The organism is Bacillus cereus group sp. RP32 (assembly GCF_040459735.1).
Taxonomy (GTDB): Bacteria; Bacillota; Bacilli; order Bacillales; family Bacillaceae_G; genus Bacillus_A; species Bacillus_A wiedmannii.
In genome coordinates, this window is the sequence record NZ_JARVHO010000001.1 from 4,930,343 (window position 1) to 5,020,000 (window position 89,658).

Genomic DNA, 89,658 nt, shown 5'->3' on the forward strand with positions numbered 1-89,658 from the left:
AGGTGAAATTCACTTACAAGGTGAACGAATTGATCCACAGCATTCAAATTTAAACAAAGTCCGTGAAAATGTCGGAATGGTTTTTCAGCACTTTAACCTCTTTCCTCATATGACCTCACTAGAAAACATCATAGAAGCACCTATCCATGTAAAAAAATTAGAAACAACAAATGCAAAGGAAATTGGAAATCAGCTTTTGCAAAAAGTCGGTCTACAAGATAAAGCAGATGTAACTCCCCACCTCCTGTCAGGTGGTCAAAAGCAGCGCATTGCCATTGCACGAGCTCTTGCCATGAATCCTAAAATTATGCTATTTGATGAACCTACCTCAGCCTTAGACCCTGAACTTGTTGGAGAAGTATTGCAAGTTATGAAAGAACTTGCTGAAGAAGGAATGACCATGGTTATCGTTACTCATGAAATGAATTTCGCAAGAGATGTAGCTGATCGCGTCATATTTATGGATGACGGAAAGATTGTAGAGGACGCTCCGCCAGCACAATTCTTTTCAGCTCCATCACATGAACGAGCGAAACAATTTTTACGCAACGTTTTATAATGTAACTTCTGTTTCAAATGAAAAGAAATACATTCATACGGTGCACAACTAATTGTCCAAATAAAATATCTCAGTAACATACTTAAAACCATCCGTATGATGAATATATAGGAGGGGTTTTATGAAAAGAAAACTATTAACCATTGTTGCGAGTATTACATTATGTACATCCTTCATACTAGGAGCCTGTAGTAAGGAAAGTGCTACTACTTCTTCAAATGGTAAAAAAGAATTTCGTTATGCGATGAGTGGCTTATATAAACCTTTTAACTATAAAGAAACTGACGGAAAGCTTGCCGGTTTTGATGTGGAAATTGGTGAGGCACTTGCGAAAAAAATGAATATGAAACCCACTCCTATTACAAATCCATGGGAAACGCTAATTCAAGGTCTACAATCGAAAAAATATGATGCTATATTGGGCAGTATGGCAATTACAGAAGAACGCTTAAAAGCTGTTAGTTTCTCAAATCCTTATTATCGTTCTGGTGCCCAAATTTTTGTGGCTAAAAAGAATACATCTATCTCTTCTCCAGAAGATTTGAAAGGTAAGAAAATTGGTGTTGTAAAGGCTAGTACCTTTAAAGACCTTGTTGCAAAACATACAGATCAAATCACAGAATATGACAGCGATATTACTGCACTTATGGACTTAGAGCCTGGACGGATTGATGCAGTAATCACTGATCAAATGGTTGGTTTACGTATGATCAAAGAAGGTAAATCAAATATAAAAGAAGCTGGAAAACCATTAAATCTTGATGAAATGGGAATTGCTATTCGTAAAGATAATAAAGAAATGGTTGAGAAAGTAAATAAAGCTTTAGATGAAATCATTAAAGATGGTACGTATGAAAAAATCAGTAAAAAATGGTTTGGGCGTAATATTCTCGGCGAAGAGGAAAAAACGAAGTAAATTAGCTAGTCAAATGTTTCATACATTATGCCCCACTTTTTATGTGGGGTATTTCATTCCCTACCAAAATCCATACAATATGAGGTGACACATATGTTTGAAATTTTTATGTCTACTTATCCCACACTCTTAAAGGCTACTATTGTCACATTACAATTAACACTAACATCCCTATTACTTGGTTCACTAATTGGATTACTATTCGCTTTTTTTCGAATCTCTAACAATAAGATTTTAAATAGTATTGCTCATGTATATATCGCCATTATTCGTGGTACACCTTTAATTGTTCAAATTGCCATTCTCTATTTCGGTATTACATCGATTATTGTCTTCACTCCTTTTTGGGCAGGAGCAATTGCTTTAGCAATCCATAACGGTGCATATATTACTGAAATTTTCCGCGGTTCCATTCAATCTGTCGACCGTGGACAATTGGAAGCCGCTCGTTCTTTAGGTATGCCTTATCCTTTAGCAATGCGCCGTATTGTATTACCGCAAGCATTTCGTCAATCTCTTCCTCCTTTAGGAAATCAGTTTATTATTGGATTAAAGGACTCTTCTCTCGTTGCATATGTAGGATTGTCCGAATTATGGGGATCAGGTTTATCAATTGCTGCAAGTAACTTCCAACAATTAGATACATACATAATCGTTGGTTTATATTACCTCGTACTTGTTCTTCTATTTACTTATTTTGTTAATCTTTTAGAGAAACGATTACAAAGAAAAGAAACAAATTCAGTTCAATTTAGCAAAAAGAATAAAAAAGAAGTCTCTTTATAAAAAAAGCAAGCCTGAAATGGCTTGCTTTTTCACTGCAAAATATATCAATTTTTACTGATTTACTTTTTTAATACTCTCTTCTTCCTCTATATGTTGCTCACGATATGAAATATTATGAGGATCTAGTCCATTTCCTAAAGAACCATAGAAATGCTCTCTATGCGGATCCACTAATTCACTTCCTTGATAATACACACGTGGTGTATTCCATAGCGCTGCCAAAGCTTTTGTCATTGGCATCTCATGATAGCGTTCCGGCCACATTTCTTTAATTTTCTCTTTTACTAACGGATAGTATTTAGAGCTCATAGCAGGGAACAAATGGTGTTCTGTATGATATGAGAAATTGAAATGTAAAACGTCTACCCAGCGCGGTACTGTTACTGATAAACAGTTCGCTAACGGATCATTTACTGGAACAATTGGATTTAATCGATGATTTGTTGCGATATATGCCATTACAATAAAGTTAGCAATTAACAATGGAATTACATATGCAAATAACCATTTTCCAGGTCCCATAATAAACAATAAACTAATCCAAACAGTCCAAGGCAAAAGAAGTTGAAGCCATACAGATTTTTGATTGGATGACTTAAATTCCTTTATAAAATGAAAGAACATTCGAGTCGAATGTAACGTAAATTGAATGGTTAGTGACAGAAAACTAAAGAATGAACGAACATGAAGAGGCATGCGATATACCCACCTTAAAAACTTACTCTTTTTCAGTTTCTCAAGTGTAGGCCATGCATCTGGATCATTTTCTTCATGTTGTGTATGAACATGATGCGTTGCATTATGCCACTTTCTCCAAAGCTTCGGGCCAGTTGATAATGGCATAAATGCTATCGCGCCTAAAAAATCACGAAGCCATGCTTTTCTTACAACAGTTCCATGTAAAATTTCATGTCCTAAAAATCCAAGTGAAGCAAAACATAATCCAAGAACAATCGCAATTCCTAGATTCGCCCACACATTCAATTCAAATACACCAATCGATATTAACCCCGCCAATGCCACAAGCAAATAAGCCAGTCCACCAAATAAACGTGTAGGAACTGGTTTAAATGCTTTTTTCGGCAAATGTGGTGATACACGTGCTGCATACCACCCAAACGTATGAAGCTCCTTCATCCTTTTGCCCCTTTCTTATGCTGCGTCTTGCGCAACTTACATATATCAATTCTTGCTTCCAGATTGATTTTACTAGCTGATTAAAAAGCATCTATGTATAAGGAAAATATACTCACTCTATCGTCACTTATCTTTTCGCTTTTATTATCAATGAAAAACATTTCTCTTTTTACTCTCTATCAACCTTTCCACATGATGAATCATATCAATAGAATTTCCATATTGTCAACAACTTTTATGACCTAGTAATAAAAGTTGGTTATATTTTTATAATCATACTTTATTCCACTAAAGAAAAAACATAGATTTTATAAGGTTTTACCCATTATGCATATACATATGCTGACATACTATAGACTCTATCTTATTCAAGAACTCTCTGTGTAAACAACAAATAAACTCACCTAAATCTAGCTTTGCACAACTCCTATCTCTTCATACCGACAACACCAAAATTATATTAAAATAATTTTATCTTTCTTTTAATAAAAATAGGCTCTCTCTAAAACAGCACACATGAATTTCATATCTTATGGAAATATTAAAAGGAAAATTGTTCTAAAATCGGGAGGTTTCTATAATGACAAGCGATACATTTCCACAATTCCCATTATCTTATTGGATTGAATCTACTCAAATCCCTGCTTTTCCCCCTTTATCTGAAAATGTAAAGACAAAAGTTGCCGTTATCGGTGCCGGTATTACAGGTATTACTACTGCCTATTTACTTGCGAAAGAAGGCATCGATGTTGTTTTAATTGATTCTGGTCTTATTTTAAATGGAACGACTGGGCATACAACAGCAAAGGTAACAGCACAACACGATCTTATTTATGATGAATTAATAAATCATTTTGGTTTGGAAAAAGCGAGGCTTTACTATGAATCAAATAATCATGCTCTACAATTCATAAATGAGACGGTGAAAACATATAAAATCGACTGTAATTTCTCAAATGAAGATTCATATTTATATACAACTACTGATAATGGATTAAGAAGTTTATCAAAAGAATATGAAGCCTATCAAAAATTAAATATACCTTGTGACTATGTTCAATCTCTATCGATTCCGATTCCAGTACAATCTGCAATTGTCATGAAAAACCAAGGACAATTCCATCCCCTCCTTTATTTGAAAACACTTTTAGAAAAGTTTGTAGAGATGGGTGGAAAAGTTTATGAACAAACAACAGCTATTGATGTGGAAAAGGGTGATTATCCACAAATCATTACAAAGAGCGGACATCGCATCACTTGTGAATATGTTGTCTCTTGTTCACATTTTCCTTTTTATGATGCGAATAGCTTTTTCTTTACGCGAATGTACGCAGAACGCTCTTATGCTCTTGCCATTAAAGCAAAAACAGATTATCCAGGTGGCATGTATTTAAGTATTGATGATCCAAAACGCTCCTTACGCTATACAACAAATAATGGGGAACAATTAATTTTAATTGGCGGAGAAAGTCATAAAACAGGACAAGGAATAAACACGATGCTTCATTACGAAGCACTGTATTCTTTTGCGGAAGCAACGTTTGGAGTAGATGAAGTTCCCTATAGATGGTCAGCACAAGATTTAATCACGCTAGATAAGCTTCCTTATATCGGACATATTAACGAAAGAAATCCAAATATATTTGTTGCAACTGGATATCGTAAATGGGGAATGACAACTGGAACTGCTGCCGCTCATTTACTGAAGGACTCCATTCTAAAAGTCCACAATCCCTATAAGGAACTGTATGCACCATCACGCTTCCATGCAAATCCAGATATAAAAACATTCCTCTCCCAGAACATTGATGTTGCGAAACATTTAATTGAAGGAAAGATTGAAACCGCATTACGTAAGCCAGAAGATCTCGAAGTTGGTGAAGGATCTGTCGTACATGTTAATGGGAAACGAGCAGGTGCTTATAAGGACAAAGATGGGAAATTACATATTGTCGATACAACTTGTACACATCTCGGCTGCGAAGTTGAATGGAATAATGGTGATTGTACTTGGGACTGCCCTTGCCATGGTTCCCGCTTTTCAATTGAGGGAGATGTTATGGAAGGTCCAGCAGATCAACCGTTAAAACGAGTTGATCATGAGTAAACAAATAAAGAAGTTCAACAGGATTCCTGTTGAACTTCTTTATTTGTTATAAAACCTTTTCAGATAAACTCCGACATAAGAAGGGAAATATTAACATCAAATAAAATAATATATTTATCTATAAATAAAAGGAGGGGATACTATGCAAACTTCAGCTCCACCTCATCTAGAATCTACAAAAGCTATCTTTTCAAGCTCTATTACAAAACTTGTTGTTTTTATTTGTTGGCTAGCCATTCTAGCTGATGGATATGATTTAGGTATTTACGGTGCCGTTCTGCCAAAGCTCCTAGAAGACAAAAGCTGGGCACTTTCACCAGCACACGCTGGTACAATTGCTAGCTATGCTTTATTTGGGATGTTTATTGGTGCTATTCTAGTTGGAACCATTACAGATCTAATTGGACGAAAATGGACGCTTATATGCTGTTTAGCACTTTTCTCCATCACAATGGGCCTTGCTGCACTTGCTCCTTCCCCTGAACTATTTGGTTTATCTCGATTTATCGGAGGAATCGGATTAGGCGGTGTTATTCCAACAGCTTCAGCACTTACTGTTGAATATTCACCAAAAAAGCGACAATCTTTTATTTATGCTCTTATGTTTACTGGCTATCCTTTAGGTATCGTGTTAGGTGCTATTTTGTCTATGTTTATGTTAGAAGATTTCGGATGGAGAATTATGTTTGGCATCGGAATGATTCCACTACTCCTCATTCCTTTCATCATTCGTTATTTACCTGAATCCATTCAATTTTTGTTATCACGTAATCGACAAGAAGAAGTGGAACAAATCCTTAATCGTTTTCAAATTGAATTCAATGCAAAAGAGGAAACTCATCAAGCCCCACCTAATATACGAAAGAAAAATGGATTTCTTACGTTATTCTCAAAAGAGTACATAAAAGCGACGCTGCTTTTTTGGATTACTTATATAATGGGAATGTTTTTAATATACGGTTTAAACACTTGGTTACCGCAGATGATGCGCCAAGCAGGATACCCTCTTGGATCTAGTCTATCATTTTTACTTATGCTAAATATTACTGCCGCTATCGGTGCATTATTTGCTGGAGCAATCGCGGATCGTATAGGGGCTAAAATTGTTATTAGCATCTCCTATCTTATGGCAGCTATATGTATTGGACTATTAACAATTAAACCATCTGTTACAATCATTTATCTTTTAATCGGCCTTGCTGGAATTGGATCAGTCGGTATTACTCAAATATTAAATGCATATGTAACACAATACTTCCCATCCCATATCCGAGCTACCTCCTTAGGCTGGGGACTTGGACTTGGCCGAGTTGGTGCGATTGCTGGTCCTATTCTTGTCGGTATTATTATGACAATGCAATATGACTTAGCATGGAATTTTTACTTGTTCTCATTCGCGGGTCTTCTTGCAGCTATATCTGTTTTCTTTATTCCTACAAAATAAAAAAAGAGCACAAACTCACTTGTGCTCTTTTTCATATACTTCAAACAACATATCTCGAAACAATGTATTTAAACTCTCTATATCAATTCCTGATCCCTTTTCAATTCCTTTTACATATTGCTGATAGTAATGAATTTGTTCTTCTAAAAATTGATTCAACACCTCAATTTTTAATCCAACATCTAATTCAGTACCTGCCTTTTTCTTTATTAACAACTGTTCAATTTCATCTAATACGCTACGTTCTAACGATAATTCTGTAATCAATTGATCGAATTCTACAGGTGGTAAAGTTGTTTTCTCCTCTAGCCACTTACAAGCTAAAATCGGACGCAATACATAAAAGTATTTTTTCAATTTTACGTTCTCACCTTGCAAAAATTCACGATAATTTTTTGAAGCCATATGTAAGTAATGATATATCGTTGCTTTTGGATCAAAGTGCTTATCACTCATTTGCTGAAGCTGTTCTGGAAAATGAGAGTTTTTCGAATAGAAAATCGGTGATCGAATCCATTCGAGTAAAGCTGGGTTTGACTTTGCGAATAACTGTAACGCCTTTTTAATATCCCACCCGCTTATATCTAAATCATCACTAATCGGATACTCAATTACATCTCGTTTATCATGAATTGATAAATACCACTCTACCGGATGCATATAAACAAATCTAACATCATAATCACTATCTTTCGATGGAAATCCCCAAGCACGACTCCCTGATTCCACTGCAAATAAAATTTTCACATCATTCTCTTGTTCAATTCTTGCTAACTCCACTCTAATTTTCTCTCTCATTTCATACCCTCTCCATTTTTTGATTATTTCCTTGGAAATTCGACAAACATACTGCTAATTTTACTACATACTAAAATAGCTGTCAGAAAATTCCCGACAGCCTACCAAAATCCTTTATTTTTTACTTGTTCTTTTCTTTTACACTAACCGCAATTCGTTCAAACTCTTTTTGAATCTCCTCTTTATATGCATCTACTTTTGAAAAATCCATAGCAGCAATATATATTCGTTCTAATTTATCACGAACTGATTTCGCTTTCGCTAAGAAAGACATCGCCTCATTCATTTTTGCTTTATATTGAATCGACACGTCACGAATTTCTGTCGCATACTTCTCATCTGTCCCTGGTGTCACAATCAAGGCATACATATCTATAATTTCATCACCTTCGCGGCTCGGAAAATATTCATGTGGTGCGGTGCTATCAAAAATTGCAAACCCTAATTCTCTTACGATAACCATATCAAGACTATTTGGATCAAATCCACAATGATATACTTCAACTTCAAATCCTTTTTCTTCTGCTGCCTTAGCTAATTTTTTAAGCATTGTTGATTTCCCAGATCCTGGGCGTCCTTTTATAAAATAACGATGTGATAATCCCTCTGTTAAATTAGGAACAAAATCAACTGCTCCTTTCGGTGTAGCTGCCCCTAAAAACCGATGTTTCACAAGCGATTGTTTCCCGCCTTTATCTGTAAATAACTTCTGAATCAGCTGATCGGTTAGTTCATTTGCTTTATTAAAATCAATATTATTAATATATATTTTCTCCCACTCATCATGTATAACTAATGCCTCGTTAAAACAAGCGTAAGCAGTTTGAAAAGCCTTGCTTGCTTCTGAAACAAATCGTTCAATTTCCACCTTCTGCTTTCTTAATTTATCTGAGTCCCAAGCAACCCCTAAATTAATATACTCTTCGACAACTCCTGGCATTTTCGGCTCAATAACATGCGGTGATGTTCCATCAACAATTCCTACTTTTAACTTCGGGATAATTACACCATCAACCGATTTATTATCAGAAGAACAGTGTAAAAATTCAATATCATATCCTTTTTCAACCCACTCACGGCCTATTGCTTTGATTAAAGAAGATTTCCCGGTTCCAGGACCACCCTTTAAAATAAATAACCTGTTTAGCCCTTTTAAATTCTCGTCGTATAAATTCTGAAATCCTCTAGCTGTATTTCCACCAGCGTAATAATTCAATACATTCCCTGTCACTGCACTCACTCCTTCGCAGCATTCTATTTACATAAGCTACAATATGCGAGCAACTTTATTTGGGTGAATACCTATTTTGTATTGCGCGAAAAAAGGAAATGAATTACAATTTAAAAGTAGTGAATATTCAGAAATGAAAACTTAATATGTCTTTATCAAGAGAGGCAGAGGGACCGGCCCTTTGACGCCCAGCAACCTCAGTTTATACAAACTGAATAGGTGCTAATTCCTGCAAAATGCATTGCATTTTGAAAGATAAAACGTAACTATTGTGTACAAAACTCATCTTTCTTGATTATGAAAGGTGAGTTTTTTTATTTCAAAACATATATTGGAGGTATTTAAAATGAAAGTAATTGACCTATCACAAACATTTGAAAACAATATGTCCCAATTCCCTGGAACACCAAAAATCAATTTAGGAGCCATTACAAGCGTTGAAGAGACAGGCTATCAAGTTACAGATTTTCATTCTGTCGTTCATGTTGGCACGCATTGTGATGCTCCTGCTCATTTCATTTCAGGCGCAATGACTATTGATCAATTACCCCTAGATCAATTTGTAGGCGAAGCTGTTCTTATTGATGTAACTCATGTACAAGAACGAAAACTACCTAAAGAAGTATTACACAACGCTGACATAAAAAAAGGTGATATTGTCATTTTCCATTCCAATCTATCTACGAAATGGAATACAGAAGCATATGAGAAAGAAGCTTTTTATCTTTCTGAAGAATTAGCTGAAGAACTAGTTCAATTAAAAGTAAAATCTGTCGGTTTAGATTTCATCTCTCCTGATGAGGTAACGACAGAAACATCGCCAATTCATCACATACTACTTGGGAATAATATTTATTTAATCGAAAACTTAACCAACTTAGATGCAATTAACACGAAACGTTTCTTTTTCTCAGCGGCACCTTTAAAAATTAAAGATAGCGACGGTGCTTTCGCAAGGGCATTCGCTGTAATTTTTTAAACAAACTATACAAAAAAGCAAAGATCATCACTGACCTTTGCTTCTATTTTTTTTATTTAAACTAAGAAAGAATTGCTCGACACGAGGACGTAACCAAGCTAAATAATCTTTCTCTTTCTTCTTTGTACAAGCTATTTCTTCCCCATCTACCATTCCGACAAGCTCTAGCTCTAACAGTTGCCTCGTAAATGCTAACATATTTATTTCTTCGTCTGGATACTCTTCTTTTAATTTCTCCTCAATTTCCCCCAATAAAAAACCGTCACGCATCATTGCCAATGCATCAATCCAAAGTGGCGGCATTTCATATTTTTCTCCTGTAATTGTATCTTTTACAATATAATTCTTTTGCTCTTTTCGAAATTGAATCGTGTGTAAACATACAGTCGAATTTAATGTTAATTCCATCATACCACCTCTTTCATAATATCTGCATAGAAAAAAGGATGCGCGTGCACCCCTTCTTTCTCTAACACTACCGAACCGTTACATGAATAACAAATCTCATGTCGATATTTTCCTCCATTATAAACGAAGTATTTTATAAAAAAAACCCTTCTTGAAACATTTTATAAAATGTTTATATTTACACAACAAGAACACTTTTCTGAAAAATATTTTTCTCTAGCACATTATGCTGTCGGTAAAAAAATTTCCTCTTTCGTTCCTATTCCCATGCTACTTTGAATCGCGATACTTCCTTGATGTTCCTCAATGATTTTATATGTAATCATTAACCCAGTCCGTACCATTCTCCTTTGTTTTGTAAAAAGCTTTACCGATTTTCTCTAACAAACCCGTTAATTCTTTCAAATACTTTTAAAGCTTCTCTTTCCTCATATATCAAGCTTTTAAATTTGTTCATATAAATACTCCTCATACTCAATACAAAAGCTCTACATATTATCTCCTTAAATTATAAGTATGAAATTGCTTTCAGGGTAAGATGTAACCTTATCATACGAAAAGGAAGGAGATTTCCCCTTCCTTTTCGTCACAACTTATATCCATCTTACCCGATCATGTAGCAATCCATCCGTAAAGTCATTTCCGCCCACTACAAAATCCTTCATATATAAATTCAAATATTCGCCGTACTTACTTTCTGTATTTAATAATAATTCCTCGACATAGTAAGCACCTTGTCCAAAGTGGTCTAAAAGTAAACTGCACAAACCTGCATAAATCCCGCACCCTACTTGAAAGTAAGTCGCATTCGTTTTATATTTATGAAAAACTTGACTGCTATTCATCACGTTATACATATATGTCTCACTATTTTCATAAACGAGTAATACACCTACTAGATCCTCGCCGGCAATCTCTTCTTCGGCTGGATTAAATACTTTACGATTCCAACTCCATAAATCTTCTACTTGATCTAAGTTCTGTCTAATTACATTAGTCGTATACTCATTAATTCGGTAAAGAAAACCCACTTCCATATTGAAGTTTTTTCCTAAAATTAAAACTTCCTCATGTGGCATTAAACAGCCATAAAACTCTTTCTCTCCTAACTTTACTTTATACTCTGAAGCATATACATCTTCATAAAAATAAAGAGGACGATGATGACTCATATACATCGGATAACTCCATATCGCTTCATCTAGAAATCGCTCTACTGCCCATGAAGCATAAAGTGTATGAGGCTTTATAAGTGCTGCATCATTTAAAAATGACGTATCATGTTCTACTATATAACATGCTCTTGGCTTTTCCTTTGGACGTTCCTTCATAAGTTCAACAACCATCCATTGAACAACACCTGGATTCATACCTGAGCCTATAATTGCTTTTGTATTTGTAAATTTCTCTTTCTCCTTCTCAAACCTCGTATATCTTTCCGTAAGCTGAAAGCCGATTAAACTATCGTCCTGATCTACTTCCTCATTTTCCAAAGCTGAATTAATATAACAAATTCCAAGTTCATTACAACAACTTAATACTCTAATTGTATCTGCTCCCGAAACATCAATAACAACACCCGTGCTTTTTTCTTTCAAATGTTGTTTGAACTTCACTACATCTTGAAGGTCAATTTCATATAAAAACAATTGATCTTTCAAATTCGGAAACAACTCACCATAATAAGCCCTATCTTTTTGTTTTATGTCAACCAAATGAAATGTAACATTCTTTATCGCTTCATAAATCGGGTCTTTTTCATTTGCTATCGCTTGATTTAAAATTGCTAAAACTGCTTTTGCTGCTCCACCAGCACTACCAAGTAATGTAATCGATAACGAATTTGGAAACTGCTCCACAAACAAAACCCCTTTAATATATTAGTTGAGCAGTTCTCCCACAAAAAAATAAATTGAATATATAAAAAATGGCTCGTACATATTTTTTATAATTTTGCACAAGATTTCCTCTTCAAAGGTCACACTAACACATTTATATTCAATTCATTTTCCCTCTCATATTCAAATCGAGCTAAACAAATAGGCTCGACCTTTTCTTCTGCATATAAAAGAAAAAGCCAGCCCTTTCAACTAGATTACGGACAATGGACAGATTTCACATGTTGAATATTCACATACATTTTTGCATCACGTGCTTTTAATATTTCAATATGCCCTTCATCAATCTTTGCCATCTTTCCGATCTTATTAGATTCCTCACCTAAATCGAACACCATGATTTTGCCGGACATTTTAATAAGCTGTTCTTCAAATGTTCTAGCTAACGTAATATTTAATGGATTCACGGGAAGTTCATTTTTATTGAGGGCGTACGGGACTTGATTTTCTTTATACGGAATTAACCATTTCAAATGCTTTAAAGATATATATACTGTTTTATAAACTGGACTATAAAAAACAATATAATCGTTCATTACACTTGTAACATAACCATGTATTGGAGCATTTCCTGCTACATAAACTTCTGTAAAAATTCCTTTAGAAGTACTTAATACTTTTCTCAAAGAAATGGAAGGCGATTCCCTCTTAATTACAGAATCAACATCTGGTTTTGATATTTCCTCATCATATGGTCTTAAAAATTTATAATATTGTACATGGTATAAAGATATATATACGTAGTCTTGTCCATTGTAAAGAACAACAATATCATTTCCTACGTCTATTAATACACCTTTAAATCTTTTTTCACCGATTAGTTTAACATATATATTTTCTCCAATACTTTTGTTTAACTCATTCATCTATATCCTCCTTCCTATAAATTTTTTGCTTTCCTATTCTCCATTCCAAAAAATAATCAGGGGCAATGTTCCGTCTGAATAGTAAGGACTTCCTTTTCATACTATCCGAAATAAGAAATCGTTCTTCACCTTCAACCATAATGCCCCTCTTATTTATCAAACATTATTCTTCTTCATTCTTTTTACATTTCACTACTTGGCTCACACTCTTAATATGAGACTTAATTACATAAATAACTTCATCGCAGTTTACTAGTGTAATACAGTCATGGTGTACCTCACTTAACAAACCTTCTACACATTCTGGACCGCCACGATTAATTTTTACCCACTTATACTTCAAGTCACGTAATACATCGACAAAAGTATCATCATCAGAGCAGAAACATGAAACATAGCAATCGCCACATTTACTTTCTTTCACTTTTTTAACTAGACTCTTCACATGCTTTAGTTGGTAATATACTAATTCACCAAGAGGAAGTTGTAATGTAAGGTAATCTCTTCCTAACGATACAAGTACCCCCACTCGACTCTCTGGTCCGCGAAGGTTTACTTTTACAGTCTCACCAACTAAACATTTAATTTGGTCACAGCATAATACATTCTCCAATTTCGTATCCCCCTTTCCTCTTATCTTCCTCTACTTGATTGTCTTTGTGCACGAGCGCGACCTGAATTATTGCTACTATTTTCCTTACTGCTACTATCATCGCTCTCATCGCTCTCTCCGCATGCTAATGCATTATAGTTAACGCTTTTAATATGCTTTATTGCAATTAATATAAGTTCCTCTTTTACGATTAATGTTACGAAATCACAAGATACATCTTGCAAAATGCCTTCTACTTTCTCTGGACCACCGCGATTAATTTTTACCCAGCAATATTTGAAAGTTTGAAGTAGTGCCTCAAAGTCTTCTGCACATTCGCAATCTTCCCACTCGGAATCACTTGATCCACAGTCTTTCGCATTTTTTGTAACACTTTTTAGATGACTAAGTTGATAGTAATAAAGCTCACCTTTTTCATTCTGCAATACGAAGTAGTCCGGACATACTGATATTATTGTTCCTTTTTGAGATTCTGGACCACCCCTGTTTACTCTCACATAAGATCCAATTAAGTCTTTCAAAAAATCACAATGAAATAAACTCACGAGAAAACCCCTTCCATTAATTTATAAGCTTTTCATTAATTTATAAGCTTTTGCACTGATAGTATATGTATCTGTACAGGTTACGTTCTCTATGTTTGTCCTAGCTGTAAAAAAATATGCTTTTAACATGGTAGACTACTACCTATCAAAATTCGAAGAAATGCTAAACGCTCCTTAGGCTTTTGATATCTTTAAACAAAAAATCCCGTATGAAGATACATTTCTGCATATCTTCATACGGGATCTCCCATAATTTAATCTTCGTCTTTAACATCCATATCTTCTGGAATTGGTTCGTTCAATATATCTTCCACTAATTGCTTATATTTCTCCATTTGTTCTAAATGTGTATTGAATTGTTCTTTATTTAATAAATATTGCTCTCCATCAAATAGTGCACGAATTTTCTTTTGCTGAATTAGCTCTTCAATATACGACTTTGGTAAATTCAAATACTCCGCAGCTTCTTCTACTGTTATATACAACGCGTTCATTCCTTTATTATTTTTTTCATATATACTGTATCTTACTTTATTTTTGTAAACAAATAAAAAAGATTTTGTAAATGCAATTTAAAAAGAAGGTGGATGCATTCCATATATTGTATAATAATATAGTAAGGATTTTTTAAATATATAATGGTATTACCCATTTACACAAAGGAGAGTTAACATATGGCTACTCGTCACATCATTACAATGTTAGAAAAAACATTACAATTTGAAACAGAAAACACAATTTCTCATTTAACTACATCTTTATCTGATCGTATTCTTTCTCAAAGCGCAGCAATACATGAAAACAATTGTTACCATACAATTGGAGAATGGTACAAAAATCATTTTTTATTCCAACAAGATGATTTCCTTTGGGCTAAATACGTTTTCTATGACGCATATTGTGAAGCTATAAAGGAACAAGGACATCTTACAAAACGCGTCCGTCAAATATTAGAATCATTAGCTCGAATGCATGGAAAACAGTACATTGCTTCTATATTAAATATGCCATTTCCTAACGAACGAGCTAAAGGGACAGCATAATGTAATACTGTTCTGCGGCAGTAAAACATAGATTCATTGTTTTCTAGGAAGATTTACAAATAAAACGTTCATATCACATGAACTGATGAAACCGGTGTCATTACAATGATTGAAAATATAGTAAACAGGAAAACCCCCATTTACCTCTCTCGTCACTCGAAAAGAGAAGTAAATGGGGGGTACTTGTTTCTTTATCCCGCTATATTAGTGCGTAGCCATAATCAGCGGAGAATGGCCCCACTGATTACAGTTTCACTTTATTATTTCATCATCTGCTTGATCAATTCACGATTCCTCTTCTTAAATACTTCATTATGCGAAGAAACCATTCCGTACTCACTTGCATCAGGTTGAATAAATTGTTTCGCTTTATTTACAGCATTTCCAGCATCTTGGAATGCTCCCGCAATTAAGTGTAATTTCCCTTCGTGCTTTAAAATATCTCCCGCAGCATATAATCCATCTACAGAGGACTCACTATTCGCATTACCTGCAATATAATAATTATCTATAATTGCAACGTCTAACTCACTATTTTCTAATAACGTAATGTCACGTTCATATCCATGGTTAATAATCACTTCATCAATAGGTAAATGTAAAATTTCACTTGTTTCATGATTCGTTAATTCTACATATTCGATCGCTTCATGATTATCACCAGCAATGAGTTTTGTAATCGATGTATTAAAGAAACACTCCGCCGAGCTGTTCAGCAGTTGTTTTACTTGTGCTTCATGACCAGATAATTCTTCTTTTCTATATGTTACATACACTTTTTTCGCAATTGGTTCTAATTCATTTGCCCAATCAACAGCAGAATTTCCTCCGCCGGAAATAATGACCGTCTTACCTTTGAAACGCTTTAAAGATTTCACTGTATAATTTAAATTAGATACTTCAAATCGCTCAGCACCTTCAATTAATAACTTTTGAGGTTTCAATATACCACTTCCAGTTGCGACGATAACTGTTTTTGAAAAATGTTCTTCTCCAGTGCTTGCTTTTAACGTAAAAGTGCCATCTTCGTTACGAATAATCGATTCTACTTTTGTATTTAATACCACTTCTGGCTTAAATGTTAGCCCTTGCTGTACAAGTTGTTCAATTAATTTATCACCTGTAACTGGCAGCAGCCCTCCTACATCCCAAATCATCTTCTCTGGATAAACATGTATTTTTCCACCTAACTGTGGTTGAAATTCTATTATTTTCGTTTTCATCTCTCTGAGTCCACTATAAAAAGCTGAATAAAGCCCTGCAGGTCCTCCGCCTATCACAGTTACATCAAACAATTCTTCTTGATTCATTCGTGTCACTCCTCAGCTACTAGTCATTGATTATCATTCTCAATAAAATATAACCTGTTTCCGCAAAATTTACAATCAAAATTACTATTGACAATACACCTATATAAAATTATATTATTTAAAGAATCAATAGTGATAATCATTATCAATTTGTTAATAATTAGCAAATTTGAGATTACATCTTCTTTCACTAATATGGTTAATACTATATTGTAAAATCTCATATTCAAGATTTTTAATAAGCATTTTGTATTACCACTACTCATTCAAACAGATTGCAGTTAAACAAATTATTATATACACATATCATCTATGTTAAAGGAGAAAGACAATGAAAAAGTTATTTATTTCACTAACAGTTCTTTTCGTTCTTGTTATGAGCGCTTGTAGCAATGGCTCTACAGACAAAAAGAACGATACAAAAGGTAGTAAATCAGAAACAATTACATACCAATCTGAAAATGGTAAAGTAGAAGTTCCAGCAAATCCAAAACGTGTTGTTGTTTTATCATCATTCGCTGGTAACGTAATGTCATTAGATGTAAATCTTGTTGGGGTAGATTCATGGTCTAAACAAAACCCACGCTTTGATAGCAAACTTAAAGATGTTGCTGAAGTATCAGATGAAAACGTTGAAAAAATCGCTGAACTAAATCCAGATTTAATCATTGGTTTATCAAATATTAAAAATGTTGATAAGTTAAAGAAGATCGCTCCTACTGTAACGTACACTTACGGAAAAGTTGATTACCTAACACAGCATTTAGAAATCGGTAAGTTATTAAACAAAGAAAAAGAAGCAAAAACTTGGGTTGATGACTTCAAGAAACGTGCACAAGACGCTGGTAAAGAAATTAAAGCAAAAATTGGTGAAGATGCAACAGTTTCTGTTGTAGAAAACTTCAACAAACAGCTTTATGTATACGGCGAAAACTGGGGCCGTGGAACAGAAATTCTGTACCAAGAAATGAAATTAAAAATGCCTGAAAAAGTAAAAGAAAAAGCATTAAAAGAAGGTTACTACGCATTATCTACTGAAGTATTACCTGAATTTGCTGGTGATTACTTAATCGTAAGTAAAAACAAAGATACTGATAACTCATTCCAAGAGACAGAATCATATAAAAACATCCCAGCAGTAAAAAATAATCGCGTATACGAAGCAAACATGATGGAATTCTATTTCAATGATCCACTTACATTAGACTTCCAACTAGACTTCTTCAAGAAGAACTTTCTTGGTAAATAATACAAGCATGAGGAATTCTTAATTTAAGAATTCCTCTTCCTTTATTCTATGAACAGAAAAGATGTGAAACGAATGACAAAAGATCACGACAATCCACGTTCTATAGCTTTTACATACAAACTCATTTTGAGCATAATTGCATTCTTTCTTATTTTTATGGTGGCAATGGTATTAGGTGCTGCAGATACTTCAATAAAAGACGTATGGTTAGCACTTACTTCCTCCGCTAAAGGGGACAAAATATCTATTATTCGCGAAATACGTTTGCCACGTGAAGTTGCTGCTATTTTTGTAGGAGCGGGCCTTGCTGTTTCTGGAGCAATTATGCAAGGATTAACACGAAATCCACTTGCAGATCCTGGATTATTAGGGCTATCTGGTGGAGCAAATGCTGCGCTTGCACTGACACTTGCTTTCAATCCTTCCATCAGCTATCTTTACTTAACATTTGCTTGCTTTATCGGTGCTGCAATTGGCGCAATTATGGTATTTGGAATTGGTATGGTGAAAAAAGGCGGGCTGTCCCCTCTTCGAATTGTATTAGCCGGTGCTGCCGTTTCAGCATTTCTACTCGCAATTTCAGAAGGAGTCGGTATTTACTTCAAAATTTCACAAGATGTATCACTTTGGACTGCTGGGGGCGTAATTGGAACTACTTGGAGCCAATTGAAAATTATTATTCCAGTCATTTCAATTAGTATCTTTATCGCTATCTTACTAGCAAAAAAATTGACAGTTCTTAGTTTCAGTGAAGAAGTGGCTATTGGACTAGGTCAAAAAATTATTGTTATTAAAACCATTCTATTTATCATTATTATCTTACTTGCTGGTGCTTCTGTAGCGCTTGTCGGAAATATGGCATTTATCGGTTTAATGGTACCTCACATGGTACGCCCAATTGTCGGTCCAGATTACCGATTTGTTATACCGATGTCAGCAATTGCTGGAGCTTCCTTTATGCTACTTGCAGATACAATCGGACGTACTATTAACGCTCCATATGAAACACCAGTTGCCGCTATTGTCGCAATTGTAGGGCTGCCATTCTTCCTATTCGTTGTACGTAAAGGAGGAAAAACATTCTCATGATGCAATCTATTCTAAGAAAACAACGTCTTATTATACTCGCTTTACTAATACTGACCATCACCACCATTGTAGTTGGAATGGGACTTGGTTCAGCATCTTTATCTTATGATCGACTACTCCCAACATTAATGGGACAAGGGACTTTTAAAGAGGAGTTTGTTTTATACTCTTTAAGACTACCTAGAATTGTTATTACATTATTAGCTGGTATGGCTCTCGCTTTATCAGGGGCTATCTTCCAAGGAATTACTCGAAATAATTTAGCTGAACCTGGTATTCTCGGAATCAACTCTGGGGCCGGTGTTGCTGTTGCTATTTTCTTTTTATACTTTCCAATAGATGTAGGTTCATTTCTTTACTTACTACCAGTCGTTGGATCTATCGGGGCTTTTCTTACAGCTGTTCTAATCTACGTATTTTCATATAGCAAATCAACTGGGCTTCAGCCAATCCGACTAACATTAACTGGTATTGGTTTTTCATTTGCACTATCTGGAATGATGATTGTCCTTATTTCATCCGCTGATCGTATGAAAGTGGACTTTATCGCCAAGTGGATTGCCGGAAACATTTGGGGAGATGACTGGGTCTTCGTTTTAGCAATGCTCCCATGGTTAATCGTATTAATTCCGTTCGTTTTCTATAAAGCAAATCGATTAAACATTCTAGCATTAAACGAGCCAGTCGCAATCGGTGTTGGAATTGAAATTGAAAAAGAACGCAGATACTTATTAGTTGCAGCCGTTGCGCTTGCTGCTGCAGCTGTTTCCGTAACAGGAGGAATTAGTTTTATCGGACTAATGGCTCCTCATATCGCGAAATCTTTAGTAGGTCCAAGACATCAAATTTTCATGCCTATCGCCCTTTTAATCGGCGGATGGCTATTGCTATTAGCAGATACAATTGGCCGAAACATCGTTGAACCTAATGGCATCCCAGCAGGTATTGTCGTTGCTTTAATTGGTGCCCCTTACTTTATGTATTTGTTGCTTAAGAAGGCGTAAAGAAACCCCCTCAAGATTTTTTCTTGAGGGGGTTTTTTTACGTTTATTTACAATGTTACAGTTATTACTCGCTTGCTCTTATACATATCGATGAGCTCTACACAAATAAACAGTGTCTCTTGTTATATATAAGAATCACACTATCCATCAAGAATATAATCGTCATATACTTCAATAATTGATATAACTCATTCTTGCTGAATATCCCCCTTAATATATTCAGTAACAAAAAACATATAAAGGATATTTTTGTATTTAAATGGTAGAAAAATTCCTTTTAATATTATATTATTATATAGTACTTTTATTATATTAAAGGAGGAATCCCCTCATATGGAGGCTTTTTTAGGTTTAACATCTTTAATTGGTATTATTGTCTGCTTAATCATGGTTATAATCTCACTGATTAAAAAGAACAATCAAACTAAACGGTGGTTAAAGTATACGGGACTGTGTTTTGGAATACTCTTCATTACTATTGCCTTAGGATCAAATAATTCGTCAAACTCTGGCGATACACCGGCTAAAGCTTCTGAAGACTCTAAAGATAGTGTCAAAACCAATACAACAAACACCAAAAATCCCCAAGTAGATACATATAAACAATACCTATCATCTTTACCTGGGCAACATTCTTCTCTAAATAAAACTAGCAGTAAATTTATTAATGGGCATTCAAATTTATTTCCAGCAAAAACAGATGCCGATGTAAATGCAACTAAGAGCTTAATTGATCATTCAATCAGTTATAAACATTTAGATAAGAATATAACACCTTACTTGGAAAAATTAATACCTATTAATGGAACCGTAGTAGGAATTAAAGAAGATCCTTTCAATAACGAAACATTTACCTATGTTCACATATTAACTGACGATTATGAAAGCTTCCAACTTATATTTTCAGGTAATTTAAAAGATATATTTAAAGACTCTTATGTAACAGCAGTCGGATTACCTCTTTCTACAAATGCTTTTGATAATGTGAGTGGTGGTACTACACAAAGTATAATTTTATTAGGAAGCACTATAGATATTGCTGCACAATAAAAATAACAGGAGGTAAACAAAATGAAAGCTATCGCTATTATTCTTATCTTAATTGGCATTTTCGGTATATTAATGGGCGGCATGATGTTCGGAGATATTGGTATTGCTGCAATTATTGGTTCATTAGCAGCCTTATTCTCTGGAATTGGTTTTTGGAAATTGGATGCTCAGCTAAAAAACATATCTAAGTAATTTAAAATCTAAAATAGCCGTGAATATACTTTCTTTCACGGCTATTTTTTAATCAATAATTAACTTTACTGCTGCCCATACCCTTCAAACTTCTTCGCCAAATTCGCCATCTCATCTTCTGGCAAAAGCTTCGGCTCTCCGACGCTTTTCGTTTGATAATAAATTTGCGCACAAAACTCAATTTCTTCGGCAACAGTAAACGCCATTTTTATGTTATTTGCACCTGCAATTAAACCGTGGTTCTCAAGTAAAACGGCACGACGATCAATCATGCCTTCAAAAGCAGCATCTGCTAATTGCTTCGTACCAAATGTTTCATACGGTGCACAGCGTACATTCGGGCCTGCGAAAGCAATTAAATATGATACAGCAGGAAGCTCCCACCCTAATGATGCAATTGTCTTCGCATAAGGTGAATGTGTATGCACAAGCGCATTTATATCTTCACGATTTCTATAATAAATAAGGTGCATATCGAGCTCGCTTGACGGTTTTCTCTCTCCCTCTACCACTTCACCATCTAAGTTTAATATAACTACATCTTCAGGTTTTGTTTCATAATACTCTAAACCACTTGGGCTAATCGCAACAAGACCTTGTTCACGATTGAAAATACTAATATTACCCCCAGTCCCCTTTGTTAAACCGCTAGAAATCATTTTCTTTCCATACGCTACAATTTCTTCTCTTTCTTTTTGTAATAACATATACATCCCCCTAAGTATGAAGCTTATGATGACTGACTTTTTAAATCTATCTACTTATTGAAATAGATTTTTTAAGTTCTCCGTAAACGGTGCTTTTACAATCCCTTTTTCCGTAATAATCGCTGTTACATTTTCATGTGGTGTGACATCAAATGCCGGATTATATACTTTACTTTCTTTCGGAGCAGAATATTGTCCGAAGCGATTAATCACTTCAGAAGCATCTCTTTCCTCGATTGGAATTTCTTTTCCTGTCGGTGTTTTTAAGTCGATTGTCGGTGTTGGTGCTGCTACATAAAACGGAATGTTGTAGTATTTTGCTAAAATAGATACGCCTAATGTCCCAATTTTATTTGCTACATCACCGTTTGCTGCCACACGGTCGCACCCAACGATTACCGCCTCAATCTTCCCTTGTGACATGACCATAGCTGCCATATTATCCGTAATGACAGTAACATCAATCCCCGCTCGTTGTAGTTCTAATGCTGTTAACGTTGAACCTTGTAATCTAGGACGTGTTTCATCTGAAAAGATTTTTAAGTCCCATCCTTTTTCTTTCGCTAAGTACATTGGAGCTGTCGCAGTACCATACTTAGTCGTCGCTAACGCACCAGCATTACAATGTGTTAACACTCCCATTCCATCATGGAATAACGTTAATGCATGTTCTCCGATTTGACGGTTAATTTCTTCATCTTCTCTATGAATCTCTTTTGCCTCTTCTAGTAATCTATCTTTCAACTGGACGATTGATAAATGCGCGTTCTCTGTCGCTACCGCCTCCATTCTTTCAAGTGCCCAGAATAAGTTTACTGCTGTTGGCCTTGATGTTGCCAAATATGCACATATCTTTTTGACTTCCTCTATAAAGTCTTCCACCGTACTTTGAGTAACTTCCTTAGCTCCTAAATACACACCATACGCTGCTGAAACACCAATCGCTGGTGCTCCTCTTACTTTCATTACTTGAATGGCATCCCACACACTTTCAGCTGTCTTGAAAGATTCATAGACAACCTCATTCGGTAGTAATGTTTGATCTAATAAAACTAAAGCATTATCTTTCCACTGAATGGGTATTAATTGTTCTTCCATCATCTTCTCCCCTTACTTCGCATAGTGCATTGACTGTTCTTTTAACGTTTCTACAAAGCTTGTGCCTGTTTTATATTGATTCGCCTGTAAAATAAATTTCTTCGCTACTTGAAGACAAATGCGTTCTGCTCTAGCACGTGCTTCCTCGTTCTCGATACAAGTAATATCCTTTACTTTCGCTAGCCCAACAATACGACGAATTAACTCAAGTCCCGTCACTGCAGCCGTATCTTCTAATACAGATTGTAAATATACTTCGTTAAAGCCTTCTTCCTTCGCCATAATTTCGGTCACATGAATATTCCAAGCATTTAAAAACTTCTTCTTAAATAAATCAATTACCTCTACCATTGTCGATTGTAGCCAACCCATATACGTATCTTTCTCAGCTCCAAGCGCCATGGTCGCATCTGCATTCACCCAAGCAAACATTAAATTCGCCATTACATTCCCAACGTCATATCCCATCGGTCCATAAAAGGCAAACTCAGGATCAATAATCTTCGTGGAATCATTTTTCACAAAAACAGAACCAGTATGCAGATCACCATGAATAAGCGCCTGTGCATTCGTCATAAAAGAAAACTTAAGTTTTGCTACTTCTAAACGAAGCTCTTTATCACTATAAATATGCTCTCTAATCCATCCTTCATTTAGCGGAAATAACTCGTTACGCTTATTATGATTTGTAAATGGCTCAGCGTAGACGAGATCTTCTGTAATTTCACATAACTCAGGATTTATATAATTTTTCACAAGTTCCTTCTTTTCTTTATGATTCATTACAACATCTGACGTTAATAAGAGTGTGTTTACCAAAAAGGTCGTTACATCATCCGCCAGCTTTGGAAACATTTGATGATTTATAAGTGCTGTACGTAATATTGTGTGGTCTGATAAATCTTCCATTACGCAACAATTCATCACACTATCAAACAAATATACCTTTGGAACAAGCCCAGGTGCTAACTCCCCCTCTAACTGCAAAACATCTGATTCTATACGAATACGATTCGTCGACAACTTAAACTCATCTGAAATCCTTGCTGTATCCCCAGCTTGCTTTACAATGACAGAAATATTCTTCTGCTCATCCCAAACGCGGAATACATAATTTAAATTACCATCGCCTATTTCTTTACACTGTAACCCCTTTGCATCCTCAAACTCACATAATTTCTCTTTCACATATACAATCACATCGTTAGCTTCCATTAAAAAATACTTTGTGAACTTAGACATGGTTTCCCCTCCACACTAATTGTAAGCGTTTTCTAAAAGCTATAAAAAATAATAGGTTGAAAAATTTTTATCCTATATTATATCTTCTTCTTTTTGAAAGATATATCTAGGTTTTATTATATCTTGTTAACATCTTGAGTCAATGTTTCTATATCACTGCCATATGCTTCTTAATTATATATTTGAGAGGACAAAAATTGTTCAAAAAGATTCTAATTCATTTTATTTTATTTATCGCACAATTCTTTGTAAAATAGAAATAAGCAATCCCTTTTCAAATCCACAACTTCTAAGAAATATTCCCTTCCTAACAATTTATACTTACACCATGTCTCTAACATACGCACTACTCTTTTACATACTCGTTGAAAATCGATTACATGAAAACTACCTTTTAATTCTCTAACAACCTTAATTGAGAATAAATATTAATTAAATTGATATAAAGTTGGTTTATTCTCTTGACAAAATAACCACTTCTATATGATAATTAATATCGAATTAGAATTATTATAGTTAATTAAAAAATATATTTTATGAGCACACTATTTTTTGATGCTCAAAACCAACATTTAGGAGGAATTTTAATATGTTATTAATCGGCACAGAAGTAAAACCGTTTAAAGCTAATGCTTACCATAATGGAGAATTTATCCAAGTTACTGACGAAAGTTTAAAAGGAAAATGGAGTGTAGTTTGTTTCTACCCAGCTGACTTCACATTCGTTTGCCCAACTGAACTTGAAGACTTACAAAACCAATACGCAGCTCTTAAAGACTTAGGCGTTGAAGTATACTCTGTATCTACAGACACTCACTTCACTCACAAAGCATGGCATGATAGCTCAGAAACTATCGGCAAAATCGAATACATTATGATTGGTGACCCAACTCGCACAATCACTACAAACTTCAACGTTTTAATGGAAGAAGAAGGTCTTGCTGCTCGTGGTACATTCATCATCGATCCAGACGGCGTTATCCAATCTATGGAAATCAATGCTGACGGTATCGGCCGTGACGCAAGCATTCTTGTTAACAAAATTAAAGCAGCTCAATACGTACGTAACAACCCAGGTGAAGTTTGCCCAGCTAAATGGCAAGAGGGTTCTGCAACACTTAAACCAAGCCTTGACCTTGTAGGCAAAATCTAAGGAGTTCGATCAAAATGATACTAGATGCAGATATAAAAACACAACTATCCCAATACCTTCAGTTAATGGAGAACGATATTTTACTTAAAGTAAGCGCTGGAGACGACGACGTATCTAAAGATATGTTAGCTCTAGTAGACGAATTAGCTACTATGTCATCTAAGATTACAGTAGAAAAAGTTGAATTAGAGAGAACACCAAGCTTTAGCGTAAATCGCCCTGGTGAAGACACTGGTGTCGTATTCGCTGGTATTCCATTAGGACACGAATTTACTTCATTAGTGTTAGCTTTACTACAAGTAAGTGGACGCGCTCCAAAAGTTGAACAAAAATTAATCGATCAAATTAAAAACATTCAAGGCGAATATCATTTTGAATCTTATATCAGCCTAAGTTGTCATAACTGTCCTGATGTTGTACAAGCTCTTAACGTAATGAGCGTTCTAAACTCTGGTATTACACATACTATGATTGATGGCGCTGCATTCAAAGAGGAAGTAGAAAGCAAAGACATCATGGCAGTACCAACAGTTTTCCTAAACGGCGAATCTTTCGGAAGCGGTCGTATGACACTTGAAGAAATTTTAGCTAAAATGGGTAACGGTCCAGATGCATCAGAGCTTTCTGATAAAGATCCATACGATGTTCTTGTTGTTGGTGGCGGCCCTGCTGGTGCAAGTGCAGCAATTTATGCAGCACGTAAAGGCATCCGCACTGGTATCGTTGCTGAGCGCTTCGGTGGTCAAGTAATGGATACTATGGGCATTGAGAACTTCATCAGCGTAAAACGCACTGAAGGTCCTAAGCTAGTAGCAAGTCTTGAAGAGCACGTAAAAGAATACGACATCGATGTAATGAATCTACAACGTGCGAAACGTTTAGAGAAAAAAGAACTTATTGAAGTGGAACTTGAAAACGGCGCTATTCTGAAAAGTAAGAGCGTAATCGTTTCAACAGGTGCTCGCTGGCGTAACGTTGGCGTACCAGGTGAAGCTGAGTTCAAAAATAAAGGTGTAGCATACTGCCCACACTGTGACGGTCCATTATTCATCGGAAAAGACGTAGCAGTTATCGGCGGAGGTAACTCTGGTATTGAAGCAGCTATCGACTTAGCAGGTATCGTTAAGCACGTAACTGTTCTTGAATTCATGCCAGAATTAAAAGCTGATGCTGTATTACAAGAGCGTCTTAACAGCTTACCAAACGTAACTGTTCTGAAAAACGTTCAAACGAAAGAAATCACTGGTACTGATAAAGTAAACGGTATTTCTTACATCGATCGTGAAACTGAAGAAGTTCATCACGTTGAATTACAAGGTGTATTCGTACAAATCGGTCTTGTGCCAAACACAGACTGGTTAGGCGAAACAGTTGAACGCGCTCGCGGTGAAATCGTAACAGACAAGCACGGCGCTACAAACGTACCAGGAGTGTTTGCTGCAGGTGACTGTACAAATAATCCGTACAAACAAATCATCATCTCTATGGGTTCAGGTGCAAACGCAGCTTTAGGTGCATTTGATTACTTAATCCGTAACTAATTATATAGACGTGAGTAAAGAAAAGCAGGTGCCTTGGCACCTGCTTTTTTTATAATCTTAATGTATAAACTAAAAACCTCTCATTCCCATTCTTCTCATAAGCACCTGGCAACCTTACTTCTCTCTTCAGCTCAAACGTAGTCTGGTTCTCTAAGAAGAAAATATAATCTTCAGAAGGATAGTATAAAATAATATCTACTTCTCTCTCTGTTTCCTCTACCGAAAGCAAAATGTTATTTACTACGTTCATAAATACTTGTACAGAAAATGGATTAAAAAAATAAAACCGATTATCACGTGGATCAATCTCATATTCTTGCGCTAAACAGCATTCAAACCCAATTTTATCTTTACTGTTTCTTACCTTTCGTGCATAGCGCTCAAGATTATCCATTGCTTCTTTATAAAACTCTTCATTCATTTCAATCCCAACTGCTGAAGCACCACACTTATGGTGCATGTAAAAATTTAATCGTCCTTTTCCGCATCCAAAATCTACAACCTGGTCGCTACTTCTTATTTCATATTGATTCAATAACTCATCTAATCCGCTATATGGCGTCGGTTCATAACGGTGATAATGCATAGACTTGTTAAAACCCTTTTGCTCACCGACAGTTTTTATATGTAATACTGCATCGTAATATTGTTCGTTCATTCGTCTTCTCCTATTAGAAAATGGTACTTATTATTATACACCATGTACTGGAGACTCATTTTGCATCAAGTTAACTGGTACGTGAAATTACATCAATTATTTTCTGAATATATCAACGATTTTTTCAATATATCGACTTAACGACACATTCCTACAAAAAAACAGGAGCTATCTAGCCCCTGTCCTCTAATACTTTCAATACAGTTTGTTTCAATATTTCTACTCCATCCATAATACAACTATGATCGAACTTCATATATGGATGGTGTAATCCAGGTTGTAGGTTGGCCCCTAGTCCAAGCATGACAGCTTTTAAATGTGGTCTCTTCACTGTGTAGTAATGGAAATCATCGCTTCCTGTCGTATACAGCGGTCCAGTGCATCCCTCTTCCCCGTATACTTCAAGAATGCCTTTTCCCATAAAGCGCTCAGCTTCTTCTGACACTTCAGCTCCTGGTGCAAGGTCGATCCATTTGTATGAGGTTTTCGATCCCATCGATGCGGCCGATTCTATTACATGCTCTATTTTTTTCTTCAATTCTTCTAATAATGTATTACTCTCTGCCCTAACATCTAAGCTAAAATGGCCGTTACCCGGAATAATATTCAAATTATCCCCGCCAGCCTGGCACCTTGTCATCTTCACTGAATATGAACTTTGCGGTGGTAGCCATATATTTTTCAAACCGATATTGATCATAGAAATGACATCAATTGCATTTATCCCTTGATGTGGACGTGCCCCATGTGCATCATCTCCATGAATCGTTCCTTCTAAAAATCCTGCTGCTCCGTGACGAATAGATGGGGCAGCTTGTTTCAAAGGTAGTTCTTCAATCGGTCTTAGATGAACACCAAATAAGAAATCAGCATCATCCACAGCACCCTTATCTACCATCTTTAAAGAACCATTTCCTTTTTCCTCTGCTGGCTGAAAAATAAATCTAACCGTCCCACTATCCCATCTCATATTTTTCAATTGTAAAATAAGCCCCATCACAATGGTCATATGAGCATCATGACCACATGAATGATTCGCTCTAAACTCTCCGTCCACTTCTTGCCAAAGTGCATCCATATCGGCACGAATTGCAATAACTGGATTTCCGTTTCCAATTTCAGCAATCACGCCTGGGCAATCATCAAATATTTTATATGAAATTCCTTCTTCTTTTAAAAAGTTAGTAATATACGCTGTCGTTTCATACTCTTTCCAACTCACTTCAGGGTTTTCATGTAAATGCTGAAAAATTTCAGTTAACCGCTCTTGTAGTTCTAATGTTTTCAAAGCTACATTCTCCTTCCCAAATTCCAAAACCATTCAGGTTAATTATACTTATGAAAAACAGATGTTTTTATGAACATATTGAATTTTAAGAAAAAAGTCAATTGTTTATTTTTAAATGCGATCGACGACTCACTTCATAACGATAGAACATTCCTTATTTTCTGTTTTTTTATTGACGCTCATATCGATTTTTAGTTATTATAATTTAATAACGTCTATTTTGCGACAATTCTAAAAATACAAACATACATAATGAGGAGGCAGTTTATGAAAAAAGAAATACCTTTTGGCGTAGCAATGATCCCTATTATCATTACAGTTGCAGTTATGATGGTTACAATTGTTGTATTAAAACAAAGCCCTCACGTCCCACTTATTATCGGTACAACCGTTGCTTCTATCGTCGCTTGGCGTTACGGTTACAAATGGCACGATATTGAAGAAGCAATGTATAAAGGAATTCGCCTCGCATTACCCGCTATCGTTATCATTATTCTAGTAGGTTTAACGATCGGTGCTTGGATTGGCGGCGGAATCGTCGCAACAATGATCTATTACGGTTTAAATCTTTTAACTCCATCACTATTTTTAGTTTCAATTACAATTATTTGTTCTATTGTTGCATTAGCTATCGGTAGCTCTTGGTCTACAATGGGAACAATTGGTGTTGCAGGAATGGGAATTGGCCTAAGTATGGGAATCCCAGCTCCAATGGTTGCCGGTGCTATCATTTCTGGTTCTTATTTCGGCGATAAAATGTCACCGCTTTCAGACACAACAAACTTAGCCGCAGGATTAACAAATACAGATTTATTCACACATATTCGTCATATGTTATTTACTACAATTCCAGGTTTAATTATTACTCTTATCGTTTATGCTTTCTTAGGAAGAAGCTTCGGCGATAACAATATTGATGCAAAAGGTATCGATCAAACGTTACAAGTATTGCAACAAAACTTTGTTATCTCACCTTTCCTACTAATCATACCTGTAGTCGTTATGGTATTGGTCGCTAAAAAGGTTCCTGCTATACCAGCTATTCTCGTAGGTATTATTTTAGGATTTTTATCACAAGTCTTTATTCAAGGTGGTTCTGTCTCCGCATCTGTCGGTGCACTCCAAAATGGATTTGTCATAGACACTGGCAACAAGCTAGTAGACGAACTCTTTAACCGCGGTGGCTTAGATTCGATGATGAATACAGTTTCTATGACAATTGTCGCTATGACTTTTGGAGGAGTATTAGAACATACTGGCATTCTTCGCTCAATTGTAAATCAAATTTTAAAATTAGCGACATCAGCAAAAGGACTTATCGCTTCTACTATCGCATCTTGCTTTGCAACAAACCTTACTTGCTCTGAACAATATATTTCGATTGTTGTTCCTTCAAGAATGTACGCAAATGCATACACAGAAAAAGGACTACATTCTAAAAATTTATCCAGAGCATTAGAAGATGGCGGAACATTAACTTCTGTTTTCGTACCTTGGAATACATGTGGTGTATTTATACTCGCAACACTTGGAGTTGGCGCATTCGAATATGCTCCTTATGCAATATTGAATTTCATCGTACCTATTATTTCAATCATTTACGGCATAACTGGTCTCACAATTACGAAACTATCAGACATTGAAAAAGCGGAACTACTAAAAAAACAAAAGGCACAACTAGAAGCTTAAAGATACCGGTAAATTCATTTCATATATTGCGCGGGGGCGCCCTTGTTGATAGGGCATTTCCTCGCCGCAAATATGAGCATACCCATAATCAACTAGTTTCTTTAATAACCGTTCTGTCGATCGCCGAGTCACTTGTAAGTATTCAGAAAGATCGGCTGCTGTAAACTTCAATGACGGATGTGATTGACTAAATTGAATAATTTTTGATAAGTTTGCTGGACTCAGTTTCGTTTCCTTCGCTATTTTCATGAGTTCCGGGTTTTCATTCTTCAAACTTTGTACTCTCTGTTCTTTCGGGAACGGACCAAATAGTTCTTTATCACTTGTTAGTATATAAAAACAGTGGTCTATTGGATTATTCTTCGCGAAACTTTGAGCGATTTTAGCATTTTGCTCTGCTTCCTTCACAGTTTTTCCGTAACCAAATCCAATAGCTATCGTTCCTTCTATACTCGCAAATAAATTATTTATCATATTTGTTTTTATAATCGATTCAATATCACCACGAGTCGTATACAAAATGAACGTCATTTCATCGACTTTTTTAAATGAACCACGCAGTTCTTTTGAGATGACATCTAATTGCTCAAGCAAACCTTCTCGTAATTTTAAAGAAGAAATCATACAAGCACCAACAGTAGCTGAATGGCTTTTTGCTAACTCAGCTTTTATTTTCGCATCTTTTAACCCATGTATAATCGATTGCTTCGGATCTATCATACGCTCTGAAGGAATACCTATTTTTTGAAGTTCATCATAGACAGCGTGGATACTAGTTAAAGCTAAATGAGTTTCTCCTGATTGATATTTAGCTATATGAAAATCCATAACTCTATTTATTTCATCTTTACTCCACAGCATATTTTCATAATCTAACACTTGTGGACTTTCTTTTATACCGATATCATGGAACACATTTGTAATGAATGAGCGATCTACTAAATCAATTGAAATTTTATGTGGTTGAATACGTTGGTGATACATGACAGAAAGAATGGAAGATGCGACCGTTGTCTCGTCTTGCTGTAAATACGTACTTGGAATTCGTAATTGTTCTCTTATTTCTTTTGCCATATAATAAGGTAAAGCACCTGAGAAAAAGATGAAATCACAAGGCTTTAAATGCTTTAAAAGTTCAGAAGATTCCGCCGGATGAAGGTAAATATATGGATCAATCTCTATTTCTTCTAGTTTATGAGCGACAGGTAAAAGTGTCTCCATAAACTCTTTTGAACCGACAACTGCAATTTTTATCATCATTTCTCTAACTCCTTATCATTAATTAACGACTATTTAACGTCAACTATATCAAATGTACAAAACTATTGTAAACAGGAAGGGGTCTCTACCTAATGAAAATTACAGCTATTCATCTTTACGCAATTCGTTTACCACTTCGCGATCCGTTTGTTATTAGTTATGGTTCTTATTCTGATATGCCTTCTATTATCGTCAAAATGGAAACAGATGAAGGCATTATCGGATACGGTGAGGGCGTCGCTGATGATCACGTTACAGGCGAATCATGGGAAAGTACTTTCCATACTTTAAAACATACACTTGCTCCTGCGCTCATTGGGCAAAATCCAATGAATATCGAGAAAATACACGATATGATGGACAATACAATTTACGGTGTTCCTACTGCGAAGGCCGCGATTGATATTGCTTGTTTTGATATAATGGGCAAAAAACTAAATCAACCTGTATATCAATTAATTGGCGGACGCTACCATGAAGACTTCCCTGTCACTCACGTCTTAAGTATCGCCGAACCTGAAGACATGGCTGAAGAAGCTGCTTCCATGATTCAAAAAGGTTACCAATCTTTCAAAATGAAAGTCGGTACGAATGTAAAAGAAGATGTAAAAAGAATTGAAGCGGTACGTGAACGTGTAGGAAATGATATTGCGATTCGCGTTGATGTAAACCAAGGATGGAAAAATAGCGCCAACACATTAACAGCACTTCGTTCATTAGGTCATTTAAACATCGACTGGATTGAACAGCCTGTTGTCGCAGACGATATTGACGCAATGGCTCACATTCGTTCTAAAACAGACCTTCCGCTTATGATTGATGAAGGATTAAAAGGTTCTCGTGAAATGCGTCAAATCATTAAATTAGACGCGGCTGATAAAGTAAATATAAAACTAATGAAATGCGGCGGCATATATCCCGCTGTAAAACTCGCTCATCAAGCAGAAATGGCAGGCATTGAATGCCAAGTTGGATCCATGGTCGAATCATCCGTTGCCTCTTCCGCAGGATTCCATGTCGCTTTCTCGAAAAAAATCATTACGAGCGTTGAACTTACAGGTCCATTAAAGTTCACGAAAGACATCGGAAACTTACATTACGACGTACCATTTATTCACTTAAACGAAAAACCAGGACTCGGCATTGAAATAAATGAAGATACATTACAAGAACTAACCGTCTTTCAAGACGTTGTACGCTAAAGGAGGATTAACTCATGACAGTTCTATACAAAGGATCATTAAAACAAAATAACGAGTCATTTCACGTTACATTACTAACACTAGAGAACATTGAACAAATCTTATCACTACAAAACGTTGTAGTTGAGGCGCTAGAGGATAAAAGTCGCTTACAACCACTCTCGTTAGAAGAGTTTCAATACATTCTAGAAGGAAACGGCATGATGATCGGTGCTTTTATCAAAAACGAACTCATCGCATTTCGTGCCCTACTCGTTCCTCCTATCGACGACGAACATTTAGGACTTGATATTGGCATACCAGAAAGCGACCTACATCGCGTCATCTATCAAGAAATTTCAAACGTTCACCCGAACAGCCGAGGAAATGGGATGCAAAAAATATTAGCGACAGTCATCATGGACGAATTACAAAACGAAGATAGCAAATACGATTACGTTTGCTGCACCGTTGCACCTTTTAACATTCCGAGTTTGAAGGATAAATTTGCGCAAGGAATGGAGATTGCTGCATTGAAGGAGAAGTATAATGGTAGTATGCGGTATGTTTTTGTGAAGGAATTGCGTGGGGATAAGGAAAGAAATTGGACGGATGTTAAGAGTGTTCCGATGAGTGACACTGTTGGACAGCAGGCTTTACTTTCGGAAAGTTATCGTGGATATGAGATGGAAAAAGTGGACGGAGATTTTGTTGTGAAATTTGGGCGATAATCTATATACCTGAAAAAAGGAGATGTATGCTGTGACATCTCCTTTTACTTTCTCTTCATTGAACATATCGATTGCAACTCCAAATATATCAGCGATTTTCGATATCTATCGGCGCAACTTCAAATATATCAGCGATTTTTGAATTATATCGACTTACCGACAAGTATTGACAATAATCGCAACCTATATAAAGTTCACCACTAAACCGTCATCTTCCAACTAGATAACGCTAACCAATTCTCCATTTCCTTATAATCAGGCATTATCTTCCCGACAAGACGCCAAAAAGAGCGATCATGATTCAAATGAACCATATGACACATTTCATGGACAACTACATAATCAATTACTCGCTGTGGTGCCATCGCTAGTTTCCAATTGAATGTTATCTGTAAATTTGAATCACAAGTTCCCCACGTACGACTACTATCTGTAATACGAATAGAACGTGGTTTTGTTTTGAAGTTACTTTGATGCACTTTAATACTCTTCTCTACTAATGACTTACACTGCTTATAGTAAAATCGTTTTAAAGCCTGCTGGATTTTCTCATCTTTAAGCTCTTTCACATAAATGTGTAACTTATCTCCTTCAAACACTGCATTGTCTTGCGTAATACTTGTATCTTGGGAGATCTGTATCGGATACGTACTTCCTAAATACAGAAAACCCTCTCCTTGATCATAATCCTTTTCCTGTGGTCCAAGCGCTCGCTCCTGCATTTCCTTACGTGTTTTCTGAATCCAATCCCACTTCTCCTCCAGCAGCTGGACTAAGTATTCAACAGGTGTCCCTTTCGGAGCCTGCACTTCCACATTTCCATACGAATCTACAAAAAGACGCACGGACTTTTTCTTCTTATAAGTTATATGAAAATTAATCGTCTCACCTAAATATGTATGTACCATTTCATCACCTAGTGTATTATTTTACAAATAAAAAAGAATAGGACACAAACGCCCTACTCTATCTATTATATCATTTATTGATTCACCGAACTTATTATCCTCTGTACTTTACACCTAATCCCTTAATGAAATTCCTTGCGTATCTATCGCCACACTCTTTGTAATTTTTATGGCCTTTCTTTCTTAATAGAGCGCCTAGTTCTCCCTTTGTTACTGTAACGCCTACGCTATCTAATATATCAAGTACATCCTCACTCGTTAATGAAAGTGCAATTTTCATTTTCTTTAGAAGAAGGTTATTCGCACTCTCTTTGCTTTGTACAGGTGCCGGTTGTCCTGGTTTCGGATCCTGCTTCCCTCTTTTTAAAGTAATAAATCCATTTAAAAATGCCTCTAACATCATCATATCGCATGTTTTTACGTACTCATCTTCGATTACATCATCATTTTCAGATTCATGCTGAGGAGCTCTCTTTATTTTTGTAAGCATATCAACTACGTCTTCTTTCGTTACTTCCATACCACCAAGTTTAAAGATTTCTACCATATCTATATCTCTTATATCTAAAGCGTACCTTACTCTTTTTAATATATCGTTGTTGCTCATTGCCATTGTTTTGCCTCCTGAAATGTTGATTATATTAATGCTTTTAGCATGTGTAAATGAATGTCGTTAAGGTACTACTTTAACATTTTAATGGGAGGTTTTGTAGTCTTAGGTGGATTAATGCTTATGGGGGTGATTTTATTTATTATTAAGAGATATTTCTAATAACGAATTTATTGTATTAGAAATTAAGAAAGGTCCTATCGATAGAAACGCCTTTAATCAAATACTGTAAAAGGTATTTTAGTTGGTAGTGGGATAGCTCCTTCCTTTAAGGATGATATTAATAAAGCAAACAAGGATGGAATTTACCATTAATTAACACAATTAAAAATGGACTAACCTAATATAGGTTAGTCCATTTCTTTTTATGCAACTCTAATTTAGTAGGCAACTCAAACGTGAATGTTACGTAAAATTCAAGTGAAATATATTGATTATATTTACTTAAGTTTTACTTTTTATTTATGGTACAGTTCACCTTAATTAAAATGAAGCAAACACTCCATTCCCTCTAACTTTCAAAAATTACACTGTTTCACTATCCCCATCTTTATTAACACTCGCCTCAAACTTATCAAGCAATGCTCGCACTTCATCCGTCGATTTTGTGCTCATTAATTGATTTCTTAGTTCAGCACTAGAGATTTAAATATTTCCTCTTAAATTCTACCGTAGCATTAATTAACAAAAAAAGTAGCATTAATTTGCTACTCTAGAACATTGCCTCTTCACTTCGACTAATCTTATTTATATATTACTGACATGAATCAAATTTTTCAAATTCCCCACCTAATTTTTCACTAAAATTGCCATGTAAGCCATTGTTGTTAAGTCATTTTCCTTCAGTAAAGTGAATATTTTTTTTAAATACACCGTGTTATGTTCAACAGTTTTAGCAAAAGATTGCATAAGCTTAATTACTAAATCGTTCGTTAATCCTTTATGGAAACCTGCCATACCGATTAAATGGAGTTTTATCATTGAATAGTGAATGATTAGCATAACATAATCGTTGAAAAGCGTCTTCTGTCCGAGCGGGAACAAGTTTTTAAATACATAATTGACTAAGTAGTTTTCTAAAATGTACTCATGTTCTGTCATAAATGGTTCATAAAATTGTTCATACGCTTTTTTATAGTGCTCTGTAACTTCCTCAATAGATGCTTCTTCTGTATATTGAATCCCTTCTAACATCTCTTTTAAACAATCAATGTATCGTTGACTTGTAATTGATTGGCTAACACGATACTCCACTAATTCTTTACATAGTTTCATTTGCAACGCTAGCTGGGTAGGTATTTTTTCAATGTGTTCTCTCATTCCTTGATTAGCCATCCCTTTAGTAAACTGAGAAATGGTATCTGGAATTCCATGAACATCACCTTGATCAATTTGGGTTTGTATCTTTTGATAGAACATGCCTAAAATAATTAGACGCTCCGCTAAAGTATAAGATCGATCTTGTATAACTTGAATAGAAAAAATACGTAATTCCCAAAAATATTTTTGTTGCATATTTTTTCCTTTCAAGTCATGAGTTCTTAAAGTTTTTCCAATCACTTCACGATTACCGACTGGCTCCTCTATCTCCTCAAAATCAATTCCATTTGGATTCAACAACGCTAAACGTGCGACTTCAGGACATGAAATAGTCGCTGATTTCTCAATCACACCGTTAATACTATTAATAGAACGCGGGTAAAACGTACAAGTATTACATAAATAATCTTCGCCTAAATTTAATTGTACCTTACAAAGATTCTCTTCGGATAAGAAAGAACACCTTCCTTCTTTATCCATTTTAATTTTGGCGTAAGAACTAGTAGTAGGGTTTGAGCGTTCTCTTGTTACTTTCTTTTTGAAAAGTGGTTTTAATTCCAAATCACGTGATTTTTGATATTTTTTATAAGTATCTTCATCAACATTGACTCTCCATCCGATACAACAAGAATCTTCACACTCTGATCCTATACAAGAAAATTGTTCCATATATTGTGGAACGAGTAGCGGTCGAGTTTTTGTGCTATTTTCCATGGTACTGGTCTCCTTAATTAATATTACATAGTTAACATAGACGTCTTTGTTAAATCCACCTATGTTAACTATGTAATAGATAAAATTTTCTATATATATGAAATACACGCTATTCAATTGTATATTAAGAAATAATGATTTTCAATGCAGGAATTTTTCTTTATCAGTTACAGAAAATGATACAAAGAATATTATGATTACTTTACGTCCAGTATCTGCCAAGAAATCCGCTAGTATTTATTCTTCAACTAAAAACAAATCTAGGCTCAAGAATAGAGCACAACATTCTGTCTTTATAGGCCTTCTGAAGATCAAATTAAAAATTTCAATTCAGTTCATTAGCTCTATTCAAATAAAAACAGATAAAAATCCAAACTCCTCCTTCAGCATTTGGATTTTCATCTGTCTGTCTATTCAAACCACTTCTACACCCCAGCCTCAAACTCCATATATATAGAGTATACGCGGGAACATAAAGGTGTTGGTTAGTTCGATACATTTATAAAACTGTTTTCTTTCTATCGTAATCTACAAAAAACGCAAAACTAAATAAATAGAATCCAGCCCCTCTACTTCAGGGAGTTACACCGTTTCACTACCTTCTACCACATTAACACTCGCCTCAAACTTATCAAGCAATGCACGCACTTCATTCGTTGATTTCGTACTCATCAATTGATTTCTTAGTTCAGCAGCTCCTGGGAAGCCTTTTACATAAATTTTGAAGAAGCGATGTAGTCCTGTGATAGAGCGTGGTAATACTTCTGCATATTGATCTTGAAGATCGAGTTGTAGTCTTAAAAGATCTAAATGTTCTTTACTGCTATGCTCTCTTGGCTCTTTTTCGAAAGCAAATGGATTTTTAAAGATACCTCTTCCGATCATAACGCCATCAATACCGTATTTTTCAGCAAGTTCCAGCCCAGTTTTACGGTCAGGAATGTCTCCGTTTATTGTTATTAGCGTATTTGGTGCAATACGATCACGTAATTTTTTAATTTCTGGAATTAGCTCCCAGTGCGCATCGACTTGGCTCATTTCTTCTCTTGTACGTAAATGAATAGAAAGGTTTGCGATATCTTGTTTGAAAATATGCGTTAACCAATCTTCCCATTCGCTTAACTCTTTAAAGCCCAGTCGTGTTTTTACGCTGACAGGTAGTCCGCCTGCTTTTGCTGCTTGAATAAGTTCTGCCGCAACGTCTGGGCGTAGAATAAGGCCACTACCTTTTCCTCTTGATGCTACGTTCGGTACAGGGCACCCCATGTTAATATCGATGCCCTTAAATCCCAACTCTGCCATACCAATACTCATTTGGCGAAAATATTCAGGATTATCTCCCCAAATATGCGCCACTATCGGTTGTTCATCTTCTGTAAAAATTAAACGGCCACGTACACTTTTCATACCTTCTGGATGACAATAGCTATCCGAGTTTGTGAACTCTGTGAAGAATACATCTGGGCTACCAGCTTCACTTACTACGTGACGGAAAACAACGTCTGTCACATCTTCCATTGGTGCAAGTACAAAAAATGGTCGTGGTAAATCACGCCAAAAATTATCTATCATTTCAAATTCAAATCCTTTCAATATGAATGTAATTTCAAACTCTCAATTTATAATTTATGAAAATCAGCAATATTTATTTTAACTAAAATCGCTTATAAATGGTATTTTTGTAAACCAAAAAGCAGATGGTATAGATTCTCCTATATCAACTGCTTTCCTATTATACCAACTTAAGCCAAGCCACACACTCCACATGAGTCGTATGCGGGAACATATCAACAGGTTGTACTTCCTGCGTTTTATATCCGCCTTCTTCTAGTACTTTTAAGTCACGTGCTAATGTTGCTGGGTTACATGATACGTATACGACACGTTTTGGTTTCATGTCGATGATTGTGTTTAGTAGTGCATCATCACAACCTTTACGCGGTGGATCTACGACCATTGTGTCGGCGATTATGCCTTCTTTGTACCATTTTGGAATAACTACTTCTGCTTCTCCTACGCCAAACTCAGCGTTTGTCATGTTGTTTAATGCTGCGTTTCGGTTTGCGTCTTCGATTGCTTCTGGGACGATTTCAACGCCGTACACTTTTTTCGCTTTTTGCGCTAGGAATAAGGAAATTGATCCAATTCCGCAATAGGCATCAATTACTGTTTCGTTGCCATCTAATTTTGCGTATTCTAACGTTTTATCGTATAGTACTTTCGTTTGTTCTGGATTTACTTGATAGAATGAACGTGCTGAAATTGCAAATTTAATGTCACCGATAAAGTCATAAATGTATTCTGATCCGTACAGTACTGTCGTTGTGTCTCCGAAGATTACGTTTGTACGTTTCGTGTTTACGTTTTGAACAATCGATTTTACTTCTGGGAATTTCGCTGCAATTTCTTCAATGATTGCTTTCTTGTTTGGTAATTCTGCTGTACGAGTAATGAAGACAAGCATGATTTCCCCTGTTACTTGTCCGTAACGAGCCATTACGTGGCGAAGTGTTCCTTTATTACGCTCTTCGTTGTATGCCGAAATACCGTGTTTTTCACAAATACGTTTTACTTCCTGGATTAATGTATCGTTTTCTTCTGCCTGAATTAAACATGATTCCATATTAATAATGTCATGTGTTCCTTGGCGATAGAAACCAGCGACAAGTCCACCTTCACGTTCTCCAATTGGTACTTGTGCTTTGTTACGGTATACCCATGGGTTCTTCATACCAAGTACAGGGTGCACAGGAACATCGCTTAATCCGCCAATACGCTGCATAACGTCACGTACTTGTTTTTCTTTCGCTTGTAATTGTCCTTCATATGTTAAGTGCTGAAGCTGACAACCGCCGCACTGATTGTACACTGGGCATTCTGCATCTTTACGATATGGGCTCTCTGTATGAAGCTTCATTAAACGACCAAATGCGAAGTTTTTCTTCACTTTAATAATTTTAATTTGTGCTTCTTCACCTGGTAATCCGTTTTTAACGAAAATAGGATAGCCCTTTACTTTCGCAACACCGGCACCATCATGTGTTAAATCTTCAAATACTACATCTATAAAATCATTTTTCTCAACTGGTGGCGTCATTTTTGTACTCATTTTCCGACCTCTCTTTTTCATAACACTGCGTTACATTTTATCATACTTATATGGTCTATTTCTATCGGAAGAAAAAAAGCTATTGACGATAGTTCTCTGTTAATGTTACGCTACTACTAATTTAATACGGACGATGTTACCTCATATATATTCGATAATATGGATCGAGAGTTTCTACCCGGCAACCTTAAATTGCTGGACTATGGGGAAAACTAATGAATATTAGCCTATGTGCAAAAAAAGACTCATATTGATTAGCTTTCTCTCATAGATGAAAGTGAATCCATATGGGTCTTTTTTTATTTTTATTTTTCTAAAAGGTCAGACATCTTACGTATGACATAAAACCTCTTTGTTTTATTTTTAGTAATATAACGAGCGTTTTATGTACAAACTTTATACGAACTTCTGAAAGGGGCAACTACATGCAATATGTAATGAGCATTATCGGTATTCTTGTCGTTTTAGGTTTATGCTTTGCTTTGTCAAACAATAGAAGTAAAATCAACTTCCGTGCAATTGCTATTATGATTGGTTTCCAAATTTTAATCGGTTGGTTTATGTTTGGCACAAAAATTGGTCAACAAATTATTATCTTCATTAGTAAAGTTTTCAACAAACTAATTAAACTTGGTACGACAGGTGTCGATTTTCTCTTTAATGGAATTCAAAGAGATTTTGTCTTTTTCTTAAATGTATTATTAATTATCGTATTTTTCTCAGCACTACTTTCTATCTTTAGTTATTTAGGTGTTTTACCATTCATCGTTCGCGTTGTCGGTGGTGCAATTTCAAAAATTACTGGTTTACCACGCGTCGAGTCATTCCACGCAGTAAACTCTGTATTCTTCGGTTCAAGTGAAGCGTTAATCGTTATTAAAAACGATTTACAGCATTTTAATAAAAACCGTATGTTTATTATTTGTTGTTCTGCAATGAGTTCCGTTTCTGCTTCTGTTACAGCATCATACGTAATGATGTTAGATGCGAAATATGTACTAGCAGCTCTTCCACTAAACTTATTCTCAAGCTTAATCGTTTGTTCGCTATTAACACCAGTTGATACGAAAAAAGAAGATGAAGTGATTCAAAAATTTGATAGAACTTTATTCGGAGACAGCTTTATCGGCGCAATGATTAACGGTGCGCTTGATGGTTTAAAAGTAGCTGGTATCGTTGCCGCATTAATGATTGCCTTCATCGGTGTGATGGAAGTTGTAAACTACGTAATTAGCGCAGCTTCAGGTGCAATGGGATATGCTGTTACTTTACAACAAATCTTCGGTTATATACTTGCTCCATTCGCATTCTTAATGGGTATTCCAACTCAAGATATTATCCCAGCTGGTGGAATTATGGGTACGAAGATTGTATTAAACGAGTTTGTAGCAATCCTTGATTTAAAAGGTGTTGCATCAACATTATCTCCACGTACAGTCGGAATCGTTACAGTATTCTTAATTAGCTTCGCAAGTATTAGCCAAATTGGTGCGATTGTAGGTACAATCCGTGCCCTTTCTGAAAAACAAGGAAGCATCGTTTCTAAATTTGGTTGGAAAATGCTATTTGCATCAACACTTGCTTCTATTTTATCTGCAACAATCGCTGGATTGTTTATATAATAAAAAAACTCCACCTTACTTCTCCTTTTTCAAAAGGAAATTTAGGTGGAGTTTTTTTACTTTCTTCTATATGTATTTTTATGTAAACTCCACCAGAAAAATATAAGGTTTTTTCCGAATTATTCCAAAAATGTATTCCCCTCTATATTCTATAGTGATATGATGTACAAGGGTATAATTCAAATTTTTAAAATCGAAAATTTGAGTTAGTGTCACTTATACGAATGATAATTTCAAGACATAAGTGATGATAATTAAAACACAATAGAAGGATGATAGAATGAAAAAATATACATATATCGCTTTACTTTCTTCTGCTATTCTCGTAGGTTGTAACACTAGTAGCACTAGTGATAAACAAATAAAAGAAGCAACGGCGAAACAAACAGTTGAACAAAAAAAAGCGAAAGCGGTTGAACTGCCTTTAACACAAGGAATTATTACATGGGATCCGTATGAATATAACGCACAAAACACCACGCTTTATACAAAGGACTTAAGAGATTCATTCACACAAGTGCGTTACAATATTTGGCGTACTACTGATGGTCCTGAAAACAAACAAACTTTTACTTCACAAGAAAAAGAACGTGACTTTGCCCTCCCACTACATTTAAAATCATTTCATTTAAAACGTGGCGAATTTCAAATTGAAACAGTAGGAATCAAAGAAGATCATACTGAAACAAATCTAGTAACATCTAAAATTACATTCCAGCAACATGTACCCGTATTAATGTACCATGCGATTGAAAAATACCCTGGACCAAGTGATGGGGATTACGGCTTATACGTACCACCTGAGCAATTCGAAAAACACATGCAATATTTAAAAGATAACGGTTATACGATGCTTACATTTGAACGTTGGAATGATATAAATCGTGTAAATAAACCTGTTTTTGTAACGATGGATGATGGTCGAAAAAATAATATGAACGCTCTTCATATTTTACAAAAATTAAAAGATGATAGATTTCAACCTACGGCTACTGAATTCCTTACTGCAAATGAGATAGACAAACCAAATCGTCTATCAACAGATGAGATAAAACAAATGATGGATTCAGGCATTTTTTCTATTCAATCACATACTGCTAATCATACGATGATGGCTCATTCAAGCAATTATGATGAGGAATTACGTAGTTCGAAAGAAAAAATCGAAGCCCTTACTGGTAAAAAGGTCATCGCTCTCGCCTATCCAGTAGGTTCTTATAATGACCCAGCTGTTGAAGAAACAAAAAAACATTATGAGTTCGCAGTAACTACTGATCACGGTAATCACATTACAAAAGGGATGCCAAACGAACAGTACTTAATTAAACGCCACTTTGTAGGGCCTAATACATCAATGGAAAAATTCATATCTCTTATAAAGTAAAACTTTAATCAGTGAGGGTTTTGTTCACCCCACTGATTATTAGCCCTCACCAATCGGGCTTTTACGGGCAGTATGTCCCCACCTCTCTTACAGCGGTGGGGATTTTAAATACGTATGCAACATAATACACAATAGAAGGTGATTTTATGAGAAAATACGCAGCAATCGCTTTATGTACGTCTGCCATTTTAGCTGGCTGTAACAGTAGCAATGTAAATCAGGAACCTAAAAAAGAGAAAAAGGTTCAAGAAGTTAAGAAACAAGAAGAGACTGTGCAAGAACAAGGTAAAATTTCTTATCATCCGATTACACACGAATCTACAAACACTACTATTCATATGACAGATATAAAGGATACTTTAAGTGAGGTACAATATAAAATTTGGCGCACAGCTGATGGGAAGGAAAGTGCTAAATCTTTTTCTTCTAAAGAAAAGGAGAAACAATTTACACTTCCTTTTGACATAAAAGAATTTGAAGGAAAACGCGGTGAGTTTCAAATTGAAGCAATAGGAATGAAAGAAGATGGGAAAAACATTCCACTCACAAAATCTACTATTATTTTCGAGCAAAAGGTTCCCGTTCTTATGTACCACGCAATCAATGATTATCATGGACAAGGCATTAAAGATTTATTCGTATCACCTGCTAATTTTGAAGCCCAAATGAAATATTTAAAGGACAACGGCTATACATTACTAACTTTTGAACGTTGGGGCGATATTAATAAAGTAAATAAACCTATCTTTGTTACATTTGATGACGGTATGAAAAATAATATGAATGCATTTCATGTTTTACAAAAACTAAAAGACGATACGTTTAAACCTACAGCAACAGAATATATGATTGTTGATAACGTTGATGTAGAAGGATCACTTTCTACATCTGACATAAAAGAAATGGTTGATTCCGGCATTTTCTCTATGCAATCTCATACTGCAACACATGCAGACTTGCCGAAAATTACAAACTATGAAGAAGAATTAAAAGAATCAAAGGAAAAGCTAGAGAAAATAACAGGTAAGCCTGTTATTGCAGTTGCTTATCCATTCGGTCATGTGGATGATAAAGTTGTTGCAGAAACGAAGAAATATTATCAATTTGCGACGACAACAAAATCCGGAAAGTTCATCACAAAAGGTGAACCCGATGAATTATTAAAAATGAAGCGTGTTCGCATACACAATTCGACGACTGTAGAACAATTTGCTTCTTCGATTAAATAACGATGAGAGCTCAATATATTTTGAGCTCTCTTTTCACGCTATATTTATATATATTTTTTGAATTTTCTTGTATTATATATAGTAAGAAATCTTTCAAATTAAAGGAGATTATACATATGTCATTTGAACAAACGTTAGAGAAATATGCTGCTCTTGCAGTCAATGTTGGTGTTAATATTCAACCAGGACAAACACTATCAATTAGTGCACCTCTTGAAGCTGTACAATTTGTGCGCCTCGTTACAGAAAAAGCATATAAATCTGGTGCAAAACACGTATATGTGGACTGGAATGATGAGACGTTAACACGCTTAAAGTTCGACCTAGCTCCTGAAGAAGCATTCGCTGAGTTCCCATCTTGGAAAGCACACGCTCGTGAAGAATTAGCAAAAGAAGGCGCTGCATTTATGTCTATTTATGCAGAAAACCCGGATTTATTAAAAGGTGTAGAAGCAACGCGTATCGCAACAGCTCATAAAGTAGCTGGTGAAGCAATGAAAGTATACCGTGATTACGTACAAGCTGATAAAGTAAGCTGGTGTGTCATTTCTGTTCCTACGAAAGAATGGGCTGCGAAAGTATTCCCTGACGTTGCACCAGAAGAACAAGAAGCAAAACTATGGGATGCTATTTTCAAAGCTACTCGTGCGGATTTAGAAAATCCTGTGGAAGCATGGAAAAAACACGATGAAACGTTACATACAAAAGTTGATTACTTAAACGAAAAGCATTATAAAGCCCTTCACTATACAGCTCCTGGAACAGATTTAACGATCGAACTTCCAGAAAAGCATGTATGGGCTGGTGCTGGTAGCTTAAATGAAAAGAACGTACCATTTATGGCGAACATTCCAACTGAAGAAGTATTTACAATGCCACTTAAAACAGGTGTAAACGGCCAAGTATCTAGCACAAAACCGTTAGCATTTGCAGGTAACATTATCGATAACTTCACGTTAACATTTGAAAACGGACGTATCGTAGACTATAAAGCTGAAACTGGTGAAGAGGCTTTAAAACATTTAGTAGAAACAGATGAAGGCTCTCACTTCTTAGGCGAGGTTGCTTTAGTACCTCATGATTCACCAATTTCAAATACAAATATTTTATTCTACAATACACTATTTGACGAAAACGCATCTTGCCACCTTGCAATCGGAAGTGCTTATGCTTTCAACTTAGTTGGTGGAAAAACAATGTCTAAAGAAGAACTTGCCGAAAATGGAGCAAACAATAGTATTACACACAACGACTTCATGATTGGATCAGCTGAGCTTGATATCGATGGTATTACAGATGATGGAAGACATGAACCAATCTTCCGTAAAGGTAACTGGGCATTTTAATAAAAACAAAAGGCTATCTTCCACACCGGAAGATAGCCTTTTATGATGCCGATGAAACCTTAAGCCCAATTACTCCTAAAACAATAAAAAGAATACAAAATGCTTGGAATAAGTTAATGTGCTCTTTGAAGAAATACACGCTAATAATTGTAATAAGTAATGTTCCTACACCAGACCAAATCGCATAAGCAATACTTAAATGAATTTTTTTGACAACGATAGCAAATACGCTGAAACAAATTCCATAAAATACGAAAATAAGTACACTTGGAACAAGCTTTGTTAAACCATTTGATAGTTTCATCGCAATTGTTCCAGCTACTTCAAAAATAATTGTAACAAGTAATAATAACCAATATACCATACTAGAATCTCCTTCTCTGTTACCTTATAGAGATTCTAGTATACTACTTATAGTCCTAATGAAATATATTTAATTTCTAAATATTCCTCGATACCGAAATGCCCTCCTTCACGGCCAATACCACTTTCTTTAAAGCCACCAAACGGTGCTTGTGCAACTGATGGAAGTCCATCATTTAATCCGATAATACCGTACTCTAATGCCTCGCTAACTTGGAATGCTTGACTAATATCTTTTGTGAAAATATAAGCAGCTAAGCCATATGGTGTATTATTTGCACGTTCGATTACTTCTTCAACCGTTTTAAATTTCGCAACTGGTGCTACTGGTCCGAATGTTTCTTCATTCATACAAAGCATCGTATCGTTCGCCAATCCAATTACAGTTGGTTGCATAAAGTGTCCATCTAGCTCTGCAACCTTATGACCACCAAATAAGACTGTTCCACCCTTTTGAATAGCATCTTCAATATGTTCCTGTACTTTCGAAACTGCATTCTCGTCAATAAGTGGTCCTACAGTCGTTCCATCACCGAAACCGTCTCCTACTTTTAACTGCCCTACTGCCTTTTGAAACTTCTCTGCAAATACTTCATACACTTCTTCCTGAACAAATACTCGGTTTGTACATATACACGTTTGTCCTGCGTTACGGAATTTCGAACCGATTACCGCCTCTACCGCTTTATCTAAGTCCGCATCATTCATAACAATAAACGGCGCGTGACCACCTAACTCAAGTGAAACCTTTTTCATCGTTTGTGCAGCACTAGCCATTAATTCTTTCCCAATCTCAGTTGATCCTGTAAAGGAAACTTTTCGAACACGTCCATCTTCCATCCACGTATCAGCAATTGCTTTCGCACTGCCTGTTACAATATTTATTACGCCTTTTGGAATGTCCGCTTCATGGGCTAATTCAGCTAATTTCAAAGCAGTTAACGGCGTTTGGCTTGCCGGTTTTACAACTGCCGTACATCCCGCTGCAAGCGCCGGGGCTACCTTTCTCGTAATCATAGCAGCCGGGAAGTTCCAAGGTGTAATAGCGGCCATAACTCCAACTGGTTGCTTCATAACTAAAATACGTTTATTCGGATGAGAAGCAGGAATCGTTTCGCCATATACGCGTTTACCTTCTTCTGCATACCATTCAACAAAGCTATTGGCATAATTCACTTCACCAAGTGCTTCTGCAAACGGCTTTCCTTGTTCTCTCGTCATAATCGCTGCAATCTCTTCTTTATTTTCATCGATAAGTGTGAACCATTTTTTTAACTTCACTGCACGGTCTGCTGCTGTTAACTTAGACCATGATTTAAAAGCTTCATGAGCAGCATCAACAGCTTGCTTTGCCTCTGTTATCCCACCCTTTGGTACCGTCGCAAATATTTCTTTCGTTGCTGGATTATTTACTTCGATTTGTTCTTGCAATGTAATCCACTCACCATTTATATACATCGCCTTTTTCTCTACATTTACAAATGTCGCTTTTTTATCCAATGTTTTCTTCCTCCTCTATAAGTTTCTTTATCTTCCTAGTGGCAGCAGATTGACTTATTTTTAAAAACTCCGCTACTTTATAACTCGATCCATATGTTTTATATGCTTTCAAAATAATATTCCGTTCTACTTCTTCTAACATTTTATAGAGACTTTGGCCGGACTGTTCAAGCGTTGATTCTTGCATCGCTATTGGCAAATCTTCTATCGTAACGATATCATCAGCAGTTATAACAATTCGCTCAATCACATTTTCAATCTCTCTATTATTTCCTTCCCACGGGTAACCAACAAACATTTGCAATGTGCTAGGCGCTAATTTTACATTCCGGCCATATTTTTCGTTAAAGTGCTGTAAATAATGATAAATGAGTGGCAAAATGTCTTCGGTTCTTTCCCTGAGTGGTGGAATTACAATTGGAATGACATTCAGACGATAATATAAATCTTTCCGGAATGTTCCTTGTTTCACCATCATATTTAAATCTCTATTTGTAGCCGCTACAATTCTAACGTCCACCTTTTTTAATTCTCTTCCGCCAATAGGACGAAACGTTTTTTCTTGCAACACTTGCAAAAGTTTCGCTTGAATTTCAAGTGGCATTTCGCCAATTTCATCTAAGAAAAGAGTTCCTTTATGAGCTGATTCTAATAATCCCTTTTTCCCTTCACGATTCGCACCTGTAAAAGATCCACCTGAGTATCCAAAAAGCTCTGATTCAATTAAATTCGTTGGCAATGCCGCACAATTAATTTCATAGAAACTTTCATTCTTCCTGTTACTCACTTCATGTAAATGACGTACTAATCGACTCTTCCCTACTCCTGTCTCACCTAAAACGAGAACTGTACTATCTACCACGGATACTTTCTTGATTGTCTCGACTATTTTTTGCATAGCGATACTTTTAAAAATAAGTCCTTCATGTTCATATGTTTCTCTTAATTCTTTTTTATATGTTTTTAACTGATTATCCATTTCCTCTACCTTTTGACGTAATTGGTAGAGCTCTGTAAGATCACGTGAATAACTAATTACTCTTCTTAAATTTCCCTCATTATCAAAAACAGGCCTTGTACGAACGTGTAAATACTCTCCTGATTTTGTCGTTTGAACGAGTTCAATCGGTCTCTTTTTTTCAATTACTTCTAACGTTGCCGATGGATAAAAGATACCATCCTTCTGCAATTCTTTCACATGCTTACCTACCAACTCTTTAGCAGCTAGTTGATAGTGCCTTTCACATGTACTATTTACACGCACAACGATTCCCTTTTCGTCAGTCACAAAAATTTCGTCAAACGCATATTCAAATACATCTTGTAAATCCATTAACACTCGTTCCTTTTCTCCAACCATCCTAGCCACCCCTAACTTCCAATCCATCGATTCACTTCACTACCTTTATTATAAAGTGAATTTTCTGTATTTTATATAGGGTCAGCTAGAATGTTTGCGATTTATTATTTAGCTTTTAAACACGAGCAGTATTTGCTTTCTCATAACAGACTTGCAATGATTCTTCAATTATTGTTAATCCTTCTTCAAGTTGCTCATCTGTAATAACTAATGGCATTAACACACGAATAACATTACCGTATGTCCCTGCTGATAGTAGAAGTAATCCGCGTTTATTTGCCTCTGCGCACAAATTAGCTGTTAACGTTTTATCAGGTGCTTTCGTCTTCCGATCTTGAACGAGCTCGAATGCACACATTGCTCCTAAACCACGCACATCACCAATGCAATTATATTTATTTTTCATCTCTTCGAATCGGTTCATTACGACTTTTCCTAATTCTATCGCTCTATTATTTAAATTCTCTTTTTCTATCACATCAAGTACTGCTAATGCTGCTGCACATCCTAGTGGGCTTCCTGCATACGTTCCACCAAGCTCTCCCGGCGCAGACTCATTCATAATTTCCTTGCGCCCAATAACACCACTAATCGGTACACCAGCGCCTAATGATTTAGATACCGTAATTAAATCTGGAACGACATCATAATGATCAATGGCAAAATATTTTCCTGTACGACTAAATCCTGTTTGAATTTCATCCGCTACAAATAAGATGCCGTGTTCTGAACAAATATTGCGTACTTCTTGCACAAACTTCTTACTCGGAACGATAAATCCGCCTTCCCCTTGAACAGGTTCCATTACAACGGCTGCAATTGTTTCTGGTGCTACCTCTGATATGAAGAAATTCTTAAACTCTTCAATCATAAAGTCATCGTACTGCTCTTCCGTTAATCCTTCTGGACGGCGATATTCGTACGGAAACGGTGCTTTATAAACTTCAGGCGCAAATGGGCCAAATCCAAATTTATATGGTTTTACTTTACTTGTCATCGTCATTGTCATTAATGTACGCCCGTGGAATCCTTTAGAAAATGCAATAATACCAGGTCTTTTTGTATATTTACGAGCGATTTTCACTGCGTTTTCAACCGCTTCTGCACCACTATTTAAAAATAGTACTTGCTTATCAAAACTTCCCGGCGCTAATGCCGCAAGTTTTTCTGCTAATTCAATATATGGCTCATACATCATGACATTAAATCCAGTATGAATGTATTGATCTACTTGTTTATGGAGCGCCTCTTTAACAGCTGGATGACAATGCCCTACGTTAATTGTTCCGATTGCTCCCGCGAAATCAATGTACTGATTGCCATCAACATCTGTTACAAGAGAACCATTTGCAGATTGTACAAACGTTGGGATGCCGTTACTTACTCCTTTTGGTACTATATTTTGGCGGCGTTCTAATAAAGACGCTGCTTTCGGTCCAGGAATTTGTTCATTTACTTTAGCAAATTTTTTTGTGTTCATTACGTACCCCATCCTTTTCTTTACATTGTTTTCTCTTTTCATTGCAAAATGTATGCCAACGTTCTTTCCCAGCATTCATCCTGCATACCTTCTATGTCGACATAAAAAATAAGTCTATAAAGACTCATTAAGAGTCCTTATAGACTTATTTTTCTTACACATTAGACTTTCCTTGTTCCCAAATCAACTCACCCGAATGTGAAATAAACTCCCCGACAGATTGTACTACTAAATCTGCAAGTGGTTCTAACGTTTGACGATCTCCTGTACCAGACAGTACTCCAATTGCATAGCAATTGCCACCATTTCTCGCTAAATATAAATCAGTTGGTGTATCTCCAACGACGGCTACTTCACCTGCTTCTAAATGAAACTTCTCACAAAAAGATTCTACAATTCTTTTATCTGGTTTTTGTGCCGGAAATGTATCTGAAGCTACAACATAATCAAAAAAGGACTCTAATTGATATTGTTTCAAAAATAATTCTGTTGGTGCAAAATCATCAGCTGTCACAACACCTAAAATAAATCCTCTATCCTTTAAACCTTGTAAAATCCTCGGTAAATCCGCCGTCATTTTCATATAGGAGCGGTGTTCATACATAAGAGAAAATAATTTTTCACTTACCCACTCATGCATTTCCTCTTCCTTAGATGACGTAATATACTTACAAAGCCCCTTTGCTACATCGAGGCTTGTTCCAGCAGCTATTGCACTACGAGGATGAACAAATGCCCCATCCACACCGATTTCTTTTAATAAAGCCTGCTGCATTGACTGTGGGAGTTGATATAATTTTATACATTCAGCAACAAGCTCTTCAGCCACTTTTATCCAAATTGAATGAAAATCCATTAATGTCCCATCTTTATCAAATAGTATTGCCTTTACCTTCTCCATAGCATCCTACCTCTCGTTTCTTATCTCCTCCAGTGTATCAATAAAGTATGGATATAAAATAAACGGATTGTAAAAATACCATAAAAATCAAACTAACTTCCAATTTACAATTCCTCTATATAATAAAAAGGATGCCTTTACAGGGCATCCTCTTGTTGTTCAGGAACAAATAGTTCAAGACAATGATATATATTTTCGAATTCCATCGGTGCATCTCCACCGTATTCACCGTCTAAGTTAATCATTAGTTTATCTGGTGAATGCACTTTAATTCGATTTGCTTGTGTGTATAGTACTTTTGGATTGTTAATATGTTCACCACGCTGCGCTTGTGTTGCTGCTTTAATTAAGTCAGCAATAGAACCTTTTTTCAGTACTAATAAATCAAATAATCCATCGTTAATCGATGCATATGGTGCTACCTTTTCAAAGCCGCCCACTGAACGAGTATTCGTAATTAAAAACATCGTAATTTCTTCTTGTAGTAATTTCCCATCATACTCAATTTCAACATATGTTGGATGTAATGACGGTAACATTTCGATTCCTTTTAAATAGTAAGCAAGTTGGCCTAATACCGTCTTTAGCTTGCTTGGCACTTCATATGTTAATTCTGTAATACGGCCGCCACCAGCGATATTAATGAAATATGTATCATTCGCTCTACCAAGATCTAACGGAACTGTTTTCCCTTCACAAATAATATCCGCAGCCTCTTCAATAGCACGAGGTACACCGATCGCACGCGCAAAATCATTTGTCGTTCCAACTGGAATAATTCCAAACTTTGGACGATGTTCATGTCCTACTAAGCCGTTCACCACTTCATTTAATGTACCATCACCACCAGCTGCGATAACAACATCAAACTTACGATCCGCAGCTTGCCTCGCTGCCACAGTCGCATCTCCAGGACCAGTTGTCGCATGACAAGACGCTTCATATCCAGCTTGTTCTAATTTTTGTAATACTTCCGGTAAGCTCTTCTTAAATAGCTCGCGCCCAGAAGTAGGATTATAAATAATTCTTGCTCGCTTCATCATTTATTAGCACAGGAAATTTCTTTATATATTGAAAAAGAACATACCGAACTTCTATTCAGTATTCCCATGCCTACCTCCTCTCATCTTCCTATCCTTCTTTTATCTCGCTCAAACAGGCAGTAAGAACCCGATTCGTGTAGTCCATCAAAAGTAAATATTCATTTCAATGGTTTTGTTTTATTTGACAAAAAATTTATGTCCATCTATTTCCTCACAACAATTTACATATAACGAATAATAATTATCTATTATTTCATGAGATGAAAAAAACCTCTATGTCTAGATTTATCATTATTCCCACCTTTTTGCAACTATCATACCATAGTTGCTATACAAACATTTTTACACTTTTGACAGTTAATCAAACGTTTGTTTAAACGATCTTCTCTCATTTAAACAAACGTTTGATTAACCTAGAAAAACACCCATGTACGGGTGTTTTTCTGCTTAATCTTTACAAGTTACTATTATTATCGCTTATTAATCTCTTCAAGTAAGATTTTGTTAACAAGCGGCGGATTTGCTTGTCCTTTTGTAGCTTTCATAATTTGACCAACTAAGAAGCCAATTGCACGGTCTTTACCGTTTTTAAAGTCTTCGATAGATTGCTCATTATTATCAAGAATTTCTGTTACAACTTTACGAAGTGTACCCTCGTCAGAAATTTGAACAAGACCTTTTGCTTTAACGATTTCCTCTGGGTCTCCACCTTTTTCAATTAACTCGTTAAATACTTTCTTCGCGATTTTAGAAGAAATTGTACCTTTTTCAATTAATTGAACCATTTTAGATAAACCAGCAGGCGTTAATGCAACGTCTTTTAATTCTTTTTGTTGTTTGTTTAAGTATGCAAGCACTTCACCCATTAACCAGTTTGATGTTAGTTTCGCATCTGCTCCATCTTCAATTGCTGCTTCAAAGAAATCAGACATCTCTTTCGTTAATGTTAATACGTGTGCATCATAAGCTGGTAAGCCAATTTCTGCAACGTAGCGAGCTTTACGTGCATCTGGAAGTTCTGGAATCGAAGCACGAATTTCTTCTTTCCACTCATCATCGATGTAAAGTTCAACTAAGTCTGGCTCTGGGAAGTAACGGTAATCGTCAGACCCCTCTTTCACACGCATTAAGATTGTTTTCTTCGTTGCTTCATCATAACGACGTGTTTCTTGTTGGATGATACCACCAGATAACAATTCTTTCTCTTGGCGCACTTGCTCGTGCTCAAGACCTTTTTGTACGTAAGTGAATGAGTTTAAGTTTTTCAGTTCCGCTTTTGTACCGAACTTCTCTTGTCCAACTGGACGAAGGGAAATGTTCGCATCACAACGCAAGGAACCTTCTTCCATCTTACAATCAGATACGCCAGTGTATTGAATGATTGATTTTAACTTCTCTAAGTATGCATATGCTTCTTCTGGCGTACGCATATCTGGCTCAGATACGATCTCGATTAAAGGCATACCTTGACGATTGTAATCTACTAATGAACCATCAGCTGTATGCGTTGATTTACCAGCATCTTCTTCTAAATGAAGACGTGTAATACCGATACGTTTCTTTTTACCGTCTACTTCAATTTCAATCCAACCATTTTCACCAATTGGCTTATCGAATTGAGAAATTTGGTAAGCTTTCGGATTATCTGGGTAGAAATAGTTTTTACGGTCGAACTTCGTTTCCGTTGCGATTTCACAGTTTAATGCCATTGCAGCTTTCATTGCAAAGTTAACTGCTTCTTTATTTAAAGTAGGAAGTACCCCTGGGTATCCTAAGTCAATTACACTTGTTTGTGTATTTGGCTCCGCTCCGAATTCTGTTGGACTCGCAGAGAAAATTTTCGAATTTGTTTTTAACTCAACGTGAACCTCTAAACCAATAATTGTTTCTAAATTCATCTATGCTCGCCTCCTTACAGACTTGCTTTTTTTGTATGATAGTCTGTTGCTTGCTCAAACGCATGTGCAACGCGGTAAATTGTCGCTTCATCGAAGTGTTTACCAATGATTTGTAGACCAAGTGGCATGTTGTTAGCACCGAATCCACATGGAACAGAAATCGCTGGAACACCCGCTAAGTTTACTGGGATTGTTAAAATGTCATTTGCATACATTGTCATTGGATCATCAACTTTTTCGCCCACTTTAAATGCCGGAGTTGGCGTTGTTGGTCCAATAATAACATCGTAGTTAGCAAATACATTTTCAAAGTCGTTTTTAATTAATGTACGTACTTGTTGTGCTTTCTTGTAGTATGCATCATAGTAACCAGAGCTAAGTGCAAATGTACCAAGCATAATACGACGTTTTACTTCATCACCAAAACCTTCGCTACGTGTGTTTTTGTAAAGGTCTAATAAATTATTTACATTATCAGAACGAACACCGTAACGTACGCCATCAAAGCGTGAAAGGTTAGCAGATGCTTCAGAAGAAGATAATAAGTAATACGTTGCTAGAGCGTATTTAGAGTGTGGAAGAGATACTTCCTCCCAAGTTGCGCCCATACCTTCTAATACTTTTAAAGCAGCTAGTACTGACTCACGAGCTTCTTCGCCAACACCTTCTCCTAAGTATTCTTTCGGTACAGCAATGCGTAAACCTTTAACGTCGCCTGTTAAACCAGCTAAGTAGTTTCCTACTTCAACGTTAGCAGAAGTTGCATCCATACGGTCAATACCTGAAATAGCTTGTAATAAGTATGCATTATCTTCTACTGTACGTGTAATCGGTCCGATTTGGTCAAGTGAAGATGCGAATGCTACTAATCCGTAACGAGATACGCGTCCGTAAGTTGGTTTTAAACCTACAACGCCGCAATATGCAGCTGGCTGACGGATAGAACCACCCGTATCAGAACCTAGAGAGAATAATACTTCTCCTGCTGCTACAGCTGCTGCAGAACCACCACTAGATCCGCCTGGAACGTAATCTAAGTTCCATGGATTTTTCGTAGCGTAGAAACCTGAGTTTTCATTTGAAGAACCCATTGCGAACTCGTCCATATTTAACTTACCGATTGTAACTGTGTCAGCAGCTTTTAGCTTTTGCACAACTGTTGCATCATAAATTGGATCAAAGTTTGCTAACATTTTGCTCGCACAAGTTGTACGAAGACCGTTAGTTACAATGTTATCTTTTACACCAATTGGCATACCGAATAATAAACCATTATCTTCAGCACCAATTTTCGCGTCTAATTCTTTCGCTTTCGCGCGTGCGTTTTCTTCATCTAATGTAAGAAAAGCTTTTACGTTATCTTCAACATCCGCAATACGTTTGTAAGATTCTTCTACTAAATCCGTAACGGAAATTTCTTTGTTGTTTAACTTCTTATGTAACTCTGATACGGAATGATCAAATAATGACATCGAAATTCCCCTCCTCTATTCTAATACTGCTGGAACACGGATTTGATTATCTTTGTGATCCGGTGCATTTTTTAATACTTCTTCGACTGGTAAACCTTTTTCTGGTACATCTTCACGCATAACATTTTTCATAGTTAATACATGAGTTGTTGGTTTTACATCAGTTGTATCTAATTCATTTAACTGTTCTGCAAATGTAACAATTGCATCTAGTTGTTTTTGAAATTTTTCAGCTTCTTGATCAGTAATTGCAAGACGTGCTAAATGTGCTACGTGCTTTACATTCTCAACGGAAATTCTTGACACGGCTAGGCCACCTCCATAATATATCGTTCAATCTACAATACTATTGATGATACCAAATTTTCAGTACTTCAAGCAAGTCAACACACGGCACTTACTGCATTTTTACATAAAAAAAGAAAGGCGAATGCCTTTCTTTACGATTTACTCTTTATCTAACGGTTTATTTTTCGGAAATCTCTCGTTATCTTCTTCATTATCACGAATTGTTTTTTGTAATACAAAACAAGACATCGTTAAAAATAATGTTCCAATTAAATAATATCCTTTTACACTAAGCGTTTCATCTAACGTATAAATCCCAATTAGCATACCTGAAAGTGCACAAACAAATGAAGTCCATGCTAAAAACGTGAACGCTTGCGTATTACGTCTTCTCATTGTTCTCCCCCTCGTTAGCTGTACATCCATTATAGATAAGTATATTTACTATGATGGATTTTTATGTAAATTCTAGTTTTATATTTATAAATCTATCATAAAAGAATACTATTTTAAAGTTAGTTTTCTGTCTAATCTGAAAAAACAGTTAAAACTATTGACATTTTTTTCAATTCTTCATAAAATAAAAACAAATATTACGAACCTCGAAATATACGGGAGTGGAAATAATTGTTGCAATATGAACATTTTTTAGACTTACTGCTAGATAACGCCAAGAAACTTTTTTATCCTGAAGAATGGGTAAGCCTAGATTTAACACTTTCTAAAACAGAAGTATTTTGTTTACTTTGGATGGAGCGAAATACAGATATTACAATGACAAAAATCGCTGACCTTCTTGATATACCGATGAGTACAACGACAGGTGTTGTAAATCGCCTCGTAAAAAAGGGATATATTGAAAGGTACCGTGATGAAAACGACCGACGCATTGTATTAATTCGTTTAACAGAAAACGGCGTAATGCTCGTTCAAGAAGTAAAACAAAATGCAGCCCATTACTTTAGCCTAGTGACAGAAGCATTATCAGAAGCAGAAAAAGCATTCTTACTAAAAATCTTCCAAAAGATCATGAATCACATTGCTACGTCACAGCAAAAAACAGAAGAAAAGGTTTCTACACCTAAAATGAAAAACATTCCGATTGAATAAAACCCTAGTTGGGTTTTTATTCAACATTTTATTTCGGCACTCGTAATATTCGATACTCGAAACAAAGGGGATAGAATAATGAGAATTATTTTGTATACAGGTAAAGGCGGCGTAGGAAAAACTAGCATTTCAGCAGCAACAGCACTTCAAAGCGCAAAACAAGGATTAAAAACATTAGTAATGAGTACAGATCCTGCTCATAGTTTAGGAGATTCATTTGGTATAAAGCTATCTTCTGAGCCATTAGCAATTCGTGAAAATTTGTGGGCACAAGAAATTAATACGATTTATGAGATGGAAAAAGGCTGGGGGAAATTACAGAAATATATTACGCTACTCTTCACCTCCAAAGCAGCTGATGATATTACAACAGAAGAATTAACGATGTTTCCTGGTATGGAAGATTTAATTAGCTTACTTCGCGTACTCGATTATTATAAACAAAACACATATGATGTTATTATCATTGATTGTGCTCCAACAGGAGAAACATTAGCAATGCTCAGCTTTCCAGACATGCTCGGCTGGTGGATGGAAAAATTATTTCCTATTAAAAGAAAAGTTTTAAAAGTTGTTCGTCCTGTAGCTCAACCACTTCTTGGTGTCCCCCTTCCAACCGATGATATTATGGACGAATTAACGAATACACTTGAACAACTTGGAGAAATGAGAGATATTTTATCAAACCGAGACATAACAAGTATCCGCATCGTTGTAAATCCTGAAAAGATGGTCATTAAAGAAGCTCAGCGCAGCTTTACGTATTTAAACTTATACGATTATAACGTGGATGCCATTATGATTAATCGCGTCATCCCTAACACTGTCACCGATCCTTATTTTCAAGCATGGAAAGATACTCAAAAGAAATATAAAACATTGATTCAAGATAGTTTTCAGCCGCTTCCTATTTACGAAGCTCCTATGTTTGAACAAGAGGTTGTCGGTTTGTCTATGTTAGAGCGTGTAGGAGATGCTTTATTTAAATCAGATTCTTCTCCTACGGAAGTGAAATTTAACGGTCGCACTCAATATGTAAAAAAAGATGGCGATGAGTATATTTTCGTTCTCTCCATTCCCTTCTCAAACAAAAGTGAACTTTCATTAAATCAAAAAGGTGATGAACTTATCATTCGTTCAGGTTCTGTGAAACGGAACATCACATTACCAAAAACGTTAACACACCTTTCTATTCAAGGAGCAAAATTCGAAGATGATGTACTAAACATTCGATTTGGAGGTGTAGTGCATGCGTGAGGAACTACTAAGGAAGGTAATTCGTACAAAAATAAAAGTCGGTATGAATATATTAGAAGAGTTACCTGCCCCAATCCAGCAATCAGCTAAGCAAGCACTAAACATTTTGCAAGAGGAACTAGCTACTTATCCGAAAAAACAAGAGCATCATGAGGATAATTTAAAAAGTATCATAATTGAATAACTATCCCTGTATAGAGGGCCTTTTTTAGGCTTTCTATATTTTATTGGAGTGATGTAAGTTGATGAAAAAACATTCAACTATTATACCCTGGATCATTCCTTTATTATTTTTCGTTCATAACCTTGAAGAATCTTTTCAAATGCCACAATATCTTGCTAATCAATTTTCAATTCATTTTATAACAAGCCGACAATTTTTCATTGCGATTTTCGTATTAACAATCTTTGTCTTACTTATCGTCTTTCTATATCAACTAAACTTCTTGTCTTCTATATACTGGATTATTTTTATACAGGGGGCGATATTCTTCAACTCTGTTCAACATATTATTTTGTTTTTCATTTATCGTTCATATAATCCTGGCGTAATATCAGCCGTTTTCATTATGATTTTTTCTATTTTCTTTTTTTCATTCGAAAAACACCTCATTCATAAAAAACAATTCGTAATTACACTCATTTTCAGCTTATTTGCTTACCCTTTTATAATTTGGATTACCTTACTATTCGCTAGCTACTTTCATTCATAAAAAAAGACCAGGAAAACTCCTGGTCCATCACTCTACTTAACAAACATTGGATTCTACATTATACAGAATTGGAAGGTACAGAATTAGGGTTTTGTTTGTTAAGTAGATTATATGTTGAACGAGCTAACAGCGGAGGGGTTCCTACTGTTAATCGTTAAACCCGATAATTATTTTACGATTTTTTCAAGCTCCTCAAGTGAAAGATCTACTGAAATGGAACCATCATTTGTTTCTTTCTTAATTGCATCTGTTACTTCTTTTGAATGATATAGTTCAATTACTTTTTTCAGTGTTGGATCATCTTTATCTTTTGTACGAGCTGCGAAAATATTAATATATGGCTTCGCATCTTCATTCTTTGGATCTTCTAAGAAAATTGGATCCTTCGCTGGATCTAATCCAGCTTGACCAGCAACACCGTTATTAATAACTGAAGCTGCAACATCTTTTAATACACGAGGTGTTTGCTGTGCGATAACCGGTGTAATTTTTAACTTCTTCGGATTTTCAGCAATGCCACTTGGATCTCCGAATAAGCCAAAGTCTTTCTTAAGCTTTAATAATCCAGCTGCATCAAGAAGTTTTAATGCACGAGCTTGGTTCGTTGGATCATTTGGAATCGCAATTTCTGAACCATCTGGAATTTCATTTGCCTTCTTATATTTTTCAGCGTATAAGCCCATTGGTGCAATTTGCGTTGTACCAACAGCTGTAATATCTAACTTATGCTCTTTTTTAAATTGCTCTAAGAAAGCAACGTGCTGGAATGAGTTTAGTTCAATATCTCCATCAGCTAACGCTTTATTTGGCGTTGTATAATCAGAGAACTCAATCAGTTTAACTTTAATTCCTTCTTTTTCAGCTTTGTCCTTTACAATTTCCCAAGCGTTCCCATCCGTTCCAGTTACACCAATGCGAACTACTTTCTCTTTTGCTCCTGCATCTGAGCAGCCGCTTAACGCTGAAATTCCTACAATTGCTGATAATGCAAATGCTAAAATTTTCTTCATTTTCTTTTCCCCTCTTCCTTTTTATGATCTGCGTAAAAAGACTTTCGCAAAGTAGTTTCCTAAATTTTGAGCTACCTGTACGAGAATAATAAGTAAAACGACCGTTACGAACATAACTGATGTATCAAAACGTTGATAACCATATGTCATCGCTAAGTCACCAAGACCGCCACCACCGACAAGCCCAGCAACTGCAGAAAATTCAATTAAACCAACTGTCATAAACGTAACACCTAAAATCAATGGCGCTAACGCTTCTGGTACAAGAATTTCAAAAACAATTCTAAATGGTGAAGCACCCATCGCTTGAGCTGCTTCAATGACTCCCTTTGGAACTGAAACAAGATTTGTTTCAACCATTCTAGCAATACCAATTGACGCAACTAACGTCATTGGAAAGATTGCTGCTGCTGTTCCAATCGTCGTTCCGATAACACTTCTTGTTAGTGGGCTTAAAGCTACTAAGAAGATGATGAATGGAACCGGACGAATTGTATTAATAATGATATTAAGAATAGAAAAGACCCATTTATTTTCTAAAAAGTTTCCTTTCCTCGTTACATATAAAAGTAAACCTAGTGGTATACCAAGAATTGTAGCAAATATAAGGGTTACGATTACCATTAAGAGGGTATCCCCCGTCGCATCTACTATGCGAGGCCAAAATATACTCCAATCAACTCGCATGAGCTTCTACCTCCTTCAGCTGCACTTGCAGTCTTAGATGTTGTAATGCTTTTTGAATTTCTTTCTGCTCACCTTGCAGTTCTACAAGTAGATTTCCAAATAGCACATTTTGAAGTTCAATAATATTTCCGTACAGTACGTTTACATCGACGGTATAGTTTTTCGCGATATATGATAGTACCGGCTGCCCTGTCTCTTCCCCAGTAAATGTTAAGCGATAAATCTGTCCACCATTTTGAATTTTCCCTAGAACACTTTCCGGTAAATGATCATTAATAATGGAGCGTACAAAGTTTTGAGTTGTCTTTGTTTTTGGTTGTGTGAAAACATCAAACAGTTTTCCTTCTTCAATAACCTTTCCCTTCTCCATTACAGCTACACGGTGACAAATTTCTTTCACAACATGCATTTCATGTGTAATAAGAAGAATTGTTACATTGTATTCTCGATTTACTTTCTTTAATAAGTTCAAAATTTCTGTCGTTGTTTCTGGATCTAAAGCTGATGTTGCCTCATCACATATAAGAATGTCTGGCGATGTTGCAAGTGCTCTTGCAATGCCAACACGCTGCTTTTGTCCGCCTGATAGTTGCTCTGGATAATAGTTTGCTTTATCTTCTAATCCTACAAACTTTAGCAGTTCATTTACTCTTTCTGTTATCTCATTTTTTGGTACTTTCGCTAACCTTAATGGATAAGCAATATTCCCAAACACTGTTCTTGAATTAAATAAATTAAAACTTTGAAAAATCATCCCGATTCTTTGTCTTAGCTTCCGTAATTCTTTCGTCGATAGTGATGTAATATCTTTATCATCTATTGAAATCGTTCCCGCCGTTGGTCTCTCTAACATATTTACTAGGCGTAATAACGTACTCTTTCCAGCGCCACTAAAACCGATAATGCCAAAAATTTCGCCCTTCTCAACTGATAATGTTACATCCTCCACCGCATGAACAGATTGCCCACCTGATTCATATACTTTACTTACGTTGTTAAAAGAAATCATTTTTTCCCCTCCTATATGCTGTAAAAACTTGAAGTAGAGCTTTCGAGGTAAAATAAAAAGTGCTCTCCTTCTTATCAACCATAAAGATAAGAAGGAGAGCACTTATATGTACTCGGTCACATCTTCTCATCTTCCAAGCCTTTTATAAGGCTTGCTGGAGTTAGCACGGTATTAAAAAACCCGTTGCTGAGGTATCGTAGGGCCAGTCCCTCCACCTCTCTGGATAAGAATGTATCGATTTAATTGTCGTTTAATTAATTCTCATTATAGAACTCAGAATAATAAGAGTCAATACATTTTTTAGAAAAATATTAATTATTTATCTATTAAAATTTTCAAATAAAAAATCACAATATAATATTGCTTTTTAAAGTTATGTAAAATTCTTCTCCTTCATATTTTTTTAAAAGGAGAATCACCTCTATAAATTGAATACCATTATTTGAATATGAAACCGGAGGAAGATAAATATATGAAAACAGCTCTTTTACTCGTTGATATTCAAAATGATTATTTTCAACACGGAAAGATGGAATTGCGTAATCCAATAGAAGCAAGCAAATATGCTCGTCAGCTGCTACAACTCTTTAGAACGAAAAACGAACCTATTTTTCATATCCAACATGTAGCAATAAAAAATGACGCTACTTTTTTCCTACCCAATACAGAGGGTGTACATATTCATGAAAGCGTACGTCCACTTAGAGAAGAAACCGTTATACTCAAACATTATCCAAATAGTTTTCGCGAAACTGATCTTCTAGAACAATTACAACGTTTAGACATTGAGCACGTCGTCATATGCGGGATGATGACTCATATGTGTATTGATGCTACCGTAAGGGCTGCTTTTGATTTCGGCTTTCCATGTACCGTTATACATGATGCTTGTGCTACAAAAGATCTTTCTTTTAAGAATGCTACTATACCAGCCGTTTATATTCATAACACAATTTTGGCTAGTTTAAATGGAGTATATGCAACTGTAATGAGTACAGAGGAGTTTGTGGCTACAAAAAAACACTCCCTTCAGTGAGCAACACCGAAAAGAGTATTTCTTGTCAAACCATAGATTTTCTTTCAAATTGTATTATACAGGAAATCCTTAAAATGAATACTAAAAAATATGACTAATAAGTCAACTTTTCTCATTGTTTTGTTTCTATTTACATGTTTATCCCGATATTAATAGGATTTAGCTAGTTCTAATTATCGAATGGTAATATACGGTAATTAGAACTAGTTTCTCCTATCAAAAACGTAACATATTATTTATCTGTTTGTTTTTGCTTCTTTTTCAAATACTCCGCACGCAATTTTTCAATTTGCTGCTTTTTATCAAATTTGGCAGGCGTCTGTTTTTCATGAAACTTTGCCACAGATACCTGACTTTTGTAATCTAATTGATATTTTCCCACTTTGTTCACCTACTTTTCTTGTCTTTAAAGAGAATCTATTCAACAAATATAATATACCTTATTTACTGAAGTAAACCTTATTACTTTATTAGTTTTTCTACTTATATCTATCTTAATCCACATATAGAAATTTTTTCAAAAAAAAAAAAAAAAGAGATCTTCGCAGACTGCGAAGATCTCTTCTACTATTTCTTATAAAGTTTCAGAAGTAGTTTTTGCTTGCATGTGAAGTGCTAAGTAGTCAGGGCCACCAGCTTTAGAGTCTGTACCAGACATGTTAAAGCCACCGAATGGTTGGTAACCTACGATTGCACCAGTACATCCACGGTTGAAGTATAAGTTACCCACATGGAATTCTTCACGTGCTTTTTCAATATGGTCACGGTTATTAGTAACAACAGCACCTGTTAAACCGTATTCTGTATTGTTTGCAATTGCAAGTGCATGATCAAAGTCTTTTGCTTTACAGAATGCTACTACTGGTCCGAAGATTTCTTCTTTCATTAAGCGAGCATCTTCTGCAACGTCAGCAACGATTGTTGGTTGGATGAACCAGCCTTTAGAATCGTCTCCTTCGCCACCTGTTAAGATTCTACCTTCTTCTTTACCAATTGCAACATAGCTCATCACTTTATCGAATGCAGCTTGGTCATTAACAGGACCCATGTTTGTACCTAAAACAGCTGGATTAGCAACTGTTAATTCTTTCGTTAATTCAACAGCACGATTTAATACGTAATCGTATACATCTTCATGGATTACTGCACGAGAACATGCAGAACATTTTTGTCCTGAGAATCCGAATGCTGATGCTACGATAGATTTAGCTGCTAATTCAAGATCTGCTTCTTTATCAACAACGATTGTATCTTTACCACCCATTTCAGCGATAACGCGTTTTAACCAAATTTGGCCTGGGTTTACTTTCGCTGCACGCTCATAAATACGGATACCTACATCACGAGATCCAGTGAAGCTCACGAAACGTGTACGAGGGTGATCTACTAAGTAGTCACCAACTTCAGAACCATTACCTGGAACGAAGTTTACTACGCCAGCTGGTAAGCCAGCTTCTTCTAATACTTCCATGAATTTCGCTGCTACTACAGGAGTTGTACTAGCTGGTTTTAGTAATACTGTGTTACCAGAAACTAAAGCAGCTGTTGTCATACCTGCCATAATTGCGAATGGGAAGTTCCAAGGAGAAATGATAACACCTACTCCTAATGGAATGTAAGAGAAACGATTATATTCAATTGGACGGCTTTCTACTGGAATTCCGTCTTTTAATTTTAACATTTGACGACCATAATATTCCATAAAGTCGATTGCTTCTGCTGTATCAGCATCTGCCTCATTCCACGGTTTACCTGCTTCTTTTACAAGAATAGCAGAGAATTCATGCTTTCTGCGACGAACGATTGCTGCAGCACGGAATAAAATGTCTGCACGCATTTCTGGCTTTGATTTTCTCCAAGTTTGGAATGTTTCATCCGCTACTTGCATTGCTTTTTCAGCTAACTCACGGCTTGCTTTTGAAACGCGACCAACAAGTTCCTCTTTATTTGCAGGGTTTACAGAAACAATTTTGTCTTCTGTAGTGATTTTTTCTCCCCCAATAATTAATGGATAGTCTTGTCCAAGATAAGATTCTACTTTCTTTAAACCTTCTTCAAACGCTAATTTGTTAGCCTCCACTGAAAAATCTGTAAATGGCTCATGTTTGTATGCTACTACCATTCTTTTTAGCCTCCCCTTAGAAAAACGTTTACATTTTACAACATTATTCTACACGATAATTTAGATTTATTCAAATATTCCTAGACTTATATTTTAAAAATTAATTAATTTTTAAAATATAATAAAAAAATAGAGTTATACATACGTATAACTCTACAAAATATGAGTATATTCCAAAATGTTTTTTCCAATCAATAAAATAGTTACTAACAAAAATAAAGTTCTTACATATCCAACACCTTTTTGAACTGCAAACTTCGATCCAAAATAAGCGCCAAAAATCATCGACAATCCCATAATAATACCGTATTCAAAATGAATTACGTCTAAAAATAAAAAAGTAATTAAAGATACGATATTACTAACAAAGTTCAAAAGTTTTCCAGATGCTGCCGCTTGAATAAAATCCAAACCAACTAATAAAAATGCAAAAATTAAAAAGGATCCTGTCCCTGGTCCAAAAAATCCATCGTAAAACCCTATCATTAAAATAACAAAGAAAAATATTAATGTTTTTCTTTTCGTCATCTTCTTATAGGTAGATACACTTCCCCAATCCTTTTTTGCAATAATATAAATGGCAATAAACACCAACATCACAAGCACTAACGGACGTAAAATATCCGGCGGAATAAACTTTACTACTAAAGCGCCTGCGACCGCTCCTATAACAGTTAACGGGATTAACTTTCCTACAATTTTAAAATCGACCTTTCCTGATCGAATAAAATAAACTGCACTCGTAAACGTCCCCATCGTTGCAGCTAATTTATTCGTTGCAATTGCCGAAGCTGGTGGTAAACCAACAAACATAAGTGCTGGAAGCGAAATTAATCCTCCACCGCCAACAACTGAATCAATAAAAGCTGCTAAAAAGCCGAATGCAATTAATAAAATAATGACTTGAAAACTTAATTCGTCCATGTGCTTTACCCCTTACCCCCATTATTTATAACATTTTAAATTATAACAAAATACCTCAAGAAAAAAAGCCGTTCCATAAAGGAACAGCCCTCCTATTTAATCTAAAATTTTCACAAATGGTTCATCTTGCTTCGCTTCACGTATAATAATCGCTTCTGGACGTTCTACAGATTTAATCGTTACTTGTACTTTCATATAATTCGGGAAGTATTCCATAACAAGCCCGGCTACATATTGTGTAAAACCAATTATTTCTGCTTTCCCATTAAACTGGACAGGAATATCAAGCTTTATTTCTCTTAATTCATCGTCTCTATACATACCAGTACCGATAACAGCTGTATAGTCGCCTTGGAAATAATCGCTTAGTTTTGCTTTAAAGTTCGATACTCTCGCAAGATCTTCACGTTTATTATCTGTTTTTGCTTGTTCAGATGGGAATAAATAATATTTCTCATTAATTTGTTTCCAATCCTCAACCGTTTCACTGCCTTTTTCAACATTCGCATAAGAAACAAAGTTACCTGGCACGAGTGAAGCCTTTGGAGCCTGACGATAAATTGCAAATGTTATCGGAATATTTTTTGTTTCAGGCTTTTTTTGATGCATAAATTTCAAGACTTCTTGCGCCATTTTTTTCCCTTCCGCTAACATTTTTTCTTGCTCAATTTTAGCCTCACGCGGATAACCATGCTCTTCCTCGTAATAATGAACCGAATTCATCGCTAAACCAACTACTATGCCTTTGCGCTCATCTGTTTCGCCTTTTTTCACATAATAATCATGCTCTAAAATATTTGAAATATATATTGGATTTTTTTTATTTTTTGCCTCTAATGATTCAGATCCTCCACCTAACGCTGGGTTTAACCCAATGTTTGGAAATTTAACTGCATCTTTTTTTAATTTGTCCTCTAGTTCCTTTTGTTCAGCATCTGTACGCTTTCTTTTAACAAGCATCTGCACATTTTGAGTATCTAGAACATCTCCACCTTTAAAGAAATGATCTTTCGTACTAAAGGATTCTTTTGCAATACGCATTAATCCTGTTTCAAATTCATCTATATCAAGACGATTACTTAATCCTTGTACAACTAATCCGCGTGCAGCTCCTGCTTCAAATGGAATAGTCGCCTTATAATATTCATCCGAAATAGCGTACTTCGGAACGATTGCTTGTTCTTTTGCTTTCCCCGATTTCTCAACCACTTTTTCATCTTTATCGGCACCTGCACTACACCCACTTACGAGTAGGCCAAGGCTTAATACCGCTAATGCTATTTTTTTCATGGTAAGTTTGCACCTCTTACTTATTTAGCTCTTGTAAGAACCTCTCTTCATTCCAAACCTCAACATTATGCTTCTCTGCTTGTGCTAATTTCGAACCTGCCGCTTCACCTGCAACAACTAAATCCGTACTTTTACTAACACTTCCTGTGACTTTTCCACCTAATGCCTCAATCTTCTTCTTCGCTTCACTACGTCCCATAACTTCTAATTTACCTGTTAAAACGACAGTTTTTCCTGCGAAGTAAGATTCAACATTTTGTAAATCAGCCATTTTTATACCTTTGTATGCCATATTCACGCCATACTCTTTAAATTGTTGTAATAACTCTAATACGTCTTCATTATCAAAATACGTCACGACAGATTGAGCCATTTTTTCGCCAATTTCATTAATTGCTTTTAGTTCTTCTTCCGTTGCTTTCACAAGCGCATCCATCGTTTCAAAATGCTCTGCAAATGTACGGGCTGCTTTCGCTCCAACATGGCGAATACCAAGACCAAATAATAATCGTTCTAATGAGTTGTCTTTAGAATTCTCAATTGCTTGTACTAAATTCGTTGCTGATTTTTCACCGAATCGTTCTAGCTGTAATAATTGCTCTTTCGTCAACGAATATAAATCAGCGAATGTACGAATATAATCAGCATCAAAGAGTTGTGTAATGACACGTTCTCCAAGTCCATCAATATTCATTGCATTTCTTGAAACGAAATGGATTAATCCTTCTCGAATTTGAGCCGGACAAGTTGGATTTATACAGCGAAGTGCTACCTCTTCTTCTAAACGAACTAGTTCACTCTCACATGCTGGGCAATGCGTTGGCATATGATATTCTTCTTCCTCACCAGTACGCTTATCAAAAATAACGTTCACAACTTCAGGAATAATATCTCCGGCCTTCTTCACAACAACATAGTCACCAATTCGAATGTCTTTTTCACGAATTAAATCTTCGTTATGTAAAGAGGCACGACGAACGATAGTACCAGCCACTCGCACTGCCTCTAGCTCTGCAGTCGGTGTTACAACCCCTGTGCGACCAACACTTAATTCAATGCCTGTTAATCTTGTTACAACTTCTTCAGCCGGGAATTTATAAGCAATCGCCCATCTTGGACTCTTTGCTGTAGTTCCTAAACTTTCTTGAAGAGCAACATCATCCACTTTTATAACGATTCCATCGATCTCATAATCAAGATGCGGACGTTTTTCTTGCCATTCTTCTACATAAGCTATAACTTCTTCGATTGTTTCACATGTACGACGATTTGGATTTGTTTTGAATCCAAGTTCACCTAAGAAATCAAGCGATTCACTATGTGATGGAATTGTTTTTTCTTCTACATTCGCAAGACCGTACACAAACATAGATAAGTTACGCTTCGCTGCAATTTTTGGATCAAGTTGGCGTATTGAACCTGCTGCCGCATTACGCGGATTCGCAAATACATCTTCACCATTTTGTTCTTTTTCTTCATTTAACTTAACGAATGAACGCTTCGGCATATAAGCTTCGCCTCGTGCTTCTAATGTCACTTCTTCATTTAAACGGAGCGGGATCGCTTTAATCGTTTTTAAATTTTGAGTAATATCTTCACCTGTTACACCATCACCACGTGTTGCCCCTTGAATGAAGCGTCCTTTTTCATAATGAAGTGAAACAGCAAGTCCGTCAATTTTTAATTCGCATATATATCTTACATTCGCATCATCAATTCCTTGGCGTACTCGTCGGTCGAAATCACGTAAATCTCCTTCGTTAAATGCATTTCCTAAACTTAACATCGGTGACTTATGTGTGACTTTTTCAAATATATCAAGAACCATTCCTCCAACGCGAATGGAGGGAGAGTCTTCACTTATAAACTCTGGATTCTCTGCTTCTAATTTTATAAGCTCCTGCATATTACGGTCATACTCCGCATCAGGAACAGAAGGATTGTCTAATACGTGATACTGATAGTTAAATGTATTTAACAAATCACGCAGTTCTTCTATACGTTGTTTTGCTATCTCTTTTGACATATCCTCATTCCTTTCCTATTGTTTCGTCACAGGTGCAAATTTTGCTAACAAACGTTTAACACCAATCGGGCTTGGGAACGCAATATCTAATTCTTTTGCATCACCTTCACCTTTTACACTGACCACTGTACCGACTCCCCATTTTTGGTGGGACGCTTTATCACCTACTGCCCAGCCAATTTGCTCGCCGCCTGTCGTCTTAGCTGCAGGACGCGCGAAAGCTGAACGAGAGCGTGTTGTAGTTGTAGTTGTCATTTTACTTGTACTTGTCGTTCTGCCTTTTGCACCAAACGAAGTTTCACGCTTTGGCGCTGTTTCATTTAACGATTCTACTAGCTCTGCCGGGATTTCTGTAATAAATCGAGAGGCAGCGTTCATACTTGTTCTACCAAATAAAGTACGCATTTGTGCGTTAGATAAATATAACTCTTCTTCTGCACGAGTAATACCTACATAAGCAAGGCGACGCTCTTCCTGCATTTCATCTTCTTCCATTAGAGAACGAGTATGCGGGAATATTCCTTCCTCTAACCCAACAATAAAGACAACTGGGAACTCTAATCCTTTCGCTGAGTGCATCGTCATTAAAATAACTTCCTCACCAGCAGTTGGATCTTCATCGACACGATCAATATCAGCAACAAGCGCTAAGTCTGTTAAGAATGCAACAAGGCTCTTATCTTCGCTTTGAGATTCAAATGTTTGCGTAACAGATAAAAACTCATCTAAGTTCTCTAAACGACCTTCTGCTTCTAAAGTACGCTCGTTTTTCAACATATCGCGATAGCCTGTTTTTTCAATAACTTCTTCTACCAATTCTGTAACAGATAAATACTCTTGCATATTTACCCAGTTGTGTAATAAACCAGCGAATTCTTTTACTGCCTTTGTAATTTTTGCACTTACTCCAACATGCTCAATCTCATCGAATACAGCAGTTAATGAAATTCCGTTTTGTACACCATAATTAATAATTTTATCGATAGAAGTAGCACCAATTCCGCGCTTTGGCATGTTAATAATACGTGCGAAACTAATCTCATCATCTGGATTCCCAATTAAACGTAAATACGCCAAAATATCTTTAATCTCTTTACGATCGTAGAACTTCGTACCACCGACAATTTTGTAAGGAATATTAGATTTCAGGAAAATCTCCTCGACCATACGAGACTGGGCATTTGTACGATATAGCACTGCAAAGTCCGTATATTTTCGTTTTCCCATTTGAATATCGTCACGAATTTTTTTCGCAACAAAATATGCTTCGTCTTTTTCCGTCGCAGCACGGTAATATGAGATTTTGCTTCCAACTTGATTGTCTGTCCATAATTTTTTCGGTTTACGGTTTGAATTTTTTTCAATAACAGCATTCGCTGCATTTAAAATATTTTGTGACGAACGATAGTTTTGTTCTAACAGAATAACTTGCGCATTCTCATAGTCTTTTTCGAATGACAAAATGTTAGAAATGTCAGCCCCGCGCCAACGGTAAATAGACTGATCTGAGTCACCTACAACACATAAATTTTTAAAACGTGCTGCTAAATGTTTTACAAGAAGGTACTGCGCTTTGTTCGTATCTTGATACTCATCCACGTGAATATATTGGAACTTACGCTGATAAAACTCTAGTACTTCTGGAACACGTTCAAATAGCTGAATCGTTGTCATAATTAAATCATCAAAGTCTAATGAGTTATTTTTCAGAAGACGTTTTTGATATTCTGTATATACATCGCTCGTTAATTTTTCATATGGATCAGCGATTGTAATTTTTTTCGCATATTTATCTGCAGATAACAATTCATTTTTCGCATTACTAATACCAGCTAAAATAGAGCGCGGCTCAAATTTCTTCGGATCAATATTGCGCTCTTTCATAATTTTTTTGACTACAGTTAACTGATCGCCTGAATCTAGGATTGTAAAGTTACGATTAATACCAATACGATCGATATCACGTCGTAAAATACGTACACACATAGAGTGGAACGTAGAAATCCAAATATCTTCTGCTTCTGGTCCGACAAGTGTATCAATACGCTCGCGCATTTCACGAGCCGCTTTATTTGTAAAGGTAATAGCTAGTACATTCCATGGCGCTACACCTTTTTCACCAAGTAAATACGCAATACGATGTGTTAACACACGTGTTTTACCACTACCTGCACCTGCCATTAATAGAAGTGGTCCGTTCGTTGTTTGTACTGCTTTTTGTTGCTGCGGATTTAAACCATTTAATAACTTATCTGTCTTACTCATATACGCCTGCACCTACTCTCCTTTTACTGCTTTAACTGTTTTTAACGCGGATTTTATATCATCATAAATAATATTTCCAACAACTACTGTATCAGCGTATTGTGCCATTTCCTTCGCTTGTTCAGCATTAGAAATACCGCCGCCATAATATAACTTCGCTTGTTTTAATTCTGCTTTTACATTTTTAACAAGTTCAACGTCTCCATACGTACCGCTATATTCTAAATAAAATATTGGTAGACGTAATAGCTTGTCTGCTAAACGCGCGTATGCAATCACATCATCTTCTGTTACATCACATTTCGCATCTGTAAGCTGGGCTACTTTCGCTTCAGGATTTAAAACACAATACCCTTCCATGAAAATTTCGTCCCAATCCATAATATCCCCAAATTCTTTCAAAGCCTCATGATGAACGCCTGTTACCCATTCTACTTTTCGGCTATTTAAAACGCTTGGGATATAATAAAAATCAAATCCTGGTGTAATTGCTTCCACATCAGAAACCTCTAACACACAAGGAACTGCATATCTACGAATGCTAACTAGCATGTGTAATACATTATCAATTGTAACTCCATCACTTCCGCCTACAATAACAGCATCTGTTCCAGACTCACAAATCATTTCTAAATGTTCGTCACTTAACTCCTTATTTGGATCGAGCTTAAATACATGTTTCCACCCGGAAATATCGTACATGAAAACACCCTTTCTTTTCTCTAGTTATATATATTTCTGTTCAAAATAACAGTTTATTTTCATCAGGATTTTTTAACTTCATCTTAAATATTTGTTTAAAACGGAGAATTAAGTTTGGAATTCCCTCTTCCATAGTTTTTCAAACGAGAGGATTTAATTTTGAACTTCCTTTTGTGCATTCTTTCATTATAACAAAAAAAGCTACTTACACACACGCACATTCCAACATCTTTTTCAACGTCAAATGTTGGATTACATATCCCCAAAATCACACGGGATACTAATAAGAGAAATAGTATTATCTATTTCAACTTTCATAAAAAGGAGTGTTTTTCTAATGAAGCAAAACATCGGTACAATAAATGCCCTAATTCGAATTACACTCGGACTTATCCTCTTCGGCTGTAGTAGTGCTAAACTTGTACGCAAGCCGTGGTGCACTTGGTCTAACGTCTTGCTATGGATTGGTGCAATGAAAATCGCAGAGGGAATTGTTCGTTTCTGCCCCGTTGTTGAAATGTGGAAATTCGGAAAATACATGAATATGGGGGCATTTAAAATGCCTAGCATGAATTTTACTGAAAAGGGACATGCTAAAGAAGAAGTGAATCAAACTTCCAATCACGACAAACCACAGTCAAATGGAGGTTTTGACGCTTCTGACAAAGAGATTGAGTCAGCGATTGAAGATATAATCCTGGCAAAACCGCTTTGAATCATTTGTCACGATGCAAGATGCTCTCAAAGGGACTTAGCTGCTGCAGTGGGCGGTTAAGTCTTCTTTATTTTACCATAAAACAGAACGTATATTCTTGTTTCAGACCTCAAAATATACATAAGAGATACTTAATAATTAATTTCAGAAAATTAATTGTAGAGCCCTTGCATAAAATGATATAAAAGTGATATCATTTTTATATCAGGAGGCGATCATATGAAAGAAAAACAAGTTTTTTATGTAAATGGTTTTCTCGGTATTATCGGGATTTTAATTTTAGCCGCTATCGGTGTATTTTTCCTTGTACAAGAAATTTTCATAGGAGCGGCATTAACTATTATTTTAGCCGCCGTTCTTGCTACAGGTATTGGTATTGTTCAACCAAACCAAGCAAAAGTTATTACGTTTTTCGGTAATTATTTAGGAACAATTCGTCAAAACGGTTTATTTTTAACAATTCCATTCGCATTCCGTCAAACTGTATCGTTACGTGTTGAAAACTTTAATAGTAAGAAGTTAAAAGTAAACGATATTGAGGGAAATCCAATTGAAATTGCAGCCGTTATCGTATATAAAGTAGTTGATTCTGCAAAAGCAATGTTCGGTGTTGAACATTACGATCGATTTGTAGAAATTCAAAGTGAAACAGCAATCCGCCACGTCGCAACAAAATATCCTTATGACAATTTCCAAGATGAAACTTGCATCACGTTACGCGGAAATACTGAAGAAATCTCTGAAGAATTAAAACGTGAGTTAGAAGCGCGCCTTGAAATCGCTGGCGTAGAAGTATTAGAAACTCGTTTAACACATTTAGCTTACGCAACAGAAATTGCCCATGCAATGCTACAACGTCAACAAGCAAAAGCAGTATTAGCTGCTAGAAAAGAGATTGTTGAAGGTGCTGTGAAGATGGCGAAAGATTCAATCCATATGTTAGATGAGGAAGGCGTACTTGAATTAGATGACGAGCGTAAAGCAAATATGGTGAACAACTTATTAGTTGCCATCGTTTCAGATAAAGGTGCACAACCAGTTATTAATACAGGAAGCCTATATTAAAAGGTTGTAAATCATTATGGCTAAAAAGAAAAGCTTTCCATTACGTATTGATCCTGAATTACACGCAGTCATCGAAAAATGGGCGAATGATGAGTTTCGTAGCGTCAATGCACACATCGAGTATTTACTTCGAGAAATGGCAAAGCAAAAAGGAAAATTGAAAAAAGATAAAGATAAAGATGCATAAAAAATCCCGCTGAGAAATCAGCGGGATTTTTACATATTAGCTTCTCGTCATCTCATGCCCAATTGCACGATATCCTATATCACTTCGGTAAAATAGACCATCACTCTCAATTTTGCCGATTTCTTTATACACCTTATCTTTCGCTGCTTGTAAACCGTCCGCCTTACAAGCAACAAATAGTACACGGCCACCATTTGTTACAAAGTCACCATGCTTCATCGCTGTACCTGAATGGAAAACAATTACATCTTTCAGTGCATCTAATCCTTTAATAATGTCACCTTTTTTATATGCTTCCGGATACCCTTTCGAAGCAAGTACAACACCAATTATCGCTTCCTCTGACCACTGTAACGTTAATTCACTTTCATCTAATACAGCGTTACATACATCAACTAAATCATTTTCTAAGCGAGGTAATACTACTTCCGTTTCAGGATCACCAAAGCGTGCATTAAATTCAATTACCTTCGGGCCATCATTTGTTAAAATAAGTCCCGCATATAAAATTCCTGTAAACGAACGGTTTTCTGCAATCATCGCCTTGGCAGTTGGATGTAATACCATTTTTATTGCCTCTTGAACTGCTGATTCTGGAATTTGTGGTACTGGAGAATACGCACCCATTCCGCCTGTATTTGGACCTTTATCACCATCAAAAGCTCGTTTATGATCTTGCGCAATTACCATCGGATGCACAGTTGTTCCATTTACAAATGCCATTAATGAAAATTCTTGTCCATCTAAAAACTCTTCAATAACGACCTTCTTGCTCGCTTCGCCGAACTTCACATCTTGTAGCATCTCTTTCACAGCTTGTAATGCTTCTTCAAGCGTCATTGCTACCGTTACACCTTTACCAGCAGCTAGGCCGTCAGCTTTAATAACGATTGGCGCACCAACTTTTTGAATATACTGTACTGCTTCTTCATAGTTTGTAAAAGTTTCATATGCCGCAGTTGGAATATCATATTTTTTCATCAATTCTTTCGTAAAAGCCTTACTACCTTCAATAACAGCAGCCGCCTTATTTGGGCCAAACACACGAAGTCCCTCTTCGTTAAATCGATCAACAATTCCATTCATAAGCGGAATTTCTGGTCCAACGAAAGTTAATTCAACCTTATTCTCTTTAGCAAATAAAACTAATGCATCAAAATCATTTTCATCAATATCAACTGGTGTTGCAACATCGCGCATACCTTCATTACCAGGTGCTACATATACCTTTTCCACCTTTTCAGATTGCGCAAACTTCCAAGCTAAAGCATGCTCACGCCCACCGCGGCCAATTACTAAAACATTCATATTTCATCCCCCAATACTTAAATAAGTACAAACTAGAAGCTCTGCTCCTAGTTTGTTTTCATATCAATCAAAGTTTAAAAGGGAGGATCAAGAGAACCGAGCAGGTCGAGGCACATTTGACAGGAGGACACGGAATGTAGCTTTCCTACATGAGTACCGCACTGGCAATGCAACGACGACATGCGACAGTTATCTTGACCGGACCTTTTAAATATCCTCTATTAGTGTTTGAAATGACGTACTCCAGTGAACACCATCGTAATCCCATACTTATCCGCCACTTTAATAGAATCTTCATCACGGATTGATCCGCCTGGTTGAATGATTGCTGTAATCCCTGCTCTTGCTGCTTCTTCTACTGTATCTGGCATTGGGAAGAAAGCATCAGATGCAAGTGCGCTACCTTGTGCTTTTTCGCCAGCTTGTGTAATTGCGATTTTTGCAGAACCTACACGGTTCATCTGTCCCGCGCCTACACCAACTGTCATGTTATCATTCGCTAAAACAATTGCGTTTGATTTCACATGTTTTACAACTTTCCAAGCTAGTTTTAAATCTTTCCATTCTCGCTCTGATGGTTCACGTTTTGTCGGAATTGAAATTGTACTTTCATCTAATGATAACGTATCTTCCTCTTGAACGAGAAGACCACCTTGTACAGAAGTTAGTTTTTTGCTTGCACTTGTCGCTTTTTCAATATTTACAGTTAGTAGACGTAAGTTTTTCTTACTTTGCAATACTTCTAAAGCTTCTTTTGAGAAAGAAGGTGCAATAATGATTTCTAAGAAAATTTCGTGTAACTTTTCTGCTGTAGCTTTATCAATTTTACGATTTGCTGCAATAATTCCACCGAAGATTGATACTGGATCTGCTTCATAAGCGCGTGTGTATGCTTCATGAATATCAGTACCCACTCCAACACCACATGGATTCATATGTTTTACTGCTACTACTGCTGGCTCTGTAAATTCTTTTACAATACTAAGTGCTGCATCTGCATCATTAATATTGTTGTAAGATAATTCTTTACCGTGTAATTGTTCTGCGTATGCAACAGAAGAAGTTACAGCGAATGGTGCTTTATAGAAGGTTGCTTTTTGATGTGGATTTTCTCCATAGCGTAAATCTTGTTTTTTCTCAAATGTCACTGTTAATGTTTCTGGGCTTTCTTCCCCCATTTGCTCTGTTAAGTAGTTAGAGATTAACGCATCATATGCCGCTGTATGACGGAATACTTTCGCTGCTAATTTACGTTTTGTTTCTTCTTTTACTTCACCGTTCTCTTTCAGTTCTGCTAATACAACATCGTAATCTACTGGATCTACAATTACCGATACAAATTTATGATTTTTCGCAGCAGAGCGAATCATTGTTGGACCACCGATATCAATATTTTCAATTGCATCAGCAAATGTTACATCAGGCTTAGCGATTGTTTCTTTAAATGGGTATAAGTTAACAACAACAAAATCAATTGCTTGAATACCTAATTCATTCATTTGCGCTACATGCGTTTCATTATCACGAACCGCTAATAGACCACCATGAATATTTGGGTGTAATGTTTTTACACGTCCATCCATAATTTCCGGGAAACCAGTTATTTCAGAAATACCGATTACTTGTAAGCCGTTTTCTTCTAGTAATTTTTTTGTACCACCTGTTGAAATAACTTCAATCCCTTGTTCTAGTAAACCTTTAACAAATTCTACTACTCCTGTTTTATCTGAAACACTTACTAATGCACGCTTTTTCATTTATCCTTCACCCCTGGTTGTATGTTAGTTAACAGTTGTTTCTTTCGCAGACTGAACAATTTGATTCACTGTATTTACGTATAATTTATGTTCAACTTGTTGAATTTTCTTTTGTAAGCTTTCTCTCGTATCCCCTTCAGAAACAACTACTGCTTCTTGCGCAATAATTGGACCTGTATCCATACCTGCATCTACATAATGAATTGTTACTCCAGTTACTTTCACACCTGCTTCTAACGCTTGACCGACAGCATCTTTACCAGGAAAACTCGGTAATAGTGACGGATGAATATTAATAATCTTCCCACCATACGCTCCTAATAAAGTCGGCCCAATTAAACGCATATATCCAGCTAAAATGACATAATCAATCTCATACTCTTCTAGCTTCTTTAATATTTCTTTTTCAAATGCTTCTTTTGACTCATATGCTTTCGCTGAAAAGGCGAAACACGGAATATGATGATAATGTGCCCGTCCAACAGCACGTGCTTCTGGTTTATCACATACTAATAAACTAATTTCTGCATCCAATCTTTTTTCTTCTATCGCATTAACGAGAGATTGAAAGTTAGAGCCGCTTCCAGAAGCAAAAACTGCTAATCTACTCATAGTGCCGTGCCCCCATTGAAGGTAACGCCAGTTCCTTGTACAGTACGTCCAATAATACGAGCTGTTTCTCCTTGCTCTTCAAGAAGACGAACGATATCTTTTGCCTCTTCTTCCTTCACCGCTACTACCATACCAATACCCATGTTAAAAATATTGAACATTTCTTTCTCTTCTAGTTTTCCCACTTCTTGAAGTAAACTGAAGATCGGTTGAATTTTCCAAGATCCTAATTCAATTTCTGCACCGATTCCTTCTGGTAACATACGTGGAATATTTTCAATGAATCCGCCACCTGTAATATGCGCCATACCGTATACTTCATATTTCTTCAATAGTTCTAAAATAGGTTTGACATAAATTTTCGTTGGTTTTAATAATTCTTCACCAAGAGGTAGTTCTAAGCGTCCGTAAATGCGATCTAAAGATAGTTCTCCATCTTCTAGTAATACTTTTCGTACTAAAGAATAACCATTACTATGAATACCGCTAGATGCTAAGCCAATTAATACTTGACCAGCTTCAATTTTTTCACCTGTTACAATTTTCTTTTTATCAACAATTCCAACTGTAAAACCAGCTAAATCGTATTCTTCCGTAGAATACATTCCTGGCATTTCAGCTGTTTCTCCACCAATTAATGCACAACCAGCTTGGCGACAGCCCTCTGATATACCTTTGACGATGTTTTCAATTTTACTAGGTTCAGCTTTACCACAAGCAATATAATCAAGGAAGAAAAGCGGCTCTGCTCCTTGGACAACAATATCATTTACACACATTGCTACTGCATCAATACCAATTGTGTCATGTTTATCTGCCATAAAAGCGAGCATCAATTTTGTTCCCACGCCATCTGTTCCAGATACTAATACAGGTTCTTCTAATGCAAATTTTGATAAATCAAACATACCTCCAAAACCGCCTAGACCGCCTAGTACTTCTTTTCTCATTGTTGTTTGTACGTGTTTTTTCATGCGAGATACCGCTTCATATCCAGCTTCAATATCTACTCCTGCTTGCTTATATGCATTCGCCATCGTTATCTACACCTCGTCTTTTAATTTCTCCCTATTCAGGGCGGGCCATTTTAAGAAAGAAGCTAGCTTCTACATCAAAAGAAGTAGAAGCTTTTTTCTTCTTATTTCATACTTTCTAAAAGCTCTTGCTCATAATCATAAAGAGCTGTTGGATAATCTCCATTGAAGTACGCCATACATAGACCGCCGTATTTCCCTTCATATGGACGTCCAATTGCATCTACTAATCCATCTTCACTTAAAAACGTTAAAGAATCTGCTCCGATGATTTGACGGATTTCTTCTATTGAATTATTTGCTGCGATTAATTCTTTTCTTGTTTGAATATCAATGCCATAGAAACATGGATACTTAAGAGGTGGTGAAGCAATTCTTACATGGACTTCTGTCGCTCCAGCCTCGCGAAGCATACGAACAATTCGTTTACTCGTCGTTCCTCTTACGATAGAATCGTCAATCATCACAACTCGTTTTCCTTCAACTACGCCTCTTACTGCTGAAAGCTTCATCTTAACCCCTTGCTCACGCAGTTCTTGAGAAGGTTGAATAAACGTACGTCCAACGTAACGATTTTTAATTAATCCTAACTCATATGGAATTCCTGTCGCCTCTGCATAACCAATTGCCGCTGAAATACTAGAGTCTGGTACACCAGTAACAACATCAGCTTCAATAGGAGCTTCTGCCGCCAAACGTTTTCCCATGTTTTTACGTGCTGCATGGACGTTAATACCTGCAATATTAGAATCCGGACGTGCAAAGTAAATGTACTCCATACTACAAATTGCATGATCTACTTCATTTGTAAAACGATCTACATGAATTCCTTCATCATTGATGATAAGTAATTCACCTGGTTCTACATCACGAATGTATGTTGCACCTACTACATCGAAAGCACATGTTTCTGATGCTACAACGTAAGCATCTCCCATCTTTCCAATTGAAAGAGGACGGAATCCATTCGGGTCTAGCGCAACGATCATTTCATTTCCAGTTAGTAAAAGATATGCAAACGCACCTTTCACTTTATTTAGAGCCTCTTTTACACTTTCAATTAAAGAATCTTTCGTACTACGTTTAATGAGATGTAAAAGTACCTCTGTATCTGAACTTGTTTGGAAAATACTTCCCTCTGCCTCTAATTCACGACGAAGCATCTTTGCATTAATTAAATTTCCGTTATGAGCTAATGCCATACTATGATCAGAAAAACGGAATAATAATGGTTGAACGTTAGCAACTTCACTTCCGCCAGCTGTCGCATATCGTACGTGTCCAATTGCTGATTTTCCGTTTAAGCCTTCTAGCTCACCTTTTGAAAATACTTCCGATATTAAACCTAACCCCTTGTGACCGACGATTTTCTCACCATTATTTACGACGATGCCTGCGCCTTCTTGTCCACGGTGCTGTAAACTATGCAATCCGTAGTACGAAACTTGTGCTGCATTTTCATGCCCCCAAATTCCGAAAACGCCACATTCTTCATTTAACCCCTTTATTTCAGCAAGCATGGGATTGCCCCTTTCCAAGCCTTTCTCATTTCATCTACATTTGCTGTAAGTAATACTTCATTTTCTTCATTATGAATTGTTACTTCATTTGTATTTGTCACTTCTCCAACTTGAATTGCTTCTACCGCCGTCTCAAACGCTTCTTTATTTTCACGTTTTACAGTTATAACGAAGCGAGATTGTGATTCAGCGAATAATGCTGCTGTTGCTTCTCCGTCTAATTTCACAGTAGCACCTAAACCATTTGCACCAATTGCACTCTCAGTAATTGCAACTGCTAAACCACCTTCTGCAACATCATGAGCAGATTGAACAAGGCCAGCTTGAATTGCTGCTAATACTTGTTTTTGACGTTTTAATTCTACGTCTAGATCGATGCTTGGTGATTGACCGAAAATTTTGCCGTGAATCATTTTCTGTAATTCACTTCCACCAAACTCAGCTTTCGTCTCTCCAATGATATAAACTAAATCGCCAGCTTGCTTAAACTCTTGTGTTGTTACATGTTTTAAATCGTGTACAAGTCCAACCATCCCAACTGTCGGTGTTGGGTATACAGCTTCACCACTACGTTCGTTATACATTGATACGTTTCCGCCGATAACTGGCGTTTGTAATGTGCGACAAGCTTCACTCATACCATCTACTGATTTCTCAATTTGCCAGAAGATTTCTGGTTTTTCTGGATTACCGAAGTTTAAGCAATCTGTAATTGCAAGTGGCTCTCCCCCAGAACATACGATATTACGTGCTGCCTCTGCTACTGCAATTTTACCGCCCACTTCTGGATCTAAATAAATGTAGCGAGAGTTACAATCTGTCGTCATTGCTAATCCTTTTTCTGTACCGCGTACACGTACAACTGCTGCATCTGAACCTGGTGTAACAACTGTGCTTGTGCGAACTTGATAATCATATTGATCATAAACCCACTCTTTACTTGCAATCGTCGGTTGTTGTAATAGAGCGAATAACGTTTCTTTATAATTTTCTACTTTTGGTGTTTCCATTTTCATTGCCTGGAATTCAGCAAAGTATGCTGCTTCTTTTGATGGCTTATGATAAATTGGTGCTTCTTCTGCAAGAGCATCTGCTGGTACTTCAGCTACCTTTTCACCTTTATGGAATAAGCGAAGCATTTTGTCTTCCGTTACTTTCCCCATCGTAACAGCTGCAAGACCATACTTCTCAAATAAATCTACTATTTCTTGCTCTCTACCCTTTTTCACAACGATTAGCATACGTTCTTGTGATTCAGATAGCATCATTTCATATGGTGTCATTCCTGCTTCACGTTGTGGTACATCATCTAAGTACATTTCAATACCCATACCTGCTTTACTTGCCATTTCTGCAGAAGATGATGTTAAACCAGCTGCACCCATATCTTGAATTCCAACAAGTGCATCCGACTGAATAAGTTCTAAGCAAGCTTCAATAAGAAGTTTCTCCATAAATGGATCTCCTACTTGAACTGCTGGACGCTTCGCTTCTGAGCTTTCAGATAACTCTTCAGATGCGAATGTTGCACCGTGAATACCGTCACGACCAGTTGATGCTCCTACGTACATTACTGTATTTCCAGCACCGTGCGCTTGCCCCTTTTTAATATCTTCATGATTAATTAAGCCTACGCACATTGCATTTACAAGTGGATTTCCTTCATAACATGGATCAAATTGTACTTCGCCGCCAACAGTCGGAATGCCGATACAGTTACCGTATCCTGCAATCCCTGCTACTACTTCTTCGAATAAATATTTCACACGTGGTGACTGTAATTCACCGAAGCGAAGTGAGTTTAATAGAGCTACCGGGCGTGCTCCCATAGAGAATACGTCACGGATAATACCACCAACGCCTGTTGCTGCTCCTTGATATGGTTCAATAGCAGAAGGATGGTTATGACTTTCCATTTTAAATACAACCGCTTGATTATCACCGATATCTACAATTCCAGCACCTTCCCCAGGTCCTTGCAGAACGCGCTCACCTGTTGTTGGGAATTTTCGAAGTACTGGTTTTGAATTTTTATAACTGCAATGTTCAGACCACATAACAGAGAATAATCCTGTTTCTGTATAATTTGGCAGACGGCCTAAAATCTTTTCAACCATGGCAAACTCTTCGTCTGTTAGCCCCATTTCCGCATATATGCGCTCTTCTTTAATTTGTGTTGGATTTGGTTCAAGCATTAACGACATATGTTTCCCTCCACTGTTTTAAGATAGATTGAAAGACTTTTAACCCTTCAGCACCGCCAAGTAATTCATCTACAGCACGCTCTGGGTGTGGCATCATACCAAGTACATTTCCTTTTTCATTTACAATACCAGCAATACCTGAAACGCTTCCATTCGGATTTTCTACGTAACGGAATGCGATTTGATTATTCTCTTCTAATTGTTTAAGAGTCTCTTCATCACAATAGTAATTCCCCTCACCATGCGCGATTGGAATATTGATTACTTCATCTTTTTCATATTGTGATGTAAACATCGTTTCATTATTTTCAACACGCAGCTGAACTGTTCGGCACATAAATTTTAAGTTTTCGTTTCTCATTAACGCTCCTGGTAGTAACCCTGATTCAACAAGAATCTGGAATCCATTACATACACCTAAAATCGGCTTTCCTTGCTCAGCAGCTTTTTGCACTGCTTTCATTGCATTCGCGAAGCGAGAAATAGCACCACAACGTAAATAGTCACCGTAAGAGAATCCACCAGGTAGTAAAATTGCATCATATTCATCTAAATTCTCTCTATCGTGCCAAACGTAATCTACTTCTTCACCAAGCTCATCTTTAATTGCATGGAACATATCGACATCACAGTTCGAACCTGGGAATACTATGACTGCAAATTTCACTGTGCGACAACCTCCTCAACTTCATAACGGAAGTCTTCCATTACAACGTTTGTTAATAGTTTTTCACACATTTCTTTTACCTTTGCGTCAAGGTCAGATACTGATTTATCAATTGTTAATTCCATATATTTTCCGATTCGAACGTCTTGTACTTCTGTGAACGAAAGACTATGAAGTGCCCCTTTTACTGCTGTTCCTTGTGGATCTAATACGCTTTCTCTTAACGTTACATATACCTTAACTTTATACATGTGAAATTCCCCCTAAACGTTTTAAAATCTCTTCATAAGCTTCTGTTAAATTTCCAAGGTCACGACGGAATACGTCTTTATCAAATTTTTCATTGCTCGTTTCATCCCATAAACGGCAAGTATCTGGTGAAATTTCATCTGCTAAAATGATTTCTCCTTCATCTGTTATACCAAACTCTAATTTGAAATCTACTAGTCTTACACGACAGCTTGCGAAATGATCAATCAACACTTGATTGATTTGTAGAGCCATATCTCGTAATACGCTTACTTGCTCTGGTGATGCAACGTTTAATACACGAATATGATCTTCCGTTACAAGCGGATCTCCTAAATCATCATCTTTGAAGTAAAATTCTACGATCGGTTCTGCAAGTACAGTCCCCTCTTCCATTCCTAATCGTTTTGAAAGACTTCCTGCAATTACATTTCTTGTGACAACTTCTAGAGGAATAATACTCACTTTTTTAACAAGTTGCTCTGTTTCAGATAACTTCTCTACAAAATGTGTTTTTATTCCTACTTCTTGTAACTTTCTGAACAATAAAGTTGTAATCTCATTGTTCAAACGACCTTTTCCTGTAATCGTCTCTTTTTTCTCCCCATTGAAAGCAGTCGCACTATCTTTGTACTCTACCCAAACCATATCTGCTGATTCTGTACGATAAATTCTTTTTGCCTTACCTTCATACAGCAATTCTAGCTTTTGCATTTCGCAAGCCCCCTGTAGTTTGAAAAATGTGAATAATGTTTTTATAAAGAATGGCACAGAATGACTCTATTCTGTGCCATATGAAATTTTACGCTTCGTTTAACCCAAGGCGTTCAAAGATTGTATCAACGTGTTGCATATGATGCTCATAGTTGAAGCATTCATTAATTTCTTCTTGTGATAACTTGCTCGTAATACGCTCATCAGCTTCTACAAGCTCTTTAAATTGTACTTGTGTTTCCCAAGCTTCCATCGCTTTAGGCTGTACGATATCATAAGCTTCTTCACGTACCATACCTTTGTCGATTAATGTAAGCATTACACGCTGAGAATAAATTAAGCCGTATGTTCTTGTCATATTGCGTTTCATATTCTCTGGGTATACAGTTAAGTTTTTAACGATATTACCGAAACGATTTAACATGTAATTTAATGCGATTGTAGCATCTGGTAAAATTACGCGTTCTGCCGAAGAGTGAGAAATATCACGCTCATGCCATAATGGAACATTCTCATACGCTGTCATCATATAACCGCGGATAACACGAGCTAAACCAGTCATATTTTCTGATCCGATTGGATTACGTTTATGTGGCATTGCAGAAGAGCCTTTTTGGCCTTTTGCAAAAGCCTCTTCAACTTCACGTGTTTCACTCTTTTGTAAACCACGAATCTCAACTGCCATCTTTTCGATAGATGTTGCGATTAGTGCAAGTGTTGACATGTAATGAGCATGGCGATCACGTTGCAATGTTTGTGTTGAAATTGGTGCTGCTTCTAAGCCTAAGTTTTCACAAACATACTTTTCTACGAATGGATCGATATTTGCGTATGTACCAACCGCACCAGATAATTTACCAACGCGAACTGTATCAGCAGCTTGTTTGAAACGCTCTACGTTACGTTTCATTTCTTCATACCAAAGACCAAGTTTTAAACCAAATGTTGTTGGTTCTGCATGAACACCGTGTGTTCTTCCCATCATGATCGTGTATTTATGCTCTTTCGCTTTGTTAGCTAAAATGCTTACAAAGTTTTCTAAGTCTTTTAATATAATTTCATTCGCTTGTTTTAAGATGTAAGATAGCGCTGTATCTACTACGTCTGTAGATGTTAAACCGTAATGAACCCATTTACGTTCCTCACCTAATGTTGGTGTTTCTGATACAGCACGAGTGAATGCAACTACGTCATGACGTGTCTCTTTTTCAATTTCATAAATACGATCAATATCAAATGATGCATGCTCACGGATTTTTTTAACATCTTCTTTTGGAATATCGCCAAGCTCAGCCCATGCTTCACAAGCTAAAATCTCAACTTCTAACCATGCTTTAAATTTGTTCTCTTCCGTCCAAATTGCACCCATTTCTGGGCGTGTATAACGACTAATCATCTTTTTCCCTCCAACAGTTGTTCTTGATGGTCCCAAATATGCAAACTCTTCGCTTTTTCTAGAGCGACTTCAATATTATCATTTAAAATATTAACATGCCCCATTTTTCGCTGCGCTTTTGCTTCTTCTTTTCCATACAAGTGTAAATAGCACCCGGTTAATCTATTCACTTGTCTTAGGACCCCTTCTATATGTTCGCCTAAAATGTTTACCATGACAACTGGTTTTAACAAATTTGTTTCTCCAAGAGGTAAATTACAGATTGCTCGAATATGTTGACCGAATTGACTCGTTTCACATGCATCCTGTGTATAGTGTCCTGAATTGTGAGGTCTTGGTGCTAATTCATTAATATAAATCTCACCATCAGCTGTAGCAAACATCTCTACCGCTAGTGTTCCCACAAGTTCTAGTTCATCCGCGAGCACTTTTGCATAAGCAATTGCTTTTTGAGAAAGTTCTTCTGTAATGCGAGCTGGAACGATAGATTCATGCAAAATGTTATTTACATGAATATTTTCCGCTACCGGAAATACTTTCGTTTCACCACTTACACTACGAATCACAATAACTGATACTTCTTTTTCAAAAGGCACCCATTTCTCTAAAATACACTCTGCTGCATTCGCAAGCTCTCGCGCTTTATCAACGTCAGCCTCATTTCTTAAAACAACTTGACCTTTCCCATCATATCCGCCTGTCGTCGTTTTCAAGACGGAAGGATATGATAACTCAGTGATTGCCTCAGTAAGCTGATCTTGATTTTGAACTAATCTATACGTTGCTACTGGTAGCCCAGCTTTCTCAATCGCATTCTTTTCTGTAAAACGATTTTGTGTTTTACTTAACAACTGACTGCCTTGCGGTAAGTAAGCATGTTTTTCAAGCCATTGTAAACATCTATAATCAATATTCTCAAATTCATATGTGACAACATCACTAATCTCCGCTAAATGCTGAATTGCTTTTAAATCGTCATATGGTGCAACAATTTCAATATCAGCAACTTGTGCACATGGTGAATTTTTTGTAGGATCTAAAACAGCAATTTTATATCCCATCTCCTTAGCTGCCAATGCCATCATTCTTCCTAGCTGGCCGCCTCCAATAATACCGATTGTTTTTCCAGGTAAAATGATTCTCGTCATACTAGCTCACTACCTTCGCGCACATCTTTTTTAATTGCTTCTCTTCTCAATTCTAATGCATCATGTATATCATCATGGAATGATCCAAGTATTTGTGCAGCAAGTAAACCAGCATTTGTTGAACCAGCCTTACCAATTGCAACAGTTGCAACTGGAACCCCTCCTGGCATTTGGACGATGGATAATAATGAATCTAAGCCGTTTAACGCTTTTGATTGAACTGGAACTCCGATTACAGGAAGATTCGTCTTCGCTGCAACCATCCCTGGTAAATGCGCTGCTCCACCAGCTCCAGCAATAATAACTTTCAACCCACGTTCACGAGCCGTCTCTGCATATTCAAACATATAATCCGGAGTCCGATGAGCAGATACAACTTTTTTCTCATACGGTATATTTAATTCATCTAAAATGTCACAAGCATATTTCATTGTTTCCCAGTCTGACGTGCTTCCCATTATGACTCCAACTAGTGATTTCATATTAGAATCCCCCCGATTCAAATAAAAAAAGCCTGAAATAGAACAGTTTCTCTTTTACTATGAGAGAAAGTGCTCTACTCAGGCATACGTATCCCTTGTGAATAGAAAAATACCGAGTGACTTTCCCTCATAGTCTAACGAATAACGGTCGTTAGGTAGAGACTTGCAGGCCATATCCCCGCGATTATATGAGGTCTTATATATTATTCTTTCTATGGCTATATTAACAATATTTCATAAACAATGTCAATAAATAATCGAATGTTTTTTTATTACTCACCAATAACGTTCGTGTTTTAGTTATATTCAAAAGAATAATTGTAACTATATGCAAGAAGGATAAGAAATTAGAATTTATATTTCTAGAGATCTATTGTACACATAACGGTTTGTATACTTATTCCGTATGCTTTAATATAAAGCATATCATTTATATTCATTTTATTTATAAGGAAGACAATAATGAAAAAACGAACTACACTTTTTTCGTATTTATTCCTTTTTATCGCAGTCTTTGCTGTAATGATTGAATACTTATTTATATCATCCCACTTTTTTAAATATATACTTGTGGTAGAAATAACGTTTCCTATCATAACGATTATTTTAGGAACACTCGGAAAACCTAGAAAACAAAAAATCATTGCTAGTACTTTAAACAACCTCTATTCCATTCTTTTCACTTCTTTAGCGTCATTCAATTTATGGATTATGACATTTAGTAAATAAAAATAAACACAAAAAAACCTAAGTCGAATCGACTTAGGTTTTTGCTTGGCGACGTCCTACTCTCACAGGGACAAGGTCCCAACTACCATCGGCGCTAGAGAGCTTAACTTCCGTGTTCGGTATGGGAACGGGTGTGACCTCTCTGCCATCATCACCAAACTATGAAGGCATATTCCTTCAAAACTAGATAACATTTGCTTCATATTATATGGTTAAGTCCTCGATCTATTAGTATTCGTCAGCTCCACATGTCACCATGCTTCCACCTCGAACCTATCAACCTGATCATCTTTCAGGGATCTTACTAGCTTACGCTATGGGAAATCTCATCTTGAGGGGGGCTTCATGCTTAGATGCTTTCAGCACTTATCCCTTCCGCACATAGCTACCCAGCTATGCCCTTGGCAGAACAACTGGTACACCAGCGGTGCGTCCATCCCGGTCCTCTCGTACTAAGGACAGCTCCTCTCAAATTTCCTACGCCCACGACGGATAGGGACCGAACTGTCTCACGACGTTCTGAACCCAGCTCGCGTACCGCTTTAATGGGCGAACAGCCCAACCCTTGGGACCGACTACAGCCCCAGGATGCGATGAGCCGACATCGAGGTGCCAAACCTCCCCGTCGATGTGGACTCTTGGGGGAGATAAGCCTGTTATCCCCGGGGTAGCTTTTATCCGTTGAGCGATGGCCCTTCCATGCGGAACCACCGGATCACTAAGCCCGACTTTCGTCCCTGCTCGACTTGTAGGTCTCGCAGTCAAGCTCCCTTATGCCTTTGCACTCTACGAATGATTTCCAACCATTCTGAGGGAACCTTTGGGCGCCTCCGTTACACTTTAGGAGGCGACCGCCCCAGTCAAACTGCCCACCTGACACTGTCTCCCGGGTCGATAAGACCCGTAGGTTAGAATTTCAATACAGTCAGGGCGGTATCCCACCAGCGCCTCCACCGAAGCTAGCGCTCCGGTTTCAATGGCTCCCGCCTATCCTGTACAAACTGTACCAAAATTCAATATCAGGCTACAGTAAAGCTCCACGGGGTCTTTCCGTCCTGTCGCGGGTAACCTGCATCTTCACAGGTACTATAATTTCACCGAGTCTCTGGTTGAGACAGTGCCCAAATCGTTACACCTTTCGTGCGGGTCGGAACTTACCCGACAAGGAATTTCGCTACCTTAGGACCGTTATAGTTACGGCCGCCGTTTACTGGGGCTTCAGTTCAGAGCTTCGCTTACGCTAACCCCTCTCCTTAACCTTCCAGCACCGGGCAGGTGTCAGCCCCTATACTTCGCCTTACGGCTTCGCAGAGACCTGTGTTTTTGCTAAACAGTCGCTTGGGCCTATTCACTGCGGCTTTCCGTTAAGAAAGCACCCCTTCTCCCGAAGTTACGGGGTCA

At 36.5% G+C, this 89,658-nt stretch carries 83 protein-coding genes, 2 rRNA genes, 2 pseudogenes and 4 riboswitches (2 of these 91 only partly in view); of the genes and pseudogenes, 30 read left to right on the top strand and 57 right to left on the bottom strand.

Annotation, left to right across the window (positions count from 1 at the left end):
* From QCI46_RS25335 to QCI46_RS25345, 3 genes are all read left to right on the top strand, one after another.
* On the top strand, positions 1-559 hold the 3' portion of the coding sequence (locus QCI46_RS25335; protein WP_064477213.1) for an amino acid ABC transporter ATP-binding protein. 164 nt of this gene lie to the left of the window's left edge; the window shows 559 of its 723 coding nt (coding positions 165-723); its start codon lies off the left edge, out of view; the stop codon is at positions 557-559.
* 121 nt (positions 560-680) lie between these two features.
* Positions 681-1,475: an ABC transporter substrate-binding protein gene (locus QCI46_RS25340; protein ID WP_353841700.1), complete on the top strand. Its 795-nt coding sequence runs from the start codon at positions 681-683 to the stop codon at positions 1,473-1,475.
* Between the two features lie 93 nt (positions 1,476-1,568).
* Positions 1,569-2,261 (top strand): amino acid ABC transporter permease, encoded by a 693-nt coding sequence (locus QCI46_RS25345; RefSeq protein WP_000461606.1) that lies wholly within the window; start codon positions 1,569-1,571, stop codon positions 2,259-2,261.
* Between the two features lie 51 nt (positions 2,262-2,312).
* Here the strand turns inward: QCI46_RS25345 and desB are convergent, their stop codons facing one another.
* A complete protein-coding gene (desB, locus tag QCI46_RS25350) occupies positions 2,313-3,398 on the bottom strand; it encodes a Delta(10) desaturase DesB (protein ID WP_199713841.1) in 1,086 nt (361 codons plus the stop codon).
* Between the two features lie 580 nt (positions 3,399-3,978).
* Here desB and QCI46_RS25355 point away from each other — a divergent pair.
* Positions 3,979-5,505 carry an FAD-dependent oxidoreductase gene (locus QCI46_RS25355; RefSeq protein ID WP_353841701.1) on the top strand — a complete coding sequence of 509 codons (1,527 nt, stop codon included), beginning with the start codon at positions 3,979-3,981 and terminating at the stop codon, positions 5,503-5,505.
* A 142-nt stretch (positions 5,506-5,647) separates the two neighbouring features.
* Positions 5,648-6,949: an MFS transporter gene (locus QCI46_RS25360; protein ID WP_353841702.1), complete on the top strand. Its 1,302-nt coding sequence runs from the start codon at positions 5,648-5,650 to the stop codon at positions 6,947-6,949.
* 15 nt (positions 6,950-6,964) lie between these two features.
* On the opposite strand, the gene QCI46_RS25365 is transcribed toward QCI46_RS25360, so the two are convergent.
* Together QCI46_RS25365 and QCI46_RS25370 are read right to left on the bottom strand one after the other, a co-directional pair.
* Entirely contained in the window at positions 6,965-7,747 is a 783-nt protein-coding gene (locus tag QCI46_RS25365) for a nucleotidyltransferase domain-containing protein (RefSeq protein WP_353841703.1), read from the bottom strand.
* A gap of 121 nt (positions 7,748-7,868) precedes the next feature.
* Positions 7,869-8,978, bottom strand: a complete 1,110-nt coding sequence (locus QCI46_RS25370) for a PRK06851 family protein (protein WP_353841704.1) — start codon at positions 8,976-8,978, stop codon at positions 7,869-7,871.
* 149 nt (positions 8,979-9,127) lie between these two features.
* Positions 9,128-9,240, top strand: a riboswitch (SAM riboswitch).
* Between the two features lie 84 nt (positions 9,241-9,324).
* On the opposite strand from QCI46_RS25370, the gene QCI46_RS25375 reads away from it, so the two are divergent.
* The gene (locus QCI46_RS25375) at positions 9,325-9,957 is read left to right on the top strand and encodes a cyclase family protein (protein ID WP_353841705.1); all 633 of its coding nucleotides are present in this window, start codon (positions 9,325-9,327) and stop codon (positions 9,955-9,957) included.
* A gap of 27 nt (positions 9,958-9,984) precedes the next feature.
* Here QCI46_RS25375 and QCI46_RS25380 read toward each other — a convergent pair whose 3' ends face one another.
* The 7 genes and pseudogenes from QCI46_RS25380 to QCI46_RS25410 form a co-directional block, all read right to left on the bottom strand.
* Positions 9,985-10,365 carry a hypothetical protein gene (locus QCI46_RS25380; protein WP_000424111.1) on the bottom strand — a complete coding sequence of 127 codons (381 nt, stop codon included), beginning with the start codon at positions 10,363-10,365 and terminating at the stop codon, positions 9,985-9,987.
* Positions 10,366-10,589: 224 nt separating this feature from the next.
* Positions 10,590-10,749, bottom strand: a pseudogene (locus tag QCI46_RS25385) (ATP-binding protein); the annotation flags it as partial.
* A gap of 209 nt (positions 10,750-10,958) precedes the next feature.
* The gene (locus QCI46_RS25390; RefSeq protein ID WP_353841706.1) at positions 10,959-12,224 is read right to left on the bottom strand and encodes an S-adenosylmethionine decarboxylase related protein; all 1,266 of its coding nucleotides are present in this window, start codon (positions 12,222-12,224) and stop codon (positions 10,959-10,961) included.
* 236 nt (positions 12,225-12,460) lie between these two features.
* Complete coding sequence (locus QCI46_RS25395) at positions 12,461-13,129, bottom strand: LSm family protein (RefSeq protein WP_001004279.1); 669 nt, start codon at positions 13,127-13,129, stop codon at positions 12,461-12,463.
* Between the two features lie 163 nt (positions 13,130-13,292).
* Positions 13,293-13,742 (bottom strand): spore coat protein, encoded by a 450-nt coding sequence (locus tag QCI46_RS25400; RefSeq protein WP_098078027.1) that lies wholly within the window; start codon positions 13,740-13,742, stop codon positions 13,293-13,295.
* A gap of 20 nt (positions 13,743-13,762) precedes the next feature.
* Positions 13,763-14,287, bottom strand: a complete 525-nt coding sequence (locus QCI46_RS25405; RefSeq protein ID WP_282895666.1) for a spore coat protein — start codon at positions 14,285-14,287, stop codon at positions 13,763-13,765.
* A gap of 254 nt (positions 14,288-14,541) precedes the next feature.
* Positions 14,542-14,781, bottom strand: coding sequence for a helix-turn-helix domain-containing protein (locus QCI46_RS25410; protein ID WP_002006755.1), 240 nt, complete (start codon positions 14,779-14,781; stop codon positions 14,542-14,544).
* Between the two features lie 180 nt (positions 14,782-14,961).
* Between QCI46_RS25410 and QCI46_RS25415 the strand changes: the two genes are divergently transcribed.
* A complete protein-coding gene (locus QCI46_RS25415; RefSeq protein WP_060486892.1) occupies positions 14,962-15,330 on the top strand; it encodes a hypothetical protein in 369 nt (122 codons plus the stop codon).
* 260 nt (positions 15,331-15,590) lie between these two features.
* On the opposite strand, the gene QCI46_RS25420 is transcribed toward QCI46_RS25415, so the two are convergent.
* The gene (locus QCI46_RS25420; RefSeq protein WP_353841707.1) at positions 15,591-16,640 is read right to left on the bottom strand and encodes an NAD(P)/FAD-dependent oxidoreductase; all 1,050 of its coding nucleotides are present in this window, start codon (positions 16,638-16,640) and stop codon (positions 15,591-15,593) included.
* Positions 16,641-16,971: 331 nt separating this feature from the next.
* On the opposite strand from QCI46_RS25420, the gene QCI46_RS25425 reads away from it, so the two are divergent.
* The 5 genes from QCI46_RS25425 (at position 16,972) to QCI46_RS25445 (ending at position 21,224) form a co-directional block, all read left to right on the top strand.
* Complete coding sequence (locus QCI46_RS25425) at positions 16,972-17,889, top strand: iron-hydroxamate ABC transporter substrate-binding protein (RefSeq protein WP_353841708.1); 918 nt, start codon at positions 16,972-16,974, stop codon at positions 17,887-17,889.
* Between the two features lie 48 nt (positions 17,890-17,937).
* Entirely contained in the window at positions 17,938-18,978 is a 1,041-nt protein-coding gene (locus QCI46_RS25430) for a FecCD family ABC transporter permease (RefSeq protein ID WP_002096896.1), read from the top strand.
* Entirely contained in the window at positions 18,975-19,982 is a 1,008-nt protein-coding gene (locus tag QCI46_RS25435) for a FecCD family ABC transporter permease (RefSeq protein ID WP_353841709.1), read from the top strand. The genes QCI46_RS25430 and QCI46_RS25435 overlap by 4 nt, the downstream gene beginning before the upstream one ends.
* A gap of 333 nt (positions 19,983-20,315) precedes the next feature.
* Complete coding sequence (locus QCI46_RS25440) at positions 20,316-21,032, top strand: hypothetical protein (protein ID WP_088092969.1); 717 nt, start codon at positions 20,316-20,318, stop codon at positions 21,030-21,032.
* Positions 21,033-21,053: 21 nt separating this feature from the next.
* Positions 21,054-21,224: a hypothetical protein gene (locus tag QCI46_RS25445; RefSeq protein ID WP_165761968.1), complete on the top strand. Its 171-nt coding sequence runs from the start codon at positions 21,054-21,056 to the stop codon at positions 21,222-21,224.
* A 65-nt stretch (positions 21,225-21,289) separates the two neighbouring features.
* Here the strand turns inward: QCI46_RS25445 and QCI46_RS25450 are convergent, their stop codons facing one another.
* Genes QCI46_RS25450 through mtnK form a run of 3 tightly spaced genes read right to left on the bottom strand, consistent with a single transcriptional unit; the run spans position 21,290 to position 24,271 of the window.
* Entirely contained in the window at positions 21,290-21,931 is a 642-nt protein-coding gene (locus QCI46_RS25450) for an L-fuculose-phosphate aldolase (RefSeq protein ID WP_000926561.1), read from the bottom strand.
* 54 nt (positions 21,932-21,985) lie between these two features.
* Positions 21,986-23,029 carry an S-methyl-5-thioribose-1-phosphate isomerase gene (mtnA, locus tag QCI46_RS25455; RefSeq protein WP_327958669.1) on the bottom strand — a complete coding sequence of 348 codons (1,044 nt, stop codon included), beginning with the start codon at positions 23,027-23,029 and terminating at the stop codon, positions 21,986-21,988.
* Between the two features lie 12 nt (positions 23,030-23,041).
* Positions 23,042-24,271 carry an S-methyl-5-thioribose kinase gene (gene mtnK, locus QCI46_RS25460; RefSeq protein WP_353841710.1) on the bottom strand — a complete coding sequence of 410 codons (1,230 nt, stop codon included), beginning with the start codon at positions 24,269-24,271 and terminating at the stop codon, positions 23,042-23,044.
* Between the two features lie 589 nt (positions 24,272-24,860).
* On the opposite strand from mtnK, the gene ahpC reads away from it, so the two are divergent.
* Together ahpC and ahpF are read left to right on the top strand one after the other, a co-directional pair.
* Positions 24,861-25,424, top strand: coding sequence for an alkyl hydroperoxide reductase subunit C (gene ahpC, locus QCI46_RS25465; protein ID WP_000924417.1), 564 nt, complete (start codon positions 24,861-24,863; stop codon positions 25,422-25,424).
* A gap of 14 nt (positions 25,425-25,438) precedes the next feature.
* Entirely contained in the window at positions 25,439-26,965 is a 1,527-nt protein-coding gene (gene ahpF, locus QCI46_RS25470) for an alkyl hydroperoxide reductase subunit F (RefSeq protein WP_000599491.1), read from the top strand.
* A gap of 49 nt (positions 26,966-27,014) precedes the next feature.
* Here ahpF and QCI46_RS25475 read toward each other — a convergent pair whose 3' ends face one another.
* Both QCI46_RS25475 and QCI46_RS25480 read right to left on the bottom strand, forming a co-directional pair.
* The gene (locus QCI46_RS25475) at positions 27,015-27,623 is read right to left on the bottom strand and encodes an SAM-dependent methyltransferase (protein ID WP_353841711.1); all 609 of its coding nucleotides are present in this window, start codon (positions 27,621-27,623) and stop codon (positions 27,015-27,017) included.
* A gap of 172 nt (positions 27,624-27,795) precedes the next feature.
* Positions 27,796-28,911, bottom strand: a complete 1,116-nt coding sequence (locus QCI46_RS25480; RefSeq protein WP_353841712.1) for a M20 peptidase aminoacylase family protein — start codon at positions 28,909-28,911, stop codon at positions 27,796-27,798.
* A gap of 267 nt (positions 28,912-29,178) precedes the next feature.
* Between QCI46_RS25480 and nhaC the strand changes: the two genes are divergently transcribed.
* The gene (gene nhaC / locus QCI46_RS25485) at positions 29,179-30,600 is read left to right on the top strand and encodes a Na+/H+ antiporter NhaC (protein WP_000711538.1); all 1,422 of its coding nucleotides are present in this window, start codon (positions 29,179-29,181) and stop codon (positions 30,598-30,600) included.
* Here nhaC and QCI46_RS25490 read toward each other — a convergent pair.
* Positions 30,589-31,860, bottom strand: a complete 1,272-nt coding sequence (locus tag QCI46_RS25490) for a transcriptional regulator (protein WP_353841713.1) — start codon at positions 31,858-31,860, stop codon at positions 30,589-30,591. The two genes, nhaC and QCI46_RS25490, sit on opposite strands and share 12 nt — an antisense overlap.
* Positions 31,861-31,952: 92 nt before the next feature.
* On the opposite strand from QCI46_RS25490, the gene QCI46_RS25495 reads away from it, so the two are divergent.
* Positions 31,953-33,062 carry a mandelate racemase/muconate lactonizing enzyme family protein gene (locus QCI46_RS25495; protein WP_353841714.1) on the top strand — a complete coding sequence of 370 codons (1,110 nt, stop codon included), beginning with the start codon at positions 31,953-31,955 and terminating at the stop codon, positions 33,060-33,062.
* A gap of 14 nt (positions 33,063-33,076) precedes the next feature.
* The gene (locus QCI46_RS25500; RefSeq protein WP_353841715.1) at positions 33,077-33,772 is read left to right on the top strand and encodes a GNAT family N-acetyltransferase; all 696 of its coding nucleotides are present in this window, start codon (positions 33,077-33,079) and stop codon (positions 33,770-33,772) included.
* A 200-nt stretch (positions 33,773-33,972) separates the two neighbouring features.
* On the opposite strand, the gene QCI46_RS25505 is transcribed toward QCI46_RS25500, so the two are convergent.
* The 6 genes and pseudogenes from QCI46_RS25505 to rlmD form a co-directional block, all read right to left on the bottom strand.
* Positions 33,973-34,680: a M48 family metallopeptidase gene (locus tag QCI46_RS25505; RefSeq protein ID WP_353841716.1), complete on the bottom strand. Its 708-nt coding sequence runs from the start codon at positions 34,678-34,680 to the stop codon at positions 33,973-33,975.
* Positions 34,681-34,774: 94 nt separating this feature from the next.
* Positions 34,775-35,293: a YehS family protein gene (locus QCI46_RS25510; protein ID WP_353841717.1), complete on the bottom strand. Its 519-nt coding sequence runs from the start codon at positions 35,291-35,293 to the stop codon at positions 34,775-34,777.
* Positions 35,294-35,815: 522 nt separating this feature from the next.
* A pseudogene (locus tag QCI46_RS25515) lies at positions 35,816-35,929 on the bottom strand (tRNA-dihydrouridine synthase); the annotation flags it as partial.
* A 150-nt stretch (positions 35,930-36,079) separates the two neighbouring features.
* Positions 36,080-37,324 (bottom strand): flagellin lysine-N-methylase, encoded by a 1,245-nt coding sequence (gene fliB / locus QCI46_RS25520; protein ID WP_327972168.1) that lies wholly within the window; start codon positions 37,322-37,324, stop codon positions 36,080-36,082.
* A gap of 582 nt (positions 37,325-37,906) precedes the next feature.
* Positions 37,907-38,896 (bottom strand): tRNA dihydrouridine synthase, encoded by a 990-nt coding sequence (locus QCI46_RS25525; RefSeq protein WP_048560156.1) that lies wholly within the window; start codon positions 38,894-38,896, stop codon positions 37,907-37,909.
* A gap of 160 nt (positions 38,897-39,056) precedes the next feature.
* The gene (gene rlmD / locus QCI46_RS25530) at positions 39,057-40,433 is read right to left on the bottom strand and encodes a 23S rRNA (uracil(1939)-C(5))-methyltransferase RlmD (RefSeq protein WP_016133496.1); all 1,377 of its coding nucleotides are present in this window, start codon (positions 40,431-40,433) and stop codon (positions 39,057-39,059) included.
* 121 nt (positions 40,434-40,554) lie between these two features.
* Positions 40,555-40,656, top strand: a riboswitch (purine riboswitch).
* Positions 40,657-40,858: 202 nt separating this feature from the next.
* Here rlmD and QCI46_RS25535 point away from each other — a divergent pair.
* The 4 genes from QCI46_RS25535 to QCI46_RS25550 all read left to right on the top strand — a co-directional run bounded on the left by QCI46_RS25535 (position 40,859) and on the right by QCI46_RS25550 (position 46,014).
* Positions 40,859-42,055 (top strand): NupC/NupG family nucleoside CNT transporter, encoded by a 1,197-nt coding sequence (locus tag QCI46_RS25535; protein ID WP_001200510.1) that lies wholly within the window; start codon positions 40,859-40,861, stop codon positions 42,053-42,055.
* A 280-nt stretch (positions 42,056-42,335) separates the two neighbouring features.
* Complete coding sequence (locus QCI46_RS25540; protein ID WP_353841718.1) at positions 42,336-43,439, top strand: polysaccharide deacetylase family protein; 1,104 nt, start codon at positions 42,336-42,338, stop codon at positions 43,437-43,439.
* A gap of 146 nt (positions 43,440-43,585) precedes the next feature.
* Entirely contained in the window at positions 43,586-44,668 is a 1,083-nt protein-coding gene (locus QCI46_RS25545; protein ID WP_353841719.1) for a polysaccharide deacetylase family protein, read from the top strand.
* 116 nt (positions 44,669-44,784) lie between these two features.
* Positions 44,785-46,014 carry an aminopeptidase gene (locus QCI46_RS25550; protein WP_353841720.1) on the top strand — a complete coding sequence of 410 codons (1,230 nt, stop codon included), beginning with the start codon at positions 44,785-44,787 and terminating at the stop codon, positions 46,012-46,014.
* Positions 46,015-46,054: 40 nt separating this feature from the next.
* Here the strand turns inward: QCI46_RS25550 and QCI46_RS25555 are convergent, their stop codons facing one another.
* The 10 genes from QCI46_RS25555 to QCI46_RS25600 all read right to left on the bottom strand — a co-directional run bounded on the left by QCI46_RS25555 (position 46,055) and on the right by QCI46_RS25600 (position 56,715).
* Positions 46,055-46,378, bottom strand: a complete 324-nt coding sequence (locus QCI46_RS25555) for a DMT family transporter (protein ID WP_000263259.1) — start codon at positions 46,376-46,378, stop codon at positions 46,055-46,057.
* 47 nt (positions 46,379-46,425) lie between these two features.
* Complete coding sequence (gene gabD, locus QCI46_RS25560; protein WP_353841721.1) at positions 46,426-47,877, bottom strand: NADP-dependent succinate-semialdehyde dehydrogenase; 1,452 nt, start codon at positions 47,875-47,877, stop codon at positions 46,426-46,428.
* Positions 47,870-49,237: a sigma-54 interaction domain-containing protein gene (locus tag QCI46_RS25565; protein WP_353841722.1), complete on the bottom strand. Its 1,368-nt coding sequence runs from the start codon at positions 49,235-49,237 to the stop codon at positions 47,870-47,872. Before QCI46_RS25565 ends, gabD begins: the two co-directional genes overlap by 8 nt.
* Positions 49,238-49,352: 115 nt before the next feature.
* Positions 49,353-50,717, bottom strand: a complete 1,365-nt coding sequence (gabT, locus tag QCI46_RS25570) for a 4-aminobutyrate--2-oxoglutarate transaminase (RefSeq protein WP_353841723.1) — start codon at positions 50,715-50,717, stop codon at positions 49,353-49,355.
* Between the two features lie 154 nt (positions 50,718-50,871).
* On the bottom strand, positions 50,872-51,618 hold the full coding sequence (locus QCI46_RS25575; RefSeq protein ID WP_353841724.1) for an HAD family hydrolase: 747 nt from the start codon (positions 51,616-51,618) through the stop codon (positions 50,872-50,874).
* 137 nt (positions 51,619-51,755) lie between these two features.
* A complete protein-coding gene (locus QCI46_RS25580) occupies positions 51,756-52,661 on the bottom strand; it encodes a diacylglycerol kinase (RefSeq protein WP_000977669.1) in 906 nt (301 codons plus the stop codon).
* A 470-nt stretch (positions 52,662-53,131) separates the two neighbouring features.
* On the bottom strand, positions 53,132-54,559 hold the full coding sequence (gene gatB / locus QCI46_RS25585) for an Asp-tRNA(Asn)/Glu-tRNA(Gln) amidotransferase subunit GatB (RefSeq protein ID WP_001047688.1): 1,428 nt from the start codon (positions 54,557-54,559) through the stop codon (positions 53,132-53,134).
* Between the two features lie 14 nt (positions 54,560-54,573).
* Positions 54,574-56,031: an Asp-tRNA(Asn)/Glu-tRNA(Gln) amidotransferase subunit GatA gene (gene gatA, locus QCI46_RS25590; RefSeq protein ID WP_000051449.1), complete on the bottom strand. Its 1,458-nt coding sequence runs from the start codon at positions 56,029-56,031 to the stop codon at positions 54,574-54,576.
* A 15-nt stretch (positions 56,032-56,046) separates the two neighbouring features.
* Positions 56,047-56,337 carry an Asp-tRNA(Asn)/Glu-tRNA(Gln) amidotransferase subunit GatC gene (gatC, locus tag QCI46_RS25595; protein WP_000086999.1) on the bottom strand — a complete coding sequence of 97 codons (291 nt, stop codon included), beginning with the start codon at positions 56,335-56,337 and terminating at the stop codon, positions 56,047-56,049.
* Between the two features lie 141 nt (positions 56,338-56,478).
* A complete protein-coding gene (locus tag QCI46_RS25600) occupies positions 56,479-56,715 on the bottom strand; it encodes a YiaA/YiaB family inner membrane protein (protein ID WP_001254393.1) in 237 nt (78 codons plus the stop codon).
* 231 nt (positions 56,716-56,946) lie between these two features.
* Between QCI46_RS25600 and QCI46_RS25605 the strand changes: the two genes are divergently transcribed.
* The 4 genes from QCI46_RS25605 (at position 56,947) to QCI46_RS25620 (ending at position 59,399) form a co-directional block, all read left to right on the top strand.
* Positions 56,947-57,429 carry a MarR family winged helix-turn-helix transcriptional regulator gene (locus QCI46_RS25605; protein WP_353841725.1) on the top strand — a complete coding sequence of 161 codons (483 nt, stop codon included), beginning with the start codon at positions 56,947-56,949 and terminating at the stop codon, positions 57,427-57,429.
* A gap of 75 nt (positions 57,430-57,504) precedes the next feature.
* The gene (locus QCI46_RS25610) at positions 57,505-58,686 is read left to right on the top strand and encodes an ArsA family ATPase (RefSeq protein ID WP_088061535.1); all 1,182 of its coding nucleotides are present in this window, start codon (positions 57,505-57,507) and stop codon (positions 58,684-58,686) included.
* Positions 58,679-58,870, top strand: a complete 192-nt coding sequence (locus QCI46_RS25615) for a DUF3926 domain-containing protein (RefSeq protein WP_087982231.1) — start codon at positions 58,679-58,681, stop codon at positions 58,868-58,870. The genes QCI46_RS25610 and QCI46_RS25615 overlap by 8 nt, the downstream gene beginning before the upstream one ends.
* 61 nt (positions 58,871-58,931) lie before the next feature.
* Entirely contained in the window at positions 58,932-59,399 is a 468-nt protein-coding gene (locus tag QCI46_RS25620) for an HXXEE domain-containing protein (RefSeq protein WP_142310770.1), read from the top strand.
* Positions 59,400-59,566: 167 nt separating this feature from the next.
* Here QCI46_RS25620 and QCI46_RS25625 read toward each other — a convergent pair whose 3' ends face one another.
* From QCI46_RS25625 to QCI46_RS25635, 3 genes are read right to left on the bottom strand one after another with little or no spacing between them, the layout of a single operon-like run.
* Complete coding sequence (locus tag QCI46_RS25625) at positions 59,567-60,409, bottom strand: MetQ/NlpA family ABC transporter substrate-binding protein (RefSeq protein WP_353841726.1); 843 nt, start codon at positions 60,407-60,409, stop codon at positions 59,567-59,569.
* 21 nt (positions 60,410-60,430) lie between these two features.
* Entirely contained in the window at positions 60,431-61,096 is a 666-nt protein-coding gene (locus QCI46_RS25630) for a methionine ABC transporter permease (protein WP_001261880.1), read from the bottom strand.
* On the bottom strand, positions 61,086-62,105 hold the full coding sequence (locus QCI46_RS25635) for a methionine ABC transporter ATP-binding protein (RefSeq protein ID WP_353841727.1): 1,020 nt from the start codon (positions 62,103-62,105) through the stop codon (positions 61,086-61,088). The genes QCI46_RS25630 and QCI46_RS25635 overlap by 11 nt, the downstream gene beginning before the upstream one ends.
* 123 nt (positions 62,106-62,228) lie before the next feature.
* Positions 62,229-62,335: riboswitch (SAM riboswitch) on the bottom strand.
* A gap of 242 nt (positions 62,336-62,577) precedes the next feature.
* Here QCI46_RS25635 and QCI46_RS25640 point away from each other — a divergent pair.
* Positions 62,578-63,141, top strand: coding sequence for a cysteine hydrolase family protein (locus QCI46_RS25640; RefSeq protein ID WP_353841728.1), 564 nt, complete (start codon positions 62,578-62,580; stop codon positions 63,139-63,141).
* A 232-nt stretch (positions 63,142-63,373) separates the two neighbouring features.
* Here the strand turns inward: QCI46_RS25640 and QCI46_RS25645 are convergent, their stop codons facing one another.
* The 7 genes from QCI46_RS25645 to pcrB all read right to left on the bottom strand — a co-directional run bounded on the left by QCI46_RS25645 (position 63,374) and on the right by pcrB (position 72,470).
* Positions 63,374-63,523 carry a hypothetical protein gene (locus tag QCI46_RS25645; RefSeq protein ID WP_000521654.1) on the bottom strand — a complete coding sequence of 50 codons (150 nt, stop codon included), beginning with the start codon at positions 63,521-63,523 and terminating at the stop codon, positions 63,374-63,376.
* Positions 63,524-63,715: 192 nt separating this feature from the next.
* Positions 63,716-65,263: an L-glutamate gamma-semialdehyde dehydrogenase gene (gene pruA, locus QCI46_RS25650; protein ID WP_087982225.1), complete on the bottom strand. Its 1,548-nt coding sequence runs from the start codon at positions 65,261-65,263 to the stop codon at positions 63,716-63,718.
* 153 nt (positions 65,264-65,416) lie between these two features.
* Positions 65,417-66,187, bottom strand: a complete 771-nt coding sequence (locus QCI46_RS25655) for a TSUP family transporter (protein WP_048567196.1) — start codon at positions 66,185-66,187, stop codon at positions 65,417-65,419.
* A 96-nt stretch (positions 66,188-66,283) separates the two neighbouring features.
* A complete protein-coding gene (locus QCI46_RS25660; protein WP_353841729.1) occupies positions 66,284-67,477 on the bottom strand; it encodes a CamS family sex pheromone protein in 1,194 nt (397 codons plus the stop codon).
* Between the two features lie 16 nt (positions 67,478-67,493).
* A complete protein-coding gene (ligA, locus tag QCI46_RS25665) occupies positions 67,494-69,503 on the bottom strand; it encodes an NAD-dependent DNA ligase LigA (protein ID WP_353841730.1) in 2,010 nt (669 codons plus the stop codon).
* Between the two features lie 15 nt (positions 69,504-69,518).
* Complete coding sequence (gene pcrA / locus QCI46_RS25670) at positions 69,519-71,768, bottom strand: DNA helicase PcrA (protein ID WP_353841731.1); 2,250 nt, start codon at positions 71,766-71,768, stop codon at positions 69,519-69,521.
* Positions 71,769-71,780: 12 nt separating this feature from the next.
* The gene (pcrB, locus tag QCI46_RS25675; RefSeq protein WP_000272092.1) at positions 71,781-72,470 is read right to left on the bottom strand and encodes a heptaprenylglyceryl phosphate synthase; all 690 of its coding nucleotides are present in this window, start codon (positions 72,468-72,470) and stop codon (positions 71,781-71,783) included.
* A 337-nt stretch (positions 72,471-72,807) separates the two neighbouring features.
* On the opposite strand from pcrB, the gene QCI46_RS25680 reads away from it, so the two are divergent.
* The 3 genes from QCI46_RS25680 to QCI46_RS25690 all read left to right on the top strand — a co-directional run bounded on the left by QCI46_RS25680 (position 72,808) and on the right by QCI46_RS25690 (position 74,437).
* Positions 72,808-73,185, top strand: coding sequence for a YgaP family membrane protein (locus tag QCI46_RS25680; protein WP_353841732.1), 378 nt, complete (start codon positions 72,808-72,810; stop codon positions 73,183-73,185).
* A 219-nt stretch (positions 73,186-73,404) separates the two neighbouring features.
* Positions 73,405-74,250: an SPFH domain-containing protein gene (locus tag QCI46_RS25685; protein ID WP_000660682.1), complete on the top strand. Its 846-nt coding sequence runs from the start codon at positions 73,405-73,407 to the stop codon at positions 74,248-74,250.
* 16 nt (positions 74,251-74,266) lie between these two features.
* The gene (locus tag QCI46_RS25690) at positions 74,267-74,437 is read left to right on the top strand and encodes a type II toxin-antitoxin system antitoxin (protein ID WP_353841733.1); all 171 of its coding nucleotides are present in this window, start codon (positions 74,267-74,269) and stop codon (positions 74,435-74,437) included.
* Positions 74,438-74,473: 36 nt separating this feature from the next.
* Here QCI46_RS25690 and purD read toward each other — a convergent pair whose 3' ends face one another.
* The 12 genes from purD to purE form a co-directional block, all read right to left on the bottom strand.
* Positions 74,474-75,745, bottom strand: a complete 1,272-nt coding sequence (purD, locus tag QCI46_RS25695; RefSeq protein WP_327958696.1) for a phosphoribosylamine--glycine ligase — start codon at positions 75,743-75,745, stop codon at positions 74,474-74,476.
* Positions 75,746-75,966: 221 nt separating this feature from the next.
* Positions 75,967-77,502 carry a bifunctional phosphoribosylaminoimidazolecarboxamide formyltransferase/IMP cyclohydrolase gene (gene purH / locus QCI46_RS25700; protein ID WP_353841734.1) on the bottom strand — a complete coding sequence of 512 codons (1,536 nt, stop codon included), beginning with the start codon at positions 77,500-77,502 and terminating at the stop codon, positions 75,967-75,969.
* Positions 77,503-77,526: 24 nt separating this feature from the next.
* Complete coding sequence (purN, locus tag QCI46_RS25705; RefSeq protein ID WP_353841735.1) at positions 77,527-78,114, bottom strand: phosphoribosylglycinamide formyltransferase; 588 nt, start codon at positions 78,112-78,114, stop codon at positions 77,527-77,529.
* Positions 78,111-79,151 carry a phosphoribosylformylglycinamidine cyclo-ligase gene (gene purM / locus QCI46_RS25710; protein WP_001262447.1) on the bottom strand — a complete coding sequence of 347 codons (1,041 nt, stop codon included), beginning with the start codon at positions 79,149-79,151 and terminating at the stop codon, positions 78,111-78,113. Before purM ends, purN begins: the two co-directional genes overlap by 4 nt.
* Before the next feature lie 101 nt (positions 79,152-79,252).
* Positions 79,253-80,668, bottom strand: a complete 1,416-nt coding sequence (gene purF, locus QCI46_RS25715) for an amidophosphoribosyltransferase (protein ID WP_353841736.1) — start codon at positions 80,666-80,668, stop codon at positions 79,253-79,255.
* Positions 80,653-82,872: a phosphoribosylformylglycinamidine synthase II gene (gene purL, locus QCI46_RS25720; protein ID WP_353841737.1), complete on the bottom strand. Its 2,220-nt coding sequence runs from the start codon at positions 82,870-82,872 to the stop codon at positions 80,653-80,655. Before purL ends, purF begins: the two co-directional genes overlap by 16 nt.
* On the bottom strand, positions 82,856-83,539 hold the full coding sequence (gene purQ / locus QCI46_RS25725) for a phosphoribosylformylglycinamidine synthase subunit PurQ (protein WP_353841738.1): 684 nt from the start codon (positions 83,537-83,539) through the stop codon (positions 82,856-82,858). Before purQ ends, purL begins: the two co-directional genes overlap by 17 nt.
* On the bottom strand, positions 83,536-83,790 hold the full coding sequence (gene purS / locus QCI46_RS25730) for a phosphoribosylformylglycinamidine synthase subunit PurS (protein ID WP_000278821.1): 255 nt from the start codon (positions 83,788-83,790) through the stop codon (positions 83,536-83,538). Before purS ends, purQ begins: the two co-directional genes overlap by 4 nt.
* The gene (purC, locus tag QCI46_RS25735) at positions 83,783-84,502 is read right to left on the bottom strand and encodes a phosphoribosylaminoimidazolesuccinocarboxamide synthase (protein ID WP_097907344.1); all 720 of its coding nucleotides are present in this window, start codon (positions 84,500-84,502) and stop codon (positions 83,783-83,785) included. The genes purS and purC overlap by 8 nt, the downstream gene beginning before the upstream one ends.
* A gap of 88 nt (positions 84,503-84,590) precedes the next feature.
* Positions 84,591-85,898, bottom strand: coding sequence for an adenylosuccinate lyase (gene purB / locus QCI46_RS25740; protein WP_000625686.1), 1,308 nt, complete (start codon positions 85,896-85,898; stop codon positions 84,591-84,593).
* Positions 85,895-87,046 carry a 5-(carboxyamino)imidazole ribonucleotide synthase gene (gene purK / locus QCI46_RS25745; RefSeq protein WP_048542068.1) on the bottom strand — a complete coding sequence of 384 codons (1,152 nt, stop codon included), beginning with the start codon at positions 87,044-87,046 and terminating at the stop codon, positions 85,895-85,897. The genes purB and purK overlap by 4 nt, the downstream gene beginning before the upstream one ends.
* Entirely contained in the window at positions 87,043-87,528 is a 486-nt protein-coding gene (gene purE, locus QCI46_RS25750) for a 5-(carboxyamino)imidazole ribonucleotide mutase (protein WP_000839368.1), read from the bottom strand. The genes purK and purE overlap by 4 nt, the downstream gene beginning before the upstream one ends.
* 110 nt (positions 87,529-87,638) lie before the next feature.
* A riboswitch (purine riboswitch) is annotated at positions 87,639-87,740 on the bottom strand.
* 250 nt (positions 87,741-87,990) lie between these two features.
* Between purE and QCI46_RS25755 the strand changes: the two genes are divergently transcribed.
* On the top strand, positions 87,991-88,257 hold the full coding sequence (locus QCI46_RS25755; protein WP_353841739.1) for a hypothetical protein: 267 nt from the start codon (positions 87,991-87,993) through the stop codon (positions 88,255-88,257).
* Positions 88,258-88,300: 43 nt separating this feature from the next.
* Here QCI46_RS25755 and rrf read toward each other — a convergent pair.
* A 5S ribosomal RNA gene (gene rrf, locus QCI46_RS25760) occupies positions 88,301-88,416 on the bottom strand.
* A gap of 49 nt (positions 88,417-88,465) precedes the next feature.
* A 23S ribosomal RNA gene (locus tag QCI46_RS25765) occupies positions 88,466-89,658 on the bottom strand (it continues 1,729 nt past the right edge of the window).

What these genes read in the sequence shown, in the direction of transcription:
- QCI46_RS25435 (WP_353841709.1), top strand. Translation starts at nt 18,975, where the DNA reads ATGATGCAATCTATTCTAAGAAAACAACGTCTTATTATACTCGCTTTA.
- QCI46_RS25630 (WP_001261880.1), bottom strand. Translation starts at nt 61,096, where the DNA reads ATGCGAGTTGATTGGAGTATATTTTGGCCTCGCATAGTAGATGCGACG.
- purL (WP_353841737.1), bottom strand. Translation starts at nt 82,872, where the DNA reads ATGTCGTTAATGCTTGAACCAAATCCAACACAAATTAAAGAAGAGCGC.
- QCI46_RS25755 (WP_353841739.1), top strand. Translation starts at nt 87,991, where the DNA reads ATGAAAAAACGAACTACACTTTTTTCGTATTTATTCCTTTTTATCGCA.
- purE (WP_000839368.1), bottom strand. Translation starts at nt 87,528, where the DNA reads ATGAAATCACTAGTTGGAGTCATAATGGGAAGCACGTCAGACTGGGAA.
- QCI46_RS25475 (WP_353841711.1), bottom strand. Translation starts at nt 27,623, where the DNA reads ATGAACGAACAATATTACGATGCAGTATTACATATAAAAACTGTCGGT.
- pruA (WP_087982225.1), bottom strand. Translation starts at nt 65,263, where the DNA reads ATGGTAGTAGCATACAAACATGAGCCATTTACAGATTTTTCAGTGGAG.
- QCI46_RS25360 (WP_353841702.1), top strand. Translation starts at nt 5,648, where the DNA reads ATGCAAACTTCAGCTCCACCTCATCTAGAATCTACAAAAGCTATCTTT.
- QCI46_RS25615 (WP_087982231.1), top strand. Translation starts at nt 58,679, where the DNA reads ATGCGTGAGGAACTACTAAGGAAGGTAATTCGTACAAAAATAAAAGTC.
- QCI46_RS25490 (WP_353841713.1), bottom strand. Translation starts at nt 31,860, where the DNA reads ATGATGATAAAAATTGCAGTTGTCGGTTCAAAAGAGTTTATGGAGACA.
- QCI46_RS25660 (WP_353841729.1), bottom strand. Translation starts at nt 67,477, where the DNA reads ATGAAAAAAATAGCATTAGCGGTATTAAGCCTTGGCCTACTCGTAAGT.
- gatA (WP_000051449.1), bottom strand. Translation starts at nt 56,031, where the DNA reads ATGTCATTATTTGATCATTCCGTATCAGAGTTACATAAGAAGTTAAAC.
- QCI46_RS25410 (WP_002006755.1), bottom strand. Translation starts at nt 14,781, where the DNA reads ATGAACGCGTTGTATATAACAGTAGAAGAAGCTGCGGAGTATTTGAAT.
- purD (WP_327958696.1), bottom strand. Translation starts at nt 75,745, where the DNA reads ATGAATGTTTTAGTAATTGGCCGCGGTGGGCGTGAGCATGCTTTAGCT.
- QCI46_RS25540 (WP_353841718.1), top strand. Translation starts at nt 42,336, where the DNA reads ATGAAAAAATATACATATATCGCTTTACTTTCTTCTGCTATTCTCGTA.
- QCI46_RS25565 (WP_353841722.1), bottom strand. Translation starts at nt 49,237, where the DNA reads ATGGTTGGAGAAAAGGAACGAGTGTTAATGGATTTACAAGATGTATTT.
- QCI46_RS25380 (WP_000424111.1), bottom strand. Translation starts at nt 10,365, where the DNA reads ATGGAATTAACATTAAATTCGACTGTATGTTTACACACGATTCAATTT.
- QCI46_RS25580 (WP_000977669.1), bottom strand. Translation starts at nt 52,661, where the DNA reads ATGATGAAGCGAGCAAGAATTATTTATAATCCTACTTCTGGGCGCGAG.
- QCI46_RS25655 (WP_048567196.1), bottom strand. Translation starts at nt 66,187, where the DNA reads ATGGACGAATTAAGTTTTCAAGTCATTATTTTATTAATTGCATTCGGC.
- purC (WP_097907344.1), bottom strand. Translation starts at nt 84,502, where the DNA reads ATGCAAAAGCTAGAATTGCTGTATGAAGGTAAGGCAAAAAGAATTTAT.
- QCI46_RS25495 (WP_353841714.1), top strand. Translation starts at nt 31,953, where the DNA reads ATGAAAATTACAGCTATTCATCTTTACGCAATTCGTTTACCACTTCGC.
- QCI46_RS25445 (WP_165761968.1), top strand. Translation starts at nt 21,054, where the DNA reads ATGAAAGCTATCGCTATTATTCTTATCTTAATTGGCATTTTCGGTATA.
- QCI46_RS25375 (WP_353841705.1), top strand. Translation starts at nt 9,325, where the DNA reads ATGAAAGTAATTGACCTATCACAAACATTTGAAAACAATATGTCCCAA.
- purS (WP_000278821.1), bottom strand. Translation starts at nt 83,790, where the DNA reads ATGTATAAAGTTAAGGTATATGTAACGTTAAGAGAAAGCGTATTAGAT.
- QCI46_RS25685 (WP_000660682.1), top strand. Translation starts at nt 73,405, where the DNA reads ATGAAAGAAAAACAAGTTTTTTATGTAAATGGTTTTCTCGGTATTATC.
- purB (WP_000625686.1), bottom strand. Translation starts at nt 85,898, where the DNA reads ATGATTAGTCGTTATACACGCCCAGAAATGGGTGCAATTTGGACGGAA.
- QCI46_RS25440 (WP_088092969.1), top strand. Translation starts at nt 20,316, where the DNA reads ATGGAGGCTTTTTTAGGTTTAACATCTTTAATTGGTATTATTGTCTGC.
- purM (WP_001262447.1), bottom strand. Translation starts at nt 79,151, where the DNA reads ATGGCGAATGCATATAAGCAAGCAGGAGTAGATATTGAAGCTGGATAT.
- purF (WP_353841736.1), bottom strand. Translation starts at nt 80,668, where the DNA reads ATGCTTGCTGAAATAAAGGGGTTAAATGAAGAATGTGGCGTTTTCGGA.
- QCI46_RS25525 (WP_048560156.1), bottom strand. Translation starts at nt 38,896, where the DNA reads ATGATAGATAATTTTTGGCGTGATTTACCACGACCATTTTTTGTACTT.
- QCI46_RS25450 (WP_000926561.1), bottom strand. Translation starts at nt 21,931, where the DNA reads ATGTTATTACAAAAAGAAAGAGAAGAAATTGTAGCGTATGGAAAGAAA.
- gatB (WP_001047688.1), bottom strand. Translation starts at nt 54,559, where the DNA reads ATGAATTTAGAAACAATTATTGGTTTAGAGGTTCACGTTGAGTTAAAA.
- QCI46_RS25575 (WP_353841724.1), bottom strand. Translation starts at nt 51,618, where the DNA reads ATGGAGAAGGTAAAGGCAATACTATTTGATAAAGATGGGACATTAATG.
- QCI46_RS25340 (WP_353841700.1), top strand. Translation starts at nt 681, where the DNA reads ATGAAAAGAAAACTATTAACCATTGTTGCGAGTATTACATTATGTACA.
- mtnK (WP_353841710.1), bottom strand. Translation starts at nt 24,271, where the DNA reads ATGTCTAAGTTCACAAAGTATTTTTTAATGGAAGCTAACGATGTGATT.
- QCI46_RS25345 (WP_000461606.1), top strand. Translation starts at nt 1,569, where the DNA reads ATGTTTGAAATTTTTATGTCTACTTATCCCACACTCTTAAAGGCTACT.
- QCI46_RS25620 (WP_142310770.1), top strand. Translation starts at nt 58,932, where the DNA reads ATGAAAAAACATTCAACTATTATACCCTGGATCATTCCTTTATTATTT.
- QCI46_RS25355 (WP_353841701.1), top strand. Translation starts at nt 3,979, where the DNA reads ATGACAAGCGATACATTTCCACAATTCCCATTATCTTATTGGATTGAA.
- QCI46_RS25545 (WP_353841719.1), top strand. Translation starts at nt 43,586, where the DNA reads ATGAGAAAATACGCAGCAATCGCTTTATGTACGTCTGCCATTTTAGCT.
- QCI46_RS25680 (WP_353841732.1), top strand. Translation starts at nt 72,808, where the DNA reads ATGAAGCAAAACATCGGTACAATAAATGCCCTAATTCGAATTACACTC.
- desB (WP_199713841.1), bottom strand. Translation starts at nt 3,398, where the DNA reads ATGAAGGAGCTTCATACGTTTGGGTGGTATGCAGCACGTGTATCACCA.
- pcrB (WP_000272092.1), bottom strand. Translation starts at nt 72,470, where the DNA reads ATGTACGATATTTCCGGGTGGAAACATGTATTTAAGCTCGATCCAAAT.
- QCI46_RS25365 (WP_353841703.1), bottom strand. Translation starts at nt 7,747, where the DNA reads ATGAGAGAGAAAATTAGAGTGGAGTTAGCAAGAATTGAACAAGAGAAT.
- QCI46_RS25600 (WP_001254393.1), bottom strand. Translation starts at nt 56,715, where the DNA reads ATGAGAAGACGTAATACGCAAGCGTTCACGTTTTTAGCATGGACTTCA.
- QCI46_RS25395 (WP_001004279.1), bottom strand. Translation starts at nt 13,129, where the DNA reads ATGAATGAGTTAAACAAAAGTATTGGAGAAAATATATATGTTAAACTA.
- QCI46_RS25640 (WP_353841728.1), top strand. Translation starts at nt 62,578, where the DNA reads ATGAAAACAGCTCTTTTACTCGTTGATATTCAAAATGATTATTTTCAA.
- QCI46_RS25420 (WP_353841707.1), bottom strand. Translation starts at nt 16,640, where the DNA reads ATGAATCAAGAAGAATTGTTTGATGTAACTGTGATAGGCGGAGGACCT.
- QCI46_RS25430 (WP_002096896.1), top strand. Translation starts at nt 17,938, where the DNA reads ATGAACAGAAAAGATGTGAAACGAATGACAAAAGATCACGACAATCCA.
- fliB (WP_327972168.1), bottom strand. Translation starts at nt 37,324, where the DNA reads ATGGAAAATAGCACAAAAACTCGACCGCTACTCGTTCCACAATATATG.
- rlmD (WP_016133496.1), bottom strand. Translation starts at nt 40,433, where the DNA reads ATGAGTACAAAAATGACGCCACCAGTTGAGAAAAATGATTTTATAGAT.
- purH (WP_353841734.1), bottom strand. Translation starts at nt 77,502, where the DNA reads ATGAAAAAGCGTGCATTAGTAAGTGTTTCAGATAAAACAGGAGTAGTA.
- QCI46_RS25550 (WP_353841720.1), top strand. Translation starts at nt 44,785, where the DNA reads ATGTCATTTGAACAAACGTTAGAGAAATATGCTGCTCTTGCAGTCAAT.
- QCI46_RS25505 (WP_353841716.1), bottom strand. Translation starts at nt 34,680, where the DNA reads ATGGTACATACATATTTAGGTGAGACGATTAATTTTCATATAACTTAT.
- QCI46_RS25500 (WP_353841715.1), top strand. Translation starts at nt 33,077, where the DNA reads ATGACAGTTCTATACAAAGGATCATTAAAACAAAATAACGAGTCATTT.
- QCI46_RS25510 (WP_353841717.1), bottom strand. Translation starts at nt 35,293, where the DNA reads ATGGCAATGAGCAACAACGATATATTAAAAAGAGTAAGGTACGCTTTA.
- gabT (WP_353841723.1), bottom strand. Translation starts at nt 50,717, where the DNA reads ATGAACACAAAAAAATTTGCTAAAGTAAATGAACAAATTCCTGGACCG.
- QCI46_RS25625 (WP_353841726.1), bottom strand. Translation starts at nt 60,409, where the DNA reads ATGAAGAAAATTTTAGCATTTGCATTATCAGCAATTGTAGGAATTTCA.
- QCI46_RS25690 (WP_353841733.1), top strand. Translation starts at nt 74,267, where the DNA reads ATGGCTAAAAAGAAAAGCTTTCCATTACGTATTGATCCTGAATTACAC.
- ahpC (WP_000924417.1), top strand. Translation starts at nt 24,861, where the DNA reads ATGTTATTAATCGGCACAGAAGTAAAACCGTTTAAAGCTAATGCTTAC.
- QCI46_RS25415 (WP_060486892.1), top strand. Translation starts at nt 14,962, where the DNA reads ATGGCTACTCGTCACATCATTACAATGTTAGAAAAAACATTACAATTT.
- QCI46_RS25555 (WP_000263259.1), bottom strand. Translation starts at nt 46,378, where the DNA reads ATGGTATATTGGTTATTATTACTTGTTACAATTATTTTTGAAGTAGCT.
- pcrA (WP_353841731.1), bottom strand. Translation starts at nt 71,768, where the DNA reads ATGAGTAAGACAGATAAGTTATTAAATGGTTTAAATCCGCAGCAACAA.
- purK (WP_048542068.1), bottom strand. Translation starts at nt 87,046, where the DNA reads ATGACGAGAATCATTTTACCTGGAAAAACAATCGGTATTATTGGAGGC.
- purN (WP_353841735.1), bottom strand. Translation starts at nt 78,114, where the DNA reads ATGAGTAGATTAGCAGTTTTTGCTTCTGGAAGCGGCTCTAACTTTCAA.
- QCI46_RS25425 (WP_353841708.1), top strand. Translation starts at nt 16,972, where the DNA reads ATGAAAAAGTTATTTATTTCACTAACAGTTCTTTTCGTTCTTGTTATG.
- ahpF (WP_000599491.1), top strand. Translation starts at nt 25,439, where the DNA reads ATGATACTAGATGCAGATATAAAAACACAACTATCCCAATACCTTCAG.
- QCI46_RS25535 (WP_001200510.1), top strand. Translation starts at nt 40,859, where the DNA reads ATGCAATATGTAATGAGCATTATCGGTATTCTTGTCGTTTTAGGTTTA.
- nhaC (WP_000711538.1), top strand. Translation starts at nt 29,179, where the DNA reads ATGAAAAAAGAAATACCTTTTGGCGTAGCAATGATCCCTATTATCATT.
- QCI46_RS25635 (WP_353841727.1), bottom strand. Translation starts at nt 62,105, where the DNA reads ATGATTTCTTTTAACAACGTAAGTAAAGTATATGAATCAGGTGGGCAA.
- ligA (WP_353841730.1), bottom strand. Translation starts at nt 69,503, where the DNA reads ATGTCAAAAGAGATAGCAAAACAACGTATAGAAGAACTGCGTGATTTG.
- mtnA (WP_327958669.1), bottom strand. Translation starts at nt 23,029, where the DNA reads ATGGAAGAACAATTAATACCCATTCAGTGGAAAGATAATGCTTTAGTT.